Here is a 113,921-nt window from a genome sequence, read left to right on the forward strand (position 1 = left end):
GGCGGCGCGTCCCCCGTCCACTCGCCCCAGTACACCGACACCGTGCGGTCTTCAATCTCGCGGATGAACGGCGACACGTCGATGTCGTTGCCGCCGAGATCCGGCGTGGTGTCAAACAGTTGAAGCAGATCTCGCCGCCGCAGCACTCGCTGATACGTCAAGGGGTCGATCTCGCCGGGCAAGCGGCTCGGCCCGACGTCCTCGAGCCGCTCGAGCTGCGCGCGGGCGCGATCGAGATCGGCCGGGTGGTACGGCTCATAGGCAACCTTGCTGTCCCTGGCGATGTCGATCCAGAACGCCCTGGCGGCCTCTCGAGTGCCGGTGCGGTTCAGACGCCCAAACCGCTGGATCAGGCTCGACCACGGCGCGAGTTCGGTGACGAGCGCCGTCGCGTCGAGGTCCATGCCCGCCTCCACCACCTGCGTGGCGACGAGGATGGCGCGCGTGTCGCCAAGGGATCGCGCTTGCTCCGCCAACCAGGCCCGATCCCGCGCGCGAAACTGGCCGTGCGCCAGCCGGACGTCCTCTTCGGGGGCAGCCCGCTTCAGTGCCTGGTACACGACCTGAGCGCGATCGACGCGGTTGAGGATGACGAGCGTGAGACCGTCCGCCGGACGCCTGCCGAGCAGCCACTCGGCAAGCTTTTTCGCGTATGCTTCCGGCTTTTTCGAGGCCTCGTCGTCGAGGATGACCGGGCAACGCTCGAGCGGCTTGCGCGCGACGAGCCGCGCACGCAGCGCCTCGCGGTCCGCGTCATCGAGCTCCCAGACCTCCAGCTCCCGGCCTGCCTCGCGCAGATCGACCGTCTGCAGCCACTCCGGCGAGGCGGTCGCCGACATCCAAAGTGTGTGCGCGGGGCCGTGGGTGCCGAACCGCTCGCGGAACGCTTGCAGCTGCGCCGTCGTGGCGAGGCCGTCGCCGAACAACTGGACCTCGTCGACCACCCACTGGACGTCGTTGTGGAGAAGGGCGAACTGCAGCGGCCAGCGGAACCGGCTCACGCCGCCGTAGCCGCGATTTAACGCCCGCGACAGGATCTGATCCTGCGTCCCGACGATGATCCAGGACTTATCCGGCTCGAGGTCCCAGGCGTGATCGATGGATCCACCCATGAGCACCGACAGGCCGACGTCACCTTCGAGGCCGAGTGCGGCGAGCCACGCGCGGGCGGTCTCCGCCGTCTGCGCGACCAGCGAGCGCTGGGGCAGAACGTAGACCAGCCTTCGACCAGTGCGCTGCTCCATCTCATCTCCGCCGTGCAGCCGGCGCCAGAGCCACGCGAGGATGACGCCGGTCTTCCCCGCCCCAGTCGGGATGCGGAGGAGGTCCGGCCAGGTAGAGGCCGTGGCGATCCGGCTCTGCCAGGGGTAGGGTGGAGAGCCGGTGGCTCGGATGAAAAATTCAGAGAAATCCATGTGCGTCACCTTCTCAACGGCATCTCAATTAGAATGAGCGCTGATTTTAGAGATACAACTTCGCTGCGATGGTTCCAACACCCCCACTAAACCGGAAGAGTCAAGGTTCTTGGAACTGCATACCGATTGATTTTTAAACGAGTCATGGTGCATAATGAGGTGGCAAGGGGAGAGCGGGCTATCAGCGAGGACCCCTGACCCATTGAATCCCGCTGACAGCCTGTACGCTCAATTCAGACGCCCCCACTGTCGCAACCAGCGACGGATAGTGACTCGAGCGACGTCTAAATTGCACGAGATCACTAGAACATTTGAATTATGACCATGCCTCCTTTCTGCGATTATGATAGCATCCCGGTTTCGGTTTTGCAAGCTTCGTTAGATTTACATGAGTCTAATTGTTTAAAACGAATCCCTTCGCAACATGATTGAGCCTCGAGACCCTCGGGCTGTATGAAGTCCGATGCGAAATGACACCAATCATCATTAAGGTGCAAGACGCGTCTTAGGGACCTCCCCAACAGCGACGCGTCACACCGACTTACATTAATTCCCATGTTGTGAATACGCCCGCAGGTGGGTACGATATATATTGAGAGGTCGGGCCCCATTGAAGCGGTAGTTTTACTTGAGTTTTGCATGAATTTTAACTTAACCTTCTTCCCGACCTCTCTCACTCACGTTTAACACTCTCCTATTCGACACTACACCGTCCAGGGCCCGTTGAGATCGAGCCCAAGATTTCGCCCCAGCACGAGCAGGCTGCTCTTCGTGAAGTCCTGCGTCCGATAGATGCGCACACTGTCCTCGTCCCTCCGAATGATGGCTCCGAGCCGGTGCACGAGCTCCACGTACCGCAGCTCGTCGAGCACGCACTCGAAGACCGACTTCTGGACGCGCTGGCCGTAACCCTCGCACGCCTGCGCGACGCGGCGCAAGCGCCTTTGCCCCTCCCGGGTGTCTGTGGCGACGTCGTACGTGACAATGTAGTACACGCCCCATTCCCTCCTAACCCCGATACAGAAACGGCGTGTAGCCGGGGCCTTGCGACCGGATGGCGCGAGCGAGCATTCTCGCCTGCACGTCCAGCAGCCGGCCGTAGGTCACCGGCTGCTTCAACAGCGGGTGCTCGATTTCCGCCTGCTTCCTTCGATCCCACTCCGCAAACACGGCCCTGCGGCCGGCCTCGCCGAGCTCGATGGCGCCGCCCGGCAGGACCTCGAAGTCGGAGGGCTGGAGCTGGCGGCGGTTGAAGAGCGACAGCATGACGCGATCGGCCAGGATGGGTCGCATCTCCTCGATGAGGTCGAGCGCGAGCGACGGGCGGCCCGGGCGCAGGGTGTGCAGAAAGCCGATCTGCGGATCCAGCCCCACCCCGAGCAGCGCGCTCTCCGCGTCGCGGGTGAGCATGGTGTAGAGGAAGGACAGGACGGCGTTGACGGGATCGCGCGGGGGACGGCGGTTGCGGCCGTCGAACGTCAGGACCTCCCGCACGCTCGAGACGAGCAGGTGACGGAGAGCCGCGAAATAGCGACGAGCGGTCACGCCCTCGATGCCACGCACCTCATCGGGGTGGGACGCGGATGGCAACTTGCGGAGTTCGCGGGCGAGATCGTCGGCGGCGGCGCGGGCGGCGGCGCGATCGGCGGGGTCGGCGAGATCGCGCGAAGCCTTGAGCAGAAGTTGGCGCTGGTTATGGACTTTCCCGGCGACGATGGCGCGCATGATGGCGAGCGACTTCTCGGGGGAGCGGGCAGCCTCGTATTGGGCAGCGCGGAGGAGGACGTTGCCGGACAGCCTGCCCTCAATCCGATACAGGAAGCGCCCGCCGCGGGTCATGCGGACGACGGATCGGCCGTCGGCGGCGCAGCGCTCAAGCAGCGGGCTGGTGAACGACACGCGGCCGATGCCGACGATGGACTCAATCATGTGCAAAGGCACGCGCAGGAGCGTCTCGCCCTCCAGCGTGACGAGCACGGTGTCCTGGTGGATGCGCACCACGGCGCCGTCGCGCTGCACGAACAGCGTCTTCAGCATCACAGGCGGCATGAGGTCTCACCTCCGAGATCTTGCTCAATGGCCCGCCAGAACGAGGCGTCCGATCGCAGCTTGGACCAATGCGGCAGACAAACCGGTTGAAGCGAGCAGCGCAGGCAGCGGCGATCCGCCACGGGCGGCGGCACCTCGTTCCGCAGGAACATCTCGCGGACACGTGCGATCACGCCGAGAGTCAGCGCGCGGAGCGCATCGTCGACGATCACGCGCGATCGCCGGTGGCTGTGGATGTGGAAGATGGCTCCTTCGGGGACGGGAGTGTCGAACATCTCCTCAAGGCAGAGGGCCTGAGCACAAAGCTGAACCTGCTGCGAACGGCTGCGACGCGCCTTGCCGTGCTTGAACTCGATGGGATAGGGCGTCTCACCGTGCAACTCGACGGCGTCGCAGCGGCCGATCAGGCCGAGGCGCTCCGACCAGACGCGCATCCCGGTGATGACCTTGTGCCCCCTGGAGGAGAACACGTGATCCTCGTCCACGCGCTGGTGCAGAAAATGGCCGTTTGTCGTTAGTTCGTTCTCCAGAAACGTCTGCTCCACGTGGATGAGAGCGCACTGGCGTGGGCAATACGCGTAGTGTTGCAGCGCGGAGACAGGAATGAGCCAGTCGTCATCCATGGCGGGTTCCTCCCTTGGTTGCTTGGTGACGTTCTCGCGATGCTCTTCGTAGAGGTGATAGATTCAGGATGGACGGACGGAGAGCGAGGTATACGGGGTTCGCGATGTACGTGTGCGGCGACGAGCGCGGCGCCAGGGGCCGCCGAACTGCGGGGGCGTTTGGACGCGGCGTGGGGGACGATGGGGATGGGACGCTGGTGGCAAGGGTCAAGAACTGCTCACTGAATGATGGACAATCATGTACATTTAGTGTATTTTATTTCTATGAAACTCAGTGATTGGGCAAGAAAGAACGGAATTACGTACAAGACCGCCTGGCGTTGGGTCAAAGAAGGCCGGATGCCCGTGCCTTTTGAGCAAACTCCTTCGGGCACCATCCTTGTTCGCGAACCCGAGTCTTCCACGGCGAATGCCGTGGCCTTGTATGCGCGCGTGTCAAGCGCCGACCAAAAAGACGATTTGGATCGCCAAATCGCACGGCTCATGGAATTTGCAACGGAACAGAAGCTTGTCGTGTTCAAGGCGGTTACGGAAATTGGTTCGGGACTCAACGGACATCGACCTAAGCTCATGAAACTACTGTCCAATCCAGATGCGCATACGATTGTGGTGGAGCATCGAGATCGGCTCATGCGGTTCGGGTTTGAATACGTCGAGGCGGCTTTGGCGGCTCAAGGCCGACGAATCCTCGTCGTGGAGCCAGGCGAGGTCAAGGACGACTTGGTGCAAGACATGATCGAAGTCCTCACGTCGTTTTGCGCGCGGTTGTACGGGCGACGTTCCGCTCGTCACCGCGCCAAGCGCGCTTTGGAGGTTTTCAAACGTGAAGATTCATCGGGCGTATCGGTATGAGTTGGCGCCGAATCGGATGCAACGGAGCCTGCTTGCCAAGCACGCAGGTGCGGCCCGATTTGCGTACAATTGGGGGCTTGCCAGACGCATCGCGCTCTATGAAGAGACGGGGCAAAGCACGAACGCCATCGAACAGCATCGGGAACTCAACCGCCTGAAGAAAACCGACTTCCCGTGGATGTACGAGGTCTCCAAATGCGCCCCGCAGGAAGCGCTGCGGGACTTGGATCGCGCGTTTCAACACTTTTTTCGCGGGTTGAAGGAGGGACGCAGGGTCGGATTCCCTCGCTTCAAGAAAAAAGGGCGCGACGATTCATTTCGCCTGACGGGTTCGATTCGCGTCTTGGACAACGCCATACAACTGCCTCGGCTCGGGCGGATTCGGCTGAAAGAAAAACCGCATGTCGAAGGCCGAATCCTGTCGGCGACGGTCAAGCGGGAGGCGGACCGATGGTATGTGAGTTTGTCGGCAGAAACGGAGATTCCGGACCCTGTTCCACCTTCGGGCGAGCCGGTGGATGTGGATCTGGGGGTCTCGTGGTTTTTGACGTTGTCTGACGGGACGAAAATCGAGGCGCCAAAGCCGCTCGCCCGATACCTTCGCCGCTTAAGGCGGTTATCGAAGCGGCATAGCCGAAAGAAACCAGGCTCGCGAAATCGGCGGAAGTCGGCGCTGGCGCTTGCTCGGCTGCACCGGAAGATCCGCAACATACGTCAGGACTTTTTGCACAAAGTGACGACGGAGCTCGCGAAAACCAAGCGAGTGATCGTCATCGAAGACCTGCATGTGCGAGGCATGGTGCAGAATCGAGCGTTGGCGCGAGCCATTTCGGACGTGGGTTTTGGCGAGTTTCGACGAATGCTAACGTACAAGTGTACGTGGTACGGCTCGGAACTCATCGTGGCACCACGGTTTTACGCGAGCAGCAAGACGTGCTCGGCGTGCGGGTACGTGATAAGCGAGCTGCCATTGTCGGTGCGGGAGTGGACGTGCCCGGCGTGCAGCACGCGGCATGACCGCGACATCAACGCAGCGAAAAATCTTTTGAGAATTGGTACCGCGAGTTCCGCGGGAAGTGACGCCTGTGGAGATCCCTCTGGCGGGGCGGCCTTGGGCTGCTAGTCATGGGTCGTGGAAGCAGGAAGCGAGAAGTGGACATTTGTCCATGAATTGCAGAACGGGACGCTTTGCAGCTTATCGGGAAGCAGGGGGCGTCAGCGTGAGCGCGGGATCGATTCGATGGTAACAAACGTTTGCGCGCGCCGAGGGCGGCCTCAAACCGCCCGTTGACGGGATAGCAATCGCGAACAGGGCATCGAAGCCTTCGAGCACGGGAACTGGCGTGGATGGGCCCTGTGTGGGTGCGGCCTTGTACAACACCACGGGGGCATCGTCAGTGAAGGCGGTGAAGAGACTAAGTTCATAAAGGGTGCGTTGCGCGAACCTGGATCGATGGCGAAAGCCCTGGGGGTTCGCGTTTTCCGCAAAAGGCGCGCCAGATCTGGACTTTTCGGAGATGAGGCGGTATGATGGGGGCATGGAAAGCGGGCGAAAACAGGGCTTTCTGGAGAGGTTCGCGTTTTTGCCCCGGGAAGCCGCGCCTGACGCGGGCTCAGAAGCGTAGCGTTGTTCCGCCGAGATCGTCGGCGGCCCCATTGAAGCGATAGCCCGGATGAGGCCCTGATGTGGCCCGCCAAGTTGTTCCGCCGAGATCGTCGGCGGCCCCATTGAAGCCACTTCCGCAAACCGCGTCTGCTCATAGCTCGTGTCGTTGTTCCGCCGAGATCGTCGGCGGCCCCATTGAAGCCCCACAAGCAAATAAATCTTGCAATTTCATTTCGAGAGTTGTTCCGCCGAGATCGTCGGCGGCCCCATTGAAGCTGGATCATGCCCCAGGAAGTCCCGCAGACAATTCCGTTGTTCCGCCGAGATCGTCGGCGGCCCCATTGAAGCACCCACTTTGATGTGATGTCGTCACAACTGACTGTGCGTTGTTCCGCCGAGATCGTCGGCGGCCCCATTGAAGCCACATGTTTGTGTAGACAGAATACTGGTCGGTATTGATGTTGTTCCGCCGAGATCGTCGGCGCCCCCATTGAAGCGCAATCTGGGCGGTGTGAAAGTACCGCGTCCTGGGTTGTTCCGCCGAGATCGTCGGCGGCCCCATTGAAGCGAATTCGAGCGGTGGAACAACGGCCCAGCGAATTACTTGTTCCGCCGAGATCGTCGGCGGCCCCCTGAAGCTTGTCGCGGCTCACCGATACACATCCCTTCCCTTCGCCCGGAAAGCTTCTGCGCGCTCGCGCATTCCCACCGCGATCGCGTCGTCCGGCGTGAGCCCATGCGCTTCCGCATAGGCGCGCAGGTCCTGCGTGATCCGCATGCTGCAAAACTTCGGCCCGCACATAGAACAGAAGTGCGCCGTCTTGGCCGGTTCGGCAGGAAGCGTCTCGTCGTGGAAGCTCTCTGCGCGAATGGGATCGAGCGCGAGGTGAAACTGATCGCGCCAGCGGAACTCAAACCGCGCCTTGGATAAGGCGTCGTCCCAATGCTGCGCCCGCGGATGGCCCTTGGCCACGTCGGCCGCATGGGCCGCGATTTTATACGCGATCAAGCCTTCCTTCACGTCGTCACGATTCGGCAGCCCGAGGTGCTCCTTGGGCGTCACATAGCAGAGCATGGCCGTGCCGTGCCACGCGATCATCGCGGCCCCAATGGCGGACGTGATGTGATCGTAGCCCGGCGCAATGTCTGTCACGATGGGCCCGAGCGTGTAGAACGGCGCGTCGTGGCAGATCTCCCGCTCCCGCACGACGTTTTCCTCAATCTTGTGCATGGGAATGTGCCCCGGCCCTTCAATCATAACCTGCACATCGTGCGCCCACGCCCGCTTGGTCAATTCGCCGAGCGTCTCTAGTTCGGCGAACTGAGCCTCGTCGTTGGCATCCGCAATCGCTCCCGGCCTCAGGCCGTCGCCGAGCGAGATAGACACATCGTAAGCCGCCAAGATCTCGCAGATCTCGTCGAAATGCGTGTAGAGAAAGTTCTCCTCGTGGTGCGCCAAACACCAGGCTGCCATGATCGATCCGCCGCGCGAGACGATGCCCGTGACCCGATTGGCCGTGAGCGGGATGTACCGAAGCAGCACGCCAGCGTGAATGGTGAAATAGTCGACGCCCTGCTCGGCCTGCTCAATGAGGGTGTCGCGGTACACCTCCCACGAGAGATCCGGGATGCTGCCGCCCACCTTCTCCAGCGCCTGATAGATAGGCACTGTGCCGATGGGAACGGGCGAGTTTCGCAGAATCCACTCGCGCGTCTCGTGAATGTGCCGGCCGGTCGAAAGATCCATGACCGTGTCGGCGCCCCAGAGGATGGCCCAGCGCATCTTCTCCACCTCTTCCTCCAGTGACGACGACACGATGGAGTTGCCGATGTTCGCGTTCACCTTCACGTGGAACTTGCGGCCGATGATCATCGGTTCCAGTTCAGGGTGGTTGATATTGGCAGGAATGATCGCCCGCCCGCGCGCCACCTCGTCTCGAACGAATTCCGGATCCATGCCTTCGCGAATAGCTACAAATTCCATCTCCGGCGTGACGATGCCTCGCTTTGCGTAGTGCATCTGCGTGACGATCCGTCCCGGCTTGGCGCGTCGCACCCTGCGTTCGAAGGGGATCAGGCTCGGATCAGCCTCGAGCGGGCGCGACGGCTCCTTCCATTCCGTGTCCGCGCGTTCGTCGATCCACCGCGCGCGAAGCGCGGGAAGTCCACGCCGCGGATCGACCTTGATGTCGGGATCCGTGTAAGGCCCGCTGGTGTCGTACACGCGAATAGGATCGTTGGGCCGAAGCCCCGCAGAGGAGCTCGTCGCTTCCAGGGCGATCTCGCGCATGGGCACGCGCAGATCGGGACGCGCCCCCCCAATGTACACCTTCCTACTCGACGGGAAATAGGGGTCAAAACCAGTGGTCATCTCGCATGGCCCTCCTCTCACGGGAGGGGCGGGGTCGAGCGCCGCATTGGCCTGATCTTGAGGGGGAACCTGCAGAGGTGCCTCATGTGGGGAATCACAGCGCTGCGAGGCCGCGTCCTCTCGACTAGTCAGGTCATTCTGACAGATGGGCCTCGCGAACACTTGAGGGCTCCCGATGAGCCTTCTGCACGTGATGAATAAGATCCCTACGCTGGCATTACCCAGATCAGGTTCAACGGTCGGCAGCTCCCTAGCCGCCCTCTCAGCCCGGTAACACCGAGCTCCCGTTTGTGCAGATTTCATCTTCATGATAGGACGTGTATGCAAGGTGAGCAAGTGGTATACCAAAGTGAAATCAAAGCCGCGCGCCCTTCGGGCGCGCGGCCAGATGGAGACCAGATCCGCTTTAGGAGGCCTTCACTTCGGCCTTCGGCGCCTTCACCCGTTCACGCCGAGGCGCGATCAGGAGGAGGTATACGAGGCCGGTGACAATGGGCGCCGCGTAAGCCGAGACATCGGCTCCCCCAAACCACGCATTAGTCAGCGGGCTCTGCCACAGCGCACTGTTCACAGACAGGAACGTCGCAACCGCACCGACCACGAACGCGACAATCGCGCGCCAATTGAAGCCGCCGTTATACCAGTACGCGGATGTCGGAGAAGCGTCGACGAGATCGTCCGCCGCATAACGGCCGCGAACGGCGAAGTGATGGACGATGTAAATCGCCGCCCAGGGTCCCATGACCGTGATCATGAGATCCAGGAAGTTCTCAAAGAAGTCGACGAAGTTGTTGGAGAAGAACAGCGCGTAGATGCCAATGGCCGTGCAGATGGCGCCGTCCAATGCGACCGCAAAGTGACGCTTCAGCCGGATGCCCATCGACAAGAAGCTCATGCCGGAGCTGTAAGCGTTCAGGTAGTTCGCGCAGATGTCGCCGAGCACTACAACGATGAGAAACGGGATGGCCGCCCACTCGGGAATGGCCTTCGCGATGGCCATCACGGGGTTGGCGGAGAACGCCTTGGCACTGATGACGGTTCCCAGCACAACCCCGAGCCCCATCATGATGAAGTTCGCGAGGCCGCCCCCAAGGAACGTCGCCCAGACCATGCGGCTCGTCTTGGTCTCCTTTGGCAAGTAGCGAGAATAGTCAGCCGCGAAGTTCGCCCAACCGTAGAACGTGCTCGCCAACCCGACGGAGAGCGCGAGCAGGAAGGTCGGGAACACACCGTGCGCAGCAAGCGCGCTCGCAGGCGGGTTGAAATTCCATTTGACGTCGGGCAGCACAGCGAAGAGCACGAGCACCGTGCACGCCGCAAGAACGATGGCAAGGACGCGCTGCATGACGACGAGCGTCGCGTGGCCCAGAATTGGAACGAGGTAGGTCAGGAACAGGGTGATGACCAGCGCAACGAGCGTCGGCCCAACGCCTGTCGAAGGCAGGCCAACGTACTGCGCAAGGCTCAACATCGCCCAGACCGTGAGCACCATGGTCACGCTCTCCCAGCCGACGGCAGTGAACCAGCTGAAAAACGCGGGAATTTTGCCGCCGTGCACGCCGAACGCGGCGCGGGAGATGGTGAGAGTGACGGTGCCCGCGCGCGGCCCCGTCGCCACGTAAAGCCCGAGCGCCGCAAAGGAGATGGAGCACAACAGGACAATGAGCAAGCTCTCCCACACATTGAGTCCGAAGACACCGGTGAAGAGCTGCCCAGTCACGACACCGGTGAAGGTCAGAACTGCAGCAAACCACACATAGAATAATTCTCGAGGCATTCCATGCCGGCGGTGCTCCGCGATGATGCCGTTGCCCTCCGTCTCAAGCCGAAACGCCTCGTCGACCTGTGCCGTATGACGAAGCTCGTCCGCGGTGGCCATGGGCCGAACTCCCCCTCTATTTGGATGATGAAAACAAAAGACCTCGGGCGACCGGACCTAAAGGTTCGTCTCGCCATGAGGCCGTTGACGGGGAGATCGGGCACGCCACTCCCACAGCGAGCGATGGACTCGATTCTCACAGGGGTAGCCAGGCGCGGCACCGCTCTATGACAACGGCCTCGTAGCGCAAGCGATTTTCGGTCGCTTGGTAGAGACTGCCGAGCCATATTCCCGGCATTATACGAGGCCTTTTGGATCACACGCCTAGTGTATCGAGTGCCGACACGCGAATCAATGGAAGTTATCTCACACAGGCGGCGAAACGGTGACCTTTGTGCAATTGTTACAAATTCGACACGAGGGATTCGTTCGAGCGATCTTTCGACGTGATTGTGAGGTACGCGACAAGGACGACGATAACGACAGTCGTGACAAGCGCAACGGCCCCTCGGCCAAACCCAAGCCCCCCGTATGCTTTCTCGACGCCCAGCCAGTCCGCGAGGGAAGCGCCAAGCGGCCTCGTCATAACATAGGAGAACCAAAACGCGAAGATCTCATTCATACCCGCCCAGCGCTTCAGCACGAAGGGCGCGCCGAACAGCACGATGAACAGAATGCCAGAGGCGAAGTACCCGAGGTGAAGCGTCGTCGCCGTCATATCCCCGCACGCCGTTCCCATGGCGAAGGTGGCAAGAACTGCAGCCCAGTAGAACAGCTCTCGCCGCCGTGTCACGATGCTGTGAATGTCGAGCGTGCGTTCCGTTCGATACCAGGTGATGAACACCGCGGCCAGGAATATGGCAAAGGCAGAAGTCGAAGCCCAGTACGGTACCCCAAGGACGATGTGGATAGCGTCGGCGACCATGGTTCCAAACACCGCCACCATCGTCACGAAACTCCAATAAATGTAAGGGATATATCGCTTGGCGCGGTATTGAAACCAAAAGGCACCCCCAAATGCGACGGCGCCGAGCAGCACCGCCAAGTACTTGTTGAGGTGTAGGACCAAGAAGTCCGAAGTCGCTTCTCCCATCGCCGTCGTGAGGAGCTTCACAATCCAGAACCACACGGTGATCTCAGGGACCTTGCTGACCATCGGACGTATGCGCCGCGTACTCACGCGCGCGGTGGACATGCGCATCCCTCCTGTGCAGGCGCCTCGCAGACGCCGCCCATTCCAACGGTCATGGACGCCCGAGTGAAGCCGCAGGTTCAAGGCGATCTCGGCGTGAACAGCGCGAGAACTTCGGGTGCGTAGCCGCGCCGAGCCCCCTGACAGCTGATGGCCCGGCGGACCTGAAGCTGACAGCACTCTGCACGGTGGTACGCTCGCTCTGTGAAAGGCGTCAGGTGGTTGGAGATAAGCACCGGGATCCCACGATCGGCAAGTTCCTCCGCAATCCGGGCGAGATCGCGCTGTTCGCCTTCTCCGAAGCCCTGTGCCGCGTACTGGCGAAAATTTGCTGTCTTTGACAGCGGGACATACGGCGGATCGCAATAAACCACATCACCGGGTTCGGCCATGCGCATTACCGCGCGAAAATCGCCGCAAAGGAACTCCGCGCGCCTCGCTTTCTCGCGAAAATATCGCATCTCGCGTTCGGGAAAGTACGGTCGCCGGTACTTTCCAAACGGCACGTTGAAGCGCCCTTCCGCATTGTACCTACAAAGCCCGTTGTACCCGTGGCGATTCAGGTAGACAAACAGGGCGGCGCGGCGCACCGGATCACGAGAGGCGTTGAACTCCTCCCTGAGCGCATAGTACGCCTCGGGACTGTTGTTCTCCGGAACAAACAGTCGCCTGCAGTCCTCGATGAACGCCTCGCCGCACACACTCAACACGCGGTACACGGCGATCACGTCCGCGTTGATATCCGACAGCACGTAGGCGTCATAGCTCGTGTTCAGAAATACAGCCCCAGAGCCAACAAACGGCTCTATCAACCTCCGGCCAGGTGGCAGCGCGCGCTGAATGTATGGCAGAAGGCGGTACTTGCCTCCCGCCCACTTTAGAAATGGCTTCATGCCCCCCGCCTCCCCGTTGCGGCCGCGCGCGGCGGCTCATCTCTCCCTATTCTAATCGGAGTCAGATCCTCCGTCTACCGCAAGAGGAAGATGAGATCGATCTCGGCCAAGGAGTGGATCCCTGGCGGGGCTGTTGGAAGAACAAAGCCCTATTCCACATCATAGCCAGCCTCTTCGACGGCAGTTCGAATGGCAGAAACCGGTGTGGAATCGGCGTGGGTCACGACAGCTTCTCCCTTTTCAAGGCTGACGTCCACATGGGAGACGCCTTCGACGGCGGAAAGCGCGCGTGTAACCGAGCGAACGCAGCCGTCACAAGTCATACCCTTGACGCGAATCGTCGTGATAACCATGGTCTCACCCCCTCTCCGAAGCGCATGCTCCCAGGTACAGTCACAGCTTCGTGAACTGTCGAAGCACCTGAATCAGCTCGTCCACTTTCTCCTGTTCGCGATCCCGCTGCTGCAATGCCTCCGCCACGCAGCCCCGTGTGTGAGACTCCAGGATCGACAGTCCCACCTGATGCAGGGCACTCTTCACGGCGGCGATCTGGACGAGAATATCCACGCAGTAGCGATCTTCCTCCACCATTTTCTGCAATCCGCGCACTTGGCCCTCGATTCGGCGGAGGCGCCGGCTCAAGTCCGCCTTCATGGGTCCATAGCTGTGCGTGTGTTCATGCGATTCTTCCACGTTTCCCCCTCCGGAGCAGAACCGCCGCGCGAACGGCATTCGTCTTCTCAATCTGTATTGTATACCACACCCCTGTAAGGTATCTAAACCTTCACTTGGGCGATCACGCAGCACTCACTCGCTGCAACGTTCGTGCGCAGTCGACCTATTTCATGCGTGTTCGACAGGAAAGCTTGTCCTGGCCTGCTCAATGGGCTATGATGGTGACAAAATACCAAAGCCTGTAGGGCATCCGAACCCCGCGGCGCGATGAGTCACAAGTCCCGCGGACGGCGCGGGAGCCTGACTTCCTCGAACTGCGCAGCCATCCAGAACTACAACGACATCCAGAACAGCCCCAGGAACGTTCTCAATCGCGAAAACTCCCTTGGATTCAACACACCACGAATGCGTTCAGCTGACCCATGATGGATCTCGTCAGCAAGCAGCAAAGAAGCAAAAATATGAATTTACATTACATGTATATTAATACATGAAAAATATATTTTATTTTATTATTGCCTTTTTAAATATTATTTGATAAGATTGCACACAAACAAAGCTCCTCGAAAGGAGGGCGGGCCGACTTCCCTGCGGCCAACCTGACCGAGTCGCTGGTCTGACGGAGACGGATGTCGCGAGATTCTCATTCGTGAAAGGGGAAGAGGCGCATGGCCAACTTGGAGTACACCCTGGCGGAAAGCGGCACGATTCACATTGCAGAGGACGTGATTCAGACCATTGCAGGCGTCGCGCTCTCGGAGATTGACGGCGTGGCCAAAACGGGCGGCTCGGCCGTGAGCGGCCTCGCTGAGCAGATCACGGGCCGTCGCAACCTCACGCGGGGGGTCAAGGTCGAGTTTTCGAACGAATCGCAGGCGTGCACCCTCACCGTGCAAGTCGTGCTGCGCTACGGCGTCCGCATTCCCGACGTCGCAGCTCAAATTCAGGAGCACGTGCAGGCGTCGGTCGAGCAGTATACCGGTCTCCGCGTAGCCGCAGTTCACGTGCACGTCGTGGGATTGTCGCTTCGTGAGGAAGACGATGAAAGCGAGGGGTTTGGCTTGCCGGGCAAAGTATCCAATCTGATTCAACAAGGAACGGATCTAGTGAAGCAGGGCTACGACACGGCGAAAAACAAGGTTCAGTCCGCCGCACAGGCGACGAAGGACGCGGCCGCGGAGGCCATCGGAACGGCGAAGGAAAAGACCCAGCAGGTCGTGGACGCCGCAGCCGAAAAGGCGCAGCAGGGCGTGGAGGCCGTGAAGGACGCGGCGCAGTCCGCTTACCAAGCGTCTAAAGACGCGGCTCAACAAGGCGCCGAAACGGTGAAGGACGCGGCGAATCGGGCCGCGGAAGCCACCAAGGACGCGGCACAGAAGGCCGCCGAAGCGACGAAGAACACGGTCGAACAGGTGAAAGACAAAGTGACTTCGAACGCGGAAGTTACCCCTTCGGAGGCGCGCGTGGAGGACGCGAAGCAGACGGTGAAGGAAGGCGTGGAATCGGCGAAGGACGCCGTCCAGCGCGGGTTGGAGCAAGCCAAGGAAGCCGTGGAGCGTGGCGCCAACGTCGCAAAGGATGCGGTGGATCGAGCATCTGACAAAGCTAAGGACCAGTTGCGCGATTGACGCGTGATGACGCGTAAGGGGGCATGAAGGTGAACTGGTTTGACCGCTTGCTTTTGTTCATCCTATCCGTCGTGGCCTTGATTCTTGGCGTCGCCGTGGTGCTCATCGGCGCGGCCGTCCCCATTGGCTGGGCTCAAATGGAGCTTACTCGACAGCCGTACAACACCGTGACGATGGTCGTGGGCGGCGTGACCGCCCTCATCGCCATCCGGTTCCTGTTCTTCCGGCGGCGGCGGCGGGATCCGAAACTGGACTCTGTGATGGTTTCGGGCGATCACGGCCCCATCCGCATTGCCTATGACACCATCGTGCAGTTGGCCAACCGGCGCGGATCGCAACTCAGAGGCATGGCTTCTTTCGAGACGGTCGTGCGCCAGGGCCAGGGAGGACTGATTCTGACGCTGCGCATGCGCGTGTTGCCCGACATCGACATCGCCGCGCTCGCCAAGGAAGCGCAGAACGCAGTCAAGTCGTACCTGGAAGAGACGACGCACGTCCCTGTCGAGCGCGTCCTCGTCCAGGTCACAGAACTCGGCGACAGCAATCGAGCCATGCGCGTTTGGAGTGGTACCGGTGCGTGAGACCCTGCGAGGCGCTTGGGAATGGTTCGTGAACCTGCCACATCGCTATCATGGCCTCATATTGGGCGTCGCCGTGTGGGTGGTCTGGATGATTGTCGGATTCTGGCGGATGGTGTTGCTCGCCGTGTTGGCAGCCCTGTTCTATTGGTTCGGGCGCCTTTGGGAGCAAGAAGGCACCATCGCCGGGATTGCGGAGCGGCTGCTGGCTCAATTGGCCAGTCGCAGGCGCCCTCGCGACGGCATGTGATCAAAAAAGCCGCCGAGCACAGGCTCGGCGGCGTCTTTCGTCTTCGTGTCTTCGTGTCTTCGTGCTTCTATCAACGGTTGGCATCGCCGAAGTCGACGCCTTGAACGTATACATGGATCTGCGTGTTGTCCATGCCAATGTACCGATTGAGCGCGTCCGCCACTCGCTCCTGCACGTTCACCGCAGTATCATAGATATTTACGCCGTACTGCACGATGATGTACAGACCAACCTTGACGTCATCGCCATTCGGACCAATTTGGACATCGACACCGCGCTCCAGATTCTCGCGCCTCAGCACCTCGTTCAGCCGATCCATCACCTGGCGGCGCGGGGCCATGCCGGCCAACCCGGGGCACTCCAGCGCGGCCATGCCGGCGATCTTGGCGACGACTTCTTCCGCGATCTGCACCTTACCCAGGCTGGTCTCCACCGTCTTCGGCATCCTATCACTCCTACAGGATTCATAACTTTCCTCTATTGTACCATGTATTTTGGCATGTCGCAAAGGATTTTTCATCGATTTCAATCCAGCGCTCGTGCATCGAAATCTTCCGGCACATGTGGCGAAACTGTGTTACAATGAGAGCCACATGCAAATGTCGGCCCCGTCGCGGCCTCAGAGGGGATTTTCATGAACGACGCGCTGCGCTTGAAGATTTGCGATCTCCTTCACGAAAACGCGAAACTCAGCCCTGAAACCATCGCGCGCATGCTCGGCGAGACGCCGGACGTGATCGAAAACACCATCCGAGAGTTGGAGCAGGAAAAGGTCATCCTGCGCTACTCGGCTGTCGTCAACTGGGATAAGCTCCCTGTCAACCAGGTGACGGCCGTGATCGACGTCAAGGTGCTCCCGCAGCGGGAGGTCGGCTTTGACGCCATCGCGCGCAAGATCTACCGGTTCGACGAGGTGAAATCCGTCTCCCTCATGTCAGGGGGTTACGACCTTCAGGTGACGGTCGTCGGGAGAGACCTCCGGGAGGTGTCCCGGTTCGTTTCCGAGAAACTGGCGACGCTCGAAAACGTGACGTCCACAGCGACGCACTTTCTGCTCAAGACGTATAAATCGGATGGCGTCATCTACGACGATACAGATGGAGAAAGGCGACTGATGATCACGCCATGAACACGCTGTATGACCGTTTGTCGCCCGTCGTTCGCAACCTCCCCCCGTCCGGCATCCGCCGCTTCTTCGATCTCGCCAGCCAGATGCAGGACGTCATTTCGCTCGGCGTCGGCGAGCCCGATTTTGTGACGCCTTGGCACGTCCGCGAGGCGTGCATGTATTCGCTGGAACAGGGTTACACCACGTACACCCCCAACAGGGGGCTCCCTGAACTGTGCGTGGAGATTGCGAAATACCTCACCAAGTTTGGCCTGACGTACGATCCGTCTCACGAAATTCTCGTCACCGTTGGGGGCAGCGAGGCCATTGATCTCGCGCTTCGCGCGCTGGTGTGTCCGGGCGACGAAGTCCTCATCCCCGTGCCAACGTATGTGAGCTACAAGCCGTGCGCGCTGCTCGCGGGCGCGGATGTGGTGGAACTGCCCACCTACGCGGAGCACGGATTTCGCCTCACCGCGGACGCGTTGGAACGAGCCATCACCCCGCGCAGCAAGGTGCTCGTCCTGTGCTTCCCGAACAATCCGACCGGCGCCGTGATGGACAAGGAGGACCTCCAGGCCATCGCGGACGTGGTCCTGCGCCACGACCTGTTTGTGGTGTCCGACGAGATCTACGCGGAGCTAACGTATGGCAGCCAGCACGTGAGCATCGCCGCCATCCCCGGGATGCGCGAGCGGACCGTGGTGGTGAGCGGCATGTCCAAGGCGTACGCCATGACGGGCTGGCGCATCGGCTACGCGGCCGGACCAGAGCCCATCATCTCGGCCATGCTCAAGATTCACCAGTACACCATCATGTGCGCGCCCCACATGGCGCAGCGGGCCGCGCTCGAGGCGCTGCGAAACGGAGACGACGAGCGGGATCGCATGGTGGAGAGCTATGACAGGCGGAGAAAACTCATTGTGGCGGGTCTGAACGAGATTGGGCTTCCGTGCCACGAGCCGCGCGGCGCGTTCTACGCGTTCCCCGACATCCGCCCCACCGGGCTCAGCTCGGAGCAGTTTGCTGAGCGCCTGCTTCTGGAGCAGGGCGTGGCCGTGGTCCCCGGGAATGTCTTTGGCGATCCCGGCGAGGGGTTTGTCCGCTGTTCCTACGCCACCTCCGTGGAGCTGATTGAAGAGGCGCTCCGGCGAATGCGCGCGTTTGTGCAAAACCTCGCGTATCACCCGGTGCGGTAGAACGCGGCGCGGTGCGCCGGTGGAGCGCACGGCACAGCCGAAAGCGCGCTGTGCAGCTGTCCTCCGCGGGCGCGACCTGCGCCGTCGCGCTCACACCGTCTCCTGCACCGTCACCGCCGCGGGGCGCTTCACGTCACGCGCCAGGAGGGCTCCGGTCACGCCGATGGCCGTGAACAGCACAGGGATGAGCAGGCCCACGTGAAACCCGAGGGCGCGATCGCCCGGAAACTGGTCGAGGGCCGCGCCGAACAGTGAGGGCAGGAGCACGGCGCTCACAAACCCGCCCATGTTGGCAAAGCCGGATACCACGCCGACGCGCTCGACGGGAAACGTCTGCCGGACGATGGCGAACGTCAGCGAACTGCCGCCGTTGCCAAAGCCAATCAGGGCGAGCAGGACGGGCACAAGGGCAAACCATGGGCGCATGCCCATGGCAAACCACGCGAGCCAGCTCAGGAACGTGACGGCGTGCACGAGCGCGTAGAGCCGCTTCACCTGGCCAAATCGGCTGGCGAGCCAACTGGTGAGCGGCCCACCGACCATGGCGCCCACAAGCCCCACCATGATCATGGCGCTCGCCGCCGATCTCGCCATGTGAAACACCTGCATGAAGTAGGCCACGCCCCACGATCCCATGAAGCCCACGTACGTGCCGACGAGGCCAAAGTGACACATGGCGAGCGCGTAGGCCTGCCGCGAAGTGAAGGTTTGTCGGATGGCCTCACCGACGCTCGCGGGCCGCACCGGCTCGCCCGCCCGCTGAATCTCCCCGGCAAACATCCGCCTCGGCCGCCGCACGAGGACCTCATACAGCGCCGCACAGAGCCCAAAGAGAACCAAGCTCACGCCCACAAACAGGCTGCGCCACCCCCACGCGCGGATCAAGAGCGCGTACGGCACGGTCGCGGTCAAAGAACCGAAGCCAGCCGCGACGCCGATGACACCGAGCAGCGCGACGAACTCTTGGGCTCGGAACCACTCGTTGATGACGGCGACCAGGTTGACGAAGATGGTGGCATCTCCCACACCCACAAGGAAGCGGGCCACCAAGAGCACCCAGGCGTGCGTGGCGACGCCCGTGAGCAGCGTGCCGAAGGCGTTTGTCAGGGCCCCGAAGATCAAAAAGCGATTCGGCCCAAACCGATCCGCCAAGATGCCGACTGGCACCTGGAGGATGGCGTACGCCAGAAATTGCATGCTGTCCAGCAGGCCAAGCGCGCCCGCCGAAATGTGAAACTGGTTCATCCACTGGTTGGTCACCAGTCCCGGGGCCGTGCGCTGGCTAACGATGAGGTAATACGCCGCGAGCGCGGTGAAGAACACCACCCATCTATATGGGCTTTCCTGACGGGTCAATCTCGTCACTCCCTCGAGAAACGAGAGAAAACGGAGGCCCAGTACAGCCTCCGTTCTCTCATCTTCCGCGTCCATTGTATCGCGCGACCGGCGGATGGGCCAGTCGGCGAGTGACATCACTTGCGCATCGTGCTGATATCGATCACGAATCGATACCGTACGTCCGATTTCAGCACGCGCTCCCAGGCCGCGTCGATCTCGTCGGCCGAGATGATTTCAATTTCGGGCGTCACCCCGCGTTCCGCGCAGAAGTCGAGCATCTCCTGCGTCTCGCGGATGCCGCCGATGCAGGAGCCCGCAAACGTCCGGCGCTGCGTGATAAGCGCAAACGCGTTCACCTCCAGCGGCTCCGGCGGCGCACCGACATTGACCAGCGCACCGTCTGTCTTCAGAAGGCCCAGATACGCCGTGATGGGGATCTTCGCCGAGACCGTGTTGATGATGAGATCAAACCGGCCGGCGAGTTGGCGGAACGTCTCGGGATCGCTCGTCGCGTAGTACGCCTTCGCCCCGAGGCGCAGCCCATCTTCCTTCTTGCGCAGCGACTGGGACAGTACCGTGACTTCGGCTCCCATGGCCTTCGCGAGCTTCACGGCCATGTGCCCCAGCCCACCGAGGCCGACGACGGCGACTTCTTTGCCGGGCCCCGCCTGCCAGTGGCGCAGCGGCGAGTACGTCGTGATGCCCGCGCACAAAAGCGGAGCGGCCTTGTCGAGAGGGAGTGCGTCCGGGATACGAAGGACGAAGTCCTCCTTCACGACGATGTGCGTGGAGTACCCGCCCATGGTGTACTGCCCGTAGCGGTCGACGCTGCCGTACGTCTGGATGTTGCCTTTCACGCAGTACTGCTCGTCGCCGCGCTTGCAGTTCTCGCATTCACCGCACGAGTCGACCATGCAGCCGACGCCGACGCGATCGCCCGGCTTGAACTTGGTCACGCGGCTGCCGACTCGCGACACGACGCCGGTGATCTCGTGTCCGGGGACGAATGGATAGCGCACCTCGCCCCACTCACCGCGGGCCGAGTGAATGTCCGAGTGGCAAATGCCGCAGTAGTGAATTTCAATCAGCACGTCGTCGGGCTGAAGTTCGCGACGCTCAATCTCGATGGCGTGAAATGGGCTTTCCTTGCTCAACACACCGCGAGCCTGTGCCTTCACGTGAAGACCTCCTCGCTTCCCTATTACACATGGATGTAGTAAGCTGCAATCGTGTACTATTGTAGCGCAAGCCGGGCTTTGCGCGATGGACACATCGAGTCGCGCTGCGCATTAGTACACACTCGCGACAACGTTGTTTCGAATCCGACGCTGTGTTTTGCGAATGCCCATCATGCATGCACTGAGGAGGCATCGAGTTTCCCGATGGACCGCCGTGTGGTGAAATCGCGCCAGGCCATTCGCGATGCGTTCGTGGCGCTCATGAAGGAGAAGGATTTCGATCACATCACGGTTCAGGACATCACCGACCGCGCCAATGTGAGCCGAAAAACCTTCTATCTGCATTTTCTCGATAAATACGACCTGTTGGATCGCGTCATCGAAGACGCCATCCGCGAGATGGACGAGTTTGGCCAATGCGTGTGCGATCTCGACTGGGTTCCCGCCACTGAGCAGTGCTTTCAGTACCTAGCGGATCGGTACGACTTCTTTGGCACCATGCTCACGCAGGCTGGCGCTCCGTACTTTCGCCGGCGATATGTGGAATCCTGTATGACCTCATTCCGAGAGGAGATTCGCAAAGTCGTAGGGCGCCATCCCCTGCCCGAAGAGGATGCCATCCTTCAGTTCGTGGTGCACGCCTACGTGGGAACGGTGGAGTGGTGGTTGCAGCAGGGGATGCCCTACTCGCCCAAGGTGATGGCGGATCGGGTGGGGCGCATGCTCGAAGCGGTTTACGCACAGCTGCCGTCGCTGAGGCAACCCGTGCACGCGGGCGAGAACTCGCCCACCTCGCTCGCCCAGCTCGAGGCCGGCGCGTGATGCCAGAAGGCGCTCCCCCTCCTCGGGCGTCGAGCGGCGGAGAGGGAGCGTCGGCGATGCCCGCAGATCACGAAAGGGCCAGGATGGCTTCGCCCAGTACGTCGACGATGCGCTGCACCTCGGCCTCGGAGACCACGAAGGGCGGACACAGCGTGACGACGTTGTTGCCGCCCGGCGTGGTGTCTCCGTTTTTCCCGACGATCACGCCGCGCTGCCGACAGGCCGCGACCACGCGCCCGACGAGTTCTGGCGCAAGCGGCGCACGCGTCGCGGCATCTTCCACCAACTCCACCCCCGCCAACAGGCCAAACGTTCGGATGTCGCCCACGTGGGGCAGGCCCTGCAGGCGTTTCAGTTCCGCCGCGAGCAGATCCCCGAGGATTCGAGCGCGATCGACCATATTCTCTCGCTCCATGATATCGAGCGTCGCGAGGCCCACCGCACAGGAGGCCGGATGGCCGCCAAAGGTGTTCACGTGGCGAAGATGCGTGTACGCCTCGTCCCTCGCGAACGCCTCCTCGAATAATTCCGCCCGAACCGCCGTCGCCGCGAGCGGGAGATAACCGCTCGTGATCCCCTTGGCCATGGTGACGATGTCGGGGCGCACGTCATAGCGCTGATGCCCAAACGGCGCGCCCGTCCGCCCAAAGCCGCAGATCACCTCGTCCACGATGAGCAGCGCGCCGTGCCGATCGCAGATCTCGCGCAGTTTGGGCAAGTACCCGTCGGGCGGAACCAGGACACCGCCGCCCGTGATGACGGGCTCGGCGATCACGGCCGCGACCGTCTCGTCCACTTCCCAACGCATCACGTCGTCCACGTATTGCGCGCACTCCATCGCACACGTCGACGGCTCCTTCCCAAACGGGCAGCGGTAGCAATCCGGCGGCGGAACGTGGACGAAGCCAGGCGCGAGTGGCTCGTAGCGAAACTTGCGGTCAAACTGCCCCGACGCGGCGAGTGCCCCCATCGTGTTCCCGTGGTACGCGCGGTACCGGGAGACCACCTTCCATCGATGAGGCTCGCCTCGTTGGGCATGGTACTGCCGCGCAATTTTGAAAGCCACCTCGTTCGCCTCGGAGCCGCTGTTGGAGAAGAAGATGCGGTACTCGGCCCCAAGCCACGTGGAAAGCCGCTCCGCCAACTCGATGGCGGGCATGTGCGTGTGGGTCAGCGGATAATACGGCATCTCCGTCATCTGACGGTAGGCCGCTTCTGCGAGTTCTTTTCGCGAATAGCCCAGATTGACACACCATAGCCCCGACATCGCGTCCAGGTAGCGGCGCCCCTCGGCGTCGAGAACGTACGCGCCCTCGCCGCCCACCACCGCCATCGGATGCCTCGCCGCCTCGTGCGTCACCATTCCGTGCCACACGTACCGCCTGTCCTTCTCAAGCCATGCCGACGCACCCGCGCCAACCAACCCCTTGTCGACCGCCATGGGCATCCCTCTTTCGCGTCCTTGGGTGAATCAGGTTGAGACCAGTGTACCATACGTCTCCGGCCTGCGATCCCGGTAGAATTGCCAAGTCTCGCGGACCTCGCGAATGACCTCTCGGTCCATATCCGCAATGACCACCTCATTCCGATCTCGAGCAGCCACCTTCACGAAATTTCCCCGGGGATCGACGAGATACGACTGCCCGTAAAACTCCCCCATGTTCCACGGCGGTTCCCAGCCTACGCGATTGATGGCACCCACATAGTAGCCGTTTGCCACCGCGTGCGCAGGCTGCTCCAACTTCCAAAGGTATTCCGACAGCCCTGCGACCGTTGCGGACGGGTTGAACACAATTTCGGCACCGTTGAGACCGAGAATGCGGGCCCCTTCCGGGAAATGACGGTCGTAACAGATGTACACGCCCACCTTCCCGTACCGCGTGTCGAAAACAGGATAGCCTCCAGTGCCAGGCTTGAAGTAATACTTTTCCCAAAACCCCGTTTCCGGACGTTCGCCAGCCTGCACGTGTGGAATGTGGTGCTTCCTGTATTTCCCCAAATAAGTCCCATCTGCGTCGATCACGGCCGCGGTATTGTAGTAGACCCCAGGCATCGCTTCCTCGTATAGCGGAACCACGAGCACCATCTCGTGCCGCTTGGCCACCTCCTGCATCCATTGAACCGTGGGTCCGCCTGGCACAGGTTCGGCAGCCCGATACCACTTCGGCGACTGTTCCGCGCAGAAGTACGGAGCAAAAACAACTCCTGCAGACACGCGATCTCGGCTCCCTCCGCGGCAGCCTCCTCGATCATCGCCACGTGCTTTTCAATAGCCGCCTTTTTGTGCTCCTCCACGCTTCGATCGCCTGGAAGCTCGTGCTTCGCTTGAATGAGCGCAATTCGGACGTACCTCGACACCTATGCCCCTCCTCGCTGTCACGGGTGTGCGCTGATGTTTGTCACGGGATGCGCGCCGGCGAGTTCAGCCATGGGCACCATTTCGATGCATGCGACCGGACACACCGCTTCGCAAAGATTACAACGTGAGCGTCAAATCCCGCCCACCTTGCATTCCCGCCATCGCTGCATCAAAGTCGTACATGACGACAAACCCCGCCGGGAAGCCGGCGGGGCAGTTGTGCATACTATGCTTTTTTTCGTCCGTCTGCGGATGCCGTCTGGCAGGTGGTCGGACCACGGCAGCAAGTCGTTCATCGCCGTCTGGTCGTCAGTCTGGATGTTGGGTAGCCGTTCGAACAGGTACTCCAGGTACAAGTACGGGTCCAAGCCGTTCTCCTTGGCCGTCTCTACCAGACTGTACGCGATGGCGCTGGCCCTCGCACCCCGTGGCGTGTTCGCGAACAAGAAATTCTTCCGGCCGATCACGAACCGCTTGATGGACCGCTCGCTCCGATTGTTGTCCAACTCCAGATGCCCGTCCTCCAGGAACACCGTCAGCTTCGGCCATTGGTTGAGGCAATACGAAACCGCCTGCCCCAAGGTACTCTTGGGCAGTACCTGTTCGCTCTGCGCCCGGAGCCATGCCACAAACTCGTCCAGCACCGGCCGACTTAACTTCTGCCGCTGTGCGTGACGTTGTTCTGGATCCATGTCCTTCAGTGCGCGTTCAATCTTAAATAAGCGATTGCAGTATTCCAATCCTATCCTGGCCGCTGTCGGTTTCTTTCGCTCCTCTGCCGGGAGCGCGGTGTGTGCCTCGTGAAACTTACGTCTGGCGTGTGCCCAACACCCGACCAGCTTGACACCCGGAATGTCGTGGTACCCGCTGTACCCGTCCACGTGCAGGTAGCCCCCGAATCCCTCGAGAAATCGCCTTGGGTGCTCCTTCGAACGGGTCTCCTGGTAGTCGAACAGGACAATCGCTGGCCCATCCTGACCGCTTCGGTACAACCACATGTACGAGGTTGTTTCAGCCGATCGCCCCGGCTCATGCAGAACCTGCAGCGTTGTCTCATCCGCATGGAGGTACCGGCGCTTCAGAAGTTCCTCGTGCAACCGGTTGTACATGAGTTCGAGCCACCGCGTCGTCCCCAACACCACCCAGTTCGCCAAGGTCTGACGTGTTAACTGCAGGCCTTGCCGGGCAAACTGCTGCTCCAGACGGAACAGCGGCAAACCGTCCACGTATTTCTTGTCTATCACATACGCCAGCATCGAGGCGGACGCCAGGCTGCCCGGAATGGGTGGCTTGGGCATCTGCGCCTTGACCATAGGCGTTTCCGTCCCCTGCTGGTCACACGTCCGGCATGCATATTGTTGCTGGACATGTTCGCGTACCTTCGTCTGCGCCGGGATGTGGATGAGCTCGCGACGGATCTCGACACCCGCCTCGCTCATGACATCGCCGCAACACGGACAGATCCGTTCTTCTTCCGACAGACGGTACTCCACCCGCTCCACTGGAAGATCGGCAAGCATGGCGTCCCGTTGTCCAGGCTGCTTCTTGCGTCGCTGGTACGTCACCATCTCGAAGGTAGGTTCTTCTTCCTCAGGCTGTGCCTCCGCCTCAGCCTCGTTGAACACCAGGTCCAAGCGCAATTGGTCGTCCGTCGTGCGTTCGCTGGACTTCCCGAATTGTCGATGGCGGGCCAGACGAAGCTGTTCCAGCAGGAGTTTCACCTGCTTCTTTAGCTCCGCGATTTCCTTCTCTTGCGCTTCGCAGCGTGCCTGCAGGGTTTCCAGTTGGTTGAGGGTGTCCGTCGTCGTGTTCATCATGCACAAGAATTTCGACACACCTGCCGAAATCCCTTGACAGACCCTTCTGTGTTTATCGGTCTCACACCACTTTTTTCGCGGTAACCCTCCGGTGTGCCTTCGGTTGGTTCAACGGCAGTCCGTCCAACAGCCAGTTCAGCTCCCGGCGAGTGATGACGAGGGTCTTGCCGTCGCTGGTGTCTGGCCATGGAAAGCGCCCCCGCTCCAGCCGCCGATAATACAGCCAGAAGCCGTTGTGCTCCCAGTACAGGATTTTCAGTTTGTCACGCTTTCGGTTACAAAACACGAAGACCGCAGAGGAAAATGGGTCCAGGTGAAAGGACTCCTGCACGAGCGCCGCCAAGCCGTCGATAGACTTGCGCATGTCCGTGCTGCCGCAGGCCAGGTACACACGCAATTCCCCCGGTCCAGCACCGATGTTCAGCATAGCGAGGCCAGGGTGCGCACCACATCGCGCAGTAGTTCAGTGTCGTAACCAGGCGTGACCTCGATGACAACAGGACCTACACGGACAGACAGCGGCTTGTCTGACCCCTCAGCGGAAGGTTCGCCCACACGCACGGGGATGAAACGCGGATCCGTATCGCCATGTTGATGATCACCATAGTGGCCTTCTGTCTTCAACTTGCTGACCCAATACCACAGTTGGTGTTCCTTAACCTGATGCGCGGCGCACCAGGCTGCGCCCGTTAACCCGCTGGCCCGGAAGTCCGCTACACGGGCACGCCAAAGCTCGCGAAGTTTTTCGAGTTCGGCCTTCGTCACGGTGATCCCTCCGTCAATGGATTCTAGAGGGATCATCTCGCAGAACAGAACCCGAGACTAGGTGTGCGCTATTTGACGCTCACATTACAACCCACGCACTTCTCCACGAACACACTCGGCACGCGGGCTTCGGTATCTCCCGGTGCGATGGCTTGATGAGCGGCATCCAGGCACGCGATGTAACACTTGTAGCAGCCGATGCATCGATCAGCGTCGATGGAAGCCACCACACGGTGGTCGAGATCGAGCGACCCAAACGGCACGTAGTTCGGCAGCGCCTTCCCCACAATATCGCGCACGCCACCAATCCCATTCTCGTCCAGAAAGCGGTTCAGGCCGTCGACCAGATCTTCGACGATGCGAAACCCGTGTTGCATCACCGCCGTACACACCTGCACGGCCGAGGCTCCCAACAGCAGGAACTCCACCGCGTCCTGCCAGGTAGAAATTCCGCCGATGCCCGAAATGGGTACGCAGACGGCGTCGTCCTTGGCACATTCAGCCACCATGTACAGCGCAATGGGCTTGACGGCGGGTCCACAGTACCCACCGTGCGTCCCGAGCCCCGCAACCGTTGGCCGGGGCACCCATGACTTCAGATCCACACCGATGATGGAGTTGACGGTGTTGATCAGACTGATGGCGTCCGCTCCGCCTGCCACTGCGGCCCTTGCAGATGCGCGAATGTCGGTCACATTCGGGGTCAGCTTGGCGATGACAGGCACCGTCGCAGCGGACTTGACCCACGCTGTCTGGCGCTCAATGAGATCCGGGTGTTGCCCGACGGCCGCGCCCATCCCGCGCTCCACCATGCCGTGTGGACAGCCGAAGTTCAGCTCGATCCCGTCGACGCCCACATCCTCGACCTTGCGCACTGCTTCTTGCCACTGCTTTTTGTCCGGTTCAATCATCAGGGACGCCACGACAGCTCTATCGGGGAATCGGCGCTTGACTTGCCGAATTTCCGCCAGATTGTCTTCAAAAGGCCGGTCTGAGATGAGTTCGATATTGTTAAAACCGACCATCCGCTTATCTTCAAGGTGAAGCGCGCCGAAGCGCGAAGACACGTTGCGCACCGGCCGATCCGTGAGCGTCTTCCATACCGCCCCTCCCCATCCCGCTTCAAACGCGCGCTCCACCTGAAAGCCCGTATTGGTGGGAGGAGCGGATGCGAGCCAAAAGGGATTGGGCGAGCGGATGCCTGCCATTTCGACTGTCAAGTCGGCCATGCGAACCCCTCCGTCGCCAACCCATGTTTCACACGCCGGGACAGAACGTTTGTCAGCATCGCGCGCGCAGCCCGTTTCCCTTGTTCAACGGCAACAACCACCGTCGCGTCTGCCCCTTTCCCGCTCCACACGCAATCCCCAGCGGCATACCGTACGTGTTGAGACCTCCCGGAGATTGTTCACGCTCGTAGACAGTGACCTGCGCACCGGCGAGCGCGAGTTCCCTCGCGGCAGCCAGTCCCGCCGGCCCAGCGCCAATAATGGCAAATCGATACGGAATGGGCTGAGACGGCGGATCATACAGCGCCACACCACGCTCGAGTACCGCATCCGTCGCGTACTGTTGCAGACGGCCGATTTCCACAGGTCGCGAGGATTTCCCCCAAACACAAGCGCCTTCGCACAGTTCGTCCGTCGGACACACCCGCGCGCAACTCGAACCAAGCGTAAGCGTAAACTGAGACCCACATGGCTTTCATCCTCTCGTCGCTTGAAAATGTCATCATCAAGCCACGGGAGGGTTCTTGTATGCGAGAGCACATGTCTCACCAGGAGCGTCGTGAGCTTTGGCGTGAACGTATCGCTGCCTTCTACGACAGCGGCCAGTCCGCCAGTCAGTTTTGCGCTGAGCACGGTCTGAAACCCCATCAGTTCTGGTACTGGCTTCGCCGACTACGAAACGAAACCGCACCTGGCACGCATGACACGACGTTCGTGTCGGTCGTGACAACCTCTTCACCTTCGGACGCAGGCCGTTCGCCCCTGACCCTGCGCATTGGTTCGGTCGAGATTGACGTCCGTCCCGGCTATGACGCGTCGACACTTGCTGAGCTCATTCGGCTCGTGATGCATGTTTGCTAGCCTTCGACTGGACTTCGGATCACCGCGTGTATCTCGCCTGTGGCGCCACAGACATGCGCAAATCCATTGACGGACTCGCCGCACTCGTTCAGGCGTCGTTTCAACTCGATCCGTTTTCGCCATGCCTGTTTGTCTTCTGCAATCGGCAACGGGACAAGCTCAAAATCTTGCACTGGTCGCACAACGGCTTTTGGCTGTACTATCGGCGCTTAGAGCGCGGTCGATTCGATTGGCCAGAGACAGGAGATGCCAAGACCATGGTGATCACACGGCGAGAGCTGAACTGGCTCCTGGATGGCCTGCCGCTCGAGCAGCCGAAAGCGCATCGAGCTGTGCATGTCCGTTCTGCGATTTAAGTAGGCCACCTCAGCAGGAATCGGATCTAGGCCGTCGAATGCTTAGGGCATGACGCAGGAGAACGGCACCATCCTCATGACCGAACAAGAATACGAAGCCCTTCAGCGAGAAAAGGAGCAATTGCGCCAACAGGTGGCCTACCTGGAGGAGCAGATCCATCTGCTCCGTCATCGTCTGTTTGGGGCTTCCAGTGAAAAGCGGCGCAAGACCCCGGCTGAGTCGGACAGCGTCCAGCTCCCGTTGTTCAACGAAGCCGAAGTCGAGGCGGACGCCCAACCTTCGGAAGAGACCGGGGAAGCCGATGCAGAAGTGACGTCGGAAGGCGTGGAGACGGAGACCATCACGTATGAGCGCCGGAAGCCTCGTGCGGCACGGGAGCGTGACGCCTGGCTGTATCAGGGCGAAGCAGACGAGGTCGTCGAATACCGACTGTCAGATGACGAGCGAGTCTGCTCGAAATGTGCGGGTGAGCTTCACGAGATGAGCCGTGAGATCACGCGACGCGTGAAAATCATCCCGGCGCAGATGAAAAAAGTCGAGTACGTGCGGTACGTGTACGCCTGCCGGCACTGTGAAGCGCAGGACGTGGAGACCCCTGTGGTGCGCGCGCCGATGCCGAGGCCGGTGCAGGCGAAGAGTCTCGCGACGCCAGAAGCGGTGGCATACGTGATGACGAAGAAGTTCGTCGACGGGATGCCATTGTACCGGCAAGAGCAACAGTTTGCGCGGCACGGGTATCCGCTGTCCCGCCAAACGCTGGCGAATTGGGTGGTGCACGCGGCGGAGACGTGGTTAGAGCCGCTCTATGCGAAACTTCGCCAAGTGCTCCTGGCTCAGCGCTATCTGCATGCGGACGAAACGACTCTGCAAGTGTTGCATGAAGCCGGGCGCGCGGCGCAGACCCAGTCGTACATGTGGGTGTACCGGAGCGGTATGGACGGACCGCCTATGGTCCTGTACGACTACCAGGAAACGCGGAGCGCGGAGCATCCGCGACGGTTCTTGGCAGGGTTTCAAGGGTATCTGCACGTGGATGGATACGCGGGCTATGAGGGCTTGCCGGATGTCACCCTTGTAGGATGTTGGGCACATGCGCGGCGAAAGTTTGACGAAGCCCTAAAGGCAGTGCCTCCCAAGGAGCGAAAGGGCAAGACGGCTGCCGAAGAAGGATTGTCGTATTGCAACGCGCTGTATGCGGTGGAGAAGAAGCTGAAGAACGCAAGCGCCGAAGAGCGACAACGTGTGCGGATGGCCAAAAGTAAGCCCATCCTGGACGCGTTTTTGGCATGGCTTGAAAAGCAGGAACAGCAGATGTTGCCGAAGAGCGCGTTAGGACGGGCGGTGAATTATGGCCTGAAGCAGTGGCCCAAGCTGATTCGGTACGTCGAAGACGGGCATTTGGAGATCGACAACAACCGATGCGAGCGGTCATTGAAGCCGTTTGTGATCGGACGGAAGAACTGGCTTTTTGCCAATACGCCGCGAGGAGCACGGGCCAGTGCTGTGACATACAGCATCGTGGAGACAGCGAAGGAGAATGGACTGAATCCGACCGCGTATTTCACGTATCTCTTTGAACGGATGCCGAACATGGACCTCAAGGATGAAGCGGCGTTCGAGGCATTGTTGCCTTGGTCAGAAGGGCTCCCTGATGGGATTCGAGTGAGAAATTGAAAATTACAAAGGCCCTGCCCGATTGACGGCAGGGCGTCTTCGTGAATGCGATGCGCAAGGTGTGGTTCGGTTGACGCTTACCTCTTTTCCATCATCTTGATTTTAATTTTGGAGGATAAGTGATGTTAAGGTTTATATTACCCATTTCCAGTTCTTTTATTTTGCTTGTTTTGTTTGTGATAATGATGTTTAAGCTAAAAAAGACCTTAATCATACTCCCCTTAACTGGCGCCATAATATCATCAATTTTGATTATATTGCTTCTTGCCATGATGCAGAAATAAAGTTGTGTCCGATATCATGTGTAAAAAGGGGCTGCCAACCGAAAACATAAAGAGCCATCCGGGCCCTCTTTGGTAGAATGTGAGTTGGACAAAAATCACACATCTCAAGGAGGGTTCCCCAATGGCTCAATACCAGATTACCGTGGACGACGCGATTTTGGAAGGGCTCTTTCAGCGGGATGGAGGGGTGGCCAAGCTCGTCGAAAGCGTCGTCAATCAAATTCTCCAAGCGCAGGTTCAAGAGCAGTTGAAGGCCGCACCCTAAGAGCGTACAGAGGAGCGAAGGGGTTACCGCAATGGGACCGTCACGCGCACGCTCACCACACGGGTGGGGCGGCTCGTGTTACGTGTGCCGAGGGTTCGAAATGGCGAATTCTCAACCGAGCTTTTTGCTCGGTATCAGCGTAGCGAGCAAGCCTTCCTCCTTGCCTTGATGGAGATGGTGGTGAACGGCGTGTCGACTCGAGATGTGGCGAAGGTCACGGAGCAGTTGTGTGGCACGTCCTTCTCGAAATCGACGGTTTCGGATCTGTGCAAACGCCTTGACCCGATCGTCCAGGCGTGGAACCAACGAAGCCTCGCCGAGCACCGCTATCCGTTTCTGCTCGTCGATGCCCTGGTCCTCCGGATTCGGGAAGACGGACGCATCCGTTCGCGCGCGGCTTTGATTGCCGTCGGTGTGAATGACGAGGGGTATCGAGAGATTCTCGGCTTGATGCTAGGCAACAGCGAATCGGAATCGAGTTGGCGGGAGTTCGCTTGGCTGAAGCAACGCGGTTTGAGCGGCGTGGATATCGTCGTGTCCGACAGTCACAGCGGACTCGTCAAGGCGCTTCAGACCGAATTTCAGGGCTCGACGTGGCAACGGTGCCAGACCCATTTCATGCGCAATCTCTTGGACGCCACACCCAAGGCGTTGCAGGAGGAGGTGTACCAGCAGGTACGCGCGATCCTCGATGCGCCGGATCTGAAGACCGCGCGGTTGCTCAAGGAGGCATTTGTCGAAGCCTATGCAGAGAAAGCGCCGAAGGCGGTGCAGGTGTTGGAGGATGGGTTTGATGATGTCACTGCGGTTTTGGTGCTACCTGAGCGATATCGGCGGCGTTTACGCACCACCAACGGTGTCGAACGGCTCAACGAAGAAATTCGGCGCCGCGAGCGCGTCATTCGCATCTTCCCCAACCGGGAATCAGCGATCCGTCTGCTGGGGGCGTTACTGATGGAAATCGACGAAGAATGGACGACAGGGCGGAAATATCTCAACATGGACGAGTATGAGGAATGGAAGAAGGCGCAACAGGCCTGGAGAGAATCAGCTCAGGCTTGTGCAGCAACGGCCTAAGCGCTCACCGCTCCATTCGCCAAAGAGGGCCATTTTACACACGCTCTCGAACTTGACCTAAACGCTTACCGCTCCATTCGCCGAAGAGTGCAATTTACACACAACGTTGGACTTGACCCCAACAGAACCGATCTGCAATATCAGAACATTGGGCACTGGGAATTGCATCTCATGTTCTGGAGCGGTGAACATTGAGGGCATCTCCTCATGAGTCTTTAGGGAGGATGAATCTGTGTAGCTGAGCGTAACAGATGAAAGGAGTTCGACTTGGAATGGGTGTAATTGCACGACTTACTTGGTTTGCGAAGTGGATATCTCTGATTGGAGACGTGTGGTTTGCAACAGCTCTCATTTGGTACTGGAGTTCTACTTTGCATCAGCCATACATTCTTTCTCTTTTGGGTTTGGCGTTCAGCCTCCCGGGAATTTTGAGCCTGTTCTTTGGGGTCTTCGCCGATCGAGTGGGCGGCAAATTGTTGATTGTGAGCTCTGTGTGGGCACAGGCGCTCATTTGTGCGGGCGTCGCTTTGGCTGTTACTGATCGCAGCCGTGTCGGTCTAAGCATCACTCTAGTTCTCATCGGGACATTAGGAGTGCTTGAAGCAATCCGCAGCAATGCGATAAGCGTTGTGATGAGTAGCTTTATCTCAGCAGACTTACGGGCGCAATTTATCGGTTTGTTACATAGCGTACAATCAGGCATCCAGCTGGCGGCACGCTTCTTTGCCGCGAGTTCATTGATCTGGTTAAGCATTCAGGATATTGCTCTAATCGATTGTTTGTCATTTGTGATCGCGGGCATTCTATATATCTTTCTTCCTGTTCCTTTAAGAAAACTTCCCTCGTCGAATGAAAAATATTTTAGAAGATCTTATGTTTTAGATATTATTGAAGGGTGGAAAGTGATAAGGACAGATGGACTGTCCTTACGTTTGCTTTGCGTACTTTTGCTCTCAGGACCATCAATGGCAGTCATAAGTGGATACGTGGCTTGGAGGATAGAACGCAATCTCCATGCTTCAAGCTGGTGGTATAGCCTTTCGATTTCCATGGAGATGGTAGGCTCCATGGGTGCGGCTCTATTGGGGGCAAAAGTGTTCCGAAGGGTAGCCCGGCGGTTCGGTGTAACGTGGATATTCCTCCTTGATTTTTTGTTTATGGGAATATCGGCGTTTGCGATGGGGTTTTTTAATCGCATATGGGTGATCGTACTGTGCATGTGCTTGGTAGGTGTGCTGCAAGCTGGTCAGAACGTAGTGGCTCCTGCATATGTACTGGCCTCATACCCAAAGGAGATTATAGGAAGGGCAGCGGCCGTATTTTCAACCGTGGAAGCTGGAACCCAGGCCATTGGAAGTGCATGTATGGCCATTTGTGCAAAGTTGTTGCCTGTGCCATGGCTTTTTGTGGGAGCAGGACTTCTGCTGGTTGTTAGTGCACCGGTGATATTCATCAAGCTAAAGATTAAACTCGTTACAAGTCCCACGTATAAAAATGTTTAGTCCTATTGCATGTCCGAAAAGGAACGAAACGCTTGACGTGGCGCTATCCCAGTTAGAGTGTAAACGTCAACCGAACTACACCTTGACTCATGTGTCAGGCGTGGGGCTGAGCATCCGCCCGGCTCCGCGCGAGTGCTCAAGGACTCGTGCTTCCATACGAAAGGCCCCGCCGTCGCCGGCAGGGCCTTCGTTGATGAATTTGAAATTTCACCTCTTCACTCGAATCCCCTCAGGAAGCACCGTCGACCACGGTAACAACGGCGCCAACGCCGCCTCATCCATCGGTAGTGTCTCGTCAAGTGGTGGAATTTCACCGTGCGTGTCTCATGTGTGACATGGTCGGCTTTGTGTTTTTCGCAAGTAAAAAGTGCAGAGAAACGACACGGATTTGTGCATAGGCACTGCAGTACAGAAGATTACGACCCACATTTCGCGCCCGTTTTTTGGGCTTGTGTTCACCCGACTTCGACACTTGGTAGTCATACAAAGTCCCACGAACCCATGGCCGACGCGGGTTCGTGGGACCTGTGGATAACTCGCGTAGTGTCTACAGCCCTCTTGCTCGAGGTTCTACCTTCAGGATCCTCGGTGGTTCCTTGATCCTCAAGGCTCGCAGGATCTCCCGCTGCGCCTCTGTCGTCTCTGTCCGCTGCACGACAATCCCTTCCAGCGTGCTCTTCGTCACCCGGTGCATCGCTTGCATGTGAGAGCGGATGTCTGACCATGTCCGCCCAGTTTGGACCTCCGCGATGCGCACCAACAACAAGGCCAGCCAGCAAAGCAGCACATGCGACCGAATGCGCTCGTCCTTCCGGTGATACATGGGACGGATGTCCGTAAGCGTAAACTGAGACCCACATGGCTTTCATCCTCTCGTCGCTTGAAAATGTCATCATCAAGCCACGGGAGGGTTCTTGTATGCGAGAGCACATGTCTCACCAGGAGCGTCGTGAGCTTTGGCGTGAACGTATCGCTGCCTTCTACGACAGCGGCCAGTCCGCCAGTCAGTTTTGCGCTGAGCACGGTCTGAAACCCCATCAGTTCTGGTACTGGCTTCGCCGACTACGAAACGAAACCGCACCTGGCACGCATGACACGACGTTCGTGTCGGTCGTGACAACCTCTTCACCTTCGGACGCAGGCCGTTCGCCCCTGACCCTGCGCATTGGTTCGGTCGAGATTGACGTCCGTCCCGGCTATGACGCGTCGACACTTGCTGAGCTCATTCGGCTCGTGATGCATGTTTGCTAGCCTTCGACTGGACTTCGGATCACCGCGTGTATCTCGCCTGTGGCGCCACAGACATGCGCAAATCCATTGACGGACTCGCCGCACTCGTTCAGGCGTCGTTTCAACTCGATCCGTTTTCGCCATGCCTGTTTGTCTTCTGCAATCGGCAACGGGACAAGCTCAAAATCTTGCACTGGTCGCACAACGGCTTTTGGCTGTACTATCGGCGCTTAGAGCGCGGTCGATTCGATTGGCCAGAGACAGGAGATGCCAAGACCATGGTGATCACACGGCGAGAGCTGAACTGGCTCCTGGATGGCCTGCCGCTCGAGCAGCCGAAAGCGCATCGAGCTGTGCATGTCCGTTCTGCGATTTAAGTAGGCCACCTCAGCAGGAATCGGATCTAGGCCGTCGAATGCTTAGGGCATGACGCAGGAGAACGGCACCATCCTCATGACCGAACAAGAATACGAAGCCCTTCAGCGAGAAAAGGAGCAATTGCGCCAACAGGTGGCCTACCTGGAGGAGCAGATCCATCTGCTCCGTCATCGTCTGTTTGGGGCTTCCAGTGAAAAGCGGCGCAAGACCCCGGCTGAGTCGGACAGCGTCCAGCTCCCGTTGTTCAACGAAGCCGAAGTCGAGGCGGACGCCCAACCTTCGGAAGAGACCGGGGAAGCCGATGCAGAAGTGACGTCGGAAGGCGTGGAGACGGAGACCATCACGTATGAGCGCCGGAAGCCTCGTGCGGCACGGGAGCGTGACGCCTGGCTGTATCAGGGCGAAGCAGACGAGGTCGTCGAATACCGACTGTCAGATGACGAGCGAGTCTGCTCGAAATGTGCGGGTGAGCTTCACGAGATGAGCCGTGAGATCACGCGACGCGTGAAAATCATCCCGGCGCAGATGAAAAAAGTCGAGTACGTGCGGTACGTGTACGCCTGCCGGCACTGTGAAGCGCAGGACGTGGAGACCCCTGTGGTGCGCGCGCCGATGCCGAGGCCGGTGCAGGCGAAGAGTCTCGCGACGCCAGAAGCGGTGGCATACGTGATGACGAAGAAGTTCGTCGACGGGATGCCATTGTACCGGCAAGAGCAACAGTTTGCGCGGCACGGGTATCCGCTGTCCCGCCAAACGCTGGCGAATTGGGTGGTGCACGCGGCGGAGACGTGGTTAGAGCCGCTCTATGCGAAACTTCGCCAAGTGCTCCTGGCTCAGCGCTATCTGCATGCGGACGAAACGACTCTGCAAGTGTTGCATGAAGCCGGGCGCGCGGCGCAGACCCAGTCGTACATGTGGGTGTACCGGAGCGGTATGGACGGACCGCCTATGGTCCTGTACGACTACCAGGAAACGCGGAGCGCGGAGCATCCGCGACGGTTCTTGGCAGGGTTTCAAGGGTATCTGCACGTGGATGGATACGCGGGCTATGAGGGCTTGCCGGATGTCACCCTTGTAGGATGTTGGGCACATGCGCGGCGAAAGTTTGACGAAGCCCTAAAGGCAGTGCCTCCCAAGGAGCGAAAGGGCAAGACGGCTGCCGAAGAAGGATTGTCGTATTGCAACGCGCTGTATGCGGTGGAGAAGAAGCTGAAGAACGCAAGCGCTGTCAACAGCGGATTAAAACTCCCCAAAAAAATCGCGCCCGATTCCCCAAAAACAGCGGATTCGATTCCCCAAAATCATCGCGATTCGTTCCCCACACATGTGTTCGCTTCGTCTCTTGTTGCCGAGAATCCGTGCGTAACGCCAGCTCGCAGCTTGTCTTTCATGCGGTAACTGTTGCCACGGATATTCACGGTCGTTGCATGATGCAACAAACGGTCGAGTAAGGCGGCGGCCAGGACCTGGTCGCCAAAGAGCGTTCCCCAATTCGTGAAACTCGTGTTGGACGTGATGAGCAACGACCCTCGCTCGTACCTCTCTGAGACCAGCCGGAAAAAGTTCGCGGCGTCGAGCGCGTCAAGAGGCAAGTAGCCCACCTCATCACAGATCAGAATCTTTGGCTGCGTATAGACTCGGAGCCGCCTGTCCAGCCGCCCTTCTTGGTAGGCTCGGCGTAAATCGCTCACGAGTTGGTAGTGTCTCGTCAAGTGGTGGAATTTCACCGTGCGTGTCTCATGTGTGACATGGTCGGCTTTGACCCTTGGGAACCTTATCGACCGCCTTCACGCTTCGTCAAGGGACGCTTCGCTCGCCCCTCGGGCGCCCTTGACGGAGCGCTCGCCGGTCGATTCTAAGTCGTTAGGGCCAAAGCCTCGATGTGCGTGGGTTAGCACCACCTCGCCTCATGTGTCTATTTTTGTAACAGGGCTGCCGCTGCGAGCTGGGGCTTGTTCGGTTTGAGCTTGGCCATCGACTCCAAGCTGAAGTACCGCCGTGCCACGAGCCACTCTTCGTGTTGCTCCTGCAAAATCGCGCCTGCCAGTCGCAACACCGCGTCCCGGTTGGGGAAGATGCCCACGACGTCCATCCGCCTCCGCATCTCCCGATTCAGGCGCTCCAGCGGATTGGTCGAGCAGATCTGTCGCCAGTGCTCGAAAGGCAACGCCATGAACGCCAACACATCGTCTTCCGCATCGGACAGGATATCCATCGCCTTCGGGAATCTCCCCTTCAGCTCGGCCACGACGCGCCGGAGTTGCTCGCGAGCCGCCTCTTGGGACGATTGCGCAAAGATGGTCCGGAGGATGGATGCGACCATCGCCTGCTCTTTCTTCGGCACCTGACTCAGCACGTTGCGCAGTGCGTGTACTTTGCATCGTTGCCAGGTTGCACCCGTGAGCACCTCGGCAATCGCCTGGCGCAAGCCCGCGTGCGCGTCGCTGACAACCAATCGCACGCCTCGAAGTCCACGTGCCTTCAGCTTCCGGAGAAAGTCCGTCCAAAATGCGCCATCCTCGCTCGTGCCGACGTCAAACCCAAGCACTTCTCGCTCGCCGGTGTCCGTGACCCCGATCGCAATCACCAAGGCCATGCTCTGCACGCGACCGCCTTCCCGAACCTTCGGGAAGGTAGCGTCGAGCCACACGTACGGATACTCATGTTCCAGCGGCCGTTCTTTGAACTGTTGCACGACCTCGTCCATCTGCTGACACAGACGGGAAACTTCACTTTTGCTGATGCCCTCCAGCCCCAGGGCTCGCACTAGGTCGTCAACCTTGCGGGTGCTCACGCCCTTCACATATGCTTCCTGGATGACAGCCGCCAACGCTTGCTCCGCTCGTCTCCTGGGCTCGAGCAACGAAGGGAAGAAGCTGCCTTGGCGAAGTTTCGGGATCTTCAGGTCTACGGTTCCAAGGCGTGTATCCCACGTGCGGGAGCGCGAACCGTTTCGTTGCGTGACACGGCTTTCGGTTCGTTCATAGCGTTCAGCTCCGATTTTCTCCGCTGCTTCCGCGTCGATCATGAATTGGGCGATCAGTCGCATGAGCTCACGTAAGACGTCGATGTGATCCTCATCTTGCATCTTGCGAATCCATTCCAAAACTGCGAAACTGTTGAGCGAAGCCATCGTGCGTACCTCCTACTTTTGGTGTTGGTCACACTTCAGTAGACACGCACGGTGGCTTCGTCGTCAATTGGGGTCGACCGATTTTACACCACTACTTGAGACTCTAACCCGCGCCATATCAAGGGTGCTGTCAAACTTAATGAGACTTTTTGGGACGATGTTCACAAGGACTTGTTGTTCTAATGGCTTGCTTTCACTCTTAAACGATGAGAAAATAGAGGATAAAGTGTGTTGTGAATTAACGTCCACAACATTTCCAGCGCGAAATAAGCCATAGCCAAACTCGATACTGTAAAAATCCCGCGAAGCAACTTTTCACCGATAAATTTACGTGACCATGCTACCAACGCCGAAATACCTATACACCAAGCAAATGCTCCCACAGAAAAACCGAGGAATAAAAACAACAGTTTATCCATCAACGGCATATCTGCGATATGTGTAGCAAATCCACCACCAATACCACCCCAGAAGGCAATGCCAAACGGGTTAGCTAACGAAAAAATGATTCCCGTAATAAAGTCCCGCTGTTCCTTCTTACTACTGTCCAATTTCAAATCAATTGACTTGCGAGCGTCCAGGAATGACAACCATGCCATTCGAAGCAAAAAGGTTACTCCTGCGATGCCCAGAATAATCTGTACGGGCAAAAAATGAAATACAAGTGCAACTCCCGTCAAGCCAATAATTGCCCACATCAAATCCCCTCCTGAATCCGTGACAGGGCCGATGGAAAGAGGCTGATGTGTGTTCTCGCAAGCCCCTTCACTGCGATTTCACGGATGTACATTCAATTTTCTTAGGGATTGTGAATATCGGTTGGAGCCAGTGCGGCGAAAAGGCAGATGTCCCCCCTGGACTCGTGAATGGTTGGGTTCGGTTTCCATGTCAGGTCATATGCAGTGTCTTTGCTCGACACAGTTCACGTTACGCAAAGGCCAAGTACAATCGCCGAAATGCCGGGAGCCATCGATTCCCGTACCCCAATTTCAGCTTGGTCTGTCTGGCGTGTCGCACCATCTTCGCAGCCAGTGTCATCAGGTTCTGAATCACAGTCCGGATCCGGCGACGTTCTGCCTTTTTTCGTAGCGGCGCATCATTTCGCTTCAGACTCTCCTGGCCGATCACTCGCAGCAGATTGTACGCCACGCATACAAAGTGCAATACCAAGTTGTTCGTGGCGAATTTACCCGAGGGCAGCCGCTCGGCGTCCAGATCCGTCTTGATTTCGCTGTGGAACTGTTCCATCACGGCGTGGTCGTGATACAGGCGAATGATCACAGCCGGGTCATCCGGCAGTGAGGTCCAGTAGGCGCTGACCTCAATGTCCGGTACCAATAAGATTTGGCCGTCGGCCGTCATGGTCCGTTCGATAACTTCGAACACCATGCGAACTGGTTCGGATACACCCTTGACGGGACACATCAGCGAACCATGATATACCTTCTTGCCGGGACGAGGTTCATGACATGTCCCGTGTCGCTGGGCAATCACAAGCCAGGCCTCGGGGCTCTCCTTTCGCAAGTTGCGCTTGATGATGAACTCGGCCCTGCTGTCCTGGGAGCGACACACGGCGATGTTTTCTGCACTGTCATTGCCGGCATCCAGACGAACCAGAAGCGGGAGGTCCGTCACCTGCCTTGCATACTGAATACTCTCCCGCAGGAAAGTCGACGTGCCCTTTTGTACGTGGGTACTGCCTTCACGCAACTGGACATTGACCACGTAGCCCTCTTGGCCAAGGTAAGCAAAGATGGGAGCATATCCGTCGTGCCCCTTGTATGTACGGGACACGCCTTCCTTCTTCGTGCCGGAATTATCAAAGGGACTGACGTCGATATCCAGCGGGATGTAAGTTCGACGCTCTGCAGGCACGCCCAGTTCAATCGGATGCAGAGTTACATCGAGGGCTCTCAGGAGCCTTGCGGACTCTTCCCGGAGAATGGACTCCCAGCCGGATTTTCCGGCAACCATGTCCAAACGCTGGCGCAGCGTCGGGCTCGAAGGCACGTTGTCTACTTGCAGTGCGATCATGAAAAACTCGTCATCTCGAAACGCTTCGATGTGGTCGAAGTCGGTCTTGCCTTGGCAAAGCAGCCCGATGTATGAGTATGCCACGTCCCGGTTTGAAATATCCGGTTTGCCCATACCAGGCAGGCGGGTCTGATTCAACCGCTCGCCGATTCTGGTTTTATCAAGCAACACGCCGACAAGGGTCATTCCCGAATGCGTGACGATGACTTCATCGGATTCTTCAATGATGAAACGCAAGTGGTTCACCCCGATGGTGAAGAGGGATTGAATACAGCCGATATCCGAACTATCTCAATTCTACAGGACCAACCACGAGCGCTTCAGCAATTTTCGCACCTACTCGTCACGGATTCAGGATCCCCTAATAAGGCTCCAAGTTGCACCAAAAACGCTGGGACAAAACCTCTCTGTAATCCCCTGCGTAATGCTTCGGTATTCACTGCTCCAGGAGCCGCACTGTAAACAAAGCCAAGTACACATGCTGTGATGAGTAAAGCTATCATCTGTAAACCCCTTTCTCAGCAACGATAGCGGAAGAACACCGTCTCTCCCTTGTTCTTATGGCTACGCCTCGTTCCACTTTTAATAGAGTGCACTCGATGGCTTTCTCGTCAACATCAAGCCTCAGAATTTACACCACCAATTGAGACTTTAACGCTGCACGAATGCATGATGTTGTGGCTTCTCCTTCCATACACGATGAATACGAGTACATGGATGGCGTAAACGAGGTACTTGAGCGACGCGGAGTATCCATTAATAAACAGGCGAACCGGGGCTCTCCCGGTCCGCCTCTCGTCTTCATTCCACCGTCACGCTCTTCGCCAGGTTCCGCGGCTTGTCGACGTCGTTGCCCCGCGCCACCGCGGCGTAGTACGCCAGCAGTTGCAGCGGAATCACCGCCGCCACGGGCGCGAGGAGCGGCATCGTCTTGGGCAAATAGATCACTTCGTCCACCGTCTTCTCGAGGTCCTCGTTGCCCACCCACGTGAGCCCGAGGACGAACGCGCCGCGCGCCTTCACCTCGACGATGTTCGACAGCGTCTTTTCATACAGTTCCGGCTGCATCGCGAGCGCAATGACCGGCACGCCATCCGTGATGAGCGCCAGCGTCCCGTGCTTCAGTTCGCCCGCCGCGTACGCCTCTGCGTGAATGTAGGAGATTTCCTTGAGCTTCAGCGCGCCTTCGAGCGACACCGCGTAGTCGATGCCGCGCCCGATGAAGAACGTGTCGTGCGCATCCTTGTAGCGCTTCGCAAACGACTCAATTTGCGGCGCCGTGTCCAGCACCTGCTCCACGACCTGGGGCAGATTGTCGAGCGCCGCCAGCACCTCGCGCGCCTTCTCCTCCGCGAGCGTGCCGCGGCTCAATCCGAACCGCACGGCCAACAGATAAAGCGCCACGAGCTGTGTGGTATACGCCTTCGTCGAAGCCACGGCGATCTCCGGCCCCGCCCACGTGATGATGGTGCAGTCCGCCTCGCGCGCGGCCGAGCTGCCGACCACGTTCGTGATGGCCACCACGCGCACGCCGCGCTTCTTCATCTCCCGCATCGCTGCGAGCGTGTCCGCCGTCTCACCCGACTGCGTGATGGCGATGACCAGCGTGTGGTCCGTCACGATGGGATCGGAATACCGGTATTCGGACGCAATCTCCACGTTGACGGGAATACGCGCGAACGCCTCGATGGCGGCCTTACCCACGAGGCCCGCGTGCCACGACGTGCCGCATGCGACGATGTGAATCCGGTCGATGGCCCGGATGTCCTCATCCTCAAGGCCGAGTTCCGGAAGCTCCACGCGGCTGAGATCCTCCGACACCCGGCCGCGAAGCGTATCCCGAACCGCGCGCGGCTGCTCGTGGATCTCCTTCAGCATGAAGTGGGGATAACCCCCGCGCTCCGCGCTGACGGCGTCCCAGGTGACGTGATACACCTCTTTCTTCACAGGCTCGCCGTCCATCGTGAAGCACTCGACGCCGTCGCGCCGCAGGACGGCCATTTCGCCGTCCTCCATCACGTAGATGTCGCGCGTATATTCGAGAATGGCCGGGATGTCCGACGCCACAAAGTTCTCCTTCTCGCCGAGACCGATGATCATCGGGCTTGCGCGGCGAATGGCGACGATCTCGTCCGGGTGGTCCTTCGCCATGACGACGAGCGCATACGCGCCGCGGATCCGCTTGCCGACCGCGATCATGGTCTCGAACAGATCGCCGTTATACATCTCTTCAATGAGGTGCGCCACGACCTCCGTGTCGGTCTCGGACCGGAACTCGTGCCCGAGCGCCACGAGCTCTTCGCGCAGCGAGAGATAATTCTCCACAATGCCGTTGTGCACGATGGCGAATCGGCCGCTGCAGTCCTGATGCGGATGCGCGTTCTCGTCCGACGGCTTGCCGTGCGTCGCCCACCGCGTGTGGCCGATGGCGATGTGGCCCGAGATGGGCATCTCCGCGAGCTTTTCTTCCAGATTCGACAGGCGGCCCACCGCCTTCACAATCCGGATGTTCCCGTCCGCCAGCGCAGCCACGCCGGCCGAATCATAGCCTCGATATTCGAGCTTCGCCAAGCCGCCGACGACGACGTCTTTGACATTCCTTGGGCCGATATAGCCGACGATTCCACACATGAAGCAGGTATCCTCCTTCATCCGATCTGCTCGCCTCTGTCCCACCGGTCGCCCGATGGATTTCAGGCTTCGCTTGCGGCGCGATCGGATTGGCGCCGGGAGGCATCCGCCGAATCTTTCGCCGACCTCCTCCGCGTCAACTCGGCCACAGCCGAGTCCAGGCGCTTGACATGCGCTGCGTATAAGATTCACAGCCGCATGTGACATTCTACGAGAAAACGCCCATCGGGTTCCTCGCCTGGCATCCCTCCCTTCAGTGGACCTCACATAGGGTCACGCGCCGAGTTCGCACTGGATGACCTGCACAATCTCGCCCACCACGCGGCGCAAGAGCTTCTCGTCGAGCCCCTCCACCATGACGCGCACCAGGTTCTCGGTCCCCGACTCGCGCACGAGCACGCGCCCGCTCTCACCGAGTTCGGCCTCTGCCCTGCGCAGCGCGTCCTGGATGGCCGCGTTCTCACGCCAGGCGCTCTTGTCGCGCACGCGCACGTTCTCCAAGATCTGCGGGTAGCGGGTCATGACGCGGGACAGTTCGGACAGCCGCTTGCCGCTCTCCATCATGGTCTCCACCAGCTTGACGGCTGTCAGCATGCCATCGCCCGTGGTGGTGTGATCGAGCAGGATGATGTGCCCGCTCTGCTCGCCGCCGAGCGACGCGCCCTCCTCCCGCATCCGCTCCATGACGTACCGATCTCCCACGGCCGTGCGCAGCACGGTGATGCCGAGATCGCTCATGGCTTTGACAAAGCCGAGATTGGACATGACGGTAGCGACGACCTTATCTCCGCGCAACTCTCCTTCCTTCATGGCGCGCGCGAGAATGGCCATAATGAAGTCGCCGTCCGCCACCTCGCCGTTCTCGTCCACCGCGATGCACCGATCCGCATCCCCGTCGAACGCGAGCCCCACGTCCGCGCCGTGCTGCAGCACCGCGCGCTGCACGATATGCGGATGCGTCGAACCGCAGTCCACGTTGATGTTCACGCCGTCCGGGTTCGCGTGGATGACCATGACGTCCGCGCCGAGCCGCCGGAACACCTCGGGCGCGATGAACGATGCCGCGCCATTCGCGCAGTCGAGCACGACCTTGAGCCCGTCAAACCGCACGCGGGCGGCCTGCACCAGAAAGCGGATGTACGCCTCCGTCGCAGGCTCGTCGTACATCCGGCCCACGCCGTCGCCAATGGGGCGCGGCAGCGTATCGGTTTCTTCGGCCAACAGGGCCTCCATTCGCTCCTCCATCTCGTCCAGGAGTTTAAATCCGTCGCCGCCAAAAAACTTGATGCCGTTGTCGGCCACGGGATTGTGCGACGCCGAGATCATCACGCCTGCATCCGCCCGAAGAAGCCGCGTGAGATACGCCACGCCAGGCGTGGAGATGACGCCGAGCCGGAGCGCGTCCACGCCCATCGATAAAATCCCGCTCACCAGTGCGGTTTCCAACATGTCACCGGAAATCCGGGTGTCCTTGCCGACGACGATGCGCGATCCCGGCCGGCGCGCCGTCAGCACATAGGCGCCGACTCGCCCCAGCCGGAACGCGAGCTCCGGCGTGAGCTCCTGATTCGCTACGCCGCGCACGCCGTCTGTGCCAAACCACCTGCCCATAAGTGCACGCTCCTCTCCCACAACGCAAACATTGTGCCACAGAAGGCGGTCCGTGCAAAGATGAAGTCTTTGGCGGGTCACGGCATAGCCTGCACCGTAGCGGTGCGCGCAGAGATGCTCACCGCAGACAGCCCCGCGGGCAGGTGAACCTGGATGGGCAACGCGGCCGTGCCGCGGCTCATGCCAGACGCGTCTACGTACGCCTGAACCTCGCTCGCGTCCTTCTCGACGGCCTGGACGGCCGACTGCGCGCCCGTCACCGTGACCGTCACCGTCCGCGGCCCAATCAGGCGGACGCCCGTCGCCCCCGTGATGGTCACCGGGATGTTCGACAGCGTCGCCATCGCCGAGGGCTCCACGTCGATCACGGCCGTCACCGCCGCGGGCGACACGCTCGTCATCCCCGGGAGGAGCGGAATGGGAACCGACACCGCCGTCGACTTGGCGAGTCCTGTCACATCAACGGGCACGCGCAGTCCGCCTCGCGGAAGCTGACCCGCCGGCAGCCCCTGTTCCACGGCGCTCGACGGTTCCAGGCGTACCGACGCGATGGCGTAGCCCGCCGCCGGATTTCCCGTCACCGCAGGTGCCAGGGTCACGGTCTGGCTGGCCGAGGTCACCGGCAGCGTCACCGCAATGGCAGACGGCGTCACGGTCACACCCGGCACCGCCTTGCCCGCGCCATCTAACGGCAGAAGATCCACGAGTTTCGTCTCCGTCTGCGAAAGTCCGCTCGCGTCCACCACGCCCGCCACTTCCGCGACCGACTGCACGCTCGATGCGGCACCCGAGATCTCGACCACGCCCGAGCCGAGCTGTGGCTTGCCGAGCACGTAGCCCTGGCTGGGCACTCCCACGACGCTCAGCCGAATGGGCCGCTCCACAGTGACCTTGGGCTCGAGGGTGACCGTGATGGTGGCTGGCGTGAGCGTATAACTGCGCACGCTGGCCGGCATGTTGAGGGCTGCCACATGCAGCGTGTACGTGCCAGGGCCCAGATCCTGCGCATTCGCGACGATCTCGGCCTTCATCATATCGCTCGCCAGCGTCGGCAGGCGCAGGAGCGTGGTGGTCACCCGAGCCGTGACCGTCGGCACCTGGGACACCAGCACCTCATCCGCCGAGGTCTCCACGCGTACAGGCAGTTCGAACGACTCCGTGACGCCCGTCGAGGCCGGCTGGTTACCGCTCTGCTCGGCATGAACCGCCAGCCATAAGATGCACGCGAGCACGAGCGCGATGATCCGAAGCGCCACGTTGTTATTGAGCAGCCGGTCCATCATCGCGACTCCGCCTTTCGATTCCAGAAAGAAAGCGCACTCGTCTTCTGCGGGACGAGCAGCTTCATTAAAAGTTCGTTGAGCGCTTCCTCGTCGAGATGGCCGTGCATCACGCCATCCACGCAGACGGATACCTGCCCCGTCTCCTCCGACACAATGACGCTCACCCCGTCAGACTGTTCGGTGATGCCGAGCCCCGCGCGGTGCCTCGTGCCGAGTTGCTTGTCCAGGTTGCGGTTCTCTGTCAGCGGCAGCACGCATCCCGCAGCCATGATCTGCGTACCCCGCACAATTACGGCCCCGTCGTGCAGCGGCGTGTTGGGGATAAACAAGTTGATGAACAACTCCGTGCTGACGCGCGCCTCCAGGCGCGTTCCCGTCTCAATGTATTCGTTCAGGCCCGTCTGGCGCTCGATGACGATGAGCGCCCCCGTTTTCGTCTTCGCGAGCACCTGACAGGCCTTGACGATTTCGTTCACCGTATGCACCATGTTCGGCTCCTCATGCAGGAGGAGATTGAAATTCCACAGGCTTCCGCGCCCGAGTTGCTCGAGCGCGCGCCGCAGTTCCGGCTGAAAGACGACGGGAATCGCAAACAACCCAATTTCGATGATGCGATTCAGAAGCCAGTTCGAGGCGGACAGGTTCAGCAAACTCGAGACCATGGTCACGACCACGACGACAATGACACCTTTCAGGAGCTGTACGGCCCGAGTGCCGCGAATGAGGAGCAACAGGTAGTAAATCATAAAGGCCACGAACAGGATGTCAATGACGTCCTTGAAGCCAAAGTCCCGGATTGCCGCGAACCACGCATCCATACAAAGCCCCCTGCCCGTCGGGGAGTCTCGTTCCCATTGTTTCCTACCCGCGGCCCCGAGTCAAGACAGCCTCTGCCAACCGCTCATTCACGCTCGCCACGCAGCCCGCCTGCGCGTGGCCCTCGCGCGTTCCTTCGATCGCGCCCGCTGCAGCGCGCGAAAAAACGCCTTCGCGAGGGCCTCATGCCCCTCATCTGTGGGATGAATCGGATTGCGGAACAGCCGCAGATCCCGGAACTGCCCGCTCCGGTAGTGCTCGACGTAGTCCGGCTCGTGCCCTCGAAACGCCTTGTACGTCTCCACCACCACGAGCCCGTGTCTGAGCGCGATCCGGCGGACGCGATCGTTATACTCCTGCGTCACCTCCTCCGCCAAGGCGAAATTGGGAAAGGGATTGTAGAGCGTCGCAATGCCGAACGTGCTGTGCGGACGTTTGCACCACTCCACGAGGCGTTCGACGTCCTCCTCACAGCGTCGCATGACGTCCTGGATAAGGTCGGCGCGCCGCGTGAGAATGGCGGGCGCGCTTCGCAGGAGATCGTTCCCGCCAATCATAAGGGTGACGATCTCGGCTTCCTCGACGATACAGGGCGGGAGATCCTGAAGCGATTTGAACAGCTGCCGCGCGGTCCAGCCGGGCTTCGCCTGAATGTGTAGCGTTGTGCGAACCTGGCGGGCAAAGCGGGCGCGCAGGCGCTCCGCAAATCTTTTCTCTGGCGCACTCGCCCCGTAGCCATATGTAATGGAGTCGCCGAGCGCGAGCATCAGCATAGTCATCGCCTCCTGGGTGAGTCGCTGATCGTAAGCTATGGGCTTACCCCGCGATTGGTCACAAGAGGCGCCCACGTGCCAATGGCGAGATCGCATAGGAGGTGTGGCTGCTGCAAACACTGCAGGCAGAATCCAAAGGGAGGTTGGCCAATGCGGAGCTTCTGGCATCGACTTCGGATGGGCGTGGTTGCGATGACGGCGGCATGCGTGTGTGCGCTCTCCTGCATGAGTCTCCAAGCCGAGTCGGTACGCGCCGCCGACACGAAGGCTCAGGCCCCGAAGGCCGTGTATAAGGTGGACACGAACGAAAAAGTGGTGGCCCTGACCTTTGACATCTCCTGGGGGCATCGCACGCCCGAGCCGGTCTTGGAGACGCTGAAGAAATGCGGCGTGACGAAGGCGACGTTCTTTCTGAGCGGGCCGTGGACGATGCACCATCCCGAGATCGCCAAGAAGATCAAGGCCATGGGGTATGAAATCGGGAGCCACGGCTACCTGCACAAGGACTATTCGAATTACCCGGATTCCTGGATCCGAGAACAGGCCATGCTCGCAGACAAGGCCATTCAGCAGGTCACGGGCGTCAAACCGAAACTGTTCCGGACGCCGAACGGCGACCTCAATCCGCGAGTCATTCGCTGCCTCACGAGCATGGGCTACACGGTGGTGCAGTGGAACACCGACTCGCTCGACTGGAAGAACCCAGGCGTGGACGCGATTGTCAACCGCGTGACGAAGCGGGTGGTGCCGGGCGACATTGTGCTGATGCACGCGAGCGACTCGTCGAAGCAGATTGTGGAGGCGCTGCCGCGGATCGTGGAAAACCTGCGCCAGCAGGGGTATCGGTTCGTGACGGTGTCCGAGCTCCTCGCGGGCGCCAACGTGCAGTCGAAGGTGCAGTGACCGGTTGGGGGCCATCGCGGCCGCCTGGGATAGGTCGCCGGTCCGAGTCGCATACTGACGGTAAACCGGGTGTTGAGGAGGGGCTTGGCGTGAACAGCAGGCTTGCGCGCCTCGTGGCAATCGGGCTCGCGGCTCTCGCCGTCACTGGCTGTGGCATGAACGCCGGGGCTGACGTGAGCGCAAGCGGAGAGGGCGGGGGCGGGAACTACACACAGACGAAACAGATGGTCGTGGACATCCTGAATTCCAAGGAAGGCCAACAGGCGCTCTTGGACACCCTGAAAAATCCGGAGTTCAAGAACCAGCTTATCGCTTCCCCTGACGAGGTAAAACAGGCGCTCACGGACTTCATTCAGTCGAAACAGACCCAGACCTTTCTGACCGAGGCAGCCAAGGACCCGCAGTTCGCGGCGGCGCTCGCCAAGGCCGCGCAGCCCGAACTCAAGGACACCGTCGAGAGCCTGATGAAAGACCCGAACTTCCAGCAGGACATGCTGGTGCTCCTGCAGTCGAACGAGTTCATGAAGTCCCTGCAGACGATGATGCAGGGGCCTGAGTTCCGATCCGAACTGCAGAAGGTGATCCTCCAGACCCTCGCCTCGCCGACGTTCCAGGTCCAGTTCCAGCAGACCGTGCAGGACGCGGTGCAGAAGGCGATGCAGGCCGGACAGGCCACGGCAGGGGGACAAGGCCAGGGCGAAAAGGGCGGATCGGAGAAGTCGAACAATTCGTCGGAGGAGTCGGGATCGTCCTCGTGATGAAGGTTGAACAGGGGACAAAGGAAAACGGCACAAAGGCGTCGAGCCATATCCCGGCTTGGCGCGTTTGTGCCGTTTCACATGGATACCCGGCTTCGCATGGACGCCGCGCGCGTGCGGGTCGTCACGCCCGCAGCTCGCGATCTTGATCGAGGCCCATGGCCTCCGCGACGCGATCGGCCAACTTGGCGAAGACCTGGCCGTGCAAAGAGTCGGCGGAAAAGATCCCCGCGCGCTCCTTCTCCTGATTGGCAATCGGAATCTCAGCGAGGAGGGTGGTGTTGAGCGCCGCAGCCACGCGTTCGCCACCGCCCCGTCCAAACAGGTACGCGGTCTCCCCGCACGAGTCGCACACGAAGTAGGCCATGTTTTCGACCACGCCGATGACCTGGTGGTTCGTGCGCACGCCCATCAGGCCCGCGCGCACCGCCACCTCCGCCGCGGCAGCCTGCGGAGTGGTGACGATGAGCTGCTTGCTCTGCGGCAGAAGCGTGTGCACATCCAGCGCCACATCCCCTGTGCCGGGGGGCAGGTCCAGCAGTACGATGTCCACCTCGCCCCAGTGAACTTGCCCGAAGAAGCTGCGCAGCATCTTGCCCAGCATCGGACCGCGCCACACGACGGGCGTGTTCTCAGGCACGAAGAACTGCATGGACATGATCTTCACGCCCTCAGCCTGTACGGGCATGATGAGATCCTCAATGGTCGCTGGCTTCACGCCCTCAATGCCGAAGATCACCGGAATGCTGAAGCCGTAGATGTCCGCGTCGATGAGCGCCACCCGATAGCCCTTTCGCGCAAGGGCTACGGCCAGGTTGGCGGTCACGGTGGACTTGCCGACGCCTCCCTTGCCAGAGGCGATGGCGAGGAACTGGCGCCCCTGCTGGCGCAAGATGGGTGGCAGCTCCGCCTGCTGCGCTTCGGCGTTCGCACGTCCCATGCCGCGCACCTTGGCGGCGAACTGCGCGCGCTGTTCGTCCGTCATGTGACCCACGCGTACCTCAATCTCGGTCACACCGTCGAGTTGCGACAGACGCTCCCGGATCTCCCGTTCAATGACGTTCGATAGCGGGCAACCGCGGATGGTAAGCAGCACGTCCACGGTGACCTTGCCGCCTTCGATCTCGACCGACGGCACCATATCCAACTCCACGATACTGCGGCCGACCTCCGGATCCTTCACGTCCCGGAGCGCTTCGATGACCTGCTCGCGAGTCACCATCTATCGAAAAACCTCCTTGTCCGTACACACCTCGAAAAACACACGCGACGCTGCGTTTAGTGTACATCATCAGGCGGGGGAAACCAAACGCGCGGAGACGACCTGGTAAGCGTTCACACCTTGGTCCAGCCAGTTGATGACGTAGCGGGGCCGCGGCTGTTTTTGTCCCACGAACCATGCAGACCAGCCGGGATCGAGCGCGTAAGGCGGATGGGCAAGCGGGCGGATCGGCACGGACGACGGGGGCTGCACGCCGATGTAGAGAAGAGGCAAGAGATCCCCCTCCCAGCTCCGGATGACGAGGTGCTGGAGGACGATGGCGGATCGATTGGTCAGGATGTAGACAGGGCGCCCTTCCCAGTCGAAGGGCGCCCGTTTGAGCACGAGCGGAAGCGCATGGCCAGACGATGTCTCCGCGCGAGCGGCGGAGGCTGGGCGCCCGACGAAGTCGGCGACCAAGGGCGACCAAGCCATGAGACCGAGTCCCCCGATGGCTATGGCCACGAGCCCTACCCATCTTCGCCGCCGCAAGCTTACCCCTCCCGTGCGCTGCGTTCAGCCGCCGTCTTCCGGCACCTGCTGAGCGGCCGGATCGCTGAAGTAGCGGACCAAGGCTTGGTACATGGCGAAGGCCACGCGCTCCTGATACGCCTCCGTGGTGAGCGCGCGCGCCTCCTCTGGGTTTGACACAAATCCGATTTCCGCCAAGACGGTCGGCCCTTCAATTCGCTTGAGCAAAAACAGCGTCCGATTCGACTGCACGTCGCGGTGCGTTGGCAGCAACTCCGATCTGAACGTCTCCTGCATGACGGTCGCGAGCTGCTTGGCGTGTGGATTGGTCTTCAGGTACAGGACCTGAGCGCCGCGCCAGTCGGGAGATGGTGCGCTGTTGCAGTGAATCGAAACAAAGGCGTCGACGCGCTGGCGGCGAACCACATTCAACCGGCCGCGAAGATCGCCCAGATGGCGCTGTCTCATGGCGCGATCGCGCTCTGTAGCGAGATCCGTATCCGTACTCCTCGTCATGACGACCATGGCGCCGCCCTGTTGCAGGTAGCGCGCGAGCTTAAGTGCCACCGAGAGGGTGATGTCCTTCTCCTCAATGCCGCCGACACCGCGCGCCCCGGAGTCGCGGCCGCCATGGCCAGGATCCACGACAATGACTTTGCCCTGGATGCCGGTCGCTTGTATCCCTGGATTCACCCTATGCTGAAGCGGACGAAACCATGCCGCCCGCGCATCCTGTACAGGTACCGCGAGAGAGGTCGCCCCCACGAGCATCGCCATCGCGGCGAACGCGAGCGGCACGTGCCTGTGCTTCCCGTGCATGATCATGCCCCCTCCGGCGCAACATGCTGCCCTCAGTGTGCGCAGCAAGGCGCCAGATCATGAGGCGCGGCCCTCGTGGAAGGGTAGGCCAGCTATGCGATGCGCAAGCGCAGTGGCGACCTGGGACGCGCGACGCCGTCAAACCGCAAAAAGGCTGTCCCCATCCCCGTGACACCGGGACAGGAACAGCCTTTCCAACACAACGCGCCGCCGCGTGTCGCAATTCAGCGCTTCGAGAACTGCGGTGCACGACGGGCAGCCTTGAGCCCGTATTTCTTGCGCTCCTTCATACGCGCATCGCGAGTCAGGAGTCCTGCACGCTTGAGCGTCGGGCGCAGATTCGGATCCACTTTCAGCAGCGCGCGAGCGATGCCGTGACGGATGGCACCCGCCTGACCGGAGATCCCCCCGCCGCGCACGTTCACGTACACGTCGTACTGGCCCATTGTATCCGTGAGCAACAGCGGTTGCTTGACAATCAGCTTGAGCGACTCGAGCCCGAAGTACTCGTCCATCGGCCGCTTGTTCACCACAATCTTGCCGTCGCCCGGAAGAAGGCGCACGCGAGCGACGGAGGTCTTGCGACGGCCCACAGCCCAGTATTGAACGCTTGCCAAGTTGCAGCCCCTCCTTTACTCCCGCGTCTCGCCGGGTACGAACGGAATCGGTTTTTGCGCCGCATGCGGATGCTCAGGTCCCGCATAGATGTGCAGCTTTTTCAATTGACGACGGCCGAGCGAGTTGTGCGGCAACATGCCGCGGACAGCGTAGTACAGCACGCGCTCCGGATGCGTGTTCAACAGGGTTCGCGCCGTCGTAACCTTGAGACCGCCCGGGTAACCGGAGTGGCGGTAATACTTCTTTTGATCCAGCTTGCGGCCCGTGAACACAACCTTGTCTGCATTCACGACGATGACAAAATCGCCCGTGTCAACATGAGGCGTGAACTCCGGCTTATGCTTGCCTCGCAAAATCATTGCAATCTGCGTCGCCAAGCGGCCCACGCGCCAGCCCGTGGCATCAATGACGTACCACTTGCGCTCGACCGAGCCGGGCTTCGCCATGTATGTCGTACGCATCAACGTTCCCTCCGAACGATGCAATTTGACCTACCGATGGAACGGGGGAATCGAGTGGGTCAAATACCTGCACAATTTTATTATAAATCGGCATCCAGATCAATGACTTTCCCGCCGTACTCTGGCGGATACTCCACGTTCCACAGACACAAACCGTGCGGCGGCGCCGTCTCGCCGGCCAGCCGCCTGTCCCGGGCCTCTAAGATGACGGGAATGCGATCCGGCCTCTCCTTGCCACGGCCGACCTTGACCAGGGTGCCGACCAAGATCCGCACCATGTATTGCAAGAATCCGTTCCCCTCGAATTCGATGTGGAGGCGCGATCCGTCCCGCAGGAACTCGATGCGATCGATCCGGCGCACCTTATCCCGCTGGGGCGCCTCGGCCGCACAGAACGAGGTGAAGTCGTGCTCACCCAGGAGATAACACGCCGCCTCTTGCATCGCGGCGAGATCGAGCGGTTCTGGATGATGCCAGCTGAATCGGTACCAGTAGAGGCTCGGCAGACGGGCCAAATCCAGCGTGTACCGGTAGGTCTTTCGGACGACGGAAAAGCGGGCGTGGAACCGCTCGTCCACCTCGTCGGCATCTCGGGGCAGCAAATCCGCAGGCAGGCGCCGGCGCAAGACGTGCACCATGCGGTCCGCAGTCGGGCCATAGGGCAGGTCAAAGTGCACGACCTGAGCGCGCGCGTGCACGCCCCTGTCCGTCCGGCCCGAGCCTTCGACCGGGATCTCCACGCCAAGCATGCGGCGCAGCTCGTCTTCCAGCACGCCTTGCACCGTGCGAAGCCCTTCTTGACGGGCAAAGCCGTGGAAGCCCGACCCGTCATAGCCCAACACGAGTCGTATGCGGCGCCCACGGCTCACACGCCCCACCCTCACACGAGTTCGATCACGACCATCGGCGCAGCGTCACCGCGGCGCGGGCCCACCTTCACGATGCGCGTGTACCCGCCGTTGCGGTCCTTGTAACGCAGCGCGATGTCTCCAAACAGCTTCTGAATGGCGTCCGGTCCCTCGCCGAGCGGCGACAGCTTTTCACGCCGCACGTAACGGGCCACCAAGCGGCGCGAATGCAGGTCCCCGCGCTTCGCCAGCGTGATCATTTTCTCCGCGATGGAGCGCAGTTCCTTGGCCTTGGCTTCGGTGGTCTGAATGCGCTCGTAGAGGAACAGATCCGTCACAAGGCTGCGAAACAGCGCCTTGCGGCTCGAAGAGGTCCGATTCAACTTGCGATATGCCATGCGTCTCCCTCCCTTGCTGCGAATCGCTCAGTCGTCCTTGCGCAAGCTAAGCCCAAGGGCATGCAACTTCTCGACCACTTCCTCAAGCGATTTCCGGCCGAGGTTGCGGACCTTCATCATCTCTTCTTCCGACTTCGCGCAGAGCTCCGCCACCGTGTTGATGCCCGCGCGCTTCAGGCAGTTGTACGAGCGCACCGACAGGTCTAGCTCCTCAATCGGCATGTCGAGGATCTTGTCGTTGTGCGCGTTCTCCTTTTCGACCATGAGATCCGTGTCCCGCGCCCGATCCGTCAGACCGACAAACAGCATCAAGTGTTCCGTCAGAATCTTTGCTCCGATCGAGACCGCCTCGTCCGGCGCCACGCTTCCGTCCGTCCACACCTCGAGCGTGAGTTTGTCGTAGTCCGTGATCTGACCCACGCGCGTGTTCTCCACAGAGAAGTTCACGCGCGAGATGGGCGAGTACAGCGAGTCGATGGGAATGAGCCCAATCTCCTGCTCCTCCGGCTTGTTGCGGTGTGCCGGCACGTATCCGCGCCCCCGGCCGGCGCGCATCTCCATGTAGATGCGCGCGCCCTCGGTCAGCGTCGCGATGTGCAGGTCAGGATTCATGATGTCGACGTCCGAATCCGCGCGGATGTCGCCAGCCGTCACCACTCCCGGGCCCACGGCGTCGATGATCAGCGTCTTCTCCTCGTCGGAATGAATTTTCAACGAGAGCCGTTTGAGATTGAGAATGATCTCGGTGACATCCTCGACGACTCCAGGAATCGTGGAGAACTCGTGCAGCACGCCCTCAATTTTCACCGACCGCACCGCTGCCCCCGGGATAGAAGACAACAGGATGCGGCGCAGTGAGTTGCCGAGCGTCGTCCCGTAGCCGCGCTCCAGCGGTTCGCACACGAACTTCCCGTAGTCGCCGGTTTGCTCCACAATCTCGATCCGCGGCTTCTCTATCTCGATCATTCCTAATCCTCCTTGGGAGTGGTACTCGTCGACGCTCGGAGCTGGCTAGACGATCCAGCGTTCACCCCGCATTAACGAGAGTAGAACTCGACGATCTGCTGCTCCTGCACCGGGGCGTCGATCTCGTCGCGCGCAGGGCGGCGCAAAACCTTCGCCGTCCAGTTTTCGGCGTCGAGCTCGAGCCAAGCCGGGATGGTGCGGCTCGGAATGAGTTCGGCGAGTTCCTTCAGGCGGGCGTTGTCGCGGCTCTTCTCGCGAACCGACACGACGTCGCCCTCCTTCACCAGGAACGAAGGAATGTCTACACGCCGGCCGTTCACCTGAATGTGACCATGGCGCACCAACTGGCGAGCCTCCGCGCGGGACGCCGCAAAGCCAAGCCGGTACACGACATTATCCAGGCGGCTCTCGAGCAGCTGGAGCAACGTCTCACCTGTCACCCCGCGACGGCGAGCGGCCTCCTCGTAATAACGTTCAAATTGGTTCTCCAGCACCCCGTAGTAACGGCGAGCCTTTTGCTTCTCCCGCAGCTGCATGCCGTATTCCGTGGTGCGCTTGCGACCTTGTCCATGTTGTCCCGGTGCGTACGGCCGCTTGTCGACAGCGCACTTCTCGCTGAAGCATCGCTCACCTTTCAGGTAGAGCTTGATGCCCTCGCGGCGGCACAGACGGCACACGGGCCCTGTATACCTTGCCATTCTAGGATGGACACCTCCAATAGTTGTTATACCTGGTCAGCCCGTGAATCCCAACGCCTCGTCAGACGCGGCGGCGCTTCGGCGGACGGCACCCATTGTGCGGGATGGGCGTGACGTCTCGAATTCCGGTGATCTCAAGCCCTGCTGCCTGAAGCGAGCGAATCGCAGCCTCACGGCCGGCACCCGGGCCCTTCACCAACACCTCGACAGACTTCATCCCGTGCTCCATGGCGGAACGCGCCGCCGCCTCAGCTGCGAGCTGCGCAGCATACGGCGTACTCTTGCGCGATCCCTTGAAGCCCACCGTGCCGGCAGATGCCCACGAGATCACGTTGCCAGCCGGGTCCGTGATGCTCACGATGGTATTGTTGAACGTCGACTTGATGTGGGCCACGCCCACCTCGATGTTCTTCCGATCGCGGCGGCGCGGGCGAGCACTCGTCGACGAGCCACGGCGCTTGGTGACCTTGTTTGCCAACGATGACACCTCCAGAGATTACTTCTTCTTGCCTGCGACCGTGCGACGCGGACCTTTCCGCGTGCGCGCATTCGTCTTCGTGCGCTGCCCGCGCACTGGCAGCCCGCGGCGGTGACGGATACCCCGATAGCAGCCGATATCGATCAGCCGCTTGATGTTCATCGCCACTTCTCGGCGAAGATCGCCCTCGACCTTGTAGTTGCGCTCGATCTCTTCGCGCAACCGAACCACTTCGTCCTCGGTGAGATCCCGGACACGCTTGTTCGGATCAATGCCCGTGGCCGCGAGGATCTTGTTGGACGTCGTGCGGCCGATGCCGTAGATGTACGTCAGTCCGATCTCGACGCGCTTATCGCGCGGCAAGTCGACGCCGGCAATACGTGCCATGTACAGACTGCACCTCCAATGTGCTTGGTCCGCGCTGGGCTTGTACAGGACCGCGCCTCGCGTGTTCTGCCCAGTCCAGCGACTCCATCAGTGATTTGTATGCAAACACGAAGACAGTCCCTTCACGCTCACCCGCGGGCGCATGTGCGATGCAGCCGCAGGTCGCGTGGAAGGACCAGCCGCGCTGTCTTCGTGGAAGCCCCGAACGAACCCCGCCGTGGCGGTTCCTATGGTCAGCCCTGGCGCTGCTTGTGTTTTGGGTTCTCGCAGATCACCATCACGTTGCCCTTGCGGCGAATCACTTTGCATTTCTCGCACATGGGCTTGACGGAAGGACGGACTTTCACTCTTACCCCTCCTCCACTTGCGGTATCATACCGCAACGACTCCGCGAATGCCAGCACTCCATTACTTGTAGCGGTACGTAATCCTGCCACGGGTCAGATCATACGGCGACAACTCAACTGTGACGCGATCGCCGGGGAGGATCTTAATGTAGTGCATCCTGATCTTCCCCGACACGTGCGCCAGCACCTTGTGCCCGTTCTCCAGCTCCACGCGGAACATCGCGTTCGGCAGCGGTTCGATGACCGTGCCTTCGACTTCAATCACATCGTCCTTTGCCATCACATGTCCCCCCTTGTTCACGTTCTTGTCCGTTTGCCGTTTGCGCCTCCAACAACATTCTCACCGCGTGGCGGAGTTCCGCATTCGTCACGCGGCCGCCTTCCATGAGCTTCTGGGCAATGCCTTCAGCCATCCGATGAATTCTCCGAACATGGGCGACATTTTTCTTCTTGGGCTTCTCGACGCGGCGCACGTCACCGTCGGCAATGCGCACGAATCGGTCGCCCTCGTGGGCGAGGACCACCGCGACGAGACCTGCGTCCCGCCCTTGGATCACCTCGACGTACGAACCGATCGGAGGGAGTTCCCGAGGTGCACCCATCGCGCTCTTCTTCACCTCTTAAACGGGGCCAGGGCCGCGACGACGTCCTCGTGTACCTTCTCGATCGGCTGCTCCCCGTCGATCCGCTTGAGCAGTCCCCGCTCCTCATAGTACGCAATGAGGGGTTCCGTCTGCTTGAACTGCTCAAGGCGAGTCGCGACCGCCTCCTCGGAATCGTCGGGGCGTTGGTAAAGCTCGCCGCCGCACACGTCGCAGATCCCTTCTACCTTCGGCGGCTGGAACTTCACGTGGTACGTCGCCCCACAGGACCGACATATGCGGCGCCCCGTCAAGCGTTCCTTGAGCACCGAAGGGTCGACGTGGATGTACAGGACGCAGTCGAGCGGCTTTCCCAGCTCCTGAAGCAGGTCATCGAGTGCCCGCGCCTGCGGAACCGTCCGCGGGAAGCCATCGAGCAGAAACCCTTTCTCCGCGTCCGGCTTCTGCAGCCTGTCGCGCACCACCGCGACAGTGGTCTCATCAGGCACCAAGCGCCCGGAGTCGAGATACGCCTTCACTTGTCGGCCGAGATCGGTCCCTGACGCGATAGCTTGCCGAAACATGTCTCCCGTCGAGACGTGGGGAATGCCGAACTCCGCTTGAATCTTCGCGGCCTGCGTTCCCTTTCCGGCGCCCGGCAATCCAATCAAAATGACCTGCACGGACATCCCCTCCTTGCGCGAACGACGTGGGCATGCACTGTCACTCGCGGATGAATCCCCGGTACTGGCGCTGGAGCAGTTGGCCTTCCATCTGCTGCATCGTCTGCAGCGCAACGCCGACAAGAATAATGAGCGACGTGCCTTGAATGTTGTAGTCGGTGAGGTTCATGGCGCCCAGAAGAATGAACGGCAATACGGAAATCACGCCCAGGAACACGGAACCGAACACGGTGACCCGGTTGATCACCTTCACGATGTACATCTCGGTCTCATGGCCTGGCCGCACGCCAGGAATGAAGCCCGCATGCTTCTGCAGTTGCTCCGCCAGCTGTTGCGGGTTGATCTGAACGTGCGTGTAGAAGAACGTGAACAAGATGATGAGAATCACTTCCGCGCCCATAAACCACCCGGTCTGCGGGCTCAGATAGCGCAGAATGAACTCGGCCCAGTGATGCGATTGAAAGTACGACGCGATCGTATACGGCAGAAACAGAAGCGAAATGGCGAAAATCACCGGGATCACGCCAGCCGCGAGCAACTTGATGGGGATGTACGACTGCTGGCCCGAATACACCGTCCGCCCCACCACGCGCTTCGCGTACTGCACCGGAATCTTTCGTTCCGCCTGCTGGACAAACACGATCAGCGCGAAGATGACGACGATCCCCGCGATGAGGATCAGCGTCTTCAAGATCCCGAGAAAGAGGTGGCCAGACTGATTCATGAACCAGTTGGCGTAAACCTCTTGCCCGAGAGTCGAGAAGCGAGACAGGATGCTCGTGAAAATGAGAAGCGAGATGCCGTTGCCGACGCCCTTCTCCGTGATCATCTCGCCGAACCACATGAGAAGCGTGTCACCGGCCGTCAGCGTGACGACAATCACGACGTACGACCACCAGTTGTTGGCCCCCGGCAGCAAAAGCCCTGATCGCGCAAACATATACGTGAAGCCCGCGGCCTGCATCAGACCGAGAGCCACGGTCAGATAGCGGGTGACCTGGGTCAGCTTCTGCCGCCCTGACTCGCCCTCTTTCTGCCACTCCTCAAACCGCGGGATCACGCCCGACTGCAACAACTGGACGATGATCGACGCGGTGATGTACGGCGTGACACTCATCGCGAAGATCGAAAAGCGATAGAATGCGCCGCCGGAAAACATGTTCAACAAGCTGAACAGCGCGTTGTTTCCGGCTCCCGCATTCAAGGCGCTCACGTTCATGCCGGGCACCGGAATGTAGGTCCCAATCCGGTACACGGCAAGAACCATCAGCGTGAACAGGATCCGTTTGCGCAGGTGCTTCAGACGCCATAGGTTGGCGATGGCCTGCCACACGTCAGATCACCTCGACGGTGCCACCCGCGGCCTCAATCTTCGCCTGCGCCGAGGATGAGAACGCGTGGGCTTTCACCGTCAGGTTCACCTGCAACTCGCCCTTGCCGAGAATCTTGAGACCGTCTAGCGGTTCGCGAATGATCCGGCGCTCGAGTAACAGCTCCGGCGTCACCACCGTCCCGGCGGGGAAGACGTTCAGGCGATCCACATTGACCGTCGCATACACCTTTTTGAAGCGGGCATTGGTGAACCCGCGCTTCGGCAGGCGCCGGAACAGCGGCGTCTGACCACCTTCGAATCCCGGGCGAACGCCACCGCCGGATCGCGCCCACTGGCCCTTCGTGCCGCGCGTGGACGTCTTCCCGTGTCCGGAGCTCGTGCCGCGGCCCACGCGCTTTTTGCGGTGCTTGGAACCTTCAGCGGGCTTCAGCTCATGCAGTTTCATCCGTCACACCCCCCTCTTACTCGTCGACCTCAGTCACTTCAACCAAATGACGAATGCGGTTCACCATGCCGCGAATGACCGGCGTGTCCTCCCGCACGACTGTCTGGTACAACTTGCGGAACCCAAGTGCCGCGGCCGTCTTGCGCTGCACGGGTTGGCGTCCGTTGGGGCTGTGAACGAGCCGAATTGCAAGCTTCTTCGCCACCGTGTACGCCTCCTCTTCACAGAATCTCTTCAAGCGACTTTCCGCGAAGCCGCGCGACTTCCTCCGGCCGCTTCAGCTGCTTCAGCGCGTCGATGGTCGCATGCACCATGTTGATGGGGTTGTTCGACCCAAGCGACTTGGTGACGATATCCTTGATACCAGCCAACTCGAGGACGGCGCGCACCGGTCCACCTGCGATCACGCCGCTGCCCGGGGCCGGCTTGATGAGGACCTTCCCTGCGCCAAAGTGGCCGAGCGCCTCGTGCGGAATGGTCGTCTTCCGGATGGGCACCTCGATGAGATGCTTTTTCGCATCCTCAATGCCCTTGCGAATGGCATCCGGAACCTCTTGCGCCTTGCCGAGGCCCGCGCCCACATGCCCTTGGCCGTCGCCCACCACCACGAGCGCCGAGAACGAAAAGCGCCGTCCGCCTTTGACGACCTTGGCCACGCGGTTCACATGGACAACCCGCTCCGTCAACTCCAATTGATTCGGGTCAATGCGCACGTGTACACCTTCCTCCCTCTTGTTTAGAAGTCAAGCCCCGCTTCACGTGCAGCGTCTGCAAGCGCCCGCACGCGCCCGTGGTACAGGTATCCGCCGCGGTCGAACACGACCTTCTTGTAGCCTTTCGCAAGCGCGCGCTCCGCGATCATGCGTCCGACCTTGCGCGCACCTTCCACATTGCCGCCGTTGCCCTCGAAGCCCTTCTCCAGGCTCGATGCAGCCGCGATGGTGTGCCCAATGGTGTCGTCGATCAGCTGCGCGTAGATGTGCTTATTCGACCGGAACACGTTCAGCCGCGGCCGTTCGGGCGTTCCGAACACCTTGGCCCGAACCCGCACGTGACGCCGCTTGCGCGTTTCGTTGCGGTTTGGCTTCGTAATCACGCTGTTCACTCCTTTGCTCACGCGGCGCAGCCGCCGGCATCACTTCTTACCGGTCTTACCGACCTTGCGCCGCACGTTTTCCCCTTCGTAACGAATGCCTTTGCCCTTGTATGGCTCGGGCGGCCGGATGGACCTGACTTTTGCCGCGTAAATGCCGACGAGCTCCTTGTCGATGCCCCGGACGACGATCTTGTTCTGCGCCGGCACCTCCACCTCGATGCCCTCCACCTGCGGGAGGTCCACCGGGTGAGAAAACCCAACGGACAGCGTCACCTTGTTGCCCTGCTTCGCCGCGCGATAACCGACGCCCACCAGCTCCAGGCTCTTCGTGTACCCGTTCGTCACGCCTTCCACCATATTGGCGATCACGCTGCGCGTCGTGCCGTGCAGTGCGCGATGCAGCTTCTCATCGGACGGGCGCTCCACGATGACCTGATTGTCCTCCACGATGACCCTCATCTCTGGGTGCACGCGGCGCGTGAGCTGGCCCTTGGGCCCTTTCACCGTCACTTCCGTGCCGTTGACCGACACTTCGACCCCTGCCGGGATCGGAATGGGCTTGCGACCAATACGAGACATTTCCTGCACCTCCCGTCGTCCCGACTTACCACACGTAACAGATGACCTCGCCGCCGATGCCAAGCTTTCGCGCTTCGCGGTCCGTCATGATCCCCTTCGACGTCGAGATAATCGCGATTCCAAGTCCGCCCAGAACGCGCGGCAGGTCCTCATGACCCACGTACACGCGGCGACCCGGCTTCGAAATTCGCTTCAGACCGGTGATCACGCGCTCATTGTTCTTTCCGTACTTCAGGAACAGCCGGATGGTGCCTTGCGGGCCGTCCTGGATGTACTCGGCGTCCCGGATGTAGCCCTCGTTTTTCAAGATCTCCGCGATCGCACGCTTCACCTTCGAAGCCGGAACCTCTACCTTCTCGTGGCGAACGAGGTTCGCGTTGCGAATACGCGTGAGCATATCTGCAATCGGATCCGTCATCATGCGAGCTCGCCTCCTTCCACTTCCCGATTACCAACTGGCCTTCTTGACGCCAGGCAACTGTCCCTTGTATGCCAGCTCGCGGAAGCAGATGCGGCACACGCCAAACTTGCGGTACACCGAGTGCGGCCGACCGCAGATGCGGCACCGTGTGTACGCGCGGGTGCTGAACTTCGGCTTCCGCTGCGCCTTGATAATCATCGACTTCTTGGCCACCGTAGGACCTCCCTCTCCATTACTGGCGGAACGGCATTCCCAGTTCGGTCAAAAGCGCGCGCGCTTCTTCGTCCGTCTTCGCAGTCGTGACCATCACGACTTCCAGACCGCGGACCTTATCGATCTTGTCGTAGTCGATTTCCGGGAAGATCAACTGCTCGCGCAGGCCTAGCGTGTAGTTCCCTCGGCCGTCGAACGAACGCGGCGACACGCCGCGGAAGTCGCGAACGCGCGGAAGCGCGAGATTCATCAGCTTATCCAGGAAATGATACATCCGCTCCCCACGCAGCGTGACCTTCACGCCGATGGGCATGCCCTGACGCAGGCGGAAACCTGCAATCGACTTTTTCGCCCGCGTGACGACCGGCTGCTGTCCCGAGATGGCGCGCAGGTCTTCCACCGCCGCGTCGATCACCTTCGGGTTTTGCGTCGCCTCGCCGAGCCCCATGTTGATCACAATCTTCTCAAGCCGCGGAACCTGCAGCGGATTTTTGTAGTTGAACTGCTTCATCAGTGCCGGAACCACTTGGGTCCGGTATTTCTCCAACAAACGAGCCAACGCTGTTCCCTCCTTTCACCTGGCTACTCAGTCAAGGATTTCGCCAGACTTTTTCGCGTACCGGACCTTACGCCCGTCCTCGAGGAATTTATACCCCACGCGCGTGGGCTCGCCCGTCTTCGGATCCACAATCATCACGTTCGACACGTGAATGGGGGCCTCTTTCTCCACAATCCCACCCTCGGGATGCTGTGGATTCGGCTTCGTGTGGCGCTTCACGATGTTCACGCCTTCGACGACCACACGGCCCTCCTTCGGATACACCTTCAGGATTCGCCCCTGCTTCGACTTGTCCTTGCCTGCGATCACGACCACTTTATCGCCGGTCTTCACACGCAGCTTTGGCACGGTCACACCCCCTCCTTCCGGCCTTCCGGTCACAGCACCTCGGGTGCCAACGAGATGATCTTCATGAAGTCGCGATCGCGCAACTCGCGCGCGACCGGACCAAAGATACGCGTCCCGCGCGGGCTCTTGTCATCGCGGATGATCACAGCAGCATTCTCGTCAAATCGGATATACGAGCCGTCGCTCCGGCGAATCCCACGCTTACTCCGAACGATGACCGCCTTCACGACGTCACCCTTCTTGACAACGCCCCCGGGTGTTGCACTCTTGACGGACGCCACGATCACGTCGCCGATGTTCGCGTATTTGCGATTGGAACCGCCGAGCACGCGGAAGCACATGATCTCCTTTGCGCCCGAGTTGTCAGCAACCACAAGCCGCGTTTGCGGTTGAATCATCGCCATATCCTCCCTTCAGCAGGCGCCTCGATCAGACAATCTCCGCGCGTTCCACAATCTCGACCAAACGCCAACGCTTCTCCTTGCTGAGCGGCCGCGTCTCCATAATCCGAACGACGTCGCCGATCTTCGCCTCGTTGTTCTCGTCGTGCGCCTTAAACTTCTTCGTACGCCGAACCGTTTTGCCGTAGAGCGGGTGCATCACGCGCTCTTCGACGGCTACCACGATGGTCTTGTCCATCTTGTCGCTTACCACCTTGCCGACGCGCACCTTGCGCTGTTTGCGCTCATTCTCCGCCATCACAAAGAACCTCCCTTCTCAGCCGATGCCCAACTCGCGTTGGCGCAGGATCGTCTTTGCGCGCGCGATATCCTTGCGAACCTGCCGAATGCGCATGGGGTTCTCCAATTGACCCGTAGCGAGTTGGAAGCGGAGGTTGAACAACTCGTCCTTCAGCCCGTCGATGCGGGCCTTCAGCTCCTCGTCACTCAGACTCCGAAGCTCAGTTGCCTTCATTCGCGTCACCACCCACTTCTTCACGAGTCACGAACTTGCACTTGATCGGCAGCTTGTGCGCGGCAAGGCGCATTGCTTCGCGCGCCACTTCTTCACTCACCCCGGCCACTTCGAACAACACGCGGCCCGGCTTCACAACAGCAACCCACATCTCCGGCGAGCCCTTACCGCTACCCATACGGGTCTCAGCCGGCTTTTTCGTCACGGGCTTGGACGGAAAGATCTTGATCCACACCTTGCCACCGCGGCGCATGTAGCGCGTCATCGCGATACGGGCGGCCTCGATCTGCCGGTTCGTCACCCAGGCGGGCTCGAGCGCTACCAGCCCATAATCGCCAAACGCGACTGTCCGTCCGCCCTTCGCGCGTCCCTTCAGGCGACCGCGATGCTCCTTGCGGTACTTCACGCGCTTTGGCATCAACATGGTCCATCAACCTCCTTGAACCGCTTCAGAAGCCGCCTCCGCCTGGGCGTTCTTCCGCTTCGGCAACACTTCTCCCCGGTAAATCCAGACTTTTACGCCGATGCGGCCGTACGTGGTATGCGCCTCCGCCAGCGCGTAGTCGATGTCCGCTCGCAGCGTCTGCAGAGGAACCGTCCCCTCCACGTAGCCTTCCGTGCGAGCAATCTCAGCGCCGCCCAACCGGCCAGAAACCTGGACGCGGACGCCCTTCGCGCCTGCGCGCATCGACCGCTGGATCGCTTGCTTCATCGCACGGCGAAACGCCACGCGACGTTCAAGCTGCTGCGCAATGCTCTCCGCCACCAGTTTCGCGCACAGATCCGGCTGCTTGATCTCCGAAATCGAGATGTGGACGCGCTTGCCGGTCAGCTTGTTCAATTCGTTGCGCAGCGCGTCGACCTCCTGACCGCCCTTGCCAATGACCATACCTGGCTTCGCTGTGTGAATCGTCACGTTGATCCGATTCGCCGCGCGCTCAATCTCGACCGAACCAATCGCCGCATCTTTCAGGCGCTCCATGACATAGTTCCGGATCTTCAGGTCCTCGTGGAGGAGCTCCTGATAATCCTTCTTATTGGCGTACCATTTCGCTTCCCAGTCCCGGATGATCCCAATCCGAAGGCCGATTGGGTTGACTTTTTGCCCCATGCAGGCAATCCCTCCTTACCGTTCCGCCAGGACGACGGTGATATGGCTCGTGCGCTTAAAGATGCTGAAGGCACGGCCCTGAGCGCGGGGATGCCAGCGCTTCAGCGTCGGCCCCTCGTCGACGTAGATCTCCTTGATGTAGAGCTTATCGACGTCCATATTGTGATTGTTTTCCGCGTTGGCCATCGCGGATCGAAGCACCTTTTCCACCAACGGGGACGCTGCTCGCGGCGTGAACTTCAGGATGGCGAGCGCCTCTTGCACGTTCTTCCCGCGCACCAGATCGACTACAAGGCGAGCCTTCCGCGGAGCGATGCGAAGATAGCGGGCAACCGCCCGAGCCGTCCGCGTTTCCGACTGCGTCGATGCCATGACACGACCTCCTTCGTTTGGGGCTGGGCTCTACCAGCCGCCCCAGTATGCTCCTATCACGTCAGCGCGAGCGCGACGACTTCTCATCCCCGGCGTGTCCGCGAAATGTGCGCGTCGGGACGAACTCGCCGAGCTTGTGTCCGACCATATCCTCGGTGACGTACACTGGCACATGCTTCCGACCGTCATGCACTGCAAACGTGTGCCCTACGAATTGCGGGAAAATGGTCGAGCGGCGCGACCACGTCTTGATGACCTTCTTCTCGCCCGAGGCGTTCAGCGCCTCGACCTTCTTCATGAGATGGGCGTCACAGAACGGACCCTTCTTCAGAGAACGACCCACTGCGAACGACCTCCCTTCCAAGTCAACGTGACTTTCGAATTACTTCGTGCGGCGACGCACGATGTACTTATCCGTCGGATGGTTCTTCTTGCGCGTCTTCTTGCCCAGCGTCGGCTTACCCCAAGGTGACATCGGCGACTTGCGGCCAATCGGCGCCTTGCCTTCGCCACCGCCGTGCGGGTGATCCACCGGGTTCATCGCAGAACCGCGAACCGTCGGCCTGCGTCCCAGCCAGCGGCTGCGCCCGGCCTTGCCGAGTGTGATGTTTTCGTGGTCCAAGTTCCCCACCTGGCCGATGGTCGCACGGCACGAAAGATGAATCTTCCGCACCTCGCCCGACGCGAGCCGGACCTGCGCGTAGTCGCCCTCCTTCGCCATCAGCTGGGCGCTCGCACCTGCCGCACGTGCCAGTTGCCCGCCGTGTCCCGGGTGGAGCTCAATGTTGTGGATGATGGTACCCACCGGGATGGACCGAAGCGGCAGCGCATTGCCGACGCGGATATCGACATTTTCTCCGCTGACCACCACGTCGCCAACCTTGAGGCCGTGCGGCGCGATGATATAGCGCTTCTCGCCATCCAGATAGTGAAGCAGAGCGATGCGTGCAGACCGGTTCGGATCGTATTCGATGGTAGCGACCTTTGCCGGCACGCCGTCCTTGTTGCGCTTGAAGTCAATGATGCGGTACATCCGCTTGTGACCGCCCCCGCGATGGCGCACGGTAATGCGGCCCTGGTTATTCCGCCCCGCCTTCTTTTTCAGCGGGACGAGCAGCGACTTCTCCGGCTTATCCGTCGTGATCTCTTCGAACGTCGAGACCGACATGAAGCGGCGGCCAGGAGAAGTCGGGCGATACTTTTTGATCCCCATCGAGACGACCTCCTTGTCAGTGGACTGCGATCACGACTCGCCGAAGAAGTCGATCGTCTTCGAGCCGGGCTTCAGCTTCACGATAGCCTTCTTCCAGTCCGGCGTACGGCCGACGAATTTCCCGACCCGTTTCTTCTTGCCGCGCACGTTCATCGTGTGGACGGATTCCACCTGAACGTCGAACAACTTCTCAATCGCCTTACGGATCTCGACCTTGTTCGCGCGGCGATCGACCTCAAACACATACTTGTTTTCTTCCATCAATTCCGTCGAGCGCTCCGTGATAATCGGGCGCTTGATCAAATCGCGCGGATCCATCAGGCGAACACCTCCTCCACCTTCTGAACGGCGTCCTTGGTCAGCACGAGATGGTCGTGACGGAGGAGTTCATACACGTTGAGACCCGCGGCCTCCATGTACTTCACGTTGGGAATGTTGCGCGCCGATAGATAGACCGGCTGCTTCTTCTCGCCGTCGACGATGAGCGCCTTCTCCACGTTCAGGTTGCGCAGCACACCGACCATGTCCTTCGTCTTCGGCCGCTCAAACTCCAAGCCTTCCACCACGACAATTTTGCCCTCTTGCACCTTGGAAGACAGAGCGCTATACAGCGCAGCGCGCCGCACCTTCTTTGGGACCTTAAAGGCATACGAACGCGGCACCGGACCGTGCACGACACCGCCACCCCGCCACTGCGGAGCACGAATGCTGCCCTGCCGCGCCCGGCCTGTCCCCTTTTGGCGCCAAGGCTTGCGCCCGCCACCGGAGACTTCCGCGCGCGTCTTTGTCTTGTGCGTCCCGCGGCGCCGAGCGGCGAGATACTGCAGGACCACGATATGCATCAAATCCGGCCGGATCGGCGCGCCGAAGATCTTCTCGTTCAGCTCAATCTCGCCCACCTGCTGGCCGGCCGTGTTCAATACAGCCACTGTCGGCATGTCGTCTTCCTCCCTTCGGTCAGGCTTTACTTCTTGACGGGTTGCTTCACAGCAGACCGAATCGTCACGAACGAATTCCGGGGCCCAGGAACAGAACCCTTGATCAGAATCACGTTCTTCTCTGCATCAACCTTCACAACCTCGAGATTTTGCACGGTCACGCGCTCGCCGCCCATACGCCCCGCCATGGTCTGACCCTTGAACGTGCGGTTCGGCGCGATGGAGCCGAGAGAACCCACGCCGCGATGGTACTTCGAGCCGTGCGCCATCGGTCCGCGATGCTGGTTGTGGCGCTTAATGGGCCCCGCAAAGCCTTTACCTTTCGATACACCCGTCACATCGACGATATCGCCAGGCGCGAAAATGTCCGCCTTCACCTGTTGGCCGACCTCGTACTCCTCCACGTTCACGCCCCGGATTTCGCGGATGTACCGCTTGGGAGCTGTGCCAGCCTTCGCAGCGTGACCCACTTCCGGCTTCGTCGCCCGGCTCGCTTTCTTATCCGCAAAGCCCAACTGAATCGCCTCATAGCCGTCCTTGTCCAGGACGCGCTTCTGAAGCACGACGCACGGGCCCGCCTCGATCACCGTCACCGGCACGACGTCTCCGTCCTCCGTGAAGACCTGCGTCATGCCGAGTTTGCGCCCGAGAATCCCTTTCAAAGCGTGCACCTCCTCGTCACACGTTACAACGCATCCACGCGTTTCACCCTATGATCAAAGCTTGATCTCGATGTCCACACCCGAAGGCAGATCGAGGCGCATGAGCGCATCCACCGTCTGCGGCGTCGGATTGTGAATGTCGATCAACCGCTTGTGCGTGCGAATCTCAAACTGCTCTCGCGAGTCCTTGTACTTGTGAGGAGCGCGAAGAATCGTATACAGCTCGCGATCCGTCGGAAGCGGAACAGGCCCGGACACCTTCGCACCCGAACGTTTCGCCGTTTCGACGATGCGCTCCGCCGACTGATCCAACACCGTGTGATCATAAGCCTTCAAGCGGATCCGGATCTTTTGCTTCGCCATATGTTTTCCCTCCTTTGTCGCCCAATTCGTTGGACATACTCAGCGGAAATTCCCCCAGCGGTATCCCATATGGCGCTGGACACATGGGCAACCTTCCGCCTCATCGCCTTCAGAGACCAACGCTCGATATTATACTAGAGGCCCTGTGCCCTGACAAGAGTTGTGACCCATGCGAAAGGCTCCGACGAGCGCACATGGGCGTTCTTCCACAAGCGAGAAGGCGGCCTACTGACCGCCTTCTCGCGCGCTCACCCTGATGGAATTGCTGCACCTGAGCGTTATTGGAGGATCTTGGTGACGACACCAGCACCAACGGTGCGACCGCCTTCGCGGATCGAGAAGCGAGTACCCTCCTCGACAGCGATGGGAGCAATCAGCTCCACCGTCATGGAGACGTTGTCGCCAGGCATCACCATCTCGGTGCCTTCCGGCAGCTGAACCACGCCCGTGACGTCCGTGGTGCGGAAATAGAACTGCGGCCGGTAGCCGTTGAAGAACGGAGTGTGACGGCCACCTTCCTCCTTCGTCAGGACGTACACCTCAGCCTCGAACTTCGTGTGGGGATTGATGCTGCCCGGCTTGCACAGCACTTGGCCGCGCTCCACGTCCTTGCGCTCCACGCCGCGGAGCAGCGCACCGATGTTGTCACCCGCCTGCGCCTCATCGAGCAGCTTGCGGAACATCTCGATACCCGTTGCAACCGTCTTGCGGCGCTCCTCGCGCAGGCCGACGATCTCGACCTCATCGCCGACCTTCAGGGTGCCGCGCTCGACGCGCCCGGTTGCCACCGTACCGCGACCCGTAATGGTGAACACGTCCTCAATGGGCATCAGGAACGGCTTCGACGTGTCGCGCTCCGGCGTCGGGATGTACTCGTCCACCGCATTCATCAGCTCTTCGATCTTCGCCACCCACTGCGGGTCGCCCTCGAGAGCCTTCAGCGCAGAGCCGCGGATGACCGGAACTTCGTCGCCGGGGAACTCATACTCGTTGAGAAGCTCGCGAACCTCCATCTCGACGAGATCGAGCAGCTCTTCGTCGTCCACCATGTCGCACTTGTTCAGGAAGACGACGATGTACGGAACACCGACCTGACGGGACAGGAGGATGTGCTCGCGGGTCTGCGGCATCGGACCGTCCGCGGCCGAGACCACGAGGATGGCGCCGTCCATCTGTGCAGCACCCGTGATCATGTTCTTCACGTAGTCCGCGTGACCAGGGCAGTCGACGTGCGCGTAGTGACGCTTGTCCGTCTCGTACTCGACGTGCGCCGTGTTAATGGTGATTCCGCGCTCGCGCTCCTCGGGAGCCTTATCGATGTCCTCGTAGCGCTGCGCCTTCGCCTTACCCTTCGCGGCCAACACCGTCGTGATAGCAGCGGTCAATGTCGTCTTGCCGTGGTCGACGTGGCCGATGGTCCCAATGTTGACGTGGGGTTTCGTGCGCTCAAATTTTTCCTTAGCCACCAGAGCTCACTCCTTATTCACCTTTGTTCTTCTTAATAATCCCCTCTGCGACGTTCCGCGGAACCTCGTCGTAATAGGCGAGTTCCATCGAATACGTGCCGCGCCCTTGCGTGCGCGATCGCAGGGAGGTCGAATAACCAAACATCTCAGCCAGAGGCACGTATGCCTTGATGACGCTGGCGTTGCCGCGCGTCTCCATGCCTTCCACGCGGCCGCGGCGGGCGTTGATGTCTCCGAGGATGTCGCCCATGTACTCCTCTGGCACCGTCACCTCGACGCGCATGACAGGCTCAAGCAGGATGGGGTCCGCCTTCTCGGCGCCAGCCTTAAGGGCCATGGAGCCAGCGATTTTGAAGGCCATCTCGCTCGAGTCGACCTCGTGGTACGAACCATCGTACAGCGTGGCCTTGATATCCACGAGCGGGTAGCCCGCCAGCACACCGTTGCGCATGGCTTCCTGGATACCTTCTTCGACAGCGGGGATGTATTCCTTCGGCACCACACCGCCGACGATCTTGTTCTCGAACACGAAGCCCTGCCCGCGCTCGAGCGGCTCCAGGATGAGCTTGACGTGGCCGTACTGACCGCGTCCGCCCGACTGCCGAACGAAGCGCCCCTCTTGATCCACGCGCTTCGTAATCGTTTCGCGGTATGCCACCTGGGGCTTGCCCACATTGCATTCGACCTTGAATTCGCGCTGCATGCGGTCGACGATGATCTCCAGGTGCAGCTCACCCATCCCCTGGATGATGGTCTGCCCCGTCTCTTGGTCCGTGTAGGTCCGGAATGTCGGGTCTTCCTCCGCGAGTTTCTGAAGCGCGATGGCCATCTTGTCCTGGTCAGCCTTCGTCTTCGGCTCGATAGACACCGAGATAACCGGATCCGGGAAGTCCATCGACTCCAGAATCACCACGTTCTTCTCATCGCAGAGCGTGTCGCCGGTGGTCGTATCCTTGAGACCCACGGCAGCCGCGATGTCACCCGCGTAGACCTCCTCGATCTCCTCACGGTGATTCGCGTGCATCTGCAAAATACGCCCAATGCGCTCCCGCTTGCCCTTCGTCGAGTTCAAGACGTACGAACCCGACTGCAGCGTCCCGGAGTACACCCGGAAGAAAGCGAGCTTTCCGACGAACGGATCGCTCATGATCTTGAACGCGAGTGCGGCAAACGGCTCGTCGTCGGACGAGTGGCGCTCCACTTCTTGGCCGTCGGGCGTGAACCCCTTGATGGCCGGGATGTCGTTTGGCGCCGGGAGATACTCCACGACCGCATCCAACATGGGCTGAACGCCTTTATTGCGGTACGACGAACCGCACAAGACGGGGAACAGAAGCCCTTTACACGTACCCTCGCGCAGCCCGGCCTTGATCTCTTCGACCGTCAACTCCTCGCCCTCGAGGTACTTCATCATGAGTTCCTCGTTGACTTCGGCGACGGCCTCAATCATCTCGGCGCGCTTCTCTTCAGCAAGCGCCTGCAACTCAGGCGGAATGTCCGTGTTCTCGGCGCGTGTGCCGAGATCGTCCGTATAGATGATGGCCTTCATCTCGATGAGATCGACCATCCCCTTGAAGGTATCCTCCGCGCCGATGGGCAGCTGAATCGGGACCGCCTTGGCACCGAGGCGCTTCTTCATCTGCTCCACGCACCCAAGGAAGTCAGCGCCCACGATGTCCATCTTGTTGACGTAGGCGATACGAGGAACGCGGTACTTGTCAGCCTGCCGCCACACCGTCTCGGACTGGGGCTCGACGCCCATTTTGGCGTCGAAGACCGCTACCGCGCCGTCGAGCACGCGCAGCGAACGCTCCACCTCGACTGTAAAGTCCACGTGGCCTGGCGTGTCGATGATGTTAATGCGGTGCCCCTTCCATTGACAGGTCGTAGCGGCGGACGTGATGGTGATTCCGCGCTCCTGCTCCTGGACCATCCAGTCCATCGTCGCGGCACCTTCGTGCACTTCGCCGATCTTGTGGACGCGGCCCGTGTAAAACAGGATACGCTCGGTCGTGGTCGTTTTACCGGCATCGATGTGAGCGATAATGCCGATATTCCGCGTCTTCTCGAGCGGGAATGCGCGTGCCATCGCGCCGCCTCCCTTCTAACCGTCAGATTACCAGCGATAATGCGCAAACGCCTTGTTGGCTTCCGCCATGCGGTGCGTGTCCTCGCGCTTGCGAACCGCGCCGCCCGTGTTGTTCGCAGCATCCATCAGCTCTGCGGCCAAACGATATTCCATGCCTTTCTCGTTCCGCAGACGGGCGTACTGGACCAGCCAGCGAAGACCCAGCGAAACGCGGCGCTCAGGCCGAACCTCCACAGGCACCTGATAGTTCGAACCGCCCACGCGGCGAGCCTTGACCTCCAGCACCGGCATCACATTTCGCAGCGCCGCCTCAAAGACCTCCATCGGATCCTTGCCGGTGCGCTCACGAATGATATCGAACGCCTTGTACACAATGCGCTCAGCGATGCCCTTCTTCCCGTCGACCATCACCTTGTTAATCAGGCGAGCCACCAACTTGTTGTTGTACACGGGATCTGGCAACACGTCACGCTTTGGGACGGGCCCCTTTCTCGGCACACTGCCCCCTCCTTTCCAAGGACATCATCAACGTCTCCATGCACGTCATCAACGTCGAAGCGATGTTCGAGAATCCTCAAGCAGCCGTGAGACCTTTACTTCTTCGGCCGCTTCGCCCCGTACTTGGAGCGACCCTGCATGCGATCCTTCACGCCAGCCGCGTCCAACGCGCCGCGGACGATGTGGTAGCGCACACCAGGCAGGTCCTTGACACGACCGCCGCGGACCAGCACGACGGAGTGCTCCTGCAAATTGTGCCCGATACCGGGGATGTACGCCGTGACCTCAATGGTGTTGGTCAGGCGGACACGCGCATACTTCCGCAACGCCGAGTTTGGCTTCTTCGGCGTCATGGTGCCCACACGCGTGCACACACCGCGCTTCTGCGGAGACGGCAGGTTGGTCAGCTTCTTGGTCTGGCTGTTGTAGCCGAATTGCAGCGCAGGCGCCTTGGACTTCTTCACGACGGCCTTCCGGCCTTTGCGCACCAATTGATTAATGGTCGGCACCCGTGCACCTCCTCTCAAGTGTTCCAATCCTCGCGGTTGACCCTCTCGCAAGACCACAGACCCTGGTGGTTCATCGGTCCGCAAACAAAAACACGCCACAGCGAAGCCCCGCTACTCTGCCAGGATGCAGGCGGACGCCGCGCCGACCTCAATGCCGCAAGCCTCCCCGAGTTGCCTCATGGTGTCGACCCATTCAATCGAAACCCCGAGCTTCGACGCCAACTGCACAACAGGTTCCGTCACTCTCGGCTCGGCATCCTTCGCGACATACACACACACCACGCGACCAGACGGTTGCCTCAGCGCCTTGAGCGTCTGGTTGGTGCCGACGGTCTTCTTCTTCGCTTGACGTATGTCGTCAAGGGACACCGCACGATCCTCCTCAATGGAAAACATCGTGCTGACGCACACTAGGGAATTCTATCATCGCGATTTCCGGGCTGTCAACCAAACGCCGGTCGACAGCCCGAATTTCCCAGCGACTAGAACCCCGTCATTCGGCGCTCGAGACAGCCTCGGTTTCGGCGCCCTCTTCGCCCGTCGCAGCCGCTTCTGCGTCGCCCGGACGGACGACCTCCGGCTCGACATTGCGATATCTCACCATGCCCGTGCCCGCCGGGATCAGCTTGCCGATGATCACATTCTCTTTCAGGCCGAGCAGGCGGTCGACCTTGCCCTTGATGGCCGCCTCGGTGAGCACGCGCGTCGTCTCCTGGAAGGACGCGGCCGAGAGGAACGAGTCCGTCTCAAGCGACGCCTTGGTAATGCCGAGCAACGCCGGGCGCGCCACGGCAGGCTCTTTGCCGGACAGAAGCGCCTCCCGGTTGGCCGCCTCGTACTCGAACAAATCCACGTACGTCCCCGGCAACAGGTCCGTATCGCCTGCGTCGAGAATGCGAACCTTGCGCAGCATCTGCCGGATCATGACCTCGATGTGCTTGTCGTTGATGTCCACGCCCTGCAGACGGTAGACGCGCTGCACCTCGCGCAGCAGATAGTTCTGCACGCCCTGCAGGCCCTTCACGCGCAGCATTTCCTTCGGGTCCACCGAGCCCTCCGTGAGCTCTTCGCCAGCCTCCAGCTGCTGGCCGACACTGACCCGAATGCGCGATCCGTATGGGATCTGGTACGTCTTCGTCTCGCTCTCGCCAGTGAGCTCGATTTCGCGCTTGTCCTTGCCCTCACGGATGTCGGTGATCACGCCGTCGAACTCCGCGATCACGGCCTGGCCCTTGGGGTTGCGGGCCTCGAAGAGCTCCTGTACGCGCGGCAGACCTTGCGTGATATCGTCACCCGCCACGCCGCCCGTGTGGAACGTGCGCATGGTGAGCTGCGTACCCGGCTCGCCGATGGACTGCGCCGCGATGATGCCGACCGCTTCGCCCACCTCGACCATGTCCCCCGTCGCCAAGTTGCGGCCGTAGCAGAGCTGGCACACCCCGTGGCGCGTGCGGCAGGTCAGGACGGAGCGGATGGTAACTTCTTTAATGCCCGCCGCGACAATCTTGTCCGCGGCCTCCTCGTCAATCATTTCATTCTTACCGACGATCTTCTCGCCCGTCTCCGGATGGTACACATCCTGGAACGCGACACGACCTTCCAGGCGATCGCGCAGGTCTTCGATGACTTCGCTGCCGTCCCGGATTTCCATCACGCGCAGGCCCTTGTCCGTGCCGCAGTCGTGCTCGCGCACGATGGTATCCTGCGCCACGTCGACGAGGCGCCGCGTGAGATAACCCGAGTCCGCCGTGCGCAGCGCCGTATCAGCGAGACCCTTGCGCGCGCCGTGGGTCGAGATGAAGTACTCCAACACGGACAGGCCCTCACGGAAGTTGGACTTGATGGCCAGCTGGATGATCTCGCCCGACGGGTTCGCCATGAGTCCGCGCATGCCCGCGAGCTGCGTGATCTGCGAGTTGGAACCGCGCGCACCCGAGGTGGCCATCATGTAAATGGGGTTGAATTGGTCCATGCTCTCCATGAGAATGGACGAAATCTGCTCCTTGGCCTCCGACCAGATCTGGCTGAAGGTGACGTACTGCTCCTCTTCCGTGATGAGGCCGCGCCGATATTGAAGCTTGAGCTTGTGCTCTTTGGCCTCCGCCTCGGCGATGATGCGCTTCTTCTCTTCTGGCACCACGATGTCGCTGATCGAGATGGTAATCCCGGCGAGCGTCGAATAATGGAAGCCGAGCTGCTTCACCTTGTCGAGGATCTCGGCCGTCATCGTCGTGCCGTAGCGGCGGAAGCATTCGGCCAGAATGTTTCCCAGATCCTTCTTGATGATGGCCTTCGGGATCGGACGCTTGAGAATCGCCTCGCGGATGTCCACGCCCTTCTCGAAGATGAACGTCTCGTCCGGCGGACCGCCGAGCAGGTTGGACTTCGCCGCAGAGTTCAGATACGGGAAGTCGGCCGGGAAGATGCTGTTGAAGATGAGCTTGCCCGGCGTCGTGATCAGAAGCGCATTCGCTTGTTTTTCCGTGAACGACGTCTTGCCAACCGCCTTGGCCGGCAGCGCGATGCGCGACTGCAGCGTGATGAGCCGCTGATGGAGCGCATACTCCACCTCGGACACGGACGCAAAGACTTTGCCCTCGCCGGGCGCGCCCTCGCGCTCGATGGTCAAATAGTACGATCCCAACACCATGTCCTGCGTCGGCGTGACGACCGGCTTGCCGTCCTTCGGGTTCAGGATGTTGTGGGCGGCAAGCATGAGCAACCGCGCCTCCGCCTGAGCCTCGGCGGAAAGCGGCACGTGCACGGCCATCTGGTCGCCGTCGAAGTCCGCGTTGTACGCCGTGCAGACCAGAGGATGCAACTTGATGGCGCGGCCTTCGACAAGGACAGGCTCGAACGCCTGAATGCCCAAGCGGTGCAGCGTCGGCGCGCGGTTCAACAGCACAGGATGCTGTTTGATCACGTCCTCGACGACATCCCAGACTTCGTCCGACACGCGTTCGACCTTGCGCTTCGCGCTCTTGATGTTGTGCGCAAGCCCGCGCGCCACCAGTTCCTTCATGACGAACGGCTTGAACAACTCAAGCGCCATCTCTTTCGGCAGGCCGCACTGGTACATGCGCAACTCAGGGCCCACCACGATGACGGATCGACCAGAATAGTCGACGCGCTTGCCGAGCAGGTTCTGGCGGAAGCGGCCCTGCTTGCCTTTCAGCATGTGCGACAGGCTCTTGAGCGGCCGATTGCCAGGCCCCGTCACCGGGCGACCGCGCCGGCCGTTGTCGATCAGCGCGTCCACGGCCTCCTGCAACATTCGCTTCTCGTTCTGCACGATGATGTCGGGCGCGCCGAGATCGAGCAGTCGCTTCAGGCGGTTGTTGCGGTTGATGACGCGGCGGTACAGATCGTTCAGGTCGGACGTGGCGAAGCGGCCGCCGTCCAGCTGCACCATGGGACGCAGGTCCGGTGGAATGACCGGCAGCGCTTCGAGGATCATCCAGCTCGGCTTATTGCCGGACTGGCGGAACGCCTCAATGACCTCCAGGCGCTTGATGGCGCGGTTGCGCCGCTGCCCCTGGGCCGTGCGCAGTTCTTCGCGCAGGATCTCGACCTCGCGGTCGAGATCGATCTCCTGCAGGAGCGTGCGAATCGCCTCGGCGCCCATGCCTGCCTTGAACGCGTAGCCGTACTTCTCGCGGTAGGATCGATACTCTTTCTCCGAGAGCAACTGCTTCTTCTCGAGCGGCGTGTCGCCGGGATCGGTCACGACATACGACGCGAAGTAGATGACTTCCTCGAGCGCCCGCGGCGACATGTCGAGGATGAGCCCCATGCGGCTCGGGATGCCCTTGAAGAACCAGATGTGCGAGACAGGCGCCGCCAGCTCGATGTGCCCCATGCGCTCGCGGCGCACCTTGGACCGCGTGACCTCAACGCCGCAGCGGTCACACACGACACCCTTGTAGCGGATCCGCTTGTACTTGCCGCAGTGGCACTCCCAGTCCCGCGTCGGGCCGAAGATCTTTTCGCAGAACAGCCCCTCCTTCTCCGGGCGGAGCGTGCGGTAGTTGATGGTCTCCGGCTTCTTCACCTCGCCGTGGGACCAGGAGCGGATCTTTTCCGGCGACGCGAGCCCAATCTTCATGAACTCAAAGTTGTTCAGGTCAAACAACTTGTGCACCCTCCAATCGTCGTGCCTGGGTATCGGTCTCGCACAGGGTCAATCGCCGACCTCGTTGTACTCCAGGTTCAGATTGAGCTTGTCGGGGCTGTCCTCGTCGTCGTCCATCTCCTTCATCTCGATCTCGCGCTCGTCGCCGCTCAAGATCTTCACGTCCATCCCCAGGCTCTGGAGCTCCTTGATGAGCACCTTGAACGACTCCGGCACACCTGGCTCCGGCACGTTCTCGCCCTTGACGATGGCCTCGTACGTCTTCACGCGCCCCACCACGTCGTCCGACTTGACGGTGAGAAGCTCCTGCAAGGTGTAGGCCGCGCCGTACGCCTCTAGCGCCCAGACCTCCATCTCGCCAAACCGCTGGCCGCCGAACTGGGCCTTGCCTCCGAGCGGCTGCTGAGTGACGAGCGAGTACGGACCCGTGGACCGCGCGTGGATCTTGTCGTCCACCAGATGGTGCAGCTTCATCATGTACACGTATCCCACGGTGACGCGGTTTTCGAACGGTTCGCCGGTCCGGCCGTCGTACAGGACCTGCTTGCCGTCCTCAGGCAAGCCCGCCTCGCGAAGCGTTTCGAACACGTCCTCCGGCTTGGCGCCGTCAAACACGGGCGTCGCCATCTTCAGCCCCAGCACCTTCGCGGCCATGCCCAGGTGCGTCTCCAGCACCTGACCGATATTCATACGCGACGGCACGCCGAGCGGATTCAGCACGATCTCGACCGGCGTCCCATCCTCCAAAAACGGCATATCCTCTTCCGGCAGGATGCGTGCCACCACGCCCTTGTTGCCGTGGCGTCCGGCCATCTTGTCGCCTTCCGAGATCTTGCGCTTCTGCGCGACGTACACGCGCACCAACTGGTTCACGCCAGCGGGCAACTCGTCGCCGTTCTCGCGCGTGAACACCTTGACGTCTACGACAATGCCAGCACCGCCATGCGGCACGCGCAGAGACGTGTCTCGCACCTCGCGGGCCTTCTCGCCGAAAATCGCGTGCAACAGCCGCTCTTCCGCCGTGAGCTCCGTCACGCCCTTCGGCGTCACCTTCCCGACGAGGATGTCGTTCGTGGTGATCTCCGCCCCAATGCGGATGATCCCGCGTTCGTCGAGGTTTTTGAGCGCGTCTTCGCCGACGTTCGGAATGTCGCGGGTAATCTCCTCAGGCCCGAGCTTCGTGTCGCGCGCCTCAATCTCGTACTCCTCGATGTGAATGGACGTGTAGACGTCCTCCTTCACCATCTTCTCGGAGATGAGAATCGCATCCTCGTAGTTGTAACCCTCCCAGGTCATGAACGCGACGAGCACGTTCCGCCCGAGCGCCAGCTCGCCGTTTTGGGTCGCCGGGCCATCCGCGAGAATATCCCCGACTTTGACGCGATCGCCCTCGCGCACAATGGGCCGCTGGTTCAGGCAGGTGTTCTGGTTCGAACGCGCGAACTTGATGAGCTTGTACTTGTGGACGTTGCCTTTCACGACCTGCCCGTCCACGACAGCTTCCTCGCGCACCCAGATCTCGCGCGCCGTTACGCGTTCCACGACGCCGTTGTGCTTCGAAACCACACAGACACCAGAGTCCTTCGCCGCTTGGTACTCCATCCCTGTCCCCACGAGCGGCGAATCGGTCACGAGCAAAGGCACCGCCTGGCGCTGCATGTTCGACCCCATCAGCGCGCGGTTCGCGTCGTCGTTCTCGAGGAACGGAATGAGCGCCGTCGCCACGGACACGACCTGCTTCGGCGAGACGTCCATGTAGTCGATGCGATCGCGGCTCACGGTGATCACGTCTTCGCGCGAGCGCACCGTGATCTCCTCGGCCACGAAATGGCCGTCCTCGGTCAGCGGCTCGTTCGCCTGCGCGATGAGGTAGTTTTCCTCCTCATCCGCCGTCAGGTAGTCAATCTGATCCGTCACCACGCCCGTCTCTGGATCGACGCGTCGGTATGGGGTCTCGATGAAGCCGTACTCGTTCACCCGAGCGTAGGTCGAGAGCGAGTTGATGAGACCGATGTTCGGGCCTTCGGGCGTCTCGATGGGGCACATGCGGCCGTAGTGCGAGTAGTGCACGTCGCGCACCTCGAAACCGGCCCGCTCGCGCGTGAGGCCACCGGGGCCAAGCGCCGAGAGGCGCCGCTTGTGCGTAAGCTCGGCGAGCGGATTCGTCTGATCCATGAACTGCGAAAGCTGGCTGGACCCAAAGAACTCCTTGATGGCCGCAATCACCGGGCGAATGTTGATCAGCGCCTGCGGCGTGATGGCGCTCGCGTCCTGGATGGACATGCGCTCGCGGACCACGCGCTCCATGCGGGAGAGCCCGATGCGGAACTGGTTTTGCAACAGCTCGCCCACCGAGCGCAGGCGCCGGTTGCCCAGATGATCGATGTCGTCCGTCGTCCCGACGCCGCGCAACAGGTTGAAGAAGTACGAGATGGCGGCGATGATGTCCGACGGCGTGATGTATTTGACGTCCGCTGGCAGTTCGCCGTTCGATATGACGTGCAAGATCTTTCCGTCCTCTGCCGGGCTGAAAATCTTCACCATCTGCAACGGGATCTCGTCCTGTTCAAACAAATCCCGCGTGCCTCGGATGGTGAACCTCCCGACCTTGCCAGACAGACGAGGGATGATCCGATCCAGCGTGCGGCGATCCAGCACTGTCCCGGCTTCCGCGATGATCTCACCCGTCTCCTCGTCGACGAGCGTCTCCGCCAGCCGCTGATTCAGCAGGCGATTTTTCAGGTGGAGCTTTTTGTTGATCTTATACCGGCCGACCGCGGCGAGATCGTACCGCTTGGGATCGAAGAACCGCGATGCAAGCAGGGCACGCGCGTTCTCGACCGTAGGCGGCTCACCGGGGCGCAGCCGCTCGTAGATCTCGATGAGCGCCCGCTCCGTCGAGTCCGTCGTATCCTTGTCCAGCGTGTTCTGCAGGTACTCGTCCTCGCCCAACAGCTCGATGATCTCGGCGTCAGACGACAATCCCAGCGCCCGAAGCAGCACTGTGATGGGCAGCTTGCGCGTGCGGTCAATTCGGACGTACACGACGTCCTTCGCGTCTGTCTCAAACTCGAGCCACGCGCCGCGGTTCGGAATGACCGTCGCAGCGAACGCGCGTTTGCCATTCTTGTCGATCTTGCTGCTATAATAGACGCTAGGGGAACGGACAAGCTGGCTCACAATGACGCGCTCCGCGCCGTTGATGATGAAGGTGCCCGTCTCGGTCATGAGCGGGAAATCGCCGAGAAACACCTCTTGCTCTTTGACCTCGCCCGTCTCCTTGTTGAGAAGGCGAACCTTCACGCGAAGCGGCGCCGCATACGTCACATCGCGCTCCTTCGATTCTTCCACGTCGTACTTGGGCTCGCCGAGGCTGTAGTCCACGAACTCAAGCACAAGATTCCCGGTGAAGTCCGTGATGGGAGAGATGTCCGCGAACGTCTCGCGCAGGCCCTCCCGCAGGAACCACTCGTACGACTTCTGTTGGATCTCGATGAGGTTTGGGAGATCGAGGACCTCGCGAATGCGCGCGTAGCTGCGGCGCTCCGCCCATCCGTACTTGACCATGTGTCCCTGCAAAACCGTCACCCCTCAAGCGGATTTATTGGACGATGCGCAAAGGAGGCTTTGCATCAGAGGTCTTCTTGAGCTCGGACGAGCCAAGTCAGACAAAGAGACAAGCGCCGCACACAAAAAGACGCCAGGACGACGCCCAATGAGCGACCGCCTGTTCTGGACTTTTGCGTGCAGCACTTCTCTTTCAACTCGGCATGCTAGACGATGATGGACACGCCAGTCGTATTCACCTATTCCCCAAAAAGATGGATTTTATGCGCAAAGAGGAGGCATCCGTCCAAACAACTCAGTTTGCATTGGTTGATGATATCACATGCTGAGGCTGCGATCAAGCGAAAGATGGCCTGCGACTCCGATGAATCTCAGGAGTTTCCGCCGCACTGCATCAGGAACCCTCCCGCACCGCGCAGAACACGAAGTATCCCGCCTTCCGATGCGCGATGTCAACCCGCGCGAACAACTCCCGCAGTTTCACCTCTGTCGACGGTGCCCCGTGCTTCCTTTGAATCACCACCCACAGTTTGCCCCCTGGCTTCAGCGCTCGGCGCGCCTCCTCGTACAGGCGAAACACCGTGGCCTTGCCCGCGCGGATCGGCGGATTCAAAAGGACGTGATCGAACCGGAGCTCGATTTCTCGCGGGATGCCGTCGTGATGAAGCACCACGGGCGGAGGGACCACATCGGCTGTATTGCGGCGCGCGAGCTCAACGGCCCGGCGATTGACGTCGATCATCCACCACTTTACGCCGGGATACGCGCGGGCGAGGATGGCCGTCACCGGGCCATAGCCACAGCCGAGATCGAGCGCAGAAGCCGCACCGGTGAGGTCGACCGCTTCAATTAGGCGGCGCGTCCCTTCGTCTAAGCCCGCTTTGCTGAACACACCGCGATCTGTCACCAACTCCACCGTGATGCCGCGGGCCTGAACCCGGACCACGCGCTCTTCGCTCGGCGCAGAAGGATCTCCCTGAAAGTAATGCTCCACATCGCCACCTCCGGTAAGCGAAAGGGGTGCCCATCGGGCACCCCTCGACGCTCTGCTTGTTTACTTGATTTCGACCGAAGCGCCGGCCTCTTCGAGCTTCGCCTTGATGCTCTCGGCCTCTTCCTTCGAGACCTTCTCCTTGATGGGCTTCGGCGCGCCGTCCACGAGATCCTTCGCTTCCTTCAGGCCGAGGCCCGTGATCTCGCGCACCACCTTGATGACGTTGATCTTCGAAGCGCCCGCGGACGCCAGGATCACGTCGAACTCCGTCTGCTCAGCCTGAGCCGCCTCACCAGCGCCCGGCGCCGCGCCCGCAAACGCAACCGGCGCAGCCGCCGTCACGCCGAACTCTTCCTCGATAGCCTTGACCAGCTCGTTCAACTCGAGCACCGTCATGTTTTTCACAGCTTCCAAGATCTCAGCCGTGGTCATCACAAAGCCCTCCTCATCCGATGGGTTTGCGCATCAACGCGCAACTTGCAACACCCGAATGCGCGAGCATCCGGTTCACTCGGCCGCTGCAGCCGCTTCGCCGCCCTGCTTTTCGGCCACCTGCGACAACACATACGCCAAATTGCGCATGGGCGCCTGCAGGACGCTGAGCAACATCGACAAGAGCCCCTCGCGCGACGGCAGTTTCGCGAGTGCTTCAATCTCTTTCGCATCGACGACCTTGCCCTCGACATATCCGCCCTTCAGCTCGAGCGCCTTGTGGTCGCGCGAGAACTCATGCAGGATCTTCGCCGGCGCGACGGGATCGTCGTAGCTGAAGGCGATAGCCGTCGGCCCCGTCAGGAACGGCTCCAACCCCTCAATCTCGGCCTGCTGGGCCGCACGCGTCGTCAGCGTGTTCTTGACGACGGAGTAATCGATCCCGGCCTGGCGCAGGCGCGCGCGCAGCTCGGTGTCCTCCGCCACCGTGAGGCCCCGATAGTCGGCGAGCACGATACTCTTGCTGCGGCGCATCCGCTCGGCGACGGACTGCACAATCTGCTCTTTTTCGGCACGGCGAATCGCCAAACCGCCCACCTCCCCGCAAAAGATGACCTTTACACAGCGAAAGGCGCCTCGACGACGCGAGGCGCCCACGAAATTCGACATGCCCATTGCACATCGGTGCGGGTAACGCCTCGGCAGGCAACTTTCACTGCCCTGGACGGGCAGACCTGCTGTCTACGGCCTTTCGCTATGGATGTTATAGCATACAAACACGGTTCTGGCCAGATCTCGCTGACTCACTCGCCGACCGCCGCGCGCTGCGGGTTGACGCGGATGCCAGGCCCCATGGTGGACGACACCGTCACGCCCCGCACATATGTGCCTTTTGCAGCTGGCGGCTTCGCCTTGACGAGCGCGCTCATCAGCGCTCGGAAATTCTCGACGAGCTGCTCCTTCTCGAACGACGCCTTGCCAATCGGGCAGTGAATGATACCTGCTTTGTCCAAGCGGTACTCAACCTTACCGGACTTGATCTCATTCACCGCGCGCGCGACGTCGAACGTCACCGTCCCGGTCTTCGGGTTTGGCATTAAGCCACGGGGACCGAGGATGCGGCCGAGACGCCCGACGGCAGGCATCATGTCCGGCGTCGCCACAGCGACGTCAAAGTCCAGCCAGCCCTGCGAGATCTTCTGAATCAGGTCTTCGTCACCGACGAAGTCCGCGCCCGCCTCCTGGGCCTCCCGAGCCTTCTCGCCCTTGGCGAAGACGAGGACCCGAGGCGTCTTGCCGGTGCCGTGCGGCAGCACGACCGCGCCGCGGACCTGCTGGTCCTGCTTTTTCGGATCCACGCCCAGGCGGACCGCGACCTCCACCGTCTCGTCAAACTTGGCGGTGGCGGTTTTCTTCACGAGGTCCATCGCCTCTTCGACGTCGTACAACTTATTCCGATCCACGAGCTTATGAAGCTCCTGGAGACGCTTGCTGACCTTTGCCATGTCACTCACCTCCGCGTGGTAATCGGTTGTGGAAACCTCCCACGGCCTCCCGCTTGCCGTCAGTCGACAACCGTGATGCCCATGCTGCGGGCCGTACCTTCGACCATCCGCATGGCGGCCTCGATCGACGCAGCATTCAAGTCTTGCATCTTCTGTTCGGCAATCTCGCGAACTTGCGCTCGCGTCACCTTGCCTACTTTGACGCGGTTCGGCTCTGCCGAACCCGTCTCGATGCCAGCCGCCTTCTTGAGCAACACGGAAGCCGGCGGGGTCTTCAATTCAAACGTGTACGAGCGGTCCTCATACACGTAGATGACGACCGGAATGATCAAACCGACCTGATCGGCCGTGCGGGCGTTGAACTCCTTACAGAAGCCCATGATGTTGCCCACTTGCGCTTGACCGAGCGCAGGACCTACCGGCGGCGCAGGCGTTGCCTTCCCGGCTGGAATTTGTAGCTTCACAACCTTGACGACCTTTTTCGGCAACACAGCCACCTCCTTCACACGAGATGTGGTGTTCGGGGTTTGCCCTCCCACAAAGAACCATCTATGGCAAGCCTAGCTTTGGCCAGGCTACAGAAAGCCGCCGGCATGAGGCCGGCGAACTCACTGCCGCATCTCAGACCGCGCAAACCACACCTTAAGGCAAGTGCTCCACCTGGGTAAAGTCGGCCTCCAGCGGCGTTTCGCGCCCGAACATGGAGACGAGAACCTTGAGCTTCTGGTGCTCCGGATGAACCTCCTCAACCGTCCCGACCATGTCCGCGAACGGGCCGCTGATCAAGCGCACGACGTCTCCGACCTTGAACTGCGCCACGGGCTTCGCTTCATTCACACCCATGGAACGCAGGATCTGTTCGACCTCGTGAGGCATGAGCGGCACAGGCTTCGATCCGGCGCCAGGCGATCCGACAAAGCCGGTCACGCCCGGGGTGTTGCGCACGACATACCAGGAGTCGTCCGTCATGATCATCTCGACCAGGACGTAACCTGGGTACGTCTTGCGTTGCACCACGCGCTTTTTGCCGTTTTTGATCTCGACAGCCTCTTCCGTAGGCACGACGACGCGGAAGATCCGGTCTTCCATGCCCATGGTCTGCACGCGGCTTTCGAGATTGCTCTTGACCTTGTTCTCGTAGCCGGAGTATGTGTGAATCACATACCACTGCTTTTCAAGATTCTCCATTGAGCAGGGCGAGCAGCCCGCCACCCCCATGACGCGTTAATCTACGCCGATGGCCGACATCGCCGCAGAAACGCCGATGTCAAACGCCCAGATGAGCACACCCAAGATGGCACACACCAAAAGGCAGGCCGCCGTGTACACCACGACCTCACGGCGCTTCGGCCAACGAACGCGCTTTAATTCCCGGAACGACTCCTTGAAGAAAGCGACGATGCCCGTGCGCTTCGCGTGCTGATTCAGTTCCACGAGGGTATCGTTCGGTTTCGCCACGTTCGATGCTCCTTTGTGAGCCATAAACGGCGCCTCAACGGGTCTCGCGGTGCGTCGTGTGCGAGTTGCAGGTGGGGCAATACTTCTTCAGTTCCAGACGATCCGGATCATTCTTCTTGTTCTTCGTCGTCGTATAGTTCCTCTGTTTGCACTCCGTGCAAGCGAGGGTGATGATCTCGCGCATTGTGGCACCTCCCCGTGTCAGCCGACCACGAAACCGATGTCTCGGTCATGGACGCAGAAACAGAAGAACCCCCGAACCGGGGCTCATACCTGCACAACATTATCATATCACGTTGCGCACCGTCAAGTATTTCTCCAGTTTCCGCTTGACCCGTTGAAGCGCGTTGTCGATGGATTTGACATGCCGAGCGAGATCCACGGCAATCTCCTGATACGAACGCCCGTCGAGATACAGCATCAACACTTGGCGCTCCAAATCGCTCAGCAATTCGGCCATCTTACCCTCAATATCGTCAAACTCTTCCTGGTTTATAATCAGCTCTTCCGGATCCGCGACGCGCACGGTACAGATGACGTCGAGCAGCGTGCGATCCGAATCCTCATCGTAAATGGGCTTGTCCAGCGAAACATAGGAATTGAGAGGAATATGCTTTTGTCTCGTGGCTGTTTTGATAGCGGTGATAATCTGGCGCGTGATGCACAGTTCGGCAAACGCCTTGAAGGAGGAGAGCTTGTCTCCGCGAAAATCGCGGATGGACTTATAGAGTCCAATCATGCCTTCCTGCACGATGTCTTCCCGATCAGCCCCAATGAGAAAGTACGACCGCGCCTTGGCCCGAACGAAATTCTTGTATTTGTGAATCAAATAGTCGAGCGCGTCGGTGTCGCCTCGATGAACAGCCTCAACCAACTCCTCGTCCGTCATGTTCTCGTAGGGCGCCGTGTCGTACGGCGGGGCCGCATCGGCGTCTCTAGGTGTCGGCTGCGTCGACAAACTCTATCACCCCGAGCCTCGTGAATGAGGCCATTATACATGATGCCAATTGAGAGGATCAATTGCGTTGAGACAGCAAAATAGGCGTCAGGACGCCATTTTCGACACGTTCAGCCTATCGCCGTCGCCATCGTTCGAGCTGATTCGCCAAATCACCCGTGAGTGCATCCCGCAGCGTCCGCCGCTCGCCGGCCGAATGGCGCTTCGTCTCGCGCTCGATGTCCTCCCTCATCTTCTCGAGCCGCACCAAGAGCTCGTTCGCAGAAATGCGCAGCGCGCCCCCGCCGAGCGCCACCTGCTGCTCCGCCGCATCCGACGTGGCCACCGTGATTTCCCGGTATTCGTCCCGCAGTTCGTACACCAACCGTTCAATTCGCGCGTCCGCCGTCTCCCCCGATTCCGTGAAGACGACGCGCACGCCCGCCTGCTCCTCCTCGTGGCCCAGGCCAGCCCTGCGGTGCGCATCGTACACGACGATCACGTCCTCGCCGTACATCGCGCGGTACTGGCTCAACAGGTCCTCGATTTCGCGGCGAGCCTCCTCCAGGTCCTCAATCTGCGCCAGGCTTCGTCCCGCCCGCCGCGCGATGACATTATAGCCATCCACAATGACGAGGCGCGTGAAACGCCCCCTACGCCCGCTGGCGGACCGCTTCATACAGCAGGACCCCCGCCGCGACCGAGGCGTTCAGACTTTGCACTCGGCCCAGAATCGGGATGGACACGACAAAGTCGCACTGCTCGCGAACCCATCGTCGCATCCCTTGACCCTCGGAGCCGATGACCACGGCCGTGGGCCCCCGGTAATCGACCTCGGTATAAGGCACCTTGCCCTCGACGTCGGCGCCGACAATCCAGTACCCTGCCTGCTTCAGCCGCTGCAGCGCCTGGGCAACGTTCGCCACGCGCGCCACAGGCATCGTCTCGAGCGCACCTGCTGCGGCTTTTGCGACGGCGTCGGTCACCTGCGCCTGGCGGCGCTTGCCAATAATCACGCCCTGCGCCCCCGATGCCTCCGCCGTCCGCAAAATCGCCCCAAAGTTGTGCGGGTCCGCGATCTCGTCGAGCACCACGACGAGCGGGGCAAAGCCCGTGTCGCGCCGAATGACGTCGTCGAGATCGACATAGGCGTAGGGTGCCACCTGCGCAATCACGCCCTGGTGTGCGCTCGCCATTTCGTCCAGCCTGCTCCGAGGCACAAACTGCACCACGATGCCGCGAGATCTCGCCTTGGCCACAATGGCGTCGATGCCTGAAGCGCCTTCCGCCACCCACACCTTATTCACGGGCCGTTCGTTCTCCAGCGCCGCCAGCACCGCGTGCCGGCCCTTGACGAGATCGCCCGCCTCCGCTCCTTCTGCCGATCGGCGCCGCACGCCGTCTCTCATCGACATGTTCAAGACTCCCTCGCTTGGTCATTTTGCGCATCCAGCGCCGCGAGCGCATGGGTGGCGATCTCGTCGAGCCGCTCCCGCTCGCCTGTGGCGTACAGGTAGCCCAGCAGCGCCTCGAAACCGGTCGCGAGCCTGTAGACCACCACATCGACGTTCCGGCGCGTATGGGACGACTTTTGATTCCGCCCGCGGCGAATCACGTCTCGTTCGGCGTCCGTCAGCACGGGCTCGAGCAGCCGAAGCGCCTCAGCCTGCGCGACGGCGGAGACGTAACGTGTGGCCTGCCGCTGCAAATCGCGCGGACGAAGAATGCCGAGATTGAGGCAGTGGTTGCGCGCATAGATCTCCCACACCGCGTCGCCCAAAAACGCGAGCGCAAGCGGCGAGACCTCATCCACCCGCCAGTTCACCTTCATGATTCGTAGCTCCAACGTGTGCCGTACGGCGTGTCCTCGAGCACGATACCGCGGTGCCGAAGATGGTCGCGAATCTCGTCCGCCCGGGCAAAGTCGCGCCGCTTCCGGGCTTCGGCTCGCTCCGCAATGAGCCGCTCGATCTCGTCCTCCAACCGCTCCTCTTCCTTCTTCGGAATGCCGAGCACGCCGAGCAGTTCGACGAAGAGATCCCGGTACAGGCGGAGATCGCCAAGCTTTACGCCGCCTTCTTCGAGGCGCGTGTTCACCAAGCGCACGCCGTCGAAGATGGCTGCCATCCCGTCCGCCGTGTTGAAGTCGTCGTCCATCGCTTCGATGAAGGCACGTCGGATCTGTTCCACGTCAGCATGCGCCTGGGCGGACGGGACTTCGTCCGCGCGATCGAGCGCCCCTTGCATCGCCTTCAGGGCCTCCGCGCGGTGGTCCAGGTCCCGGATCAAACGGTCGATCCGCGACAGCGCCTGCTCCGCCTGATCGAGCGCCTCCTCGGTGTAATTCAGCGGGTTCCGATAGTGCGCAGACAGGAGGAAAAAGCGCACGGCCCTCGGATCCCGGCGTTCCAGGAGGTCGCGGGCCATGATGAAGTTGCCCGTAGACTTGGACATCTTCTCGCCGTTGATGTTGAGCGTGCCGTTATGCAGCCAATAACGGGCGAAGGTCTTGCCCGAATGTGCCTCGCTTTGGGCGATCTCGTTCTCGTGATGCGGGAAGATGAGATCGCGCCCGCCCGCATGGATATCGATCTGCTCGCCGAGATACAGGTAATTCATGACGGAGCACTCGATGTGCCAGCCCGGGCGCCCCGGCCCCCAAGGGCTCGGCCACCACTCCTCGCCGGGCTTGGCCGCCTTCCACAGCGCGAAATCCGTCGGATCGTCCTTTTCGTCCTGCACTTCAATGCGGTAGCCCGCGCGCATGTCCTCCGGCGATTGGTGAGAAAGCTTGCCGTACTCCGGGAAGGAGGACGTGTCAAAGTAGACGCTGCCGTTTCGCTCGTAGGCGTGGCCGCGATCAATCAAATCCTGGATGAAGCGAATGATCTCGTCGACGCACTCGGTCACTCGCGGGTGCACGGTCGCGGGCCGGATGAACAGCTTGCCCGCGTCCTCGAAATAATAGCGAATGTTTTCCTCGGCGAGCTCACGCGGACTCACGCCGAGCTCCTGCGCGCGCTGAATGATGCGATCGTCGATATCGGTGAAGTTCTGCACGAAGCGCACTTCGTACCCTCGGTACTCCAGGTAGCGGCGGATGGTGTCGAAGACCACGAACATGCGCGCGTTCCCGAGGTGGAAGAAGTGATAGACCGTCGGACCACACGCGTAAAACCGCACCTTGCCGGGTTCGAGCGTCTGAAGCGGCTCCTTCTTGCCCGTCAGGCTGTTGTACAGGACAATCGCCACGCGATCCTCACCTCCCCTGATGCTCTGGCGCTTGTGCAAGCGCGAGGGCGCGGCGCATGCGCTCCACCGCCATCTCTTTCGGAAGAAGCGCCATCGACTTCTGCAGATCAGGGCCGTGCGTATGACCGGTCACGGCGGCCCGCACGGGCATGAACAGGTCTCGTCCCTTCACGCCAAGCGTCCGCCCTACCGCCTGCAAACGGGCCCGATTGGCCGCCTCATCCCAGGACGGATCTTGTTCGCACGCCGACAGATACGCGCGAACCACACGAGCAGCGCTCTCAGTCGCGAGCAGCGCACGCGCTTCTTCATCGTACGCCACTTCGGGCTCAAGCCACACGCTCGCGGCGGTGAAGAATTCCCGCGCACAGGCGAGGCCGTCCAGGACAAGGGCCACGGCCCGCTCGAGCCACTCGTCGTCCACGTACGGCGGGAACGAGTAGTTCAGGCGCACAGCCTGTTCGCGAATGAGCCGAACCGCCTCTTTCGGGTCAAGAGACTTGAAGTACTGGTTCGCCATCCAGCGGAACTTGGCGACGTCGAACACGGCACCGGCGCGCCCGACGCGGTCGAGATCGAACCGCGCGCAAAGCTCGTCCAGATCAAAGATTTCCTCTTCATCCCCGGGAGACCATCCGAGGAGCGCCAAGAAGTTCACGATGGCCTGCGGGACGTAGCCCTGCTCGCGGTACGCCGACACCGGCAGGACATTTGGATCTCGTTTGGATAATTTCTTCCGCGCCTCATCCAGGACAATCGGCAGATGCGCGAATTGCGGAGGCTGCCAGCCGAACGCCTCGTAGATGAGGAGCTGGCGCGGCGTGTTGGATAAGTGCTCTTCGCCTCGAATCACGTGCGTGATGGCCATGAGATGATCGTCGACGGCCACCTGAAAGTTGTACGTGGGCATGCCATCCCGCTTGAGGATGACGAAGTCTTTCAGATCCTCGCGCTCGAAGGCGATCTCGCCCCGGACGAGATCCCGCACCACGATGGGCGGGCCGGACGGCGCGCGGAACCGGATGGCGTGCGGCTCGCCCGCCTGGATGCGGTTCAAAGCCTCCGCCGGATCGAGCGACGCACAGGTCCCTGTGCAGCCCATCGCGCCCACACCCAGGCCGTTGTCGCCGTCCTCGTCCGGGCGAGCTTCCTTCGCCTCGCCCTGATGGCAGAAGCACGCGTACGCCATCCCTGATTCCAACAGTTTCTGCGCATGACTGCGATAAATCGGAATTCGCTCGCTGCACCGATACGGCCCGTACGGCCCGCCAATGTCGAAACCCTCGTCCCACGTTAGGCCGAGCCAGCGGAATGTCTCCACAAAGGCGTGCTCCGCCCCGGGGACGTTTCGCTCTACATCGGTGTCCTCGAGCCGCAGGACGAACTGCCCGCCGGTGTGACGCGCATAGAGGAAGTTGAAGAGCGCCGTGCGCACCCCACCGATATGAAGATGGCCGGTCGGACTAGGAGCGAACCGCACGCGCACGCTCACGGGGCCTGCCCCCTCTCCGCAAGCGGCACGACCAAGGCCACCGCCTGCGCGGCGATACCCTCCCCGCGCCCGATGAAGCCCATCTTCTCGTTGGTAGTAGCCTTGATGGACACGTCGCGCTCGTGAACCTGGAGCACCTCGGCAAGGCGCCTCCTCATCTCGGGCACGTGGGGCAGCAACTTCGGCCGCTCCGCGATGACCATCACATCCACGTTCCCCACGCGATACCCCTCGCGCTGGAGCATGGCGACCACCTCGCGCATCAGTGACAGGCTGTCGGCGCCCTCGAACCGGTCGTCGTCCGGCGGAAAGTGCTGCCCGATGTCGCCGAGGCCAAGGCTGCCGAGCAGCGCGTCCATGATGGCGTGCGCGATGACGTCAGCGTCCGAATGGCCGAGGAGCCCGAACGGGGCATCGATGCGCACGCCGCCCAGCACAAGCGGCCTGCCCTCCGCAATCCGGTGCACATCATACCCGAGTCCAATCCGCATGTTCCGCCCTCCCCCACCGTTCGCGCGCCAGCCAGCGCGCGTAGTCGAGATCGGCAGGCGTCGTGATCTTGCCGTTGAACGCCGTCGACGTCACGGCGACGACCGGCACGCCCGCCGCTTCCATCGCCCCACTGTCGTCCGTGGGGGAATCGTCCGCCGAATAGGGACGCTCCAGGTACACGCGCGACACGAGATCGGCCCGAATCGCCTGAGGCGTCTCCGCGAGAAACAGATTGTCCCGAGGAACGGTCTCTTGCACCAAGCCGCCCTCCACACGTTTGACGGTGTCTCGACAGGGCGTTCCGAGCACCGCACCGCCGAACCGTATGGCGGCCTCAAACACGCGCCGCACGTCCTCCTCGGCCACGAAGGGACGGGCGGCGTCGTGAATGGCGAAGGCGGACCGAGCCGGATCGACCTGATGACGAGCCATCAGCTCCAGCGCGCACTTCACGCCCGACACAACAGACGCGTGGCGCGTCTCCCCGCCTTCTGCGAAATGAAGTTCGCGGCCGGCGACACGCGCCTCCTCCTGCATGCGATGCACGTCCCCCGGAGACGCCACCACGACAATCTCATCGGCACCGCCGCTGATCATGGCTTCAACCGAGCGAAGCCACATCGGGCGGCCGGCGAGATCGAGAAACTGCTTTTTGAAACCCATGCGGCGGCCTTCACCGGCCGCCACCACGATGGCCACCCACATCCGCGTTCCCCTTCCCCAACGTCCCGTAGCATGGAAAGGTCGAGGACGCGCTCCGCGCCCTCGCCCTCCGCAGCGCCACTCGTAATACCTTCCGCGCACGCGCCGATTCGTCACTCACAGCGCCTTTTCCAACAGTTTGGGTTTCGCGAAGATCATGCGCCCCGCGGACGTCTGCAGGACGCTCGTCACGAGCACGGTGATCTTGCCGCCAATGTACTCGCGCCCGCCCTCGATGACAATCATCGTGCCGTCATCCAAATAGGCCACGCCCTGATTGTGTTCCTTGCCGTCCTTGATGACGTGGACCTGCAGTTCCTCACCCGGTAGGACGACCGGCTTGAGGGCGTTGGCGAGATCGTTGATGTTCAGGACCTGCACGCCCTGCAACTCGCAGATCTTGTTCAAGTTGAAGTCGTTGGTCACGACCTTGCCCCGCATCTGTTTTGCGAGCCGGACGAGTTTCGCGTCGACTTCCTGGATGTCGTCGAAGTCGGTCTCGACAATTTGGACCTGGACCTTTGACTCCTTCTGGATGCGATTCAGGATGTCGAGCCCGCGGCGCCCGCGGTTCCGCTTCAGCGCGTCGGAAGAGTCCGCGATGTGCTGGAGCTCAGCCAGGACGAAGGAAGGGATCACAAGCGTGCCGTCGAGAAATCCGGTCTCCACGAGATCCGCGATCCGGCCATCGATGATGACGGACGTGTCGAGGAGCTTTGCGTCCCCGGGTCTGAGTCCCGACTTCTTGTCTTTGCCGTCGGAACGGTCGCGATCGCGCGAGAGGCGCCCCGCCAACAAATTCCACAACTCCTCGCGCTTGGTGAACCCGATGCGCAAGCCGAGGTAAGCGAAAAACACCGCGACGAAAACTCCACCGCGACGCCGACCAAGGGAATCGCGCGAATTTCGGGCGAGAACAGGTATGCGACGACAAGTCCTATGACCATGCCGATGGTGCCGCCCAGAATATCGGCCAGGGGCGCGCTCTTCAGCCGCTCCTCCAGCCATCGCAAAAGCGCTGAAACGTATCCTGCGAGCGAAACGGTCGCCACCAAAAACAGCGCGCCGCCCACGGCGGCACCGAACCAGTTGGTCGTCACAAACGAGCGATGCAGATGAAACACATCAAGGAATAAGTCCGGACAAAGCTGATAACCTAACAAGACACCGACAACCACGAAAAACAGGTGCACGACCTTCTTCATCATCCGAGGTCACCTCCTGTGCCTAGTATGCACGTCCTCTATCCCATCCTAACCGATGCACTTCCAAAACACCTGGAATTTTGCCGACGGACGAGATGGTTCAATGGTTTTGAAAAAATTGGAGCACCATGTTCAGTGTAACATGTTTCAGGCTGCGCGTAAAGCGATTCCATGGTCTGCATGAGCGCACAAGGATTACTTCTTCGTGCCGTGGGCCATGTCGCCGTCTCCACCTTTGCGACCGACGATAGACGAGCGAATGGCGTGGACCATGCCGTACGCGGCGTACAGCCCCAGAACGGCGAAGATCAGGACGTCGGTGCCGACAATTTGGAACCGCAGGATACAGACGACGAGAAGCGCAATCAACGGCACCAGGGCGAGAACGGACTTGGGATAAGACAGGCGCTTGAAGTTAGGATAGGGAATCGAGCTCACCATCAAGAGCGACAGGAGCACGGTGGCTGCCGATAGGAGGATCGACGCCGGCTCGAACGCGGATTGGGTCAGGGCGAGCGTAGCTTCGACGCCTCCCGCAGCCGTGATGGGCAAACCGATGAAGGTGTCGGAGGGACCCCGCTGGGTGTGAAAACGCGCCAGGCGCAGGGCGCCGCAAAGAGGAAACAGGATGGCGACGAGATGGCCCAGGATGCCGAGATGCTTCAGCACCTCGTGATACATGATCATCGCCGGCGCGACCCCGAACGTCACCATATCGGACAGCGAGTCAAGAATTCGGCCAAATTCGCTTTCCGCTCGAAACCAACGCGCAACGCGCCCGTCCAAGCCGTCGATGATCATGCCAAAGACAACGAAAAGCGCACTGAGACCAGCCCGACCTGCCTGCAGGATCAGCATCGAACTGAGCCCGGCAACGAGATTGAGGGCCGTCAGCGCGTTGGGAATCCATCGAATATACAAGCCTCACGCCTCCCGGGCGGGTCAAATCTGACGATCAATCAGCACTTGCTCCTGAATGCGTCCGAGTCCATTTTGAATCATGCGGGCGCGGACCGGGCCGACGCCCTCCACCTTATCCAGGTCCGCCATGGACGCCTTGAGAATGTTGGACAGGACGCCGAAGTGCTCGACGAGGTTTTCAATCACAGGCTGGGGCAACCGGCTGATTTTGTTCAAAATCCGGTAACCGCGCGACGGAACGCTTTCCTCCAGCTGGTTGACGCTCGGCGGATAGCCAAGAATGCGCGCCAGCAGCGCCCCGTCGAGCAGTTCCTCGGACGAGAGGCTGTGGATCTGCGACATGATTTGATGCGGCGTGTGAGGACACTCGGGATGGACGAAATCCTTGATCAGCAGGTACGCCTGCTCGTCGACATCCGAGACGAGTTCCTCCAGCTGCATGCTCACCAATCGGCCCTCGTTGCCGAGCTCGATGATGTAGCGGCGGATCTCGTTGGTCACCCGCAACACGGTCTCGAACCGCTGAAGGACGCGCGTGACGTCCTCCAGTGTCACCGCCTCCTCGAATTCCAGGGCACTCAGATCCGTGAGCTCCTGCTCCAGGACCGTCTTGTATTTTTCAAGCGTCTGTAGCGCCTGATTGGCTTTGGCCAAGATGACGCTGATGTCGCGCAGCACGTATTTCAAATTGCCTTGGTATAGCGTGATCACGTTTCGGCGCTGCGAGATGCAGATGACCAACTGGCCGCTCTGGCGAGCCACGCGCTCCGCGGTCCGATGCCTCGTCCCGGTTTCCGAGGTGGGGATGGTGTGGTCCGGGTTCAGCGTCGTGTTGGCGTAGTGGACCTTCTTGGCATCCTCGCTAATAATGATGGCGCCGTCCATCTTGGCGAGCTCATACAGATGGGACGGCGTCAGATCGCACTGGATGGCGAAACCGCCGTCCATCATGGAGAGCACCGTCTCTGTCGCACCGACGACGATGAGCCCGCCCGTCTTGGCGCGCAGAATGTTCTCGATTCCCTCTCGGAGGACGGTCCCTGGCGCAACCATGCGCAAGATTTTATTGATGGCAGCTTCCCGCTTGGCGTCGTCCTTCACAATGTCACCTCAAAAGGCTTGATCGATCGCGTCCTGCACAGAGCGAACCTGCACAATCTCCATACCAGGCACGGCCTCGGGCACAGACTGCCCAGCCGGAACGATGCAGCGATGAAAACCAAGTTTACGCGCTTCGCGAATGCGCTCGGCGAGCCGCGTCACAGCGCGCACCTCGGCCGTAAGGCCCACTTCCCCGATGTACACGCCTGGCCGCAAGGGTCGATCCCGGTGGCTCGCGACGAGCGCCAACGCGATGCCGAGATCGGCCGCGGGCTCCTCCACGCGGACCCCGCCCGCGATGTTCACATACGCGTCACAAGACCCGAGCTGCATGCCAAGCCGCCGCTCCAAGACTGCCAGGAGCATGTTCATGCGCTGTAGGTCGGCCCCCGTCGTCATGCGGCGCGGCGTGCCGAACGACGTGGAGGCGACGAGCGCCTGCACTTCGAGAAGAAGCGGGCGCCGCCCTTCCATGGCGCACACCACGGCCGAGCCGGGGGCAACCTCACGGCGCTCCGACAGAAAGAGCTCGGACGGATTCGAAATCTCGCGAAGCCCGTCGTCCCTCATCTCGAATACCGCAAGCTCATTGGTCGATCCAAACCGATTTTTGACGGCGCGCAGCACTCTATACATATGATGGCGATCGCCCTCGAAGTATAAGACGGCGTCGACCATGTGCTCGAGCATGCGCGGCCCCGCGATGGCCCCGTCCTTTGTCACATGTCCGACAATGAAAGTGGCCATGCTCTCTGCCTTGGCCACGCGCAAAAGCAGTCCCGTACATTCCCGAACCTGCGCCACGCTTCCGGGCGCAGAGGCGAGGCCCGGGCGAAACACGGTCTGGATGGAATCGACAATCAGGAATTGAGGCTTCAGTTCCACGGCCGCTTCAAGGGCTGCGTCGAGATCCGTCTCCGCGAGCACGTATAGTTCGCCGTGCACCGTGCCGAGCCGTTCCGCCCGCAGGCGAATCTGCGTCGCACTCTCCTCCCCCGAAATGTAGAGCACGCGGTGCCCGTTCTTCGCGATGGCGTGCGAGACCTGCAGCAACAGCGTCGACTTGCCGATTCCGGGATCTCCGCCAATCAGGACAAGGGAGCCAGGAACCACGCCGCCCCCCAACACGAAATCGCACTCGGACAGGCCCGTGCTCAACCGGTTCTCCGCCTGGGCCGGGATGGACACAATCGGCTTCGGCACCACGCGCGCCTTCGAGGGCGCGAATCGGCCGCTCGGCGCCACCTCTTCCTCCACCAGCGTGTTCCACTCGCCACAGGCGGGGCAGCGCCCCATCCACTTTACTTCGACATGGCCACACATCTGGCACACGTATCGCGTCTTGACCTTCGGCAATCCGCCTCGCCGCCTTCCAAGTCCTCATCAACATGATACAGAACTCTCCGCGTACGTCCATGCCAGACGCGAAATTTCTGCGTGCAGGGGAGTGAAAGTGCCCACAGCTTACAACCCAATGGGGGCAGCTGAGCGTGCGCGTGCACGTTCAACTGCCCCCTTGACGGTCTGTACGCTTGTTTCGGCGATCACGCTCCCGCGCCGACCGGCTGCTCGTTCACCTTTTCGATCCGCAACTTGTCGCCATCCACGCCGAGCAGGACGCGATCGCCCTTCTTGATCTCGCCCGCAATGAGCGCGGACGAAAGGAGATCCTCGACGTTGCGGACAATGGCCCGCTGCAGCGGCCGCGCGCCGTACTGCGGATCGAACCCGACCTTCGCGAGGAACTTCTTCGCCTCGTCCGTGAGCTCGAACTCGATCTCCTGTTCTTTCAGGCGACGCTTCAGATTGTCCACCATCTTGTCCACGATCCGCTCGATGTGCGTCTCATCCAGCGGGTGGAACACGATGATCTCGTCGATGCGGTTGAGGAACTCCGGCCGGAAGGTGCGCTTGAGTTCGTCCATCACCTTGTCCTTCATGCCCAGATACTTATCCTCTTCCCGCTTGAAGCCGAGCGCACCGCCCTTGCGAAGCTCCTCGGCGCCCACGTTCGAGGTCATAATGATGACCGTGTTGCGGAAGTCAACCGTGCGACCCTTGCCGTCCGTGAGCCGGCCGTCGTCCAGCACCTGCAGCAGGATGTTGAACACTTCCGGATGGGCCTTTTCGATCTCGTCCAAAAGCACCACGGAATACGGCTTCCGGCGCACCTTCTCGGTCAACTGACCGCCTTCCTCGTACCCCACGTATCCCGGCGGCGATCCGACGAGCCGCGACGTGGAGTGGCGCTCCATGTACTCCGACATGTCAATGCGGATAAGCGCGTCCTCATCGCCAAACAGCGCTTCAGCGAGCGCACGCGCGAGCTCCGTCTTGCCAACGCCCGTCGGCCCGAGGAAGATGAACGAACCAATGGGCCTCTTCGGGTCTTTCAGGCCAGCGCGCGCCCGGCGAATGGCCTTGGCCACGGCCTCGACCGCCTCGTCCTGCCCAATGACGCGCTCGTGCAGGATCTTCTCCAGGTTGAGCAGCCGCTCCGACTCGTCCTGCTGGAGTTGCTGTACCGGGATTCCCGTCCACGACGACACGATGTGGGCGATATCTTCTTCCGTCACGCGCACGTCGTCCAGCTGCTGCGTCTTCTGCCACGTCTCCTTTAGCCGCTCGAGCTCCTCCTTGATCTTCTGCTCCTCATCGCGCAGGCTGGCCGCCAGCTCGAACTCCTGGCTCTGCACAGCGGCGTCCTTCTCGCTGCGCACCTTCTCCAGTTTCTGCTCCAGTTCCTTGAGGTTCGGAGGAGCGGTGTGCGTGCGCAACCTCACGCGCGAAGCGGCCTCGTCAATCAGGTCGATGGCCTTATCCGGCAAGAACCGATCCGAGATGTACCGATCCGACAGCTTCACCGCGGCCTCGAGCGCTTCGTCCGTGATCTTCACGCGGTGATGCGCTTCGTACCGATCCCGCAATCCCTTGAGGATCTCCAGCGCCTCCTCCGGCGACGGCTCGTCAACCATGATGGGCTGGAAGCGCCGCTCGAGCGCCGGATCCTTCTCGATGTGCTTGCGGTATTCGTCGAGCGTGGTCGCGCCGATGCATTGGAGCTCGCCACGAGCAAGCGCCGGCTTCAGGATGTTGGACGCGTCGATGGCGCCCTCCGCGCCGCCCGCCCCGATGAGCGTGTGCAGCTCGTCGATGAACAGGATGACGTTTCCGGCCTGGCGGATTTCATCCATAATCTTCTTCAACCGATCCTCGAATTCACCGCGGTACTTGGTACCGGCGACCACCGTGCCCATGTCGAGCACCATCACGCGCTTGTTGCGCAGTGTCTCCGGCACATCCCCCGTCACAATCCGCTGCGCCAGCCCTTCGGCGATGGCGGTCTTCCCGACGCCGGGTTCGCCGATGAGGACCGGGTTGTTCTTGGTGCGCCGCGACAACACCTGAATCACGCGCTCAATTTCCTTCTCTCGCCCGATGACGGGATCCAGCTTGCCATCGCGCGCCATCTGCGTCAGATCGCGCGCCAGGCTGTCGAGCGTCGGCGTGCCGACGGAGGCGTCTTTGTCGCCCGCGATGTCCATGGCGTCGCCGCCCAAGAGCTGCAGCACCTGCTGGCGCGCCTTGTTCAGATTCACGTTCATGTTGGCGAGCACGCGCGCCGCAACGCCTTCGCCCTCGCGAATCAGGCCGAGCAGCAGGTGCTCCGTCCCCACGTACGAGTGACCGAGCTTCCGGGCTTCGTCGATGGACAGCTCAATGACCTTTTTCGCCCTCGGCGTGTAGGTCATCGCCGTGACCGGGGTCTGCCCGCGGCCCACCATCCGCTCAATCTCCTGTTGCACCTTGTCCGCCTGCACGCCGAGCATCTGCAGGGCTTTCGCCGCAATCCCCTCGCCTTCGCGGATCAGGCCGAGCAAAATGTGCTCGGTGCCCACGCCCGGGTGATTCAGGCGAGAAGCCTCTTCTTGCGCCAGCGCCAACACCTTCTGAGCTCTCTCCGTAAACCGTGCATACATCATCCATGCACCTCCGTATCATTCATTCTCAGCCGATCCCGAATCAACTGCGCGCGCCGCACGTCGCGCTCGTTCGGGCTCAGCTCGCGATTGTAGTATTTTGCAGACAGGCCGGCTGCGTGAGCACCATCAGTTCCTTCAGGATGCCGGCCGACACGCCTTGGATAATGCCGAGATCGATCCCCAGTCGCACGTCCGACAGCCGCTCCAACGTCTCCTTCGAATCCATCTTGCGCGCATACGCCAGGATGCCAAACGAGCGGCTGACGCGGTCCTCGAGCTGGATCCGGTTGCGCTCCATCAGGAGTTTGCGCGCGTTCCGCTCCTGCTCGATGATCTGTTGGACGACGCTCATCAGATTCGCGATGATCTCTTCCTCGCTCTCGCCCAGTGTGATCTGGTTCGACACCTGATACAGATTCCCGAACGACTCCGACCCTTCGCCGTAGATGCCGCGAACCGCTAGCCCAACCTGGGACACGGCGGTGAGCAGCCTCTGAATGCCACCCGTGAGCGCAAGACCCGGCAGGTGCATCATGACCGATGCGCGAATGCCGGTTCCGACGTTGGTCGGACAGGCCGTCAGGTAACCGTATTGATCGTGATACGCGTAGGTCAAGGTCTGCTCGAGGGCGTCGTCCACCTGGCTCGCCAGATTCCACGCTTCCTGCAAGCGAAGCCCCGGAAGGATGCACTGGATGCGCAGGTGGTCTTCCTCATTGACCATAATGCTGACGACCTCGTCGTCGCGGAGGACAATGGCGCCATGTTTCTCTTGCTGCGCGAGATCGGGACTGATGAGATGCTTTTCGACGAACATCTGCCGATCGAGCGGCGTGAGATCCCGGCAACGGATGAACTCGAACTTGCCAAGCCGCTTCATGGCGTCGTTCTCCGCGGCCTGCCGCACGAGTTCCATGACCTCGTTGGCGTGCGCGTCGGTCGCCAGCGTGGGAAAGGGGAATCCTTTCAGGTTTCGGGCGAGCCGGATGCGACTCGTGAGCACGATATCGTCTTCGGGCCCGGTTTCTTTCATCCATTTGCTGATGGTTCGTTTGACAAAGTCTGCGAGGGACATCTCCACACCTCCTCACTGCGCGCCCTGTTCCAGTTTGCGGATTTCGTCGCGCAGTTGCGCCGCGCGCTCGAACTGCTCCTGCGCCACGGCCTGCTGTAGTTCCCGGCGAAGCTGCTCCAGCTTGCGCGCCAACTGTTGGCGCTCGCCCGCCGAGCCCGGGACTTTTCCCGTGTGCCGCAGACCATTCTGGATGCGCCGCAACAGCGGCTCAAGCCGCGCCGAAAACGCGTCGTAGCAGTCCGGGCAACCGAACCTGCCGATCTGCGTAAACTGGTTGTACGTCATTCCGCACGTTCCGCATCGCTGCTGGGCCTGGGGGGTGACAGGCGCGAATCCCGAGGACGACTCCATGTTTAAGAGCCCGCTCAAGAGCTTATTGAAGTCGAACGGGCTTCCCATCAGAAACGGATTGGGAAACACGTCGCCCTGTTCTTTGGCGCATACCTCGCACAGGTGATAGGCCGTTTGCACACCGTTGATGATTTTCGTCACGTGGACCGTCGCCGGTCGCTCATGGCACCGCTCGCAAAGCATCGGTCCCACCTCGCTTTCAAGGTTTTCGGTACGCTGCCAACGCCTGCAGCGCACTTGCCAGCAACTTCGCCCGCAGCCGATCTCGATATGGAAGGTCGAGTGCGAGCACGTCCCGGCGCAACATGGCGGAAATCAACGCGGCTTCGCGGTCCGTCAACCACCCGTCCCGGTGCAGGCGTTCGATCAGCGCCTCGCTGGCGGACTGGCTCACCTCGTCCCCGAGCGATCTCAGCACGTCCCACAGCAGGTGATCCTTGTCGAGCTTCACGCGCCGAATGCGGATGTACCCGCCGCCGCCGCGCTTGGACTCGACGATGTACCCGTGATCCGTCGTGAAGCGCGTGCTGATGACGTAGTTGATTTGAGACGGGACGCAGTGAAACTGCTCCGCGAGCTCATTGCGCTGAATCTCGATCACGTCAAGCCCGCCTTCTTCCATGAGTCGTTTCAGATACGCCTCGATGATGTCGGAGATGTTGCTTGCCATGATGACAACCCCTAACGCAGCACCGTCCTCTGAAGTTCCATTTGACTTTGATTTTTTGACTTTGACTTTTCTTGACCTTATTATACACCTGCCCGCGGGAAATGCAAGAGGGGTTTGGTTCTAGTGTGCACAAAAATCCAATGCATTCTGCGCCCGCGCCTCTCACCACACAAAGTCCCGTTCAACGGTGACATGCACAAGGTTTAGCCCGCCGTCGATGCGCTACGAAGGTTCGATGCAACGCCCGCTGAGTCCCATGCAAGGTCTCATGCGCATTCGAGACGGGATCGCCCACTTCGCCCGGTTTACGCTTGCCTCGCATGCAAAAATTCGCGGGCCGGCCCGCCCGAGCGAGGGAAAGGTTCATGCTTCCGCTGTCGGTGTTGCACGATATCGTTCATCGCGCCCGCCGTGTCAACATCGGTTGTAAAATCCCCAATAACATCGGTTGAGAATTCCCCAAGATCATCGGCCTCAATTCCTCAAAATCATCGGGATGAATTCCCCACCCCCATGTCGAATCGTGGCACCTGTCATCCATTCATGGGAGGTGCCCGTCATGAGGGAGGACGAGAGGATGGAATCAGGCAACTTTACGAGGCAGGCGTCAGCATCTCGGAGCTGGCCAGAAGATTCGGCTATGACCGAAAGACCATTCGCAGTGCACTGAATTCATCGGTGGAGGAGAAGCAGGGCGAAAGAGCGTCGCGTGGGGAGCGAAAGAAAGGTTCCAAGCTGGAGCCCTACAAAGATTACGTGAAGCAGCGCATGCAACTTGGTGTGCTCAACGCTGTACGAATTCTACGAGAGATTCGGGAGCAGGGCTATACCGGCGGGATCACCGTCCTGCGAGAGTTCATGAAGCCCCTTCGCCCGGTGGTCTCTGCCAAGGCCACGGAACGCTATGAGTCGGACCCTGGTGAACAAGCCCAGATCGACTTGGGGGCCTTCCCCTACTACGATTCGCACGGTCAGCGACGAACGATTTGGGCCTTCGCCATGGTACTCGCCTACTCCCGCATGCTCTACGTTGAGTTTATCAAAGCGGCAGACCAACTGCACATCCTTCAGGCCCTTCGCAACGCGCTGGAGTTCTTTGGCGGTGTGCCTCGGGTGATTCTCAGCGACAACTGTTCGTCTTTGGTCGTCGCCAATGACGGTCAGGGTCACGTGGACTGGCAACCGGCGTATCTCGATTTTGCCAAGTTCTACGGATTCGTGCCCAAGGCATGTCGGCCTCGCCGGAGCCAGACCAAAGGCAAGGTAGAACGGCCCATTCGCTATATCCGGGACAACTTCTGGCCAGTTGCCTTTGTGGACGAAGCGGATTTGAACCGACAGGTCGCGTGGTGGCGCGATCACGTCGCCAACGTCCGCATCCACGGAACGACACATGAACAGCCCATCGTGCGGTTTCAAGCTGAGAAGCTGCAACCGCTACCGGCCACCCCATATATGTTGGCTTGTGCAGGTCTTCGGAAGGTGATGAGTGACTGCCGGGTCTCCTGGAACACGAACTTGTACACCGTTCCCTGGTCGTATGTGGGCCACACGGTCCTGGTCCGAGAGTTCGAATCGGGTCGCCTGCAGATCGAATACGGGGGACAGGTGATTGCGGAGCATCGTGTGCTGCCCGGCAAGCATCAAATCTCCACGGACCCCCGAGCACTACAAGAACCTCCCTCGGGACACCGCGAATCCAGCGCGGGGTAAGACAGCGGGATGGCAAGTCGATCCGGACGTGGAGCAGCGCGAGCTTGGGGTCTATGAACAGATCGCCATGGGAGGTCATGTGCAATGAGCGAGGCATTGGTGGTCGCTCAGGTCGAGGAACAACTGTTGGACCTGGGCTTGAAGCGAGCTGCTGCCGTCTTGCCGGCGTGCGTGGAGTGGGCCGCCGGGCAAGAGGCGACCTATGTCGCATTTCTCCAGCGTTTGCTGGAGGCTGAGCAGGAGGAGCGGCACAGCCGGGCCATGCAGGCTCGGCTGCGCTTGGCGAACTTCCCGTTCCACAAGACCCTCGCCGACTTCGACTTCTCGTTCCAGCCATCTGTGGATGAGCGCCAAATCCGAGAGCTCGCAACGCTAACGTTTGTCCAAGAATGCGGAAACGTGATTTTCCTAGGGCCTCCAGGGGTGGGAAAGACGCATTTGGCCGTGGCCCTCGGCATGGAGGCGATTCGCCAGCGGATGAGCGTCTACTTCGTCACCATGCAGAAACTCGTGAGCGATTTTTTACGCCGAGCCTACCAAGAAGGGCGGCTGGACAGGCGGCTCCGAGTCTATACGCAGCCAAAGATTCTGATCTGTGATGAGGTGGGCTACTTGCCTCTTGACGCGCTCGACGCCGCGAACTTTTTCCGGCTGGTCTCAGAGAGGTACGAGCGAGGGTCGTTGCTCATCACGTCCAACACGAGTTTCACGAATTGGGGAACGCTCTTTGGCGACCAGGTCCTGGCCGCCGCCTTACTCGACCGTTTGTTGCATCATGCAACGACCGTGAATATCCGTGGCAACAGTTACCGCATGAAAGACAAGCTGCGAGCTGGCGTTACGCACGGATTCTCGGCAACAAGAGACGAAGCGAACACATGTGTGGGGAACGAATCGCGATGATTTTGGGGAATCGAATCCGCTGTTTTTGAGGAATCGGGCGCGATTTTTTTGGGGAGTTTTAATCCGCTGTTGACACCGCGAAGGAGATGACGTCTGTCTGCACGCGCTTTTCGACATGTTTCGTCCCCTATTGCGAGGCGCCGCCAAGCGGTATGCGCGCGTCGCCGGGTACGACGAGGCGTATCAGGAGGCGTGCGCCGCGTTTCTGCACGCCATTGCAACACATCACCCAGACGCTGCCCCGTTTCCGGCATACGCCGCAAGTCGAGTGTATGGCGACACCCGCACCTCCATGCGAAGGTGGTGGTTGGCGCAGGAGCGAACAGCGTTCCAGAGGCAATCCGAGGAGGGAAGCCACGAGGAGTGGGACGAAGAACCGGAGCGCAAAGGCCCTTGCTGCTCCGCGGAAGGAGATTCGTTCGACCGCGTGGACCAGCGCCTGACCCTTTTGCGCCTGGCGCGCGAAGCGAGGCTCGCGCCACGAGAAGCCGCCTGGCTCGCGCTCGAACTGGCCGGGCTGGACACGAGTGAGGTGGCAGAGCAACTCGGCGTAAGCCCCGCGACCGTCCGCACCTGGCGCATGCGCGCCGTGCGCAAGATGCGCGAGCGGGCTTTGAACGCGGGGCTGTCCCTGAGCGATCTGTGAGCATTTGACCAGGCGAGGCCGTATCAGGCCTCGCCATCCGCAATGGCAAACAGAATGGTGGCTTCCGCCACCAGCTTGCCATCCACATGGGCCCGGCCCGTTCCTCGGCCCATTCGGCCCTTCATGCGGTCGATCACGACTTCCATGTCCAGCCGGTCTCCGGGCCGCACCTCACCGCGGAAGCGCGCGCCGTCGACACCCGCGAGCAGCGGGCGCTTCCCGCGGTAGGCCGGATCGGCCAAGATGGCGACGCCGCCAAGCTGCGCCATCGCCTCAATGATGAGCACCCCCGGCATAATGGGATAAGCGGGAAAATGGCCTTGAAAGTGAGGTTCATTGGCAGTCACGAGCTTGTACCCCACCGCGCGGCCGCCATCGATCTCCGTGACGCGGTCGACCAGGAGAAACGGGTAGCGATGCGGCAGAATTTGTTGAATCTCCTCGATACTCAGGGGAAGTTTCTGCTCCATCAAGGACCTCCATAGGGTGGGACGCCTCAATACACGCGGCGCCGCACAGGAATGATTTTCATGCTTCGGACGTAGATCACGGTAGTGACGTACGACAGGCCCACCGTGAACCAGAGTACCATTTCACCGGCCGAGGGCGTGGGCCACGCGAGGATACAGAACGAGATGCCGAGGTAGTAAAAGCAAGTCGTGATCTTACCCCACCAGTTCGCCTTCGGCACCGCGCGTTTGCCCTGGAAGTAAAAGAACGCTGCGCCCGCAATCATCGCGAAGTCTCGGAAGACGAGGAGAGCGGCAACCAGCCAGGGAAGGCGTTCAGACGCGAGCAGGGTGAACAGGACGGACACCATCATGAGCTTGTCCGCGAGCGGATCGAGTAACTGGCCCGTGTACGTCTCCAATTTGTACGTGCGAGCGAGATAGCCATCCAGAACGTCGGTGAGACCTGCGAACAGCAACACGGATAAGGCCAAGATCTTGTGCGGACTTTCCACACCATAAAATGCCCATAGATAGCACGGAATCAACAGCAGACGCAAGAGCGTCAACAGATTGGGCAGGTTCACGCGATCGCCTCCTCAACCTCCCGACGTCCGGATGGTATCTGCCAACCCGAGCAACTGATTCGCGATGGAGACGGCCTGCGCATTTTCCTCGTAGAAATCCTGCGCAGCGACGAGCTCAGCCATCGCAGCGGTCTCGTCCACGTTGGACTCGTTTACCGCTCCTTGGATCACGGACGAATTTCGCGCGGGAACCGCGACCCCGCCCGAGGCCAGTCGGTACAGACCGTTGCCTTCCGGAATGAGATGGCTGGACGGCTCCCCGATTTCCACGAGCGCGAGTTTCGCGGTGCGTCCACGTCCGAATTGCACAGTGCCATCCGGCGCGACGGTCATGGACGGCGCGTCCGCCGGCTTCACGATGGGCTGACCGCTGGTAGAGAGGACGGGGTCACCCGATTGGGTCGCGAGCACGAACGAACCATCCGCGCGCCGGCTCCAAATGAAGTTGCCGGCCCGGGTGTACATACGGCCCGAAGGCGTCTGCACGACAAAGAATCCGGGCCCCTCGATGGCAAGATGCGTCGGAATGCCCGTGCGCATCACGGCGCCTTGGCTGAAATCCCGCTCTTCGCCCGTCCGCGCGACGCCCGTGCCCCCGCGCCATCCAGGAGGCGTCACGCGGTCGGCTGAGAAGGGATCCGTCGCGTTGCCGTACACCTGCATCGTGAGCAGATCCGCGAACGTCCCCCGCTCGGCCGCATACCCCGGTGTCTCCAGGTTCGCCAGGTTGTCCGCAATTTGGTCGATCCAAGCGTTGGCCGCCTGCATGCCGGACAACCCATTCCACATCATCTGGCCCATGCGCTCGCCTCCCGCGCTCAGCTGCCCTGAACTCTGCCGATATCCGTCACCGCGACATTCAACAGGGAATCGACCGACTGCGCCACGCGCTGATTGGCCTCATAGGCGTTCAGCGCCTGCATCATTTGAGCCATCGTGGCCGCCACATTCACATTCGACGATTCAAGCGCACCGAAAACCATCCGCCCCGTGCCAGCGCGCAGAAGCGGTGCGACGGCAGATGGCTGGTACGAACTGCCGACCATGTATTCGCCTTCGCCGAGCGGCTGGAGTTGCGTCACATCCGCGTCCACGAGGCCCAATCGACCTCCGGCCACGAGGTTGCCCTGAGCGTCGTAGACGCGAAACGACGGCTGTCCATTGGCATCATACACCGGCGTCCCGCTCTGCGAAAAGATTTGCGTGCCATGGTAGAGCGGGTTGATCACGATCCGCCCTCCTACCAGTACACGTCCCGCCGCATCCAGCGGGGCGATGGCGTGCCCTGCCGCATCCTCCACGACGTTGTTGGCGTTGACTTGCAGGGCGCCGTCCCGCGTCACTGCGAGGCCCGGCTGGCCGCTGGCATCCTCGTAGTTTACGGGTAAAAACGCGTGATAGCCCATGTCATCCGCGCTTCCCACGCGGATGGCGTACGGATCGCCCGTTTCGCTGCCCGGCGTGTAGACCACCTGCCCCGCCGCATTCTCAATGACGTACGAAGGCCGCCCCGCGGCGTCATACACAGGCGAACCGTCTTCGCCAACAAGCTCCGATCCTTGATAGGCCGGATTGCGGACCGCAAACAGCCCTGGAACCGGCTGTCCATTCGCCCCATAGACCGCGAGCGGCATGCCCCCTGCAGTCAGCCTCGCGCCCGCGCCCACCGTCACCGGACCTGCCACGGGTTCAACGCCCTGCGGCGTAAGCGCGTAGGCCACCTCTCCTGACGTGAGGGCGTCGACGATGGCGAGATCGAGCGGCCGTCCCGTCGTCTCAAGGCCACCTTCGGCGAAGGAGGGGACGCCCTCCTGAAAGTCGACACCGCCGCCCATCTCGCCGATGCCGATCCCGGCCGCCCCGTCGCCGTACGAATAACGTTCCATGGCGAACACCGGATCCTCCATGAGCTCGCCGATGGAAGCCTTGAAGCCCGGGGTCTCCTGATTGGCCAAGTTGTTGGACAGAAGCTGCTCGATCCGATCTTCCGCCGCCATGCCCGAGGCGGCCGCCGTCAACCCCTGGATCATCGCCTCACACCTCCGTCACCGCCGCGCTCGGCGCCGGCCGCGATCGCGATACTTGTTCCACTCGGGGCTCTCCAGCACGCGCCCCGTTCCGATCACGACGCAGTGCATGGGATTTTCCGCGATGTGCACGGGGATCTCCAGCTCAGACTGCATGAGCTTGTCCAGGCCGTCTACCAGCGCCCCGCCGCCCGTCAGCACGACACCTTTGTCGAAGATGTCGGCGGCGAGTTCTGGCGGCGTCTGTTCGAGCACCGACTTCGTCGCCTGCACAATCGCGTACACCGGCTCCTGCAGGGCCTCGCGGAGTTCCTCCGAGTGAACCGTGACCGTCTTCGGCAAGCCGGTCACCATGTCACGTCCGCGCACGTCCGTGCTCTTCTGGCGCCCGCCTGGAAACACCGTCGCCAGTTCCTTCTTCAATTCCTCTGCCGTCCGCTCGCCGATCATCAGGTTGTACACCCGCCGGATGTACTTGACGATGGCCTCGTCGAGCTTGTCCCCCGCAATCCTGAGCGACGTCGAGGTGACCACATCACCGAGCGAAAGCACCGCAATATCCGTCGTGCCTCCGCCAATGTCGACGACCATCGAGCCGCTCGGTTCAAAGATGTTGAGTCCTGCGCCGATGGCGGCGGCCTTCGGCTCCTCAATCAAATCCACCTGCTTGATGCCGACCGCTTCCGCCGCCTCTCGAACCGCCTTCTGCTCGACGGAGGTGATGCCCGCGGGGACGCAGATCATCACACGCGGGCGCCCGAAGAAACGCTTGCCGATGGTTTTGTTGAGAAAGTGTCGGAGCATGATCTCCGTCACTTCAAAATCGGCGATCACGCCTTCCCGAAGCGGACGAATGGCGACAATGTTCCCCGGCGTTCGCCCCAACATGCGGCGAGCTTCTTCGCCAACCGCGACAACCTGCCTCGTCACCTGATCTATTGCCACGACCGATGGTTCGTCGAGTACAATCCCTTGGCCTTTGACGTGCACCAGCACATTGGCGGTGCCCAGATCCACACCAACGTCCCTTGAAAACATGTGCGGCGAGTCCTCCTACGTGTAGAGCGTACGAGATTGGGGAAGGTCGTGCGTCTGCTCGCATGAATGGAGTGGGGATGCAAGGATGTAGTTCTACAGTCCGCTCGAAACTCCTTTGCGCCGCTCGATCTTCTTTGGCTTCACGGCCGACCCAGCCCGCTCATCGTCTCCCTTATGATACTTCATTTTGGTGGCTTCGCCACCGCGCAAGTGACGGATCGCTTTGTGGTATTCCAAAATTTCCTTTACCTTGCTGGCCAGCTCCGGATTGATCTCCGGAAGGCGTTCCGTCAGATCCTTGTGCACCGTGCTCTTGGAGACGCCGAATTCGCGCGCAATGGTGCGAACCGTGTTGCGCGTTTCGACAATGTACTCCCCAATCTTAAGCGTACGCTCCTTGATGTAGTCATGCACTCCCCTCGCCTCCCCGTGACAGGTCAGTTGGTCTGGTTTATGTATATGAGGGGGTGTACACCGTATGCCGCGCCAGGCCTGGCCATTTCGAATCTTCCGGGGAGTTTCGACATCGCGCGACCGTACGCGGAAACGCGGGGAATGGTGATCTTTTTCCGGGAAATACGTCGAACGCGCTCGATAGACAAAGGAAAAACGCCCGCGCTGTAGCGGGCGTCTGGGCTACCCTCTTGTTGCGTGTCATTGCTTGGGGAGAAGCGACTCAGGGTCGATCGGTTGACCGTTTTGGTTGACTTGGAAATACAGATGGTTGCCCTGGCTCTGCTCGAACAAGTTGGTCGATGTGGTGCCGATGGGATCTCCGGCGGAGATGGTCTGGCCCGGTTTCACGTCCACCGAACCCAGGGACTGATACGTCTCGGTGTAGCCGTCGGGCGAGCTGACGACCACTTCGTAGCCGTAGAGCGGCTGATTGGTCACACTTTCGACGGTGCCGCGCTGCGCGGCCACCACCGTGAACTGCCTGCCACCGGCGGCGCGAATATCAATGCCCTTGTGCGGATAGAACGTGTTGTCGTACTCGACCACCGCCGCGGTCTGTTGCTTCAGGGATCCATGCACCGGGAAAAATCCCATGGTGACCGTAGCCTCTGTTCCCTGCGCGTATGGCCAAACCCAAGGCTCTAGCCCATTCGACGTGGTGCCCGTCTGCGACGTTTGGTTCGTCTCTGTGGTGGTCACCGACGTCGGCGTGCTGTTCGTCTCGATACGCGCATAGATGACACCGATCACGACCGCAGCCGCTCCAAGGTACATCGCCGGGTAGACCCATCGCTTCGACAGCCACTTGCGCACAGGACTGTGATTTTGCGCTTGCGGCGTCTCAGGTTTTGGATCACGCTGTTGCTTTTCATCCATGTGGCGCTCACCTCAGTAGTGAGTCTCGCCACGCGGATGGCTGTCTATACGTGTCGCCCTCAAATTTTGGGTAGAGTTAGTTACCGAAGTTTCCCAACCCCTGGACGATGGGCAACATGTCTTCCAATCGGGCGCCAGGATAGAAGTGCGCCAGGATGGCGACGTAGGACATGCCGCGCGACGCGAGCGCATCCGCCTCGTGCAAACTCATGCCGAGATCGGAACCTCGACCGTAGCAGGTGAAGACAAGCCGGTCTCCCCGCGCCACCCAGGTGAAATCGTCCGAGGCTAGTCCAAGATTGGCTGCGAACGCGGGACCTCCCCACACTTCGTCTCCCGCTTTCACGGCTTGCACAAAGCCGTCACCCGACCGCACGGCGCGAAGTTGACTGAAATCGCTCAGGTGGGCCGACAGCGCCTGGTTGAACGCCCCCAACGTATAGGTGATGGTCGACAGACGAGCCGGACTCGAGGCGTCGTCTGGACAGGGTATGCTTTTCAGGTAAGGCAGCGGATCGCCGAGCGCCATGGCAGCGGACCGCGTCCGCCCCGTGGAGATCTGGCAAAGAAACGCGAGAATCGGCTGACCGCCGTACGTCAAAATTCTGCCGTCCGTCGCTTCAATCGCTGACTGCGCGCGAGCGATAAACGCAAGCGCGGCCTGTGCGCCGATGGAAAGTTCGAGCTCGTGCTCGGTCTCCATGGCCAGGTCGAGCGAAGGATTGTCCGTCAGATCAGCGCGCTCGCGACGAGCTTGGAGCGAGGGATGGAGCATCGCGCGTACGGCGTAGGTGCGAACGGCGACGCTCGCGGCCTCGAGGCTGGCCATCGGGGCGCTCGGGTCGCAGTTGGCCAAAAGAACTTCCAGCACGTACGTGTTGAGGGGAATGGGCCTAGCCTCGCCTGCTTCTCCTTCGAAGACGCGGACTTGAACTCGAGCGTCGCGCCCTGCAATCCACGCGGAGACGTCGGGCATGGGCGAGCGCTGAAGCGCTTTGGCAATCCCCACGGGGAGGAGAACCATCGCGGCGAAGGCAAGCGCGAGTCGCACCGCGAACTGGAGAATGCCGCGCAGAGGGCGTGACTGGGACATGGCTTTCATCCTCTCGATCACGTTTCGAGGGCGCGCGCCGCTTCTCTGGAACATGCGAGGACAACCCGTTCAATGCAGCGTATGCGACTCGTGGAGGGGATATGCCCGAATGGGCGGCGGATGACCCGGGCCATGGTTCACCATTCCGCTTTCGACACCACAACGAAACAAACCGCAGAACCTTATGCGAAGGGCCTGCGGTTTGTGGACCAGTGAAGTGTTGCATGCTGGTATCAGCCTACGGATTTCGCCATGGCGATCTCGGCGTCCCCTTCGATCCGCTCGAGGCGCGCGCCGAGTTGCTTAAATTTGCCGACGAGATCGTCATAACCCCTGTCGATATGATGAAGTCCGTATACTTCCGTCTGACCCTCGGCGAGGAGACCCGCGATGACCAGTGCCGCACCTGCGCGGAGATCCGTCGCGGTGACCCGGGCCCCGGTCAGGCGCGGCACGCCCTCAATGACGGCAGTGCGTCCTTCAATGTGGATATTCGCCCCCATGCGCTGCAACTCCGCGACATGCATGAATCGGTTCTCGAACACGGTTTCGGTCACGGTGCTCGTCCCTTGCGCCACCGTGAGGGCGGCGACCATCTGCGCCTGCAAATCCGTCGGGAATGATGGGTAATAGTGCGTCTTGACGTCGAGCGGCTTCATGCGCCCCCCCTGACAGGGCCACACCTTGATACCTTCGACGCGATCCTCGATGACAGCCCCGGCCTCCTCGAGCTTCGCGATGAGCGACATGAGGTGATGGGACAGTGCATTCTCCACGTAGACACCTCGTCCGATGAGTGCGGCCGCAATCAGAAACGTGCCTGCCTCAATCCGGTCGGGGATTACGGCATGAGTCGCGCCCCGCAGCCGGTCCACGCCCTCGATGCGAATGACGTCCGTCCCCGCGCCTCGAACGCGAGCCCCCATCGCGTTCAGATAGTTGGCGAGATCCACGTTCTCCGGCTCTTTGGCGGCGTTCTCGATGATGGTCTGTCCTTTGGCCAGAACCGCCGCCATCATAATGTTCTGCGTCGCGCCCACGCTCGGCACGTCCAGGTAGATGCGAGCACCGCGCAGGCCGCCGCGAGGCGCGCGAAAATGCACATAGCCGTTTTCCACGACGGCGGTGGCGCCGAGCGCTTCGAGCCCCTTGATGTGAAGATCCACCGGCCTTGGCCCGATGTTACACCCTCCTGGCAAGGCCACCATCGCCTCGCCGAAGCGCGCGAGAAGAGGCCCCGCAACCACAAAGGAAGCGCGCATCTTGCGGACCAACTCGGCGGGCGGACACACGCTGAACAGGCGCCGCGCGTCGACGCGGATGGTGCTTCCGTTCCACTCCAGCTTCGCGCCGAGCGCCGAAACCGTGTCCGCCATGACGCGCACGTCGAGGAGATGCGGGACCTCTTCGATTTGACTCACGCCCTCCTCCGCCAAGAGACTGGCTGCGAGGATAGGCAACACCGCGTTTTTGGCTCCGCTGACGCGAACGGTTCCCTCCAGGGGATATCCACCCTCAATTACGATTCTTCCCATTCCGCTACCTCCGCACGGCTTTCCTGAGCCTCGCGAAGCGGCGGCGCGGATGCGTCCTCAATACGTCGCGATCACAAGAGGAGAGCCCACGTACACGTCGGTCCCTTGCCGGAACGAGTCGTCGTGCACGGCCACCTGGACGTTCACCCGCCGATGGTCGCGCGACAGCACGTACACCGGTGCGTGGGCACTGTACCCTGACAGGCTCGTCTCGAGCGGCGTGCGCATGCCTTCGACCGCCGCAGCGCCCACCGCTCTCAAGGCCGCGATCGCCATTTCGTCCGCTTCCGCCTCGCTGACTTCGCTCGGTTTGAAACCAGCTATGTATGCGCTCATCTGCGGCGTGCCGTTGACGGACGCCACCGTGCGCTCCACCTGGTCATATTGCGATGAAAATTGGCCTTCCGTCAAGTTCGAGCTGGATGCTGTCACCGTCATCACGGTCTCCGGCTGGCCGTCTCCTGCGCCGCTTGGCGCCCCGGGAAAACTCGTCAAAACCACCTCAGCCCGCGTGCCGCCGGGCCAGGCGCCGACAGCGCGCCAGTACGTCTCATTCGCGAGTTGGGCGACCTGCGTCTTGACGCTGGCGAGGCCCAGCTCCTGCACGACCTGGCCTCCGAGCGCTGCGAGTTGCGCCGAGTCGAGAAACGAATCGTTCAACTGCGTCCAGTCGTGGATGAGATACGCGTTCGGCGTGGCCCCTGTCGCGCGGAGGGCGCTCATGAGAAATTGGTACTGCGCGCCTCCGTCGGATGGCACAGCGCTGGCAGTGTGGGCACTGGCCGTGCCCGGAGGATGCGCGATGACCGCGCCGAGCGCAATCCAAAGCGCCATCCACATGGCGCGC

121 protein-coding genes, 9 pseudogenes, 1 CRISPR repeat array and 2 riboswitches (2 of these 133 cut by a window edge) are annotated in these 113,921 nt (G+C 60.8%); of the genes and pseudogenes, 21 read left to right on the forward strand and 109 right to left on the reverse strand.

The window, feature by feature from the left end:
• From cas3g to cas4, 4 genes are all read right to left on the reverse strand, one after another.
• Window positions 1-1,415, reverse strand: partial view of a type I-G CRISPR-associated helicase/endonuclease Cas3g gene (cas3g, locus tag TC41_RS13670; protein WP_041695500.1) — the 5' portion only. 1,216 nt of this gene lie to the left of the window's left edge; 1,415 of the gene's 2,631 nt are visible here — the first part of the coding sequence; its start codon is at window positions 1,413-1,415; its stop codon lies beyond the left edge, outside the window.
• 704 nt (window positions 1,416-2,119) lie between these two features.
• Window positions 2,120-2,410 (reverse strand): CRISPR-associated endonuclease Cas2, encoded by a 291-nt coding sequence (gene cas2 / locus TC41_RS13675; protein ID WP_014465663.1) that lies wholly within the window; start codon window positions 2,408-2,410, stop codon window positions 2,120-2,122.
• A gap of 13 nt (window positions 2,411-2,423) precedes the next feature.
• Window positions 2,424-3,464, reverse strand: coding sequence for a type I-C CRISPR-associated endonuclease Cas1c (cas1c, locus tag TC41_RS13680; protein ID WP_014465664.1), 1,041 nt, complete (start codon window positions 3,462-3,464; stop codon window positions 2,424-2,426).
• A complete protein-coding gene (gene cas4, locus TC41_RS13685; protein ID WP_014465665.1) occupies window positions 3,452-4,087 on the reverse strand; it encodes a CRISPR-associated protein Cas4 in 636 nt (211 codons plus the stop codon). Before cas4 ends, cas1c begins: the two co-directional genes overlap by 13 nt.
• Window positions 4,088-4,351: 264 nt before the next feature.
• Between cas4 and TC41_RS13690 the strand changes: the two genes are divergently transcribed.
• Together TC41_RS13690 and TC41_RS13695 are read left to right on the forward strand one after the other, a co-directional pair.
• Window positions 4,352-4,939: an IS607 family transposase gene (locus TC41_RS13690; protein ID WP_014465667.1), complete on the forward strand. Its 588-nt coding sequence runs from the start codon at window positions 4,352-4,354 to the stop codon at window positions 4,937-4,939.
• Complete coding sequence (locus TC41_RS13695; protein ID WP_014465668.1) at window positions 4,911-6,062, forward strand: RNA-guided endonuclease InsQ/TnpB family protein; 1,152 nt, start codon at window positions 4,911-4,913, stop codon at window positions 6,060-6,062. Before TC41_RS13690 ends, TC41_RS13695 begins: the two co-directional genes overlap by 29 nt.
• A gap of 503 nt (window positions 6,063-6,565) precedes the next feature.
• Window positions 6,566-7,185: a CRISPR direct-repeat array (repeat unit 37 nt; unit sequence GTTGTTCCGCCGAGATCGTCGGCGGCCCCATTGAAGC).
• A gap of 9 nt (window positions 7,186-7,194) precedes the next feature.
• Here the strand turns inward: TC41_RS13695 and thiC are convergent.
• The 6 genes from thiC to TC41_RS13730 all read right to left on the reverse strand — a co-directional run bounded on the left by thiC (window position 7,195) and on the right by TC41_RS13730 (window position 13,513).
• Complete coding sequence (gene thiC, locus TC41_RS13705) at window positions 7,195-8,916, reverse strand: phosphomethylpyrimidine synthase ThiC (RefSeq protein ID WP_041695502.1); 1,722 nt, start codon at window positions 8,914-8,916, stop codon at window positions 7,195-7,197.
• Between the two features lie 186 nt (window positions 8,917-9,102).
• Window positions 9,103-9,214: riboswitch (TPP riboswitch) on the reverse strand.
• Window positions 9,215-9,322: 108 nt separating this feature from the next.
• The gene (locus TC41_RS13710) at window positions 9,323-10,795 is read right to left on the reverse strand and encodes a purine-cytosine permease family protein (protein WP_014465671.1); all 1,473 of its coding nucleotides are present in this window, start codon (window positions 10,793-10,795) and stop codon (window positions 9,323-9,325) included.
• Between the two features lie 162 nt (window positions 10,796-10,957).
• Window positions 10,958-11,060: riboswitch (purine riboswitch) on the reverse strand.
• A 78-nt stretch (window positions 11,061-11,138) separates the two neighbouring features.
• Entirely contained in the window at window positions 11,139-11,930 is a 792-nt protein-coding gene (locus tag TC41_RS13715) for a COG4705 family protein (protein WP_041695503.1), read from the reverse strand.
• Window positions 11,931-12,007: 77 nt separating this feature from the next.
• Window positions 12,008-12,820: a Dam family site-specific DNA-(adenine-N6)-methyltransferase gene (locus TC41_RS13720; RefSeq protein ID WP_014465673.1), complete on the reverse strand. Its 813-nt coding sequence runs from the start codon at window positions 12,818-12,820 to the stop codon at window positions 12,008-12,010.
• A 149-nt stretch (window positions 12,821-12,969) separates the two neighbouring features.
• A complete protein-coding gene (locus tag TC41_RS13725) occupies window positions 12,970-13,173 on the reverse strand; it encodes a heavy-metal-associated domain-containing protein (protein ID WP_014465674.1) in 204 nt (67 codons plus the stop codon).
• A 40-nt stretch (window positions 13,174-13,213) separates the two neighbouring features.
• A complete protein-coding gene (locus TC41_RS13730) occupies window positions 13,214-13,513 on the reverse strand; it encodes a metal-sensitive transcriptional regulator (protein WP_041695504.1) in 300 nt (99 codons plus the stop codon).
• 650 nt (window positions 13,514-14,163) lie between these two features.
• Between TC41_RS13730 and TC41_RS16045 the strand changes: the two genes are divergently transcribed.
• The 3 genes from TC41_RS16045 to TC41_RS13745 are packed head-to-tail and all read left to right on the forward strand — an operon-like array spanning window position 14,164 to window position 15,951.
• The gene (locus TC41_RS16045; protein WP_014465677.1) at window positions 14,164-15,123 is read left to right on the forward strand and encodes an Asp23/Gls24 family envelope stress response protein; all 960 of its coding nucleotides are present in this window, start codon (window positions 14,164-14,166) and stop codon (window positions 15,121-15,123) included.
• A 23-nt stretch (window positions 15,124-15,146) separates the two neighbouring features.
• Window positions 15,147-15,704, forward strand: a complete 558-nt coding sequence (gene amaP / locus TC41_RS13740; RefSeq protein WP_014465678.1) for an alkaline shock response membrane anchor protein AmaP — start codon at window positions 15,147-15,149, stop codon at window positions 15,702-15,704.
• Window positions 15,697-15,951, forward strand: a complete 255-nt coding sequence (locus TC41_RS13745) for a DUF2273 domain-containing protein (RefSeq protein ID WP_041695505.1) — start codon at window positions 15,697-15,699, stop codon at window positions 15,949-15,951. The genes amaP and TC41_RS13745 overlap by 8 nt, the downstream gene beginning before the upstream one ends.
• A gap of 70 nt (window positions 15,952-16,021) precedes the next feature.
• Here the strand turns inward: TC41_RS13745 and TC41_RS13750 are convergent, their stop codons facing one another.
• Window positions 16,022-16,396, reverse strand: a complete 375-nt coding sequence (locus TC41_RS13750) for an Asp23/Gls24 family envelope stress response protein (RefSeq protein ID WP_014465681.1) — start codon at window positions 16,394-16,396, stop codon at window positions 16,022-16,024.
• 189 nt (window positions 16,397-16,585) lie between these two features.
• Between TC41_RS13750 and TC41_RS13755 the strand changes: the two genes are divergently transcribed.
• Together TC41_RS13755 and TC41_RS13760 are read left to right on the forward strand one after the other, a co-directional pair.
• Window positions 16,586-17,080: an Lrp/AsnC family transcriptional regulator gene (locus TC41_RS13755; protein ID WP_014465682.1), complete on the forward strand. Its 495-nt coding sequence runs from the start codon at window positions 16,586-16,588 to the stop codon at window positions 17,078-17,080.
• Entirely contained in the window at window positions 17,077-18,258 is a 1,182-nt protein-coding gene (locus TC41_RS13760) for an aminotransferase class I/II-fold pyridoxal phosphate-dependent enzyme (protein ID WP_014465683.1), read from the forward strand. Before TC41_RS13755 ends, TC41_RS13760 begins: the two co-directional genes overlap by 4 nt.
• A 90-nt stretch (window positions 18,259-18,348) precedes the next feature.
• Here the strand turns inward: TC41_RS13760 and TC41_RS13765 are convergent, their stop codons facing one another.
• The gene (locus TC41_RS13765) at window positions 18,349-19,614 is read right to left on the reverse strand and encodes an MFS transporter (RefSeq protein WP_041695947.1); all 1,266 of its coding nucleotides are present in this window, start codon (window positions 19,612-19,614) and stop codon (window positions 18,349-18,351) included.
• A 116-nt stretch (window positions 19,615-19,730) separates the two neighbouring features.
• Window positions 19,731-20,774 carry an NAD(P)-dependent alcohol dehydrogenase gene (locus tag TC41_RS13770; protein WP_014465685.1) on the reverse strand — a complete coding sequence of 348 codons (1,044 nt, stop codon included), beginning with the start codon at window positions 20,772-20,774 and terminating at the stop codon, window positions 19,731-19,733.
• 204 nt (window positions 20,775-20,978) lie between these two features.
• On the opposite strand from TC41_RS13770, the gene TC41_RS13775 reads away from it, so the two are divergent.
• Entirely contained in the window at window positions 20,979-21,596 is a 618-nt protein-coding gene (locus TC41_RS13775; RefSeq protein ID WP_014465686.1) for a TetR/AcrR family transcriptional regulator, read from the forward strand.
• Window positions 21,597-21,663: 67 nt separating this feature from the next.
• On the opposite strand, the gene TC41_RS13780 is transcribed toward TC41_RS13775, so the two are convergent.
• The 8 genes and pseudogenes from TC41_RS13780 to TC41_RS16965 all read right to left on the reverse strand — a co-directional run.
• Window positions 21,664-23,043 carry an aspartate aminotransferase family protein gene (locus TC41_RS13780; RefSeq protein ID WP_014465687.1) on the reverse strand — a complete coding sequence of 460 codons (1,380 nt, stop codon included), beginning with the start codon at window positions 23,041-23,043 and terminating at the stop codon, window positions 21,664-21,666.
• Window positions 23,044-23,067: 24 nt separating this feature from the next.
• Window positions 23,068-23,954, reverse strand: a pseudogene (locus tag TC41_RS13785) (nitrilase-related carbon-nitrogen hydrolase).
• A 261-nt stretch (window positions 23,955-24,215) separates the two neighbouring features.
• Window positions 24,216-25,769: pseudogene (gene tnpC / locus TC41_RS13790) on the reverse strand (IS66 family transposase); the annotation flags it as partial.
• A gap of 64 nt (window positions 25,770-25,833) precedes the next feature.
• Window positions 25,834-26,199, reverse strand: coding sequence for an IS66 family insertion sequence element accessory protein TnpB (tnpB, locus tag TC41_RS13795; protein WP_014465690.1), 366 nt, complete (start codon window positions 26,197-26,199; stop codon window positions 25,834-25,836).
• Window positions 26,193-26,537 (reverse strand): IS66 family insertion sequence element accessory protein TnpA, encoded by a 345-nt coding sequence (gene tnpA / locus TC41_RS13800; protein ID WP_041694815.1) that lies wholly within the window; start codon window positions 26,535-26,537, stop codon window positions 26,193-26,195. Before tnpA (TC41_RS13800) ends, tnpB (TC41_RS13795) begins: the two co-directional genes overlap by 7 nt.
• A 68-nt stretch (window positions 26,538-26,605) precedes the next feature.
• Window positions 26,606-27,766 (reverse strand): NAD-dependent dihydropyrimidine dehydrogenase subunit PreA, encoded by a 1,161-nt coding sequence (preA, locus tag TC41_RS13805; protein ID WP_014465691.1) that lies wholly within the window; start codon window positions 27,764-27,766, stop codon window positions 26,606-26,608.
• 52 nt (window positions 27,767-27,818) lie between these two features.
• Complete coding sequence (locus tag TC41_RS13810; RefSeq protein ID WP_014465692.1) at window positions 27,819-28,130, reverse strand: FAD-dependent oxidoreductase; 312 nt, start codon at window positions 28,128-28,130, stop codon at window positions 27,819-27,821.
• 9 nt (window positions 28,131-28,139) lie between these two features.
• A pseudogene (locus TC41_RS16965) lies at window positions 28,140-28,190 on the reverse strand (hypothetical protein); the annotation flags it as partial.
• 116 nt (window positions 28,191-28,306) lie between these two features.
• Here TC41_RS16965 and tnpA (TC41_RS13815) point away from each other — a divergent pair.
• The 5 genes and pseudogenes from tnpA (TC41_RS13815) (at window position 28,307) to TC41_RS13835 (ending at window position 33,786) form a co-directional block, all read left to right on the forward strand.
• Window positions 28,307-28,627 carry an IS66 family insertion sequence element accessory protein TnpA gene (tnpA, locus tag TC41_RS13815; protein ID WP_014463249.1) on the forward strand — a complete coding sequence of 107 codons (321 nt, stop codon included), beginning with the start codon at window positions 28,307-28,309 and terminating at the stop codon, window positions 28,625-28,627.
• Window positions 28,628-28,680: 53 nt separating this feature from the next.
• A complete protein-coding gene (gene tnpB, locus TC41_RS13820) occupies window positions 28,681-28,983 on the forward strand; it encodes an IS66 family insertion sequence element accessory protein TnpB (protein ID WP_049784400.1) in 303 nt (100 codons plus the stop codon).
• Between the two features lie 49 nt (window positions 28,984-29,032).
• Window positions 29,033-30,658, forward strand: coding sequence for an IS66 family transposase (tnpC, locus tag TC41_RS13825; RefSeq protein ID WP_014465693.1), 1,626 nt, complete (start codon window positions 29,033-29,035; stop codon window positions 30,656-30,658).
• A gap of 405 nt (window positions 30,659-31,063) precedes the next feature.
• Window positions 31,064-32,284 (forward strand): annotated as a pseudogene (locus TC41_RS13830) (IS256 family transposase).
• A 272-nt stretch (window positions 32,285-32,556) separates the two neighbouring features.
• Complete coding sequence (locus TC41_RS13835; protein ID WP_012810852.1) at window positions 32,557-33,786, forward strand: MFS transporter; 1,230 nt, start codon at window positions 32,557-32,559, stop codon at window positions 33,784-33,786.
• Between the two features lie 547 nt (window positions 33,787-34,333).
• Here TC41_RS13835 and TC41_RS13840 read toward each other — a convergent pair.
• A pseudogene (locus TC41_RS13840) lies at window positions 34,334-34,630 on the reverse strand (IS1634 family transposase); the annotation flags it as partial.
• 86 nt (window positions 34,631-34,716) lie between these two features.
• Here TC41_RS13840 and tnpA (TC41_RS13845) point away from each other — a divergent pair.
• The 3 genes and pseudogenes from tnpA (TC41_RS13845) to tnpC (TC41_RS13855) form a co-directional block, all read left to right on the forward strand.
• Window positions 34,717-35,037: an IS66 family insertion sequence element accessory protein TnpA gene (gene tnpA, locus TC41_RS13845; protein WP_014463249.1), complete on the forward strand. Its 321-nt coding sequence runs from the start codon at window positions 34,717-34,719 to the stop codon at window positions 35,035-35,037.
• Between the two features lie 53 nt (window positions 35,038-35,090).
• The gene (gene tnpB, locus TC41_RS13850) at window positions 35,091-35,393 is read left to right on the forward strand and encodes an IS66 family insertion sequence element accessory protein TnpB (protein WP_049784400.1); all 303 of its coding nucleotides are present in this window, start codon (window positions 35,091-35,093) and stop codon (window positions 35,391-35,393) included.
• Between the two features lie 49 nt (window positions 35,394-35,442).
• A pseudogene (tnpC, locus tag TC41_RS13855) lies at window positions 35,443-36,618 on the forward strand (IS66 family transposase); the annotation flags it as partial.
• Window positions 36,619-36,695: 77 nt separating this feature from the next.
• Here the strand turns inward: tnpC (TC41_RS13855) and TC41_RS16050 are convergent.
• The 9 genes and pseudogenes from TC41_RS16050 to TC41_RS13895 form a co-directional block, all read right to left on the reverse strand.
• Window positions 36,696-37,091 (reverse strand): annotated as a pseudogene (locus tag TC41_RS16050) (ATP-binding protein); the annotation flags it as partial.
• A gap of 218 nt (window positions 37,092-37,309) precedes the next feature.
• On the reverse strand, window positions 37,310-38,527 hold the full coding sequence (locus tag TC41_RS13860; RefSeq protein ID WP_014465698.1) for an IS256 family transposase: 1,218 nt from the start codon (window positions 38,525-38,527) through the stop codon (window positions 37,310-37,312).
• 179 nt (window positions 38,528-38,706) lie between these two features.
• A complete protein-coding gene (locus TC41_RS15480; protein WP_049784388.1) occupies window positions 38,707-39,225 on the reverse strand; it encodes a LysE family transporter in 519 nt (172 codons plus the stop codon).
• Between the two features lie 229 nt (window positions 39,226-39,454).
• A complete protein-coding gene (locus TC41_RS13870) occupies window positions 39,455-40,807 on the reverse strand; it encodes an IS1380 family transposase (RefSeq protein ID WP_014463112.1) in 1,353 nt (450 codons plus the stop codon).
• Window positions 40,808-41,362: 555 nt separating this feature from the next.
• Window positions 41,363-43,192, reverse strand: a complete 1,830-nt coding sequence (glmS, locus tag TC41_RS13875; RefSeq protein ID WP_041695506.1) for a glutamine--fructose-6-phosphate transaminase (isomerizing) — start codon at window positions 43,190-43,192, stop codon at window positions 41,363-41,365.
• Window positions 43,193-43,465: 273 nt separating this feature from the next.
• Window positions 43,466-44,803, reverse strand: a complete 1,338-nt coding sequence (glmM, locus tag TC41_RS13880; protein ID WP_014465700.1) for a phosphoglucosamine mutase — start codon at window positions 44,801-44,803, stop codon at window positions 43,466-43,468.
• Window positions 44,804-44,880: 77 nt separating this feature from the next.
• Window positions 44,881-46,086, reverse strand: coding sequence for a CdaR family protein (locus TC41_RS13885; RefSeq protein WP_014465701.1), 1,206 nt, complete (start codon window positions 46,084-46,086; stop codon window positions 44,881-44,883).
• A complete protein-coding gene (cdaA, locus tag TC41_RS13890) occupies window positions 46,083-46,904 on the reverse strand; it encodes a diadenylate cyclase CdaA (RefSeq protein ID WP_014465702.1) in 822 nt (273 codons plus the stop codon). Before cdaA ends, TC41_RS13885 begins: the two co-directional genes overlap by 4 nt.
• Window positions 46,905-46,991: 87 nt before the next feature.
• On the reverse strand, window positions 46,992-47,675 hold the full coding sequence (locus tag TC41_RS13895; RefSeq protein ID WP_014465703.1) for an SGNH/GDSL hydrolase family protein: 684 nt from the start codon (window positions 47,673-47,675) through the stop codon (window positions 46,992-46,994).
• 150 nt (window positions 47,676-47,825) lie between these two features.
• On the opposite strand from TC41_RS13895, the gene pdaB reads away from it, so the two are divergent.
• Window positions 47,826-48,578: a polysaccharide deacetylase family sporulation protein PdaB gene (pdaB, locus tag TC41_RS13900; RefSeq protein WP_014465704.1), complete on the forward strand. Its 753-nt coding sequence runs from the start codon at window positions 47,826-47,828 to the stop codon at window positions 48,576-48,578.
• 89 nt (window positions 48,579-48,667) lie between these two features.
• Window positions 48,668-49,336, forward strand: a complete 669-nt coding sequence (gene gerD / locus TC41_RS13905; RefSeq protein ID WP_014465705.1) for a spore germination lipoprotein GerD — start codon at window positions 48,668-48,670, stop codon at window positions 49,334-49,336.
• A 124-nt stretch (window positions 49,337-49,460) separates the two neighbouring features.
• Here the strand turns inward: gerD and TC41_RS13910 are convergent, their stop codons facing one another.
• The 68 genes and pseudogenes from TC41_RS13910 to TC41_RS14245 form a co-directional block, all read right to left on the reverse strand.
• On the reverse strand, window positions 49,461-50,558 hold the full coding sequence (locus tag TC41_RS13910; RefSeq protein WP_014465706.1) for an Mrp/NBP35 family ATP-binding protein: 1,098 nt from the start codon (window positions 50,556-50,558) through the stop codon (window positions 49,461-49,463).
• 69 nt (window positions 50,559-50,627) lie between these two features.
• Window positions 50,628-51,089 (reverse strand): hypothetical protein, encoded by a 462-nt coding sequence (locus tag TC41_RS13915; protein WP_148260223.1) that lies wholly within the window; start codon window positions 51,087-51,089, stop codon window positions 50,628-50,630.
• A gap of 24 nt (window positions 51,090-51,113) precedes the next feature.
• On the reverse strand, window positions 51,114-51,887 hold the full coding sequence (locus TC41_RS13920; protein ID WP_041695953.1) for an N-acetylmuramoyl-L-alanine amidase: 774 nt from the start codon (window positions 51,885-51,887) through the stop codon (window positions 51,114-51,116).
• A 224-nt stretch (window positions 51,888-52,111) separates the two neighbouring features.
• The gene (gene rpsI / locus TC41_RS13925) at window positions 52,112-52,504 is read right to left on the reverse strand and encodes a 30S ribosomal protein S9 (RefSeq protein WP_014465709.1); all 393 of its coding nucleotides are present in this window, start codon (window positions 52,502-52,504) and stop codon (window positions 52,112-52,114) included.
• A 15-nt stretch (window positions 52,505-52,519) separates the two neighbouring features.
• The gene (gene rplM / locus TC41_RS13930) at window positions 52,520-52,966 is read right to left on the reverse strand and encodes a 50S ribosomal protein L13 (protein ID WP_041695507.1); all 447 of its coding nucleotides are present in this window, start codon (window positions 52,964-52,966) and stop codon (window positions 52,520-52,522) included.
• Window positions 52,967-53,046: 80 nt separating this feature from the next.
• On the reverse strand, window positions 53,047-53,835 hold the full coding sequence (gene truA, locus TC41_RS13935) for a tRNA pseudouridine(38-40) synthase TruA (protein WP_041695508.1): 789 nt from the start codon (window positions 53,833-53,835) through the stop codon (window positions 53,047-53,049).
• Between the two features lie 11 nt (window positions 53,836-53,846).
• Window positions 53,847-54,212 (reverse strand): 50S ribosomal protein L17, encoded by a 366-nt coding sequence (gene rplQ, locus TC41_RS13940; protein WP_008339728.1) that lies wholly within the window; start codon window positions 54,210-54,212, stop codon window positions 53,847-53,849.
• Window positions 54,213-54,239: 27 nt separating this feature from the next.
• A complete protein-coding gene (locus TC41_RS13945) occupies window positions 54,240-55,178 on the reverse strand; it encodes a DNA-directed RNA polymerase subunit alpha (protein ID WP_008339730.1) in 939 nt (312 codons plus the stop codon).
• 71 nt (window positions 55,179-55,249) lie between these two features.
• Window positions 55,250-55,876 carry a 30S ribosomal protein S4 gene (rpsD, locus tag TC41_RS13950; protein ID WP_012811918.1) on the reverse strand — a complete coding sequence of 209 codons (627 nt, stop codon included), beginning with the start codon at window positions 55,874-55,876 and terminating at the stop codon, window positions 55,250-55,252.
• 61 nt (window positions 55,877-55,937) lie between these two features.
• Entirely contained in the window at window positions 55,938-56,354 is a 417-nt protein-coding gene (gene rpsK, locus TC41_RS13955) for a 30S ribosomal protein S11 (protein WP_008339734.1), read from the reverse strand.
• Between the two features lie 18 nt (window positions 56,355-56,372).
• Window positions 56,373-56,741 carry a 30S ribosomal protein S13 gene (gene rpsM, locus TC41_RS13960; RefSeq protein WP_012811919.1) on the reverse strand — a complete coding sequence of 123 codons (369 nt, stop codon included), beginning with the start codon at window positions 56,739-56,741 and terminating at the stop codon, window positions 56,373-56,375.
• A gap of 233 nt (window positions 56,742-56,974) precedes the next feature.
• A complete protein-coding gene (rpmJ, locus tag TC41_RS13965) occupies window positions 56,975-57,088 on the reverse strand; it encodes a 50S ribosomal protein L36 (RefSeq protein ID WP_008339738.1) in 114 nt (37 codons plus the stop codon).
• Window positions 57,089-57,149: 61 nt separating this feature from the next.
• Entirely contained in the window at window positions 57,150-57,368 is a 219-nt protein-coding gene (gene infA, locus TC41_RS13970; protein ID WP_006445797.1) for a translation initiation factor IF-1, read from the reverse strand.
• Entirely contained in the window at window positions 57,346-57,582 is a 237-nt protein-coding gene (locus TC41_RS13975; protein ID WP_237699964.1) for a hypothetical protein, read from the reverse strand. Before TC41_RS13975 ends, infA begins: the two co-directional genes overlap by 23 nt.
• 119 nt (window positions 57,583-57,701) lie before the next feature.
• Entirely contained in the window at window positions 57,702-58,352 is a 651-nt protein-coding gene (locus tag TC41_RS13980) for an adenylate kinase (RefSeq protein WP_041695509.1), read from the reverse strand.
• Between the two features lie 40 nt (window positions 58,353-58,392).
• The gene (gene secY, locus TC41_RS13985; protein ID WP_014465718.1) at window positions 58,393-59,685 is read right to left on the reverse strand and encodes a preprotein translocase subunit SecY; all 1,293 of its coding nucleotides are present in this window, start codon (window positions 59,683-59,685) and stop codon (window positions 58,393-58,395) included.
• 1 nt (window position 59,686) lies between these two features.
• The gene (gene rplO / locus TC41_RS13990) at window positions 59,687-60,130 is read right to left on the reverse strand and encodes a 50S ribosomal protein L15 (protein ID WP_014465719.1); all 444 of its coding nucleotides are present in this window, start codon (window positions 60,128-60,130) and stop codon (window positions 59,687-59,689) included.
• A gap of 16 nt (window positions 60,131-60,146) precedes the next feature.
• Window positions 60,147-60,335 carry a 50S ribosomal protein L30 gene (gene rpmD / locus TC41_RS13995; protein WP_014465720.1) on the reverse strand — a complete coding sequence of 63 codons (189 nt, stop codon included), beginning with the start codon at window positions 60,333-60,335 and terminating at the stop codon, window positions 60,147-60,149.
• A 16-nt stretch (window positions 60,336-60,351) separates the two neighbouring features.
• Window positions 60,352-60,843: a 30S ribosomal protein S5 gene (rpsE, locus tag TC41_RS14000; RefSeq protein ID WP_014465721.1), complete on the reverse strand. Its 492-nt coding sequence runs from the start codon at window positions 60,841-60,843 to the stop codon at window positions 60,352-60,354.
• A gap of 23 nt (window positions 60,844-60,866) precedes the next feature.
• Entirely contained in the window at window positions 60,867-61,226 is a 360-nt protein-coding gene (rplR, locus tag TC41_RS14005) for a 50S ribosomal protein L18 (RefSeq protein ID WP_041695510.1), read from the reverse strand.
• Window positions 61,227-61,265: 39 nt separating this feature from the next.
• Window positions 61,266-61,805, reverse strand: a complete 540-nt coding sequence (rplF, locus tag TC41_RS14010; protein ID WP_041695511.1) for a 50S ribosomal protein L6 — start codon at window positions 61,803-61,805, stop codon at window positions 61,266-61,268.
• A 25-nt stretch (window positions 61,806-61,830) separates the two neighbouring features.
• On the reverse strand, window positions 61,831-62,226 hold the full coding sequence (gene rpsH / locus TC41_RS14015; protein WP_014465724.1) for a 30S ribosomal protein S8: 396 nt from the start codon (window positions 62,224-62,226) through the stop codon (window positions 61,831-61,833).
• 27 nt (window positions 62,227-62,253) lie between these two features.
• On the reverse strand, window positions 62,254-62,439 hold the full coding sequence (locus tag TC41_RS14020) for a type Z 30S ribosomal protein S14 (RefSeq protein ID WP_008339767.1): 186 nt from the start codon (window positions 62,437-62,439) through the stop codon (window positions 62,254-62,256).
• A 19-nt stretch (window positions 62,440-62,458) separates the two neighbouring features.
• Window positions 62,459-62,998 (reverse strand): 50S ribosomal protein L5, encoded by a 540-nt coding sequence (gene rplE, locus TC41_RS14025; protein ID WP_041695512.1) that lies wholly within the window; start codon window positions 62,996-62,998, stop codon window positions 62,459-62,461.
• A gap of 27 nt (window positions 62,999-63,025) precedes the next feature.
• Window positions 63,026-63,337: a 50S ribosomal protein L24 gene (gene rplX / locus TC41_RS14030; protein WP_035469237.1), complete on the reverse strand. Its 312-nt coding sequence runs from the start codon at window positions 63,335-63,337 to the stop codon at window positions 63,026-63,028.
• A gap of 38 nt (window positions 63,338-63,375) precedes the next feature.
• Complete coding sequence (gene rplN / locus TC41_RS14035; protein WP_008339772.1) at window positions 63,376-63,744, reverse strand: 50S ribosomal protein L14; 369 nt, start codon at window positions 63,742-63,744, stop codon at window positions 63,376-63,378.
• A gap of 31 nt (window positions 63,745-63,775) precedes the next feature.
• A complete protein-coding gene (gene rpsQ / locus TC41_RS14040; RefSeq protein WP_008339774.1) occupies window positions 63,776-64,045 on the reverse strand; it encodes a 30S ribosomal protein S17 in 270 nt (89 codons plus the stop codon).
• Window positions 64,046-64,063: 18 nt separating this feature from the next.
• Window positions 64,064-64,261 carry a 50S ribosomal protein L29 gene (rpmC, locus tag TC41_RS14045; RefSeq protein WP_008339776.1) on the reverse strand — a complete coding sequence of 66 codons (198 nt, stop codon included), beginning with the start codon at window positions 64,259-64,261 and terminating at the stop codon, window positions 64,064-64,066.
• On the reverse strand, window positions 64,248-64,685 hold the full coding sequence (gene rplP / locus TC41_RS14050; RefSeq protein ID WP_008339779.1) for a 50S ribosomal protein L16: 438 nt from the start codon (window positions 64,683-64,685) through the stop codon (window positions 64,248-64,250). Before rplP ends, rpmC begins: the two co-directional genes overlap by 14 nt.
• 6 nt (window positions 64,686-64,691) lie before the next feature.
• On the reverse strand, window positions 64,692-65,372 hold the full coding sequence (rpsC, locus tag TC41_RS14055) for a 30S ribosomal protein S3 (RefSeq protein WP_014465729.1): 681 nt from the start codon (window positions 65,370-65,372) through the stop codon (window positions 64,692-64,694).
• 15 nt (window positions 65,373-65,387) lie between these two features.
• Window positions 65,388-65,744 (reverse strand): 50S ribosomal protein L22, encoded by a 357-nt coding sequence (rplV, locus tag TC41_RS14060; RefSeq protein WP_014465730.1) that lies wholly within the window; start codon window positions 65,742-65,744, stop codon window positions 65,388-65,390.
• 61 nt (window positions 65,745-65,805) lie between these two features.
• A complete protein-coding gene (rpsS, locus tag TC41_RS14065; RefSeq protein ID WP_008339784.1) occupies window positions 65,806-66,087 on the reverse strand; it encodes a 30S ribosomal protein S19 in 282 nt (93 codons plus the stop codon).
• A 39-nt stretch (window positions 66,088-66,126) separates the two neighbouring features.
• Window positions 66,127-66,957: a 50S ribosomal protein L2 gene (gene rplB, locus TC41_RS14070; RefSeq protein ID WP_014465732.1), complete on the reverse strand. Its 831-nt coding sequence runs from the start codon at window positions 66,955-66,957 to the stop codon at window positions 66,127-66,129.
• 30 nt (window positions 66,958-66,987) lie between these two features.
• Entirely contained in the window at window positions 66,988-67,275 is a 288-nt protein-coding gene (rplW, locus tag TC41_RS14075; protein ID WP_012811930.1) for a 50S ribosomal protein L23, read from the reverse strand.
• Entirely contained in the window at window positions 67,275-67,895 is a 621-nt protein-coding gene (gene rplD / locus TC41_RS14080) for a 50S ribosomal protein L4 (RefSeq protein ID WP_008339787.1), read from the reverse strand. The genes rplW and rplD overlap by 1 nt, the downstream gene beginning before the upstream one ends.
• Window positions 67,896-67,921: 26 nt before the next feature.
• Window positions 67,922-68,557, reverse strand: a complete 636-nt coding sequence (gene rplC / locus TC41_RS14085; RefSeq protein ID WP_081462294.1) for a 50S ribosomal protein L3 — start codon at window positions 68,555-68,557, stop codon at window positions 67,922-67,924.
• 54 nt (window positions 68,558-68,611) lie between these two features.
• Complete coding sequence (gene rpsJ / locus TC41_RS14090; RefSeq protein WP_008339792.1) at window positions 68,612-68,920, reverse strand: 30S ribosomal protein S10; 309 nt, start codon at window positions 68,918-68,920, stop codon at window positions 68,612-68,614.
• Window positions 68,921-69,198: 278 nt separating this feature from the next.
• Window positions 69,199-70,386 carry an elongation factor Tu gene (tuf, locus tag TC41_RS14095; RefSeq protein WP_014465735.1) on the reverse strand — a complete coding sequence of 396 codons (1,188 nt, stop codon included), beginning with the start codon at window positions 70,384-70,386 and terminating at the stop codon, window positions 69,199-69,201.
• A gap of 13 nt (window positions 70,387-70,399) precedes the next feature.
• The gene (gene fusA / locus TC41_RS14100; protein WP_014465736.1) at window positions 70,400-72,475 is read right to left on the reverse strand and encodes an elongation factor G; all 2,076 of its coding nucleotides are present in this window, start codon (window positions 72,473-72,475) and stop codon (window positions 70,400-70,402) included.
• A 27-nt stretch (window positions 72,476-72,502) separates the two neighbouring features.
• A complete protein-coding gene (rpsG, locus tag TC41_RS14105) occupies window positions 72,503-72,973 on the reverse strand; it encodes a 30S ribosomal protein S7 (RefSeq protein ID WP_041695513.1) in 471 nt (156 codons plus the stop codon).
• 95 nt (window positions 72,974-73,068) lie between these two features.
• Window positions 73,069-73,482 (reverse strand): 30S ribosomal protein S12, encoded by a 414-nt coding sequence (gene rpsL / locus TC41_RS14110; protein WP_008339808.1) that lies wholly within the window; start codon window positions 73,480-73,482, stop codon window positions 73,069-73,071.
• Window positions 73,483-73,593: 111 nt separating this feature from the next.
• Window positions 73,594-73,851, reverse strand: a complete 258-nt coding sequence (locus TC41_RS14115; protein WP_041695514.1) for a ribosomal L7Ae/L30e/S12e/Gadd45 family protein — start codon at window positions 73,849-73,851, stop codon at window positions 73,594-73,596.
• A gap of 124 nt (window positions 73,852-73,975) precedes the next feature.
• The gene (gene rpoC / locus TC41_RS14120; protein WP_041695515.1) at window positions 73,976-77,614 is read right to left on the reverse strand and encodes a DNA-directed RNA polymerase subunit beta'; all 3,639 of its coding nucleotides are present in this window, start codon (window positions 77,612-77,614) and stop codon (window positions 73,976-73,978) included.
• A 48-nt stretch (window positions 77,615-77,662) separates the two neighbouring features.
• Window positions 77,663-81,181 (reverse strand): DNA-directed RNA polymerase subunit beta, encoded by a 3,519-nt coding sequence (gene rpoB, locus TC41_RS14125; protein ID WP_374952875.1) that lies wholly within the window; start codon window positions 81,179-81,181, stop codon window positions 77,663-77,665.
• A gap of 394 nt (window positions 81,182-81,575) precedes the next feature.
• Window positions 81,576-82,175, reverse strand: coding sequence for a class I SAM-dependent methyltransferase (locus tag TC41_RS14130; protein WP_014465741.1), 600 nt, complete (start codon window positions 82,173-82,175; stop codon window positions 81,576-81,578).
• Window positions 82,176-82,235: 60 nt separating this feature from the next.
• Window positions 82,236-82,610 (reverse strand): 50S ribosomal protein L7/L12, encoded by a 375-nt coding sequence (gene rplL / locus TC41_RS14135; RefSeq protein ID WP_014465742.1) that lies wholly within the window; start codon window positions 82,608-82,610, stop codon window positions 82,236-82,238.
• Between the two features lie 72 nt (window positions 82,611-82,682).
• The gene (rplJ, locus tag TC41_RS14140; protein ID WP_008339821.1) at window positions 82,683-83,195 is read right to left on the reverse strand and encodes a 50S ribosomal protein L10; all 513 of its coding nucleotides are present in this window, start codon (window positions 83,193-83,195) and stop codon (window positions 82,683-82,685) included.
• Between the two features lie 215 nt (window positions 83,196-83,410).
• Window positions 83,411-84,112: a 50S ribosomal protein L1 gene (gene rplA, locus TC41_RS14145; RefSeq protein WP_014465744.1), complete on the reverse strand. Its 702-nt coding sequence runs from the start codon at window positions 84,110-84,112 to the stop codon at window positions 83,411-83,413.
• Between the two features lie 59 nt (window positions 84,113-84,171).
• Entirely contained in the window at window positions 84,172-84,600 is a 429-nt protein-coding gene (gene rplK / locus TC41_RS14150) for a 50S ribosomal protein L11 (protein WP_035469244.1), read from the reverse strand.
• 154 nt (window positions 84,601-84,754) lie between these two features.
• A complete protein-coding gene (gene nusG / locus TC41_RS14155) occupies window positions 84,755-85,300 on the reverse strand; it encodes a transcription termination/antitermination protein NusG (RefSeq protein WP_014465746.1) in 546 nt (181 codons plus the stop codon).
• A gap of 36 nt (window positions 85,301-85,336) precedes the next feature.
• Entirely contained in the window at window positions 85,337-85,570 is a 234-nt protein-coding gene (secE, locus tag TC41_RS14160; RefSeq protein ID WP_237699965.1) for a preprotein translocase subunit SecE, read from the reverse strand.
• Window positions 85,571-85,604: 34 nt separating this feature from the next.
• Window positions 85,605-85,754: a 50S ribosomal protein L33 gene (gene rpmG / locus TC41_RS14165; RefSeq protein WP_008339831.1), complete on the reverse strand. Its 150-nt coding sequence runs from the start codon at window positions 85,752-85,754 to the stop codon at window positions 85,605-85,607.
• A gap of 102 nt (window positions 85,755-85,856) precedes the next feature.
• Window positions 85,857-86,528: an RNA polymerase sporulation sigma factor SigH gene (gene sigH, locus TC41_RS14170; RefSeq protein WP_041695517.1), complete on the reverse strand. Its 672-nt coding sequence runs from the start codon at window positions 86,526-86,528 to the stop codon at window positions 85,857-85,859.
• Window positions 86,529-86,643: 115 nt separating this feature from the next.
• Window positions 86,644-87,186 (reverse strand): YacP-like NYN domain-containing protein, encoded by a 543-nt coding sequence (locus TC41_RS14175; protein ID WP_014465749.1) that lies wholly within the window; start codon window positions 87,184-87,186, stop codon window positions 86,644-86,646.
• Entirely contained in the window at window positions 87,161-87,928 is a 768-nt protein-coding gene (gene rlmB / locus TC41_RS14180; RefSeq protein ID WP_041695518.1) for a 23S rRNA (guanosine(2251)-2'-O)-methyltransferase RlmB, read from the reverse strand. Before rlmB ends, TC41_RS14175 begins: the two co-directional genes overlap by 26 nt.
• Complete coding sequence (locus TC41_RS14185; protein ID WP_014465751.1) at window positions 87,925-88,338, reverse strand: Mini-ribonuclease 3; 414 nt, start codon at window positions 88,336-88,338, stop codon at window positions 87,925-87,927. The genes rlmB and TC41_RS14185 overlap by 4 nt, the downstream gene beginning before the upstream one ends.
• The gene (gene cysS / locus TC41_RS14190) at window positions 88,335-89,759 is read right to left on the reverse strand and encodes a cysteine--tRNA ligase (RefSeq protein ID WP_041695519.1); all 1,425 of its coding nucleotides are present in this window, start codon (window positions 89,757-89,759) and stop codon (window positions 88,335-88,337) included. The genes TC41_RS14185 and cysS overlap by 4 nt, the downstream gene beginning before the upstream one ends.
• Before the next feature lie 7 nt (window positions 89,760-89,766).
• Window positions 89,767-91,251 (reverse strand): glutamate--tRNA ligase, encoded by a 1,485-nt coding sequence (gene gltX, locus TC41_RS14195; protein ID WP_041695520.1) that lies wholly within the window; start codon window positions 91,249-91,251, stop codon window positions 89,767-89,769.
• Window positions 91,248-91,742: a 2-C-methyl-D-erythritol 2,4-cyclodiphosphate synthase gene (ispF, locus tag TC41_RS14200; RefSeq protein WP_014465754.1), complete on the reverse strand. Its 495-nt coding sequence runs from the start codon at window positions 91,740-91,742 to the stop codon at window positions 91,248-91,250. The genes gltX and ispF overlap by 4 nt, the downstream gene beginning before the upstream one ends.
• Complete coding sequence (locus TC41_RS14205) at window positions 91,720-92,448, reverse strand: IspD/TarI family cytidylyltransferase (protein ID WP_014465755.1); 729 nt, start codon at window positions 92,446-92,448, stop codon at window positions 91,720-91,722. The genes ispF and TC41_RS14205 overlap by 23 nt, the downstream gene beginning before the upstream one ends.
• Window positions 92,449-92,562: 114 nt before the next feature.
• Window positions 92,563-93,653: pseudogene (locus TC41_RS14210) on the reverse strand (PIN/TRAM domain-containing protein).
• 192 nt (window positions 93,654-93,845) lie between these two features.
• A complete protein-coding gene (gene pssA / locus TC41_RS14215) occupies window positions 93,846-94,571 on the reverse strand; it encodes a CDP-diacylglycerol--serine O-phosphatidyltransferase (protein WP_014465757.1) in 726 nt (241 codons plus the stop codon).
• A 21-nt stretch (window positions 94,572-94,592) separates the two neighbouring features.
• Complete coding sequence (disA, locus tag TC41_RS14220) at window positions 94,593-95,672, reverse strand: DNA integrity scanning diadenylate cyclase DisA (protein ID WP_014465758.1); 1,080 nt, start codon at window positions 95,670-95,672, stop codon at window positions 94,593-94,595.
• Between the two features lie 9 nt (window positions 95,673-95,681).
• Entirely contained in the window at window positions 95,682-97,028 is a 1,347-nt protein-coding gene (gene radA, locus TC41_RS14225; protein WP_014465759.1) for a DNA repair protein RadA, read from the reverse strand.
• A 188-nt stretch (window positions 97,029-97,216) separates the two neighbouring features.
• Entirely contained in the window at window positions 97,217-99,655 is a 2,439-nt protein-coding gene (locus tag TC41_RS14230; protein WP_014465760.1) for an ATP-dependent Clp protease ATP-binding subunit, read from the reverse strand.
• Window positions 99,652-100,730 (reverse strand): annotated as a pseudogene (locus TC41_RS14235) (protein arginine kinase). The gene TC41_RS14230 and the pseudogene TC41_RS14235 overlap by 4 nt, the downstream one beginning before the upstream one ends.
• A gap of 12 nt (window positions 100,731-100,742) precedes the next feature.
• Window positions 100,743-101,264, reverse strand: a complete 522-nt coding sequence (locus TC41_RS14240; protein ID WP_014465762.1) for a UvrB/UvrC motif-containing protein — start codon at window positions 101,262-101,264, stop codon at window positions 100,743-100,745.
• A gap of 16 nt (window positions 101,265-101,280) precedes the next feature.
• Window positions 101,281-101,751 carry a CtsR family transcriptional regulator gene (locus TC41_RS14245; protein WP_014465763.1) on the reverse strand — a complete coding sequence of 157 codons (471 nt, stop codon included), beginning with the start codon at window positions 101,749-101,751 and terminating at the stop codon, window positions 101,281-101,283.
• 543 nt (window positions 101,752-102,294) lie between these two features.
• On the opposite strand from TC41_RS14245, the gene istA reads away from it, so the two are divergent.
• The 3 genes from istA to TC41_RS14260 all read left to right on the forward strand — a co-directional run bounded on the left by istA (window position 102,295) and on the right by TC41_RS14260 (window position 105,013).
• Window positions 102,295-103,464, forward strand: a complete 1,170-nt coding sequence (gene istA / locus TC41_RS14250; protein ID WP_014465765.1) for an IS21 family transposase — start codon at window positions 102,295-102,297, stop codon at window positions 103,462-103,464.
• A gap of 84 nt (window positions 103,465-103,548) precedes the next feature.
• A complete protein-coding gene (istB, locus tag TC41_RS14255; protein WP_014465766.1) occupies window positions 103,549-104,367 on the forward strand; it encodes an IS21-like element helper ATPase IstB in 819 nt (272 codons plus the stop codon).
• Between the two features lie 97 nt (window positions 104,368-104,464).
• Window positions 104,465-105,013 (forward strand): sigma-70 family RNA polymerase sigma factor, encoded by a 549-nt coding sequence (locus TC41_RS14260; protein WP_258165049.1) that lies wholly within the window; start codon window positions 104,465-104,467, stop codon window positions 105,011-105,013.
• A 23-nt stretch (window positions 105,014-105,036) separates the two neighbouring features.
• On the opposite strand, the gene fabZ is transcribed toward TC41_RS14260, so the two are convergent.
• From fabZ to TC41_RS14310, 10 genes are all read right to left on the reverse strand, one after another.
• Window positions 105,037-105,483: a 3-hydroxyacyl-ACP dehydratase FabZ gene (gene fabZ, locus TC41_RS14265; protein ID WP_014465768.1), complete on the reverse strand. Its 447-nt coding sequence runs from the start codon at window positions 105,481-105,483 to the stop codon at window positions 105,037-105,039.
• A 26-nt stretch (window positions 105,484-105,509) separates the two neighbouring features.
• Complete coding sequence (pgsA, locus tag TC41_RS14270; protein ID WP_014465769.1) at window positions 105,510-106,049, reverse strand: CDP-diacylglycerol--glycerol-3-phosphate 3-phosphatidyltransferase; 540 nt, start codon at window positions 106,047-106,049, stop codon at window positions 105,510-105,512.
• Window positions 106,050-106,061: 12 nt separating this feature from the next.
• Complete coding sequence (locus TC41_RS14275; protein ID WP_014465770.1) at window positions 106,062-106,850, reverse strand: flagellar hook-basal body protein; 789 nt, start codon at window positions 106,848-106,850, stop codon at window positions 106,062-106,064.
• A 17-nt stretch (window positions 106,851-106,867) separates the two neighbouring features.
• On the reverse strand, window positions 106,868-108,079 hold the full coding sequence (locus tag TC41_RS14280; RefSeq protein ID WP_014465771.1) for a flagellar basal body rod C-terminal domain-containing protein: 1,212 nt from the start codon (window positions 108,077-108,079) through the stop codon (window positions 106,868-106,870).
• 15 nt (window positions 108,080-108,094) lie between these two features.
• On the reverse strand, window positions 108,095-109,114 hold the full coding sequence (locus tag TC41_RS14285; protein WP_014465772.1) for a rod shape-determining protein: 1,020 nt from the start codon (window positions 109,112-109,114) through the stop codon (window positions 108,095-108,097).
• A gap of 93 nt (window positions 109,115-109,207) precedes the next feature.
• Window positions 109,208-109,528 carry a sporulation transcriptional regulator SpoIIID gene (spoIIID, locus tag TC41_RS14290; RefSeq protein WP_012811963.1) on the reverse strand — a complete coding sequence of 107 codons (321 nt, stop codon included), beginning with the start codon at window positions 109,526-109,528 and terminating at the stop codon, window positions 109,208-109,210.
• Window positions 109,529-109,768: 240 nt separating this feature from the next.
• On the reverse strand, window positions 109,769-110,446 hold the full coding sequence (locus tag TC41_RS14295) for a M23 family metallopeptidase (protein WP_014465773.1): 678 nt from the start codon (window positions 110,444-110,446) through the stop codon (window positions 109,769-109,771).
• A 76-nt stretch (window positions 110,447-110,522) separates the two neighbouring features.
• Complete coding sequence (locus TC41_RS14300; protein WP_041695958.1) at window positions 110,523-111,539, reverse strand: SpoIID/LytB domain-containing protein; 1,017 nt, start codon at window positions 111,537-111,539, stop codon at window positions 110,523-110,525.
• Window positions 111,540-111,772: 233 nt separating this feature from the next.
• Window positions 111,773-113,074 carry a UDP-N-acetylglucosamine 1-carboxyvinyltransferase gene (murA, locus tag TC41_RS14305; protein ID WP_014465775.1) on the reverse strand — a complete coding sequence of 434 codons (1,302 nt, stop codon included), beginning with the start codon at window positions 113,072-113,074 and terminating at the stop codon, window positions 111,773-111,775.
• A gap of 57 nt (window positions 113,075-113,131) precedes the next feature.
• On the reverse strand, window positions 113,132-113,921 hold the 3' portion of the coding sequence (locus TC41_RS14310) for a YwmB family TATA-box binding protein (RefSeq protein ID WP_041695521.1). It continues 65 nt past the right edge of the window; only the last 790 of its 855 coding nucleotides appear in the window; the start codon falls outside the window, past its right edge; the stop codon is at window positions 113,132-113,134.

This window comes from Alicyclobacillus acidocaldarius subsp. acidocaldarius Tc-4-1 (assembly GCF_000219875.1).
In the GTDB taxonomy this organism is placed as follows: domain Bacteria; phylum Bacillota; class Bacilli; order Alicyclobacillales; family Alicyclobacillaceae; genus Alicyclobacillus; species Alicyclobacillus acidocaldarius_A.

Bases quoted from the DNA above. Each gene is read 5' to 3' on its own strand.
- TC41_RS13720 (WP_014465673.1), bottom strand. From the start codon at position 12,820: ATGAAGCCATTTCTAAAGTGGGCGGGAGGCAAGTACCGCCTTCTGCCA.
- TC41_RS13920 (WP_041695953.1), bottom strand. From the start codon at position 51,887: ATGCACGGGAAGCACAGGCACGTGCCGCTCGCGTTCGCCGCGATGGCG.
- istA (WP_014465765.1), top strand. From the start codon at position 102,295: ATGGGAGGTGCCCGTCATGAGGGAGGACGAGAGGATGGAATCAGGCAA.
- TC41_RS13780 (WP_014465687.1), bottom strand. From the start codon at position 23,043: ATGCCCATGGCGGTCGACAAGGGGTTGGTTGGCGCGGGTGCGTCGGCA.
- TC41_RS13895 (WP_014465703.1), bottom strand. From the start codon at position 47,675: ATGCTGATGCTCGCGCTCGGCGACTCCATTACATATGGCTACGGGGCG.
- rplQ (WP_008339728.1), bottom strand. From the start codon at position 54,212: ATGGCATATCGCAAGTTGAATCGGACCTCTTCGAGCCGCAAGGCGCTG.
- rpoB (WP_374952875.1), bottom strand. From the start codon at position 81,181: ATGGTCAAGTACGGATGGGCGGAGCGCCGCAGCTACGCGCGCATTCGC.
- tnpB (WP_049784400.1), top strand. From the start codon at position 28,681: ATGCGCAAATCCATTGACGGACTCGCCGCACTCGTTCAGGCGTCGTTT.
- TC41_RS13750 (WP_014465681.1), bottom strand. From the start codon at position 16,396: ATGCCGAAGACGGTGGAGACCAGCCTGGGTAAGGTGCAGATCGCGGAA.
- rplM (WP_041695507.1), bottom strand. From the start codon at position 52,966: ATGCGTACGACATACATGGCGAAGCCCGGCTCGGTCGAGCGCAAGTGG.
- TC41_RS13945 (WP_008339730.1), bottom strand. From the start codon at position 55,178: ATGATCGAGATAGAGAAGCCGCGGATCGAGATTGTGGAGCAAACCGGC.
- TC41_RS14245 (WP_014465763.1), bottom strand. From the start codon at position 101,751: ATGGCAAGCAACATCTCCGACATCATCGAGGCGTATCTGAAACGACTC.
- TC41_RS14240 (WP_014465762.1), bottom strand. From the start codon at position 101,264: ATGCTTTGCGAGCGGTGCCATGAGCGACCGGCGACGGTCCACGTGACG.
- TC41_RS13710 (WP_014465671.1), bottom strand. From the start codon at position 10,795: ATGGCCACCGCGGACGAGCTTCGTCATACGGCACAGGTCGACGAGGCG.
- rpmC (WP_008339776.1), bottom strand. From the start codon at position 64,261: ATGAAGGCAACTGAGCTTCGGAGTCTGAGTGACGAGGAGCTGAAGGCC.
- rpmG (WP_008339831.1), bottom strand. From the start codon at position 85,754: ATGCGCGAGATCATCACCCTCGCTTGCACGGAGTGCAAACAGAGGAAC.
- TC41_RS14300 (WP_041695958.1), bottom strand. From the start codon at position 111,539: ATGTCCCAGTCACGCCCTCTGCGCGGCATTCTCCAGTTCGCGGTGCGA.
- infA (WP_006445797.1), bottom strand. From the start codon at position 57,368: ATGGCAAAGGACGATGTGATTGAAGTCGAAGGCACGGTCATCGAACCG.
- TC41_RS13835 (WP_012810852.1), top strand. From the start codon at position 32,557: ATGGGTGTAATTGCACGACTTACTTGGTTTGCGAAGTGGATATCTCTG.
- TC41_RS14275 (WP_014465770.1), bottom strand. From the start codon at position 106,850: ATGGGCCAGATGATGTGGAATGGGTTGTCCGGCATGCAGGCGGCCAAC.
- rplN (WP_008339772.1), bottom strand. From the start codon at position 63,744: ATGATTCAACCGCAAACGCGGCTTGTGGTTGCTGACAACTCGGGCGCA.
- tnpA (WP_014463249.1), top strand. From the start codon at position 34,717: ATGTCTCACCAGGAGCGTCGTGAGCTTTGGCGTGAACGTATCGCTGCC.
- cas4 (WP_014465665.1), bottom strand. From the start codon at position 4,087: ATGGATGACGACTGGCTCATTCCTGTCTCCGCGCTGCAACACTACGCG.
- TC41_RS13910 (WP_014465706.1), bottom strand. From the start codon at position 50,558: ATGGTGACTCGCGAGCAGGTCATCGAAGCGCTCCGGGACGTGAAGGAT.
- rplP (WP_008339779.1), bottom strand. From the start codon at position 64,685: ATGTTGATGCCAAAGCGCGTGAAGTACCGCAAGGAGCATCGCGGTCGC.
- tnpB (WP_014465690.1), bottom strand. From the start codon at position 26,199: ATGCTGAACATCGGTGCTGGACCGGGGGAATTGCGTGTGTACCTGGCC.
- tnpB (WP_049784400.1), top strand. From the start codon at position 35,091: ATGCGCAAATCCATTGACGGACTCGCCGCACTCGTTCAGGCGTCGTTT.
- rplB (WP_014465732.1), bottom strand. From the start codon at position 66,957: ATGGGGATCAAAAAGTATCGCCCGACTTCTCCTGGCCGCCGCTTCATG.
- TC41_RS16045 (WP_014465677.1), top strand. From the start codon at position 14,164: ATGGCCAACTTGGAGTACACCCTGGCGGAAAGCGGCACGATTCACATT.
- TC41_RS14205 (WP_014465755.1), bottom strand. From the start codon at position 92,448: ATGTGGGTGGCCATCGTGGTGGCGGCCGGTGAAGGCCGCCGCATGGGT.
- cdaA (WP_014465702.1), bottom strand. From the start codon at position 46,904: ATGGATGCGTGGTTCGCGGCAATCCGGGACTTTGGCTTCAAGGACGTC.
- TC41_RS14295 (WP_014465773.1), bottom strand. From the start codon at position 110,446: ATGGATGAAAAGCAACAGCGTGATCCAAAACCTGAGACGCCGCAAGCG.
- amaP (WP_014465678.1), top strand. From the start codon at position 15,147: ATGAAGGTGAACTGGTTTGACCGCTTGCTTTTGTTCATCCTATCCGTC.
- glmS (WP_041695506.1), bottom strand. From the start codon at position 43,192: ATGTGTGGAATCGTCGGCTATATCGGCCCAAGGAATGTCAAAGACGTC.
- rpsD (WP_012811918.1), bottom strand. From the start codon at position 55,876: ATGGCAAGGTATACAGGGCCCGTGTGCCGTCTGTGCCGCCGCGAGGGC.
- TC41_RS13885 (WP_014465701.1), bottom strand. From the start codon at position 46,086: ATGATGGACCGGCTGCTCAATAACAACGTGGCGCTTCGGATCATCGCG.
- rplV (WP_014465730.1), bottom strand. From the start codon at position 65,744: ATGGCATCGACGCAGTCGGAAACGCGGACGGCTCGGGCGGTTGCCCGC.
- fusA (WP_014465736.1), bottom strand. From the start codon at position 72,475: ATGGCACGCGCATTCCCGCTCGAGAAGACGCGGAATATCGGCATTATC.
- TC41_RS14175 (WP_014465749.1), bottom strand. From the start codon at position 87,186: ATGAAGCGGTCCGCCAGCGGGCGTAGGGGGCGTTTCACGCGCCTCGTC.
- murA (WP_014465775.1), bottom strand. From the start codon at position 113,074: ATGGGAAGAATCGTAATTGAGGGTGGATATCCCCTGGAGGGAACCGTT.
- nusG (WP_014465746.1), bottom strand. From the start codon at position 85,300: ATGGAGAATCTTGAAAAGCAGTGGTATGTGATTCACACATACTCCGGC.
- TC41_RS14280 (WP_014465771.1), bottom strand. From the start codon at position 108,079: ATGATCCAGGGGTTGACGGCGGCCGCCTCGGGCATGGCGGCGGAAGAT.
- rplF (WP_041695511.1), bottom strand. From the start codon at position 61,805: ATGTCTCGTATTGGTCGCAAGCCCATTCCGATCCCGGCAGGGGTCGAA.
- rplA (WP_014465744.1), bottom strand. From the start codon at position 84,112: ATGGCAAAGGTCAGCAAGCGTCTCCAGGAGCTTCATAAGCTCGTGGAT.
- rpsJ (WP_008339792.1), bottom strand. From the start codon at position 68,920: ATGGCGAAGCAAAAGATCCGGATCCGCTTGAAGGCTTATGATCACACG.
- preA (WP_014465691.1), bottom strand. From the start codon at position 27,766: ATGGCCGACTTGACAGTCGAAATGGCAGGCATCCGCTCGCCCAATCCC.
- TC41_RS13755 (WP_014465682.1), top strand. From the start codon at position 16,586: ATGAACGACGCGCTGCGCTTGAAGATTTGCGATCTCCTTCACGAAAAC.
- rplW (WP_012811930.1), bottom strand. From the start codon at position 67,275: ATGGATCCGCGCGATTTGATCAAGCGCCCGATTATCACGGAGCGCTCG.
- TC41_RS15480 (WP_049784388.1), bottom strand. From the start codon at position 39,225: ATGTGGGCAATTATTGGCTTGACGGGAGTTGCACTTGTATTTCATTTT.
- TC41_RS13725 (WP_014465674.1), bottom strand. From the start codon at position 13,173: ATGGTTATCACGACGATTCGCGTCAAGGGTATGACTTGTGACGGCTGC.
- rplD (WP_008339787.1), bottom strand. From the start codon at position 67,895: ATGCCGACAGTGGCTGTATTGAACACGGCCGGCCAGCAGGTGGGCGAG.
- TC41_RS13775 (WP_014465686.1), top strand. From the start codon at position 20,979: ATGGACCGCCGTGTGGTGAAATCGCGCCAGGCCATTCGCGATGCGTTC.
- fabZ (WP_014465768.1), bottom strand. From the start codon at position 105,483: ATGGAGCAGAAACTTCCCCTGAGTATCGAGGAGATTCAACAAATTCTG.
- istB (WP_014465766.1), top strand. From the start codon at position 103,549: ATGAGCGAGGCATTGGTGGTCGCTCAGGTCGAGGAACAACTGTTGGAC.
- rpsH (WP_014465724.1), bottom strand. From the start codon at position 62,226: ATGATGACGGATCCGATTGCAGATATGCTCACGCGTATTCGCAACGCG.
- ispF (WP_014465754.1), bottom strand. From the start codon at position 91,742: ATGCGGATTGGACTCGGGTATGATGTGCACCGGATTGCGGAGGGCAGG.
- tnpC (WP_014465693.1), top strand. From the start codon at position 29,033: ATGACGCAGGAGAACGGCACCATCCTCATGACCGAACAAGAATACGAA.
- TC41_RS14185 (WP_014465751.1), bottom strand. From the start codon at position 88,338: ATGAAGGTGAACTGGCGGGTGGATGAGGTCTCGCCGCTTGCGCTCGCG.
- pdaB (WP_014465704.1), top strand. From the start codon at position 47,826: ATGCGGAGCTTCTGGCATCGACTTCGGATGGGCGTGGTTGCGATGACG.
- TC41_RS14285 (WP_014465772.1), bottom strand. From the start codon at position 109,114: ATGTTTTCAAGGGACGTTGGTGTGGATCTGGGCACCGCCAATGTGCTG.
- rpsC (WP_014465729.1), bottom strand. From the start codon at position 65,372: ATGGGGCAAAAAGTCAACCCAATCGGCCTTCGGATTGGGATCATCCGG.
- rplO (WP_014465719.1), bottom strand. From the start codon at position 60,130: ATGAAACTGCATGAGCTGAAGCCCGCTGAAGGTTCCAAGCACCGCAAA.
- cas1c (WP_014465664.1), bottom strand. From the start codon at position 3,464: ATGCCGCCTGTGATGCTGAAGACGCTGTTCGTGCAGCGCGACGGCGCC.
- TC41_RS13760 (WP_014465683.1), top strand. From the start codon at position 17,077: ATGAACACGCTGTATGACCGTTTGTCGCCCGTCGTTCGCAACCTCCCC.
- TC41_RS13690 (WP_014465667.1), top strand. From the start codon at position 4,352: ATGAAACTCAGTGATTGGGCAAGAAAGAACGGAATTACGTACAAGACC.
- TC41_RS13715 (WP_041695503.1), bottom strand. From the start codon at position 11,930: ATGTCCACCGCGCGCGTGAGTACGCGGCGCATACGTCCGATGGTCAGC.
- rpsM (WP_012811919.1), bottom strand. From the start codon at position 56,741: ATGGCACGTATTGCCGGCGTCGACTTGCCGCGCGATAAGCGCGTCGAG.
- thiC (WP_041695502.1), bottom strand. From the start codon at position 8,916: ATGACCACTGGTTTTGACCCCTATTTCCCGTCGAGTAGGAAGGTGTAC.
- glmM (WP_014465700.1), bottom strand. From the start codon at position 44,803: ATGGGCAGGTGGTTTGGCACAGACGGCGTGCGCGGCGTAGCGAATCAG.
- rpsQ (WP_008339774.1), bottom strand. From the start codon at position 64,045: ATGGCGGAGAATGAGCGCAAACAGCGCAAGGTGCGCGTCGGCAAGGTG.
- tnpA (WP_014463249.1), top strand. From the start codon at position 28,307: ATGTCTCACCAGGAGCGTCGTGAGCTTTGGCGTGAACGTATCGCTGCC.
- TC41_RS13860 (WP_014465698.1), bottom strand. From the start codon at position 38,527: ATGGCTTCGCTCAACAGTTTCGCAGTTTTGGAATGGATTCGCAAGATG.
- TC41_RS14230 (WP_014465760.1), bottom strand. From the start codon at position 99,655: ATGATGTATGCACGGTTTACGGAGAGAGCTCAGAAGGTGTTGGCGCTG.